This is a genomic window from Acinetobacter sp. NIPH 284 (assembly GCF_000369425.1).
GTDB lineage: Bacteria > Pseudomonadota > Gammaproteobacteria > Pseudomonadales > Moraxellaceae > Acinetobacter.
The window spans coordinates 1,512,668-1,628,010 of sequence record NZ_KB850011.1; the positions used below are offsets into that span (position 1 = coordinate 1,512,668).

The following is a 115,343-nucleotide window of genomic DNA, read 5'->3' on the forward strand; positions in this document are numbered from 1 at the left end:
AAATAGGAAATTGCAAAACCAATAATAAATCCACCAACAAAGTTGACGGTGACCGTTCCTAAAGGAATATTGGGGAAAATAGGATTCAGCTTTAAACCCAAAAACCAACGTAACCATGCACCTAATACCGAGCCAAGTGCGATTGAGAGTAAAGGATAGTACATGATTTACCCCATACACTGCGCTGGAGCTAAAATGATATTCAGCATGAGTTTATAGCTAATTTTCTGAAATTTTTTCATTTGCGAACTCCAAAATGGGAACAGAGCACGCACAAACCTACGCCCCCTGTTCAGGGTAACGTAGGCATCATTAGCCAAAACGGCGGTTTGTAATAGGAGGAATGCCATCTCCTTTGCTCTAAAATAACATAATTTTTAGACAACTCAACTGCTGTTTATAAACACAAAGTTATCCACAATTTATTGAGATTCTGGCAATACTTTTTCTCCCACCACATAAAAATCCAGTTTAGGAACCACAAAAGTAAAAGCTGCGGTATCATCATCTAAACCAAATTGTTGCAACAATTGAGGAGCCTGTAATTTATCAATCTCAGCAGCCTGAATTTGTTGAAATTGCACAGGCATGTTGATATCTCCTTGCGACATCCGAGTCGGTTGGTCAATCCATTCAGCCCACGCATGATCTTGATCCACCAAAAATTGAACGGTCTCCTCCCATGAGGAAAATAAGCTTTGCCAAGCCTCAGGTAAACGTTTTTGCATGGTGATGTGTATATCACTGCTAAAAGAATAATCTTCATCCATGCGAATACGAGTATGAATCGCGTTTCCATCTCGTTGATGCTGAAAATTTGGTGCATATTGCGCAGGCATCACATCACTGGCGAGGCGACCACCGATCACATACAAAGCTTGATCAATGATCACTTGTTCAAAGATTACGGTCTTGGGCTTTGATTCATTTAAATAAAAGCGCCAATTACTTTGCCGAAGTGAAGGCATTAACTGGCGTACTTTTCCAAGGAAATTAAAGCCAAAATGCTGGTGCTGATAAGTTAAAATAGTAAAGATGGTTTTGCCCTGCTTTTCCCATAAAATAACAGGATCTGGATAACGCTGGCGAACTTGCTCAACATCCACCAACCAAGACAAATAAACCACATTGCTCACCTGACTTTGTAAACGCATAAAAGGAAGTATGCGCATTACCATACGACGGAGTTGCAAGACAAAACGACAATTTAATATCGGTGCGAAAAATCGCAATGTAGACCAGGGTGAGGACCACCTTAAACGGTGTCTATTCATTATTATTCAAAAGATTGATGCTCGCTTTGAGCATAAACTACCAAGATTACAACATCCAGTTCAAATACGATACTGTATTTAAATGTTATGATGTGGGCATTACTTCACCAAATATGGAATTTTGAAATGGCTCAAAGCTTATTGGCACAACTTAAAGATGGTTCAGCAAAGTTTGCAGACGTATTGGCATTTATTGAAGCGCGTTATCAACATACGCCAACAGCCTTTCAAAATGGCGCACAATCAAATGCTGAAACCGAAAACCAAGGCAGCGCAAAAGTACTCAGCTTTGCGCAAATCGAAGGCTTAAATCAAGCGGAGACGCTCAGTTTATTTGCGGAACATTATGCATCTGTATTGGCGACACCTGAAGCAACAGATCATCAAAATATCCGTCAGTTTATGCAAAATGGCTGGGATGGCGTGAAGTTTGAAGGTAAAGCACTGACTGCAAAATAAGATAAAGGAGGTACTTAACCTCCTTTTTTATCATCATTTTCTATTGTAATGTTGGGTCTAACCAGTTTAGATAAATTTGTTGTTAAACTATAAAAATCGCCACCCATTTTCCCAACACTATCGAGTTGCTGCTGATCAATCATCTGCCCATCCCACAACCGATCATCGACATAAATCGATTTGACATCCAGCAATACGACTGTACCTCCAGATGCTAAGCTACTGAGTTGAATCACCTCTCTTAATTGGCATTCGTAACGCACTGGTGCATATTTTACTGCCAAGGCTGCGACTGCATGGCTCGGTTCAGACTCAATCTCAGCAAAATCAAACTCACTTTGCTCTGGGGGCAATAAAGCACAAGATAAATTCATCTGTTCAAGTAGTTGTGAATTTACAATATGAATCGCACATTGTTGCGTCTCGATTAAATTCCTCAAAGTATCTTTATCTTGCCCATCTCTTGGATTGACTTGTGAATACCAAAGGATGGGAGGATTACAACTCGCAACGTTAAAGAATGAATAAGGGGCTATATTAGCCACGCCACCAGCAGAAATTGTACTGATCCATGCGATGGGTCTAGGCGTAATTCCCCCAACCAACAAACGATAGATCTGATTGGCATCTAACTCGGAGGTTTCAAAAATCATGATGGTTGCACTACCTACTTATGGGCGTTCGGTATATTGTGGTAAATCATCTGTAATGCAGTCCCATTCTGCTTTTGACGCCGCGAAAATATGCATGCTTGGTTTTTGCTGTAAAGGTGTATCCAATGTACCAATTCTTAAACGATACAATTCTGGCTGCATATCACGTGAGCTAATGAGTGGTGAACCACATTCGCCACAAAACCAGCGATAAACACCTGCAACAGCAAATTTTTTAACGAGGTGCTCACCTTGTATAATTTTAAAATCTCTACTACTAATCGGTGCGTTGGTGGCATAAGCCGTCCCGTTAGCTTTACGGCAACGCTGACAATGGCATTGGACGATCTCACCAATTTCACCCTGAATTTCGTAGCGGATGCCCTGACATAAACAACTCCCTTGATATACTGGCGATTGTTCAGACATATCATCATACATCCTATATTTATTGACTACTCAAAACTAACACTATTCACATATCAAACAAAGTACAAAACAGCGTATTTATCTGCTTAAAAAATGTTGTACGCCTTGCCCTGCTGCTCGCCCTGTGGCAAAACAAGCCGTCAGCAAATATCCACCTGTTGGTGCATCCCAGTCCAGCATTTCGCCACAGCAAAACACATAAGGATTAGATTTCAATTGCAATTGTGGAGATAAAATATCTTGCTTGACCCCGCCCGCACAGCTAATCGCTTCTTCGATTGGACGGAAGCCATCTAAAGAAATACTGAGATGCTTGATCTGCTGCACCATTTGCTTGGCATCTGACCATAAGCTTTTATCAACGATTTCCCGAAGCAGATTAATTTTGACCTGATCCAAGCCTGCTTTACGCCAAAGATTGGTAAGAGACTGCTTCTTACTGCCTTGTAATTTATTTTCTAATTGTTCAATACTGAGATCTGGAAGTAAGTCTAGGTGAAGTTTTAGGTTTTTCTTTTGGCTCAGCTGTGTTCTTAAATCACGTCCCAATTTATAAATCACACCACTTTCAAAACCATAGTGCGTAATGATGATATCACCATGTGTCTTTCGCTCAGTTGTAACCCACGCATCAACTCGTTTGAGTGGCTGACCGAAACAATCTTGCATAAACGGCGACCATTGTTTCAGCACCCCAGCATTGCTAGCCTGAAATGGTTCAATTTCATCGGTGGAAAGCCATTGCTGCCACGCCCCATCACTGCCTAATTGTGACCATGACACTGCTCCGCAGGCCAAAATAATCGCATCATAAGTTGCACTAAATTGCTGAGTCTGATTCTCTATCTTGAGTTGATTGTTGGATAAATCCACACAACGATGACGATAATGGAATTTTACGCCTTTCTGAATCAATCGCTTTAACCAAGCACGAAGTAGCGGTGCTGCTTTCATTTCTACTGGAAACACACGCCCTGAACTGCCGATATAGGAATCAATCCCAAGACCTTGCATCCAATTTTGAATCCACTGAGCATCCCATTGTTTCACCCAAGGGCTCAACCAATCGGTACGATCATAGCGTTGGATAAATACGTCTACAGGCTCAGCATGTGAGATATTTAAACCTGTTTTGCCCGCCATTAAAAACTTGCGCGCTGCAGAAGGTTTTTGTTCAAACACATCAATTTGATAGTTGTATTGACTCAACACTTCAGCAGCCATCAAGCCCGCTGGACCTGCACCAATAATCGCAATGCGTTTAGACATCAAGGTTCTCTTGAATATTCTGCCCTTGCAATGGTGCAAAATCATCAAAACGGGTTGTATAGCCTTCTGGTTTTCGAATGATCAATTGTTGGCACAATTCACCACGTTCTAAGTACTTAATTTCAAAATGAGTACGTGCAGAATCTACTGCAATTTTCTGCTTTTCATATGGCAGTTTCCATAGCTCAATCAACTGCTGTTCAGCTTCATCAATATATTCAGGAATATTGCTTGCGAGCGTAATCGAGCCATTGGGCTGAAGACGAGAAAGTAAGAACTCAAAGAATGGCATATTCAGCCAACGTTGTGCAGGATTATGCGGCTCTGGATTTGGATAGAGAATAAAAAATTGTTCGACCTGTGCAGGATATAGGGCATGCACAATCCAAGGTAAAGCATCGGCATGAATCGGATTGAGATATTCACGCGGTTCTAGTTGATGCTGTTTTTGCATAGCCAGAAATTTTTCTTTGGTTCGTTCAATCGCATACAACGTGGTGTGTGGATTTTGCCCCGTAAACAACAAGGCATGTTTGCCTTTTCCAGCACCAATTTCGACACAAATCGATGTACTAGGAATGGCAATAAAATCACGAGGGGCTTGCATACGTTGTGCTTGAAATTGACGAATCGACATAATCTCATCAAACTATCTAGAAATCGGCATAAGTCTAACAACTCACTTTACTTTTGCCTAATCTATTTGTTTTATGTTTTAGGAATTTTCTATGCCACGTACATTTCCCTGCCCTCGTTGTGGTGAAGCCAGCACTTGGGAAGGTAATGAATTTCGTCCGTTTTGCTCAGAGCGTTGCAAACTAATCGATCTTGGGGCTTGGGCGAGCGATGAATACAAATTACCTACTCAAGATGCCCCTCAATCAGGCTTGCAACGCCAAGAAGATGATTACGAGGACTAACCTGCTTTACTTGCCACAAAAGGATTAAATTGCTTTTCATAGCCGATGGTACTCATCGGTCCATGACCTGAGATAAACTGAGTTTCATCAGGCAAGCTAAAGCATTCACGCTGGATGGAATCCAGCAATTGCTGGTGATTTCCTTTAGGAAAATCAGTACGCCCAATCGAACCTTTGAACAATACATCACCAGTCCATAGCAAACCATGTTTGGCATTATAGAACATCACATGACCAGGCGTATGACCAGGCGCAAAACGGACTTCAAATTCATCCTCACCCAGTTTCAACGTTTCGCCCCCCTCTAACCACTGATCAACTTTGACAGGTTGTGGGATCGGGAAACCATAGCGTGCTGAGACTTCTTGGATCATATCAAGCCAAAACTGATCTTCTTTATGCGGCCCAATCACTGGAATATTCCATATCTCAGCAAGTTCACCCACCGCACCTGCATGATCAAGATGCCCATGCGTTAACCAAAGTGCTTTAACATTTAAACCGAGTGCTTCTACTTGTTGTTTGAGTACAGCAGCATCACCACCTGCGTCAATCAAAACAGCCTCTTTACTTTCACTATCCCAAAGAATAGAACAATTTTGGGCAAATGCAGTAACGGGTACAATTTTGACTTGCAGCATAAAAACCTCTGGCGAAATAAAACGTCAATTTAACGATGGGCTAAGGTATGAGTAAGGGCATCAAGATTAGCCTGAACTAGACTTGCAAGCAAATCAATATGCGCTTGATCGCTGTTCAAAGCAGGAATATAAGCATATTCCCCACCACCCGCATGTTGAAACAGTTCTTTATTCTGGATGGCCAACTCTTCCAATGTTTCTAAACAATCCGCCGAAAATGCAGGACTCAATACTTGCACTGATTTAACTTTTTGCTCCCCCCATTGCTGTAAAATCACATCCGTATATGGCTTAACCCATTCCTGCTTACCAAAGCGAGATTGGAAACTAATAGCCCATTCATGCTCATTTAGGTGCAATGCTTCAGCGACGAGTTTCGCTGTCATACGACAACGATCAGCATAAGGATCACCTTTATCCGCATACGGCTGCGGGATACCATGAAAAGACATCAATAATTTTTCAGGTTTACCATATTGGGCTTGATAAGCGACAACACTATCCGCCAATGCCTGAATAAACATGGGATGTTGATAATAATCTTTGATTAACGTCAGACCGGGTAAATGGCGTTGTTTAGGAATCCATTTTGCAAAAGCATCATAAAGGGGTGCTGTTGATGTTGCGGAATACTGAGGGAATAAAGGTAAAAGGATAACGTGCTCTTGTGGATTTTTTTCAAGCTGCTCAAAAACACCATATATGCTGGGTTGCCCATAGGTCATAGCAGGAACAACCGTCAAATCAAAAGGCTGATTTTCCGATTGTAAGCGTTGCTTCACCAATTCAGTTTGCTCAAGCACAATTTCTCGCATTGGTGAATCTTTTGACCATACAGAAGCATAAGCTTCAGCCACTCTTTTAGGACGGAATGTCAATACAAATAAATGTAAAATAATCCACCAAATCGGTTTCGGGATTTCAATGACACGTGTATCGGATAAAAATTGTTTTAAAAATCGACGTACTGCTGGCACAGTGGCTTCATCTGGCGTACCTAAATTTGCTAAAACCACAGTCACTTTTGGTTTTGGTGTAGCTGACATAGATCGCTTCCGCTATAGCTGAATTTCTTCAATTACTTTAGCAGTTTTATGATTATTTTTTAAATTGAATTAATGCATGGTCTTAAATTGAAAAACCCGATTACTATCCAAAATGTTACTTTCTAATAACTTCTGCCCTTTTGAGGTCAATTGCCATAACATCCGTTGGCGATCATCACGGCCAGTTGGCATAATCCATTCATTTTGACGCATTTGTGTTTTAATTTCATGGAGTGCACGAATATTGATTTGCGCGCGAGAAACAGCATGCGCGCGTGGCATTTCCTTGCGCGCATCATCCAGACCCGTTTCATTTAGATATTCATTCATGCGCTTGGAAAAATATTCTTCAGGTGTTGGAATCACAAATGATGAACCAAGCACATTCAGTAATTGTGCCCATGTCATTTTACGGAATGGTTTAACTTCTTTGAAATTACCATCTTGATAAGCATGCATACGATATTCAAATGAATAAATCTCATGCATTGATACCTTTGGAACAGTTGCAATCGGATCGACTTCTCGACTTCCAACTTCAGTTTCAAGTTGTTTTACTTTTGCACGCAAACTGTCAATTTCATCTTGTAAAACTTGCGTATTTTGCGGACGCACCCAACCGACCACAGGATAACGCTCTAACATTTGTGGCATATTCGAACGTACCGCAAGTTCTAAATCACGCAAAGTCCGATAAGTAAAAACTTGATCAACTTCATGTTGAAGCTGTTTTCTAAACTCTTTGAATTTTTCTCTCAATTCTAATTTATGATCGTGTAATACAGCATCACGTGATTCAGGATCTTCATGCATGAATACAATCACAGGTTTCTGCTTCGTCATGGCGTAAATATATTCCAGATGCATGTAACCAACACCTGAAACGGATTGTTCGCCATACTGGCTACCTAATAAGATTACGACGTAATCACAGTCATCTATTTGACGACGAGCAATAGAGGTACTTAATGGTGTGCGGTGTTCTAAGCCCCACGAAAAGAAACCCATCCCAACCAAAGTTTGAGTCAAGACTGCTCGCTCTGGTTGCATTTCATTGCCAGACGTAGAAATAAACACTTGATAACGGGTATCTTGCATAGGCTAAGCCTCAATTCACTGATCAATAATTTTAAGCTATTTTGCTTAAATTTTATTAATAGATAACCTAGATCAAACCACAAATATGATTAGATTTTAAGCACTTAAGCAGTACTTTCATCCAAATTGCGAATCGTCCATGTTATTTGTTCTGGTACTAGATGTTTGAGCACTAATGATAACTCAATCGCATTATTACCACTGACATAACATTCAATACGTGTAATATTATGACTTATTTTGTCACATAATAACCTATTTTTTATTAAAATATATGCTGTTTGTCGTGCAACCGCTTGCCCAGAGTCAATTAACTTTAACTTTTCACCAAAAACCTGACGAATCGCATCTTTTAGGAAGGGATAATGGGTACAACCTAACACTAAAAAGTCCGCACCTTGAGCAACAACAGGCTGTAAAATTTCTTGCAATACATTCAAACAACCTTGACTCATTTGCTGACCTGACTCCACAAAAGGTACCAGTTTTAAACTGGTTACAGCGAGAACTTTCACCCCAGCAGGTTCAGCAAATTTGAGCATGACATCTTTAATCAATTGACCACGAAAAGTTGCTGGTGTTGCTAACACTGTTACAACTTTAGATTGGGTTTGGATCACAGCAGGCTTCAACGCAGGAACTAAACCTACGATTGGAAAACGCTCACCATAATAATCTCGCAAATAATCCAAACTAAAAGCTGAAGCAGTGTTACAAGCGACAACTGCAATTTTGCAACCTTGTCGATACAACCACTCAATTGCTTGAGCAGTAAGCTTGCGAATCTCTTGATCTGAACGCGCACCATAGGGAACATGCGCTGTATCTGCATAATAAAGAATGCGTTCATTCGGTAAATGTTGTGCAATTTCTTGTGCAATCGATAATCCACCAATACCCGAATCAAAAACCCCAATTGGCGCATCAGCAGATGCGTGTGGCATAGGATCCAATAAGAGAGGCATAGGTTGAACAACTGTCATACACACGTGAGCAATAATTTATCTAATCTTTTAAGCTTAAACCTCAGGTGCTCAAATGCAAGACCAAATCACCACTTTTTAACGTTAAAACAGCCTCACCTTGAGCATTTTCAGACAAAGAACCATAGTTCACGAGATGATAAAAACTTTGTCTCTGGATTAAAGCATTGATACCAAAACGTATATGTACATATGGGCGTAATTCACCTGCATATTCACGCATAAAAATAGGATGTGTTTCATCCACAATCACGACGTCCTGATTGGTTGTAGAGACTTGCAAATAAGATTTTCCATCGATTTCAATTTGATCCACATGATTGATTAATAAAGGCTCATCTTCTACCTCAATTTCAATCTGCTCTACAGGTGTTTTAAGATAAAATTTACCCTCTTCTTTCCAAAGTACTTTAGTAAACAAATCCAATAGCGCCTGCCGCTTGATCAATTGACCTTCGTGCCACCATTCACCATTGGCTTTTACTTTCAAATCCATTTTGCCACAATGTTTTGGATGCCATTGGTCTAAAGGTGGAATTGACCTTTTGTGACTTTGCTGTACATCTTTTAAGTATTGTGAAATGTTCATTAAGTTTTTATCATCAGAAAACATGATTTTTCCCTGATTTTCTAAAGGGTTTTGTGAAGAATCATTTTCATTTATCATAGTTTATGCCTTGCTGACGAGAAAATATGACCGCTCAGCCAATTGGCGAGCCCAAGGTTTAAAACTATACTATCCCAAATGTTTGCAAGCACAATAGTAGCATTTGTGTTTGGTAATTCAGAACACTCATGGCAGCACCGAATCGCAATATTACGGTTGCCACCCTTAAAAATATGAGGAGTCCTACATGGAACACATCGAACGTGAAGCGATGGAGTTTGACGTAGTGATCGTAGGCGCAGGGCCTGCGGGTTTATCTGCTGCGATTAAAATTCGTCAATTAGCGATTGAAAACAACCTACCTGATCTTTCAGTGTGTGTTGTTGAAAAAGGCTCTGAAGTAGGTGCGCATATCCTTTCTGGTGCTGTACTTGAACCACGTGCCATGAATGAATTGTTCCCGAACTGGAAAGAAGAAGGTGCGCCACTCAATGTACCTGTAACGGGCGACGAAACCTATTTCTTATTGTCTGATACCAAAGCACAAAAAATGCCGTATTGGATGGTACCAAAATCAATGCACAACGAAGGAAACTATGTTATTTCCCTCGGTAATGTTGTGCGTTGGTTAGGTCAAAAAGCTGAAGAGCTTGAAGTTTCTATTTTCCCTGGTTTTGCTGCCTCTGAAGTGCTTTACCATGAAGATGGTACTGTGAAAGGGATTCAAACAGGTGATATGGGGATTGGCAAAAATGGTGAGCCAACACATAACTTCACGCCTGGTTATGAACTCCATGCAAAATATACGCTATTTGCTGAAGGTTGCCGTGGTCACCTCGGTAAGCGCCTAATTGCAAAATATAATCTTGATAAAGATGCTGATCCGCAACATTACGGTATTGGTATTAAAGAACTTTGGGAAATTGACCCAGCTAAGCATAAGCCTGGTCTAGTGATGCATGGTGCAGGTTGGCCATTATCTGAAACAGGTTCTGCGGGTGGTTGGTGGCTATACCACGCTGAGAACAACCAAGTAACTTTGGGTATGATTGTGGATTTATCTTATGAAAATCCAAATATGTATCCATTTATGGAAATGCAACGTTGGAAAACTCACCCAACCATTAAGCAATTCCTTGAAGGTGGTAAACGCATTTCTTACGGCGCACGTGCAGTTGTAAAAGGTGGCTTTAACTCTTTACCTAAACTGACTTTCCCAGGCGGTTGCTTGATCGGTGATGATGCTGGTTTCTTGAACTTTTCAAAAATCAAAGGCTCTCACACTGCAATGAAGTCAGGTATGTTGTGTGGCGAGGCTGTGTTTGAAGCAATCGCAGCGGGCGTCGCAAAAGGTGGTGATCTTGCAATTGCTCGCGTTCTTGAAGGCGACGATCATTTTGCTAAAGAGTTAACGACTTATACAGATAAGTATAATAACTCTTGGTTAAAAGAAGAGTTATATCAAGCACGTAACTTTGGTCCAGCGATGCACAAGTTTGGTACTTGGATTGGTGGCGCATTTAACTTTATTGATCAAAACATCCTTAAAGTGCCATTTACCTTACATGACTTAAAACAAGACTTTGCTGCACTTAAAACTGTAGATGCATCGACGTTCAAACCAAACTATCCAAAACCAGATGGTAAGTTGACCTTTGACCGTTTATCTTCAGTATTCGTATCAAATACAGTGCATGAAGAGAACCAACCTGCTCACTTAAAGCTAACTGATCCATCAATTCCAGTGAATGTAAACCTACCGAAATGGGATGAGCCTGCTCAACGCTACTGCCCTGCTGGTGTTTATGAAATCATGGAAAATGATGATGGTTCTAAGCGCTTCCAGATTAACGCAGCAAACTGTGTACACTGTAAGACTTGTGACATTAAAGACCCTTCACAAAACATTACTTGGGTAACCCCTGAGGGTGGTGGTGGTCCTAATTACCCTAACATGTAATTAGTATCCAAACATGTCATCTATTACATAACTATTACTCAAAGCCCTGATTGAAAGATTGGGGCTTTGTTACTTTTGACATGCAAGCTAAAATCAATTCAATTTTTTCTTTTTATCGATATAAAGGAAAGGTTTTTAAGTAACTCAAACATCAGAATATTCAATGGCATGAAATTACAGCTATTGCCAAGTTTGAACATTTGCTTAAAAATAGCTTGATCAAGGAAGCATAACAAATTAAGGAATCGCCCTGTCGCAAAAGATCGGGGCCTATTCATAGTATGGCTATATATTAGCCAATAAAAATTCATAAGCAGGACTGTCTATTTTCCAAAAGTCACCAAACTCTCTCCAGTAGACAAATGACTGATCTTTGCCGCCTACCGTGATATATCCCTCATTAAATCCAGCAGGTCGAGGATGACGTTTTTTCTTGAGTTCTCGGGCAACCAGTGGAAAAGCCGTTTTTGCTTCAGAAAATGCAGCTTTAGCCCTATCCATATCTTGCTGCATTAATGCAAACAAGACTTTTCCATATAAAAATTCAGGGCTATGGTCTTCTGGATACTTGGTGTCCAACCATTGCAATTTTAATTTATTCCCTGTTTCAAGAAAGCGTTTTAATAACAGATAGCGTGCTCCCTGATGATCATTTGGGGATATCTTGACTAATCTTGTAAAAATCTGCTCTGCCTCAACAGCCATCGGTGTATCAGCCATATGCAAGGCTAAATTAAAGCAAGCCCTTAAAAATGGACGGTTCTCAATAAAGCCCCATTCCAATAAATCTTTATCCCAGTTAAATGTAGTGGGAAATGCTGCCAGTCCAATACGATGAGCCTCACGCAAAGCGAGATAAGATTCCATTTTTCGACCAGAATATTCATAAACCAACCCAAGATGAACCCAAGCATCAATATGTTGGGGATACTCAGAAAGTAGCTTGGTTAGCGTCAGCTCTGATGCAAGTAAACTGCCTTGAGACAAGTACTCCAATGCTTCATCAAATTGCTGCTCTATATCCTCATCAATCAAAGTTTCAAAAACCCACATGTGTTTTTCAAACTGTTTTAATTTCACTGAGCCATTTCCTCAAATTTAATTCAATATCCAGACTACCCTTTCTGTACCAAGTAGCGATATTCAGTGTGACTGTTTTCATCGAGACTTTCTTCTTTTAATAATAGTTCATGCCCTAAATGCATACAGAATTTGGGAATATCCCAGGATGTAGAAGGATCAGTAGCAAACACCTCGACGATATCACCCGACTTTGCCTTGCGGATAGCCTGATGCAGCATCATCACAGGCTCAGGACAACGTAAACCTCTGGTATTCAGTTGAACAGTGGGAAGTTGAGGTTGTTCGGACATCATCATACTCATATATTTTAATATTCACATTTTAACATAAAGTAAGTCGATAAAAATTATCAACAGCTTTTTGAAAAACTGTACATTTTTCGCATCGTTTTATTGATGCATATCCGCTTTTTCTTCGGTATGATGAAAAACATCTAATTGATATAGAGAGTCTTTAGGAAAGATCATGGTCGAGGAATCCAGTCCGTCGTGGGGTATGCGTGGCTTAAGAAAATGGTTAGGTACTGCACCTGAAACCCGCGATGAATTACTCAGGTTAGTTCAAGACTCACGTCGTTTTTTAGAACCAGATACTGTTGCTATGCTTGAGGGTGTGCTCGATCTACCAGCAACAAAAATTCGGGAAGTCATGACGCCACGTACAGCAATTATCAGCTTACAGGAAGATGACCAGTTACTTGATATTCTGCATGTGCTGATTGATTCAGCGCATTCACGCTTCCCTGTGTTTTCAGCAGATCAAAGTGACAATGTAGTGGGTATCCTTTTGGCCAAAGACCTATTGCCTTTCTTAACTGAGCGCAATGTCAAAGTCGATATTCGCGCTCTGATGCGCCAACCTTTGTTTGTACCTGAAAGTGCACGTTCAGACCAAGTGTTACGTATGCTTAAAAACACCCAAACACATATTGCGATTGTCATCGATGAATATGGTTCAACTTCTGGCCTAGTCACCCTTGAAGACATTCTCGAAGAGATCGTCGGTGAAATTGAAGACGAACACGATATTGCCGATGAAGAAGCACTATATATCGTACCTGACAATGATCCCACTACGGCCAATACATGGATTGTGCAGGCACTTACACCAATTGAACATTTCAACACTATTTTAGATGCTGATTTTTCTGATGATGAAGTTGAAACTATGGGCGGTTTGCTGCTGCAAGAGATTGGTTTAGTGAGCGATTTACAAGGTCAAACCATTGAGCTTGGAGATTGGCAATTTACCATTATTGAAGCAGATGCACGCACTATTCATCTGATTCGAGCTGTACGTCAATGAGAGCCTATTTTGAAAAGCTGTTAAAAACTTCTCAACCGCAAAAACAGTTACCCTTTATTTTCCCTCTTTTGATTGCACTCATTTCAGGTGCAATCTTTAGTTTAGCTTTAGCACCTTATTATTTTTGGTGGCTGGCGATTCTATCACCAGCTATATTATATGCTGTATTACGTCAGCGTAACCCACGCCAAGCTTTTGCGCTAGGTTGGGCCTATGGTTTTGGTTTATGGTTTGTCGGCGCGTTCTGGCTCTTCACCTCCATTCATACCTATGGCGATACCAATGCCTTTTTAAGCATCCTGATGATTGTCTTTATGGCAGCAGCCATGGGTTTATTTACAGCTTTTCAAACATGGCTGTACCGTCGCTTTTTCCCAGAAACACCACTCACCTTTGCACCACTCTGGGTGCTATTTGAGTGGGCAAAAACTTGGGTATTCACAGGTTTTCCGTGGTTGTTTGCTGGATATGCATTTACTGAACGGCTACTGGATGGCTATGCGCCTTTATTTGGCATTTATGCAGTTTCATTTGTGGTCATTGTGTTGGCATGTGCTTTGGTCGAAATTTTAAATCGTCGTTGGTTCTGGGCTATTCCTTCTGCACTACTGATAGCGGGTGCATGGGGTGCTGGATTCATCCAGTTTGTTCAGCCAAAAGCTGCCAAGCCACTGAGTGTGTCTCTGATTCAGGGCAATATTCCTCAAGACCTGAAATGGCTGACTGAGTATCAAATTAAAACCTTAGAAATTTATGCCACTTTAACCCGTGCGGAATGGGGTCGTGATCTTATCGTTTGGCCTGAATCATCAATTCCCTTATTTCAAACGGATATTCCAGACTTTTTAAAAGCAATGGATATTCAAGCAAAAAAAGCAGATAGCGCTTGGGTGACTGGCATCCCTTACTGGGATCTGCCAAAGTCTCAACAAGTGGGTGAACCCTTATATTACAATAGTATTATGGCTTCAGGCAGTGACTCGCATGGCTTGTATAAAAAACAACGTCTTGTTCCATTTGGCGAATATATTCCTCTTTCAGGAATGCTGAAATGGGTTTTACCTGCGATGCAAAATGATATCAGTATGAGTGGTTTTTCACGTGGAGAACCCAACCAAGAGCCCCTAACCATCAAAGGACATGCGCTTGCTGCTGCCATTTGTTATGAAGTCGCCTACCCGAACCTCACTCGCCGCAATGCATCCAATAGCGACTTTTTAATTACTGTTTCAAATGATGCCTGGTTTACAGGAACGGCTGGACCTTGGCAACATCTACAAATGGTGCAAATGCGCGCCAAAGAAAATGGTCGCTGGTTTATTCGTGCCACCAATACAGGCGTGACTGCGTTTATTGACCACAATGGCCATATCCTGAAACAAGCACCTCTGGATGAAGAGTTCGTATTACGTGGTGATTTACCTGCAATGCAAGGGCAAACGTTATATAATCGTTTGAGTGATTATCCAATCTTGATTTTCTCACTATTATTGTTAGTGATGGGATGGATTTATCGCCCACGTAAAGTTGATGTTTCCTTTAAGTCACGGCGGTAAGATGAAAAGAGCGTTTGAATCAACGCTCTTTTTTTATAACGGGATTGATCTTTGAGTTACAAGGCCAATGGCAATTGCACGGATAAATATGCAACCAGACTCGATAAAAACAACATCGGAATATAACGGTAAGCCTTAAACAACAATTGCTCATATCTGGAAATCATCTCCTGATTATCCCATACGGTTGTTTTTAAGGCACTTAGAAAACACAGTACAAACCATGCACTCAACATGCTTAATGCAAAAAAACCAATCATGATCTGGCTGCTACCTTCTGTAGCATGCCATAAACTTAAAGCCCCTTCTGTAATCGGCAATAACATTAAAATCAGTAAGACAGATTTAAGCATTGCCCAATGAAACTGATTCAGTTCATCCAACATAAAAAATGCTTTCATTTGCTCACTCCATGCCTGATTTAAATGGTCTGAATTTATTATGCAAAGCTTTGATTTAAAGGAAAAGTCTATTTACCTACATAATTCATTGTTTCTTGTAACCATTAAGCATGGGAATAATTCTTATTATAAATCTCACATAGTTAATATTTTATTTTTACATATTTTTCAAAAACTTAGGAAAAAATTATTAATCAATAAACATTATCACTTCACTCTTGATTTATTTAATCAAAAAAATGAAGTGATATTTTATTCAAGCATTATGGCTGATAATAAATATCGGCATCATTACCCTCGCCGCCTTCTTTACCATCCGCACCAAACGAATATAAATCAAACGCGCGACCTTCACGGCCAGGAATCACATATTGAACATCATTTTCCCAACTGTCTTTTGGATAACCACCTTTAACATAACCACCTGGCAACCAGTTTTTAGCGGCCGCAGGTTTGTTGACCAAAGCATCTAAACCACCATCTTGCATCGATGGATAACGACCATTATCGAGCTTATATTGATCCAAAGCACCTGCAACACCTTTTAAGGTAATATTGGTGGTATCTACTTTGGCTTTTTCACCACGTCCCATCACATTAGGTACAATCAGCGCAGCCAATACACCTAAAATTACAATCACCACCATCACTTCGATCAGGGTGAATCCTGAGGAAGGATTAAGTCGAGCAACGCTCGACCCTGCCACAAGGCGAGAAGCTGTGCTTCGAGTGGCAGAATTAAGATTATGCTTAGAATGCTGTTCACTCACTGAATTATTCATTTTCATCTCAAACATCAAATTTCCTAGATCATATTATTCATATTAATAATTGGCAACATCACCGCAATCACAATTACCAATACGATACCTGCCATAAACACCAGCATCAACGGTTCCAGCAATGCCAGCAAGGTGGAGATAAAGGTGGTGACTTCCCGATCCTGCATCGTGGATGCACGGTCCAACATGCGATCCAGTTCACCTGACGCTTCACCACTTCGAATCATTTGTACCATCATGGGTGGGAAATAACCGCAACGCTCCAATTGTGTTGCCAAATTACCACCTTCTGTTACACGTTCCATCGCCACTTCAATCGCATCACGAATCACCCAGTTATTGCTCACTTCCGCGCCAATGCGTAACGCTTCAACCAAAGGTACACCTGAACGGGTCAAAATCGACAGCGTACTGGCAAAACGTGCTGCATTGATACCACGCGAGAGTTTACCAAACAGAGGCAACTTGAGTGTTAAACGGTCAAAGGCATAATGCCCTGCGGTGGTTCTTAGAAACCGTGTAAACAGAATGATTGCAATCACAGCAAGGATCAGCATTGCAATCCATGTATGGCGAATAAAGGTACTGGCTTTCATCAGCACAACCGTAATCCACGGCAAGGCTTCCTTACTTTGCTCAAAAGTCTTGACGATTTCAGGCACGACATAGGTCATTAGACCCATGACAATTCCGAAAGACATCAACATCAGTACAATCGGATAAATCATCGCGCCCTGAATTTTCTTTTGCATGGCAAAGCGGTTTTCAGTGTAGTCTGAAAGCTGGTCCAAAATCAGGTCCAGATGCCCCGAACGCTCACCTGCCGCAACTGTGGCAATATAGAGCTCAGGAAAACGACCTGCTTGTTGCATACTTTGTGCTAATGAATGACCTTCCAGCACTTTGGAACGCACAGCGATCAACAGGTTTTGCACATGGGCCTTTTCGCTTTGCTTACTGACCGCACGCAAGGCTTCTTCCAGCGGAATACCTGCTGCAACCAGCACTGAAAGCTGACGGGTCATCAACGCCAGATCATAGGCGCTAAAGCTTTTTTTAAACCATGAGCGTTGTTGCTGTTTGTCTTTTTGCTCAACGGCATCGACCGCAATGGGTGTCCATGCTTTATCGCGTAACTGTTGACGAATTTGGCGTGCAGAATCCCCTTCCAGCACACCTTTATGTTGCTTTCCAGAGGCATCAAGCGCAGTAAATTGATAAGCAGGCATGGTTCTGTTCTAATTGTCCCAAAATAGTTGTTGTTACAGTTGCATCCGTGTTTGAAATGAAACCTAAGAGTTTCACAAGAAATTCATCGACATAACACTTCGCACTTTAGCATAATTCCATGACATGCAGTCATGCCATTTTACCCATGAATGAAGCCTATATGCCTACCGAAAATTCTAACGCGATTCTGTACCGTATTCGAGTTGCAATACCCGTTTATGTATATGACACGTTTGACTATACGGTCAGCGCTGAACAATACGCACAAGCTCAAATCGGTGCACGTGTCGCGATTTCTTTTGGACGGCAAAATCTCGTGGGAATCATTACGGAGAAAGTTGATCCAAACGAAGCATTTACAGGGCAATTTAAACTTAAACCCATCACAGAATTACTCGATCAGGAATCGATTTTAGACCAACAAGTTTTAACTTTGTTGACATGGTCAGCCCAATATTACCAATTCCCGATTGGTGAAGTGATGCAAAGTGCCCTACCTACTTTATTAAGACAAGGTCGCGCCTTAGACATTCTGTTTCATTTATGGAAAATCATCCCATACGATGACCCGAATGCCTTATTAAAACGCTCTCAAAAACAGTATGATGCCTATCAGGTTTTGAAGCTTCATCCACATGGTTCTACGGAGAATGTGCTCAATCTCAGTGGTGTAGAAACCTCAACTTTAAAGGCATTAGAAAAAAAGGGCTTAGTTGAATGCTGCCTAGAACCGCATGATTTCACCCCTACACCTGTGCAATTGGCTCAAGTGCCTTTAACACCGAACGAAGATCAAAAGAAAGCCATTCAACAGATCCTCAAAGCACAACATCACTATCAGGCATTTTTACTCGATGGTTTGACTGGCAGTGGCAAAACTGAAGTTTATTTGCAAGTTATGTATGAGGTGTTAAAACAAGGCAAACAAGTATTGGTACTAGTGCCTGAAATTGGTCTAACCCCGCAAACGATCGCTCGTTTTAAGTCACGCTTTCACTGTGATGTGGCTTTACTGCACTCAGGCTTAAATGACTCAAAACGTTTACAGGCATGGCAACATGCACAAACGGGCAAAGCTTCCATTATTATTGGCACACGTTCAGCAATCTATACCCCACTGCCGCATTTGGGCTTAATCATTCTAGATGAGGAACATGATCTTTCCTTTAAGCAGCAAGAAGGTTTTCGTTATCATACCCGTGATGTGGCGTTGTATCGTGGCCATTTGCAAAACTGCCCTGTCATTCTCGGTTCAGCCACCCCAAGTATTGACAGTTATCACTTGGTGGAATCGGGCAAGTTACATTTGCTTGAGTTGAATCAGCGTGCGGGCATCGCTGTACTGCCGAAAATGTATGTGGTGGATTTAAAAGTCGCAAAAAAGAAGTATGGTCTCAGCCAAACCTTGATCGAACAGATTAAGCATACTTTAGAGCGTAAAGAGCAGGTGCTGATCTTTTTAAATCGACGTGGTTATGCGCCGATCCTGATGTGTGAAAGCTGTGGTTGGCAAGCCAACTGTCCACATTGTGATGCGCATTTTACTTTGCATTCACAGCCCTACCATTATTTGCATTGTCATCATTGCGGCACCATCAATCGTCTGCCTGATCATTGTCCTGCATGTCAGAAACAAAGCTTAAAAACGATTGGGACAGGAACAGCAAAACTTGAAGAACATGTACAGGAGCTTTTTCCACATCATGAAGTGATTCGGGTCGATCGTGACAGCACCAGTCGAGTCGGTAGCTGGCAAAAAATCTATGATCGCATTCAGCAAAATAAACCGAGCATTTTGTTGGGCACTCAAATGCTGGCCAAAGGCCATCATTTTCCGCATGTTACCCTTGTTGCGATTTTAGATATTGATGCAGGACTGCTCAGTGTTGACCCACGTGCACCTGAACGAACTGCACAGCTGATTGTGCAAGTCGCTGGCCGTGCTGGTCGTGGTGAGCATAAAGGCAGTGTTTATTTGCAAAGTTTGCGTCCAGATCATCCGATGCTGACCACATTAATTGAACATGATTATCGTACTGTCGCCAAACAAATGCTGGCTGATCGCAAAATTGCCCTGCTACCACCTTATCGTTATGCAGTATTGGTTCGTGTTGAATCTAAAGACAGAGATTATAGCCAACAATTCTTGGCAGATATTGCACAACAATTACGGACAATGGCTGGAGATTTAGTTGATATTTGGGGGCCCATTCCCGCACCAATGGAACGTAAAGCTGGTCGTTATCGCGCGCATATGGTGATTTTATCCACTGATCGCGCCAAACTGCACTTTTATTTACGTCAATGGTGGCAACAAGTGGTACATTTACCACGTCAGCATTTGCTCAGACTCTCGATCGATGTTGATCCACAAGAGTTTAGTTAAATCAGTGGTTTATTAAATTTTGTGATATTAAAAATCATTTCCAAAAAATAAAGAAATCAAACTATTCGTAATAAACATTAACTTTGCAAATGAAAATAATTATAATTAGCATTATCTTTGTAAAGTTATCCTTTCACCATGCGATTCCGTACCTCCTCCCTCGCTTTTTCTATACTTGCTGTCATGGCAAGTCATACTTTTGCTCAATCTGAACAACAGGAAGATACAGCATCTTCTACCTCAACACAGGTCTTGCCGAAGATTAAAGTTCAGGCAGAAAAACAAGAAAAAAATAGCTATGCAGCAAAGACTGCCACAGCTGTGCTCAGATCAAATGCCCCTTTATTTGAAACAGCCCAATCAATTAGTGTGGTAACCAATCAGCAAATCGAGCAGAAACAAGCAAAAACCGTTTCCGAAGCTTTAGAAGGCGTGGCTGGTGTGAGTTCTGGACAATATGGTCGTCGTGGTTGGGATGACTTTATTATTCGTGGACAAATTTCAAGCTCACAAACCTATATTGATGGTTTACGAGTACAGACATCAGACAATGTACTAAGAGCAGAAGATATTTCAGGCTTAGAATCGATCGAGGTCGTCAAAGGTCCTACTTCTGTTGGCTTCGGTTTTGCTTTACCTGGTGGTTTAGTCAACCTAACCACAAAGCGCCCACAGGCAGAAACCGCTTATCGGGGAACTTTAAGCTATGGTAGCTACAATCTCAGAGAAGGCACTTTTGATATTAACTATGCACCGAATAACACAGAGAAAGGTGCTTTCCGTCTCGTTGGTCGAGTCTCTGATCAAGATGATCCAACCGATTATGTGTATTTCAAAAACTATTACATTGCGCCGTCTTATAACTTTGATTTAGGTGAAAAGGACGATTTATCTGTTATTGCCAGTTATCAGCACCGTGAATATGTTCGCCAACAGGGCATTCCACATGGCAATAGTTCAACCTATAAGAGTTATTCACACAATCTTTTCTTTGGTGAGCCAGATCACGGCTATAACGTTGATGTCTATCGTGCTGGAGCAAACTATGCACATTATTTTGATAATGGTTGGACCTATAAACAAAACTTTGCTGTCACCAAAACAGATACTCAAGGTGATGCCGTTTTAGCTACGAGCAATACCACATTGCCAACCATTAAACGTGCAGTTAACAATCAAGATAAGCAAGATATCAACTATGCGTTGGATAGTAATTTACAGCGCAACTTTAATTTTGGACGAGTCAATTATGATGTCATGGTTGGCTTGGATATGATGAAAGAGCGTAGTGATTATTACCGCCGAACAGATACTATTAATTCATTCAATGCGGATAATCCAAGTTATGGTATTACCAGCGTAAAACTGGGTACACCAACTCAAGAGCTGACTTATAGTCAATATGCAGGTTTATATCTTCGCAATACGGTTAAGATTGATGACAACTGGATTATTGGCTTATCTGGACGCCATGACTGGACTCAAGTTGAAATTGACAACATCTTAAAAAACACCACGACACAGAACTCTGATCAAGCCTTTACAGGTAGCGCCTCTGTCATGTATCGCATCAATGATATGTTTGCGCCTTATATCAGCTATGCGACTTCATTTATGCCAGTGACAGATACAGGTGCAAATGGCGAATTACTCGATCCTGAAGAAGGTAAACAAGCAGAAATCGGTATTAAACTTCAAGCCTTAAATCAACGCTTGCAAGGTTATGTTGCTTATTATGACCTCACACGTAAAAATGTAACTGAATCAGATGCCAGTGGTGCTTATTCCATCCAAACAGGTGAACAAAAAACCAAAGGCTTTGAAGCTGAAATGGCAGCATCTTTGACGGATCAATGGAATGCATCTGCCACTTATAGTTACATCCCAACTGCGAAAGTGATGCAAAGTGTAACGGAAAGTGAAATTGGGAAAAGAGCCAACCATGTACCTAAAAATGCGGGAACATTATCGACTCAATATTATTTTAGTCCTGACAAACTAGGCTGGAATATCGGTGCAGGCATTCGCTATCAAGGTTTACGTACCGCACAACGTGGAACAGCCTATATTGAGTTACCAGGCTATACAGTGTTTGATGTTAATGCAGGTTATGAGGCAAAACATTGGGGAGCTGGCTTAACGATTAAAAACTTCTTTGACCGAGAATACCTAGCAGGTACGACACCAAATGCGCAATTAGTGAATTGGGGTGATCCTCGTATGATTCGTTTGAATGTGAAATTTAAATACTAAGCCACTGCCTCACATTTATTGTTCTGAGAATAATAAATGCCTATTTTCATATGAATGAGCCATGCATTTTCTTAGTGGCTCATTCAATTGATGCTTCTGTGAAATGGTTATTGCGCCCAACAACATCATCTACTTTATAAATACTGCACCTCCATGAAACTCACGTGATATCGTTTGACACGGAGGCGTACATCTCAAGAGCGTTTAAAAATAAAAATCCAAAAGAAAAATTCATATTTCCCTTACAAACTCACCCAATTTTTAAGTTAATGTAACAGCTGAAAGAAATCAGCAGATCAAGGCAGAACATGTCATTCCTACCACAAGCTATTGTTTTACTGGCGGCAGCTTTAATTTTTGCTCCATTAGCGAAGCGTTACACAGGCACGAGTGTCTTGGGTTATCTGATTGCAGGACTTTTACTTGGTTCCAGTGTTTCTGGTTTGATTGAAGATCCTAAACTGATTAATCAACTGCTGCATTTCGGTATGATTGCCGTGATGTTCTTTATTGGCTTTGCTTTTCGCCCGCTAAAACTGTGGGGAGAACGCAAAGACATCCTAAAAAATAGTGGCCTACAATACTTCATTATCACGATCCTTCTAGTTGGAGCATGTTTCTTACTGCTTGATCAAGTGTGGCACAGTCTGATTCTCGGATGTGCTTTAGCGCTCTCCGCGTTGATTCTTCCACAACAACTACTCCAACAAAAACAACAAAGCAACCATAAATTAGAACAAGCTACTTTAGCTACCTTACAATTGCAGGCTTTTATTACCGTCATTCTGATTGCACTCTTTCCTTTCCTAGAAGACACAGCCTCTACTCGACACGGAATCGCCTATTTTGCAGCGCTCATCGCTACGATTTCAGGTCTATTTTTAGCCAATCGTTATTTAGTTCATCCTATATTTCGTTTCTTAGTACATAAAAAAAGCCTCCATCTTATTGCTGTGCTCAGTTTATTCATCCTGCTTTCAGTCATCCTAATTATGGATATTTTAAATCTTCACATTTTGATCGCTGCATTTTTAGCTGGACTTTTACTTGCTGAGACTGAATTTAAAGTTGAAGTTGAGCGTATTCTAGAACCCTTGAAAGATACGGCGACAGGCTTGTTTTTTATGGCGATTGGCTTGGGGCTTTCATTGACACCTTTAAGCCAATCTCCACTCTTGATTCTAGGTTCAATCTTTGCATTGGTCTTAATCAAAGCAGTTGTGATCGGTGCGATCAGCTATTCTCAACAACGCAATGCCAAATTTAGTACCTTATTTGCCGTAAGCTTGGCACAAAGTGGTGAACTCAGTTTAATTCTACTCAAGCTAGCTGAAAGCGAAAATTTAGTTAGCACAGAATTATTAGCACCGACATTTCTCATTATCTTGGGTTCGATGCTATTCACACCTTTACTTTACGCACTGTTTAATCGGAAAATTTTACCGATGCTGCAAAAAAATAAAGCCGCTGTGGCTGATGCTGATATCCCCCAACATCCAATTCTCATTATTGGATTTGGCCGTTTTGGGCAAGTCATTGCACGTGCTTTACATGCGCAAGGCAAACACTTTAACGTGATTGATAGCAACCAACCTGATGCTGACTTTATTGAACAATATGGACATCATTTTATTGATGCCGATGTTACACAAATCGAAAACCTACGTGCTACAGGTATTGAATACTGTAAGTTACTGATTATTGTGATTGATGATGTCGAGGACAGCATGAATCTAGCACGACATCTGCGTTTAAATTATCCAGATTTAACCATTTTGGTTCGTGCTCGAGATCGTCATCATGCACGATTACTTCATGATTTAGGTATCTCACAGATTTGGCGTGAAACCTACGCATCTGCTTTAAGTATGGCGCAGCAAACCTTGGTTGAAACAGGCCTTCCCGAAGATGAAGCACAAAATATGATGATGCATTTTAAACAAGAAGATGAACGGCTTATGCAGCAACATTGGAATTCTAATCAACAAGAGATCATTAAAAACCATCCAAGTGCTATTGCCGAGCTTGAGTATTTATTTGCAAATACAAAAACTTTGATTTTAGATCGTGCGAGCAATGATCAAAACACACAATGTGATGCAAAATCACTCAATGAAACATCTTGAGTTTTGGCAAACTGACACCATTATTGACTGCATAACCATGCACCTCTTTATAAATTCTGAAGTGCGTTACAAAGCAAAGCGTTGCTTTGCGCTCCCTCGAAGGAGCACTGGAGAAAAATATGTCTGATTTACGCCAACGCTTTTTTATCGAAGACTGCCCTGTTCGTGGTGAAGTGGTTCATTTGGAAGAAGCACTACAAACCATTTTGGCGCAACGTGAATATATGCCTGCGGTACAAAGTCTCTTGGGTGAAATGCTGAGTGCAACCGCCTTACTTGCAAGTACACTCAAGATTCGTGGTCGTATTAGCTTACAAATTCAAGCAAGCGGAACATTTAAATGGGCTATGGCCGAATGCAATCACTTAGGTGAAGTTCGTGCGCTCGCAGATTACGAAGAAGATCCGCGCTTCGCAGAAGGTAAAGATAGTCGTACGGTGCTTGCTGCCCTGAGCAACCCTGTGCTGTTCATCAATATCGAACCTGAACACGGCGAACGCTACCAAGGTATCGTACCATTTGATCAACCGACATTAGCAGGTTGTTTAAAGCAGTATTACGATTTGTCTGCACAGATACCAACACATATCGTACTGGCAACTAATGGTCAACGTTCAGGTGGTTTATTAATCCAACTACTCCCTCGTAATAATGAAGAAGAACAACAGTTGGTTGATGAGGACCTGTGGCCCCGTTTGACCATGTTGACTGAAACCCTTAAACCCGAGGAATTGACGGATCTTTCAGCCAATGAAATTCTCTATCGTTTGTATAACGAAGAAGAGGTTCGTTTACCCGAAGTTGAGCAGTTAAAGTTCGGTTGTACCTGTTCAAAGGAACGCTGCGCCCACGCTTTGATTCAAATTGGTGTGGATGCAGTTCATGAAACACTAGAAGCACAAAATCCAATCCAGATGGATTGCCAATTCTGTAATGCACGTTATGAGTTTAGTGCAGAAGAAGCTTTAGGCTTATTTGGTGAACATTTAAGTTAATTGAAAAGTAAAATAAAAAAGACGGGCTTCCGTCTTTTTTTATTTGATATGAATGTCTACTGGATAACACATTTACCCAAAACTCTATTTCACTTAAAGTGATAGTTCAATGGACATCATGATCGGTGTCAGCCAAGCCAGAGGGCTGGCATTTTTTCCAAAACAACAAAACAACAAAACAACTCTTATACAATCGAATCTATTGAAATCTCTTGGATTCGTTTCATAATAAAAGAAACATCTCATTATTATATTTAAGATCATGGCAAAAAATTATTATGAAGAGCTAGGTGTTTCAAGAGATGCCGCAGCAGATGAAATAAAAAAAGCTTATCGAAAACTGGCACGTAAATATCATCCTGATGTGAGTAAAGAAACCGATGCGGAAGCTAAAATGCAGGCGATTAATGTCGCCTATGACACCTTGAGTGACGCCACGAAAAAAGCTGAATATGACCAGATGCTGGATCATCCACAAGGTTTCTCTAATTTTGGACAAGGCAATTCAAATGGGTTTGGCGGCTCACAGTTCTATCGCCAAAGCTCAGGTGAAGGCGCTGACTTTAGTGGCTTTGAGGATTTATTTGGTCGATTTGGCTCAGGTTTTGGTGGTGGACAGCAGCGTTCGCAACGCCAGCAACGTAGTTACAAGGGTGAAGATCAGCATGCCAGTATTCAAGTCGATTTAGATATTGCCTATCACGGCTCAACCCAACAGATTACCTTACAAATTCCAACTTATAACGTCTATGGTGAACCTGAAGTCCAGCGAAAAACCTTACAGGTTAAGATTCCAAAAGGAATGAAAGAAGGCCAGCAAATTCGCTTAAATGGTCAAGGACAAAGTGGTATCAATGGCGGTGAAAATGGTGATCTTTATATTGAAATCCAATATAAAGATACCGACCGCATTCGTATTGAAGGGGCTGATGTCTATCAAAATATTGATGTAACTCCGTGGGAAGCAGCTCTAGGACAAAGCATTGAAGTTTATACTCCCGCAGGTCAACTCAAAGTCAATTTACCTAAAAATGCCAAAAATGGACAACAATTACGTCTCAAAGATAAAGGGATACCAAATAAAACTGCAGGGCATTTATATCTAATTATTAATATTGTTTTACCACCAGCACACAGCGAACAAGAGCAACAAGCTTATCAACAGTTTGCGGATGCTTTTGGTTCATTCAGACCTCGTGCATCATAAGGAGTAAGATCATGACAACTATTCAATACAAAGAAATTCAATATGACGGTCACTGCCAAGTTGAAATTATTGATGAACAATTGGCACTTGATCTTGAGCACTTTGCCGAAGCCTGTGGTCAAAGCACCGACTGGGTACTCAAGCTGATCGACTACGATATTTTGCAGATTCAGGTTGATCCACAAAGCCACCAGTTCATTGGTGAAGATGTTGCTCGCGCCCGTCGTGCCTACCGTTTACAGCGTGACTTTGATGCCAGTCTATCTGCAGTTGCGGTGATGCTGGACCTGATTGATGAAGTGCAGCAACTGCGCAGGCAGTTAAAACATTTTCACTAAGGCAACATCTTTATATATGACTAAACACTTTATTTAAGTTTAGTCATTTTCTCTACCTCTTTGAGTGTTTGCTTAATTGGTTCATAGTCTAAGAACCAAAGTAAATTTACATTCCGTTGTTTATGCTGTTGTGCCAATAGGTCAATCACACTACGCTCACCACGCCCTACCAGATGTTGCTGATAAAAATAGTACAGCAGTACCACCGTGCTCATTAACATGACTGCAAGCATAATCCAAAAACCAACAGGTGACTTTAACCCTGGGATAAATTCAAAATTCATCCCATAAATCCCTGTTAATAAGGTCAAAGGGGCAAATATTGCCGTAATAATTGCCAAAATACGCATATTTTCATTGGTTTGATTCGCAATAGCTGAAAAATGTAAATCAATCGCCGATTGAATCGCATTTCTTAAACGCAAGGTATGTTTTTGAACACGTTCCACATGGCTCATTAAATCATCAAGGCGAACTAAGAGAATATCTTGATTCTTATGCTTAAGTTCTCCCATCACATGATGATAATTATCCACCAGTTCATCTCGGAACTCCTGCAAGGTCTCTATTTGTTCCTCACATAAATTTTCAATTTGCTGGAAAGCCATATCTTCATGGAACAATTGATGCCACTGTTTAAAACGGCGGTTGCCCTGCAAAAGTTGCTGTTGCCAATGTTCAACACGACGTGTCAGCGGTGTACGCAAATTCAAATAGCCATCAATCATGCTGTTCAATAAGCGTAAGCATAAATCGGCAGGTGTGCTGGCTAACTTTCTCGGTTTATTTTGTTCAGCAATCGGACGACCCATAATGACTTGAATACGTTGAATATAGCTTTCGATTGCTTTATTCCCCTGCTCCCTCACACTCACCAAAATATTCGGCGTTAGGATAAAACTCATCGGTGTAGTCGCTAGGCCAAAAATACTTTCATGAGATTCTAAAGCATTGTCACTTTCATAAATTTGATCGTCTGGACTGATCAATTTCCGAAATACTAATAGGTCATATTCTTCAACTGTATCAAAGGCACAAGGATGTTCAATATTGAGCAAATCGCGCATATGAAATTCGTTAAGCACCACACCTGTATGCTCATAAATATTTTTTTGCCAAGAATCGGTATGATTAACCAAATCCTGTCTCAAACTATCAACCCATAAAAACTCAAGCGTATGTTCTGTTTGTTGTTCCACGCTAATAAAAATCGTATTTTCACTGTTATGACGATAAAAATAATAAAGCTGCATAGAGTCGAGATAAGTTTGAAAATCCATAGAAATGCTGCCATGAAGCACAACAAAAAGCTATGTTTATTCTATTATCAAAATCAAATGACATGAAAAAGCCTCGTATACGAGGCATCGAGGCTTTTTCAAATTAGGCGGTATTAAACTTCTTTGTTTACTACCACGCCATGTTTTAAGGCTTGGTCGAGTTGCTCTTTATCTAATGCCTTATCCCATTTTGCAACAACAATTGTTGCGCAAGCATTACCAACTAAATTGGTTAGAGCACGGCATTCAGACATAAAACGGTCAATACCAAGGATCAACGCCATCCCCGCAACTGGAATCGCAGGAACAACCGAAAGCGTTGCAGCCAAAGTAATAAAGCCTGCGCCCGTGATCCCGGCAGCACCTTTAGAACTGAGCATAGCCACCAATAAAATTGTCACTTGTTGAGTAAGTGTCAATTCAATATTACATGCTTGTGCAATAAATAATGCCGCCAATGTCATGTAAATGTTGGTGCCATCTAAGTTGAATGAATACCCAGTCGGAATTACTAAACCCACAACCGATTTTTCACAGCCTGCTTTTTCCATTTTCGCCATCAAAGATGGGAGTGCTGCTTCTGATGAACTTGTACCCAGAACCAACCAGAGTTCATCTTTGATATAACGGATCAGGTCGATAATCGAAAAACCATTATAACGAGCGACTGCACCCAAGATAACAATAACGAAAAGTAATGCGGTGATGTAGAAGGTTGCGATTAATAACATCAAGTTCCCAATTGAACTAATTCCATAAGCGCCAATGGTAAATGCCATCGCACCAAATGCACCAATAGGTGCAAACTTCATTAACATACTCACCAAAGTAAATACGGGATTGGTCAGCTGTTGAAGAAAATCAGTAATTGGACGACCTAAATCACCTGATTTAGCCAATGCCAAACCAAATAATACTGCGACAAACAAAACTTGAAGAATTTGACCTGATACAAATGGACTCACCAATGTATCTGGAATGATATTCATCAAGAAACCTGTAATAGTTGATTCATGTGCTTTAGCTGCATATTCATCAACTTTAGTGCTGTGTAATGTACTTGGATCGATATTTAACCCATGACCTGGTTGAATCACATTCCCAACAATTAACCCGACGACTAACGCCAATGTTGAAAAGGTTAGAAAATAAATCATTGCTTTACCCGTGACTCGTCCAACGCTGCCGAGATTTTTCATCCCAGCAATTCCTGTCACAACGGTCAAGAAAATTACGGGTGCAATAATCATTTTCACCATTTTAATGAAGGCTTCACCAAGTGGTTTTAAACTTTCACCAAATTCAGGAAAAAAATGACCTAACAATATCCCTGCAACAATTGCAAAGATGACCTGTACGTAAAGAATTTGATAAAACTTTGGTTTCTTTGGTGGTTGGTCATCTTGACGTGTGGCGGCATGATCGATATGCATGTGTAATATTCCTTCATATTGGGATAACAAATAGACTTCCGACTATCTATCTAAAACCTTATAAACACAGGCAGGAGCGGAAATTTGGGGAATTCTACGTTAATTGTAATCCTTACAATTTAAGCATTCGACTAATGTCTAATATAAGATAATTTTATGTTTATTGTTTCGCCAATTTATATTTATAGTTTTCATTTAATTAATAAAAAAGCGCATTATAATAACAATGCGCTTTTTTTAAGCAAAAGTATTGCTATTATTGAGCTTGCTCAATATCTTTCATTGTCAACTTAATACGACCACGGTTATCCACATCGGCCACCTGAACCTTAACGTCCTGACCTTCTTTTAACACGTCGGTCACATTCGCAATACGCTCATTTGAGATTTGTGAAATGTGAAGTAAACCATCCGTACCAGGCATGATATTTACGAACGCACCAAATTCAACGATACGAATCACTTTACCGTCGTAGATTTTGCCTGGCTCAACTTCAGCAGTCAGTGCTTGGATTTTTGCAATCGCAGCGCGAGCAGCAGCTTTAGTTTCACCAAATACACGAACTGTACCATTGTCTTCGATATCAATCGCAGCTTTAGTCTCTTCTGTAATGGCACGAATGGTAGCACCACCTTTACCAATCACATCACGAATCTTATCTGGATTGATGTTAATCACTTCGAAAGTCGGCGCATTAGCACTAATTTCTGCACGAGCACGTGAAATGACTTTATTCATTTCATTCAGGATATGCATACGACCAGCAAAAGCTTGGTTTAATGCAACTTCCATGATCTCTTCAGTAATACCTTCGATCTTGATGTCCATTTGAAGCGCAGTAATACCGTTTGCAGAACCTGCTACTTTAAAGTCCATATCACCAAGGTGGTCTTCGTCACCTAAGATGTCTGAAAGTACTGCAAAACGCTCACCTTCTTTCACTAAGCCCATTGCGATACCTGCAACTGGTGCTTTAAGCGGAACACCTGCATCCATCAGTGCAAGAGATGCTCCACAAACAGACGCCATAGAAGATGAACCGTTTGATTCAGTAATATCAGATACAATACGAAGTACGTAAGGGAAACGATCAACAGGTGGAAGAACCGCTTGTACACCACGGCGTGCTAAACGACCGTGACCGATTTCACGACGCTTAGGACCTGATTCACGACCCGTTTCACCTACTGAGTAAGCAGGAAAGTTATAGTGCAACATGAAGTTGTCAGTTTTTGTACCCGCCAAGGTATCAACCATCAATGCATCACGTGTGTTACCTAAAGTTGCAGTTACAAGTGCTTGTGTTTCGCCACGTGTAAATAATGCAGAACCGTGTGCACGATCTAATACGCCAACTTGAACGTCGATAGCACGAACAGTTTTTGTATCACGACCATCAATACGTGGCTTACCTGACAAGATGTTGTCACGTACTGTACGGTATTTAAGATCTTCGAATAATTCGTTTACTTCATCAGCAATACCAGTTTCGTCATTTTCTGGAACGAACTGAGCTACAGCTTCTGCATATAGTGCATCAAGTGCTGCATAGCGATCTTGTTTAACCGCAATAGTATATGCTTGAGAGATTTTCGCTTCGAAAGCTGCTTTTAATTGCTCAAGAAGTGCTTCATTTTTAGTTGGAGCAACCCACTCTGATTCTTTCGCACCAACAGCTGCAGCAAATTCTTTGATTGCTTGTACAGCAATTTGCATTTCGTCATGACCGAAAAGTACTGCGCCTAACATTTGGTCTTCTGAAAGTTCTTTCGCTTCAGATTCAACCATTAACACTGCTGACTCTGTACCTGCAACGACAAGATCAAGATCAGATTGTGCAAGTTGTTCTAACGTTGGGTTAAGAACATATTCACCATTGATCAAACCAACACGTGCGCCACCAATTGGACCACGGAAAGGTGTGCCTGCAATCGACAATGCAGCAGATGTACCTAACATTGCAGCAATGTCAGCATCCATGGTTTTGTCAGAAGACACAACTGTTGCTGTGACTTGGATTTCGTTGAAATAACCTTCTGGGAACAATGGACGAATTGGACGGTCAATCAAACGAGAAATTAAAGTCTCAGCTTCAGACGCACGACCTTCGCGCTTACCATAACCACCAGGGATACGACCCGCCGCATATTGTTTTTCTTGATAATTCACAGTTAACGGGAAAAAGTCTTGACCCGCTTTTGCTTTAGGCTGAGCCACAACCGCAACAAGCACAGTTACACCACCCATTGTGATTAAAACTGTATTTGCTTGACGTGCAACACGACCCGTTTCTAAAACAACTTGGTGTTGACCAAATTGGAATTCTTTACGAACGATATTAAACATTGACATGTATTATATTTTCCTGGTTTCTTTTAAAAAGTTATTCTAGTGAGACCCCTAAGGTTTGGCATTCAGACCACAACTCATGTGTAGATAAATGACAAAGCTTAGAAGCCATCGCACCAGATCAAAATTTTTAAATAAATTTAAACACAAAGAAGGAGCGAACATGCGCCCCTTCTAAAATCGCCTAACTTAAATCAGGCGAAACTTTGTTTTCAGCGTTAAAGCATTGCAACATGCGAAATACCGAAAATAAAGCCAAATCGAATTAACGACGTAAACCTAATGCGCCGATCAAAGCAACATAACGACCGTGATCTTTACCATTTAAATAGTCAAGTAATTTACGACGTTGGTTAACCATACGAATCAAACCACGACGGCTGTGGTGGTCATGTTTGTGTTCTTTAAAGTGACCTTGCAAATCATTGATTTGAGCAGTCAATAAAGCAACTTGTACTTCAGGTGAACCAGTGTCGTTTTCTGCACGAGCAAATTTAGCAATGATCTCTGCGCGATCTGCGTTAGTTAAAGCCATTCGATTTCTCCGAGATGCTTAAAAAATAAAATGATAATGATCAGTTGCAAGCAACTGACTGCCGTGCATCACTACAGCAAGTCACCTATTTTAAGTGATCTATCACCATATTGCAAAAATGTTTTAACTTTGCTGGCATTTCGGCAGCTGACAGCATTGAACAAAATAGGCACACTATCGGATATCTGTTTTCAATTTATGACAGAGACGAAAGAAAACGAAAATATTGCGAGGGAATCGTGAAAATTTTATCAACCAATACTTGTTATGTACCAAATGACTTAAATCAAGTGATTCGCTCAAAAGATGAAGTTGCGGCTGAATTGGGTGGAATGACTGAAAAGCAGATTCAAAAGATCTGGAATAGCGTTGAATGCCTGTATAAAACAGGAAACTATCCACTCGTTACATTATGTTTGCGACGTCAAGGACAAATTTTACTGAACCGCAGTATTGGTTATGCACAGGGTAACTCCCCAGATGGCTTAGCCGCGGATGCAAAAATTGGTACGCCTGATACGCCTGTATGTTTATTCTCTGCATCAAAAATGATTACAGCAATGCTGATCCATATGTTGGATGAGCGCGGTGATTTAAATCTGCTCGATCCGATTAGCTACTATATTCCTGAATATGGGGTCAATGGTAAACGTCGTGCGACTATTTTCCATTTGCTTTCTCACCGTGGCGGGATTCCACGTATTGATACAGAAGTCACACCAGAACTTTTATTTAACCAAGAAGAAATCTTAAAAGTACTTTGCGCAGCTAAACCTGTTTCGCCATCAGGGACACATCTTGCTTATCACGCTGTTACCGCGGGTTATATCCTAGGTGAAATCGTTCAGCGTGTAACTGGACAAAGCGTACGTGAGTTTTTAGCTGAAAATATTGAAAAACCAATGGGGATGGATTATTTCAACTATGGTTTGAAACCACAATATCGAGATAATGTTGCACTAAACTATGCCACAGGAATTCACCCAAGCTTAGGTACAGACCATTATCTTAATCATGTACTTGGTGGCGGTTTACAACTTGCAGTGGATGTAACCAACGATACTCGTTTCATGGATACCATTTGTCCTGCTGGGAACATTTATACCAGCGCTGAACAAATCGGTCGTTTTTTTGAAATGTTACTCAGCGGTGGTGAGTATCAGGGTAAAGAGATCATGAGCGCAAAAACTGTATTTCGCTCAACCCTACCAACATCAGGAACAAGCATAGACCGTACTCTACTCGCCCCAATGCGTTATGCGTTAGGTCCAATGCTTGGTAGTAATCCAGTCGGTTTATTTGGTCCAATGACTGGCCAGGCTTTTGGGCACATTGGTTTTTCTAATATTTTATGTTGGGCAGATCCAGAGCGTGATATTAGTGTATCGTTGCTTACCACAGGAAAATCTGTCGTTGGGACACACCTCCCTGCTCTTGCCAAAACATTATATCAAATCTCAACAAACTGCTCGAAGATTCCAAAGAATCAACGTCGTTCATTATTCGCAACAGATCGACACGAGGCAGACATCGTCTAATTCAATTTGATCGCAGCAAAAAAAGAGCCCAAGTCAGACTTGGGCTTTTGCGCGTTATTCAAGGTTCTTTTCATTTTTCTATTATTATTCTTTATGTTTCTTATTAAGCTACTTTCAGCCCCTCTGAACGTATTTTACACATCACTTCTTATGTTTTGCTTTCAGTGCGTATCTTCTTTATACCGATTATTCTGTCAGAACCAATTGTGGAGAAAAATAGTATTTTTCTTATCTCTATGTAAGCAAAAACGTACGGGGCTGTATAACATTTAACTTAATAATACATAAAAATTGTCAAACAATCATGTTATTAATTTAAACTTTTGGTTAAAAATTTTTATAGAAAAATTAATGTTTGCTTCACACAGTTAGAGGTAGAGATTCTTCATTAAAATCATTTTGATTAAAATAAATACAATAACTATCATGACATTAGTAAGATTAAAAATAAAAAAGCCTTGTAGTCTCTCCCAAAACTACAAGGCTTAGCGGCTGTAAGTTTCCTCTTTTATCACTTACCTCACTGTAAGTTCGCTGTCTCATTGACTTAATTATTATATTTTTGCGATTTACCTAGCTTTCCGTGCTAGGCTCTTTGTGTGTACATGATCTCAAAAACATTTATTTCACTCTAGCGACAATATCTCGAATCTTTGTAAGCTTTTACTTACAGAACAGTGAATTTTAAAGAATAATTTCACAATCCCTCTAAATTGATCTTTTGCACTAAACCACTTCGACGAATGGTTCTAATCATCAATGACTGTTGTAATGCCTTCGGATCAGCCAGAATACTCACTACTTTTTTAGCGCGAGTGACTGCGGTATAGATCAATTCCTGACTCAATAGTTTCTCGGCATGTGCATCCAAAACAATCGCGGTATGGGTAAATTCCGAACCTTGTGATTTATGAATGGTTAAAGCAAAAGCGGTTTGCATACTGCGTGGCAGTCGGTGCGCTGCAATCCATTTATTTAAGCTCGGGAAAAATACTTCAAATTGCTGCGCTTGAGTGCGATGTTTAAAACAAATGCCAATATCACCATTAGAAATCCCAAGCTGATAGTCATTATAGGTCATCATTACAGGACGTCCGATATACCAGTCTCCAACAGCGATTTGTTTCAATTGCTGATTGAGCCAATGCCCCGCATAACGATTCAGTTGCTCGATTCCCAACGGGCCATGTCGAACTGCCGTTAAGATTCGATAATCATCAAAGGCTTGAATCACGCTCTGAATCTGTTCGACAGGTTCATCTGCCTGTATATAATGTTTTAAAGCTTCAATATAAGCTTGAAATCCAGCCATTAGCTTCTGTTGATAAGGTTCAATCTCCACATCCTGCTGCTCGGGTAGATATTCCAACTGGATCAGGTCAGGCATATCTTTATTTAAAGAAATCGTTTGCAAAGGTGCAGCCTGAACAATTTCCGTCTCTAGTTTTGATAAAACTAAATCAGGGCTGCTGAGACCTTGCTGGGCCTGAATAAATCGTGCGAATTGACCAATCTTGGCTTCACCAGAGAAACGACGGCTAGTCTGTAGCTGGACTCGATTTTCAGTTAATGCCTGTACTTGCTGTAAATCAGCCAAAACCGAGCCGACCTCAACCGAAGCCAACTGATTAGCATCACCCAGCAAAATAAGTCGACATTGTTCTGGGACTGCCTCGAATAACAGGGTTGCCAAATTCAAATCCAGCATGGAGGCTTCATCCACCACAATCACATCATAGGGCAGAGGCTGTTTGGGATGAAAGCGTGGTATTTGTCGATTGCCCATACCCAGTAAACGGTGCAAGGTTTGCGTGGTTTGATTACGCAACTCATCGGTGATGAGTCCTGATTCCAATAATTTTGGATCATTCAATGAGTTCTGTAATGCTTCCTGCATACGTTGTGCAGCCTTGCCTGTAGGCGCTGCCATAGCAATACGAATATCGGGAATGGTCTGGTTGAGGGCTGCAATAATACGCGCCAAAGTATAGGTTTTCCCTGTCCCTGGCCCGCCTGTAATAATGCTCAGACCTTGTTGCAAAACCATTTTCAGTGCAGCCTGCTGATGTTCATCACTGAGTAAGTCTTGATACTGTTCGGCATCAACAGCCTGAATCGTTTGTCGCTTTAATCGACAAATCTGCTGTGCGAGGCGTTGCTCTAGGTGCCAATATCGGTATAATGCCAAGCCCTGCTGATCATAGACACAAGGGGCAGCCTGCGTGGTTGCGATTTCGCTGGAAACAGCCAAATCCGCCAATGCCGCAATCTGGCTTGGCTCAACCTCAATACAACTGTCACCTTGTAAGCTGGCTTCAACCAGTTGTTGTAGTACCTGTGCAGCGTTAACGGTTTGAGTAGATTGAGAAAATGGTGCTTGTGAGAGGTAGTTACTCCACATATTTAACCATGTCATTTGTGCTGACTGATCATCAACTTGTTTGTCCACAGAGTTATCCTCAAACTTACCCACACGCTTGTCCACAAGGTTATAAACAGAGTTATTCACAAGCTAAGATTTTGTTTAATTTAAAATCACGCACTTTATCTACACCATTTTCTCAGCTTTATCCTCAGCGAAATATCCAAGAATCGCATCTAAGCGTAAAATAAACTCATCCTCAGGTTTCCAATAGTAACAGCCTTGCTGCGCCTGCCCATTCATGCCGCGCAAATACAGATAAGATGCGCCGCCTAAATGCTGCTGTATATCATAATCCTGCAATTTCACCGACAGATAACGATGTAGTGCCACAAGATATAACGCTGCTTGTAACCAATAACTCGACAACGACATACTTTCTGCAATCTGAGGCTGCTGATAATCCAGTTGCTCCGCTCCCAGATAATTACTCTTATAATCGGCAATATGGTAACGCTGACCATCGAAGTAAACCAAGTCAATAGAGCCATTTAAGTAACGGGCAGATTTAGCCTCAAGTAACTCTGGCATTTCGATGCCATATTCCTCAAACAGCTGCTGTACACGCTGCATCGCCAACACTCGATCTGATAAAGCCAGATAGAAAGGACATTCAGACAAGTATTGTCCTGCAGCTAATTGCTTTAACTGAAAACCCTGATTGAGTGGCGTGTGTAATACCTCACCAAGCCAATCAGCAATCCATTGATACAGTTGTTGCTCGCTATTTTCTTGTTCAGGGAAATGCTGTTGATATTGAAATAGTAGCTCTGACCATAAACTTTGATAGGTATTTTTAAAACGACGGCGAATTTCTTCTACCCACATGTGGGGTTGCTGAAAATTAATCTGTTCAAAAATCTCATGCAGGAAATTTCCAGCCAGCGTTCCTCTCGGAAAGTGTTGTTTAATCCAGGCAATCGGCTGAGCTGTGGCTGTGTTTTTCGATTCTGTAAGATTCAGCTCATCTTCTGCTTGCTCAAAATCAGTGTTTATATTGGCCAAGCGATCAGCCCGAGTCGCTTTGTGCTTTAAATGTTGTGCCAGATAACTAAAACTGGTTTTCCCACGCGAATAAAAACGTTGTGTCGGCAGTGTTTGGGCCAACAGTATGCGCTGTTGTTGAGTTTGTTGCATCTGTAAGGCTTGTGGTCGTACTAAGATCAGCTCAGCATCGGCACTATAGGAATGTTGAAAGTGATCGCCCTGATTCTTCCAGAATGCCAATCCTGACAGTTTGTTCTTATCACCCTTTTCAGGTTCAAACACCGCATAGACCCGATGGCTGGCACGGGTCAACGCCACATACCACAAACGGTTCTGCTCAGCCTGCGCCCGTTGCTGGTGCTGATCCAGCTCATTCTGTTGCAGAAAGTTTTTATCCGCAATCGCCACCACACGCTGTGTTCGTGTTTGTCCTGTTTCTGGCAGCTGGATTTCTGTCGTTGAGAAATTTAAAGCCTCTTTTTTTGAGTCTGGTGCTGCTTTATTTGCTCCAAGCAAAAAGACGATTTTAAATTCCAGACCCTTGGACTGGTGGATGGTCATCAACTGCACCCCAGCTTCACTGGAAAGCTTATGTTCCAGTTCCCATTCACGGTCACTTGGAGAATTGAGTTGCTTTAAATACCAGTGATAGAGGTTTTGCATCCCTTGTACATGTTCACTGTGTTGACTCAGAATATCAGTGAGATGGCGCAGATTCACCACGGCACGTTCATTGTCCTTGCTTTGCGTTGCAACCAGTTGCTGCCAGATACCAAACTGGTTCAGGCAGCGTTGCCATGCCACCAAAAACCCCTGATTCAGCCACATTTCACGGATGTCATCGAATTGCTGAATATAATGGCTCAAGCCCTCTGGACTTTGTTCTAAGGCCAACAGTCGAGCAAGATCAAAGCCAAATAAACGGCTAAGTAAAGCCCGTTTGAGTTTGGCTTCATCATAGGGATGCAGCAAGGCCGTGAGTAAAGCACCTATATCCTGTGCAATCTTTGAATCAAACACACTGCGCTTTGAGGGCCGATTGACACGGATTCCCAAGTGTTCCAGTGCATACTGCACCTCGTCCAGTTGTGGGTGGGTACGCGAAAGAATAGCAATATCATCTTCATCAATCGCAGTCGGAACATCACCCTCTAAATACAATTGTTTTAAATACGATTGATTAAGTAAGTGCTGAATCTGCCACGCCACCTGTGTGGCCTGCTCATTGCCTTCGTGTAGTTGTACCCAACGTAAAGGTTGCGGATTAAATTGTGCATTGTCAATCAGGGCAGGATGTGGACGCGAACCCGCTTGAATCGGGTCATAGATCACCTGCTCGCCAAAATCCATTTGCCGCTGAAACAGCACATCCACCACTTCCACCAGCTCTTTCACCGAACGGTGGTTATGCACCAACTTATACTCACGCCCCTGTTTGGCCATAATATCCTGATAGGCATTCAGGAAGGTCAGCATATCGCCGCCACGAAAGCCATAAATCGCCTGTTTACGGTCACCGACCATAATCATGCAGCTTTTTTGGTAACGTTGCGGATGACGCCAGATACTGGCCAACATATCATCTTGATCTTGGTTGGTATCCTGAAACTCATCCACCAGAATCAATGGATAGCGTGACTGTACAAATACCGCGAAAGATTGTCCTTGCTCGCCCTTTAAGGCATCTGACAAGGTTTTAATCTGCTGGGCAAAGGTGGTTTCACCTTTTTGCTGCAACACTTGAGGCAAACGCTTTTTGACTTGCTGACAAAGATGAAACTGTAAATAGGTATTGAATTGATCTAAATCATTTTGAATTTTAAGTTTCATCTCCCAAATATCTTTTAATAACTGAATCAAAGGATGCTGGTAAAAACAGTCCTGAATGCTTTGATCACATTTATTAAAAATACTACTTCGAGCTTGTCCTTTGGAATCTAAAAATAAAACATCGACGTCTTTGAACGCCTTTTGATCAAAATAAATATCTATACCCTGCTCTTGAATTTGCTGAGCCAGCCGAACTAAGCCTGTTTGAAAAATGAAATGAAAACGATCTTTTGCAAAAGCCTTTTTATTAATAAATTTATAATATGCACCATCGAGTAGATAATAATCCTGTAACTCTTGTAAATATTGTGATGAACTTGCTGCGAACTGATGCAAGCATGATTCAAACCCAACTGTGCTAAACACAGGCAAATCTACTTGTTTCAAATGTGCTGAACTAAAATTTAAACTTTCTTCAACCACTTTAATATACTGATCTACGCTCTTTAGTTGCTGACTCATATATAAAAAATCAATCACTTGCTGTGGTTGGGTCTGAATCCATTCCCGTAACACATCATGAATCAATTGACGGGTGTAGCTTTTGGCATCCTCAGTAATTTCTGCGCGTTCAATTTTGCCACTTTCAAAGGCAAACTCACGCAATAGCTTTTGGCTAAAACTGTCCAAGGTTCCAACAAATAATTCATCCAATTGATCGATGACCAATTTTAGCCGTTCACAGGCATAGGCAATTCGTGGCGCAAAGTTTTGTAAGACCTGTTGTTTTAAGGGATCAGACTCTTGTAATGCCTTGGCCTGAATATCTTGTTCCAATACATCACGAAAAGGCTCTAAAAATTCAAGGATTTCGACCAAACGTAGACGGATACGCGTTTTCAGTTCTGCTGCTGCAGCACGGGTAAAGGTGGTGGCAATCACCTGATTAGGCAGATATTTCTCTAAGAAAATCCGCACCATCAAACTGGATAGCGTATAGGTTTTCCCTGTTCCTGCAGAGGCTTCGATTAAATGCAGCCCTTCAAATTGAATATCTCCAATCGGCTGATAAGACACTGGATACTTTGAGTTCATGTCTTACTCCACCCGTAAAAATTCAAAAATCGGTTGATACAACGCATAGGAATAATGATCACAGGCATACTGTAATAAAGCGGTTGCATCTTGCTCTTGCAAAATGAACTGCCAATCGCGGTGCAATTTACAGGCTTCATTCTGAGTCATATCAAAACCCGAGAAATCCCCCGTATCATTCCAGTCCTTCAATACTTGCTTTTGACTCTCTTCAGTTAAAACCTGAGTTGAATCCAGCTCAATCCACTCATATTGCTTGCCTTTTTCCAAAGGCTTTAACGCTAAGGCAGCAGGCAAGACCACAGGCTGCTGCTGTGCATCGTGCCAAAGCTGTAACCACGCATTTAAATAATGCTGCGCCTGTTGTGAACTTAGGCCTTCACAAATCACCGTCTGATCACTAAACACCACAATTCGGCGCTTCTCTGTAGCAGCGTCACTCTTGATTAGCGCCAGCCAAAGCAGATATTCCAGCCAGACTTTGGCAAAGCGTTTGGCACGTGCACTGGAAGCATCCAAACTGACCCAATCTTGAGTCAGTTGTTTCGGGGTCACACAGGCGATTTGTAATTGTTTCGAGACCCGCCAAACCCGTTGCGTGGTTTCAGTCGGCGCTGGGGCATACTGCTGCAAGCGCTCCAACAAGCGTTGCTGCTCTAAGCGACTTTGCTGCCAAGCACTGTGCTGAACTTTGCCAACAGGCAACTGATCTTGCAACAGACTCGGAGAGAGCTGATCATCCTGCTGCTGTAAAAAATGCCGAATGGCATATTTACCGAGACCATCGAGTAATAACGGTTCAGCTTGATCGACCAATTCTTTTGCGGTTAAATTTTCCACACCTAAGGTCTTTAAGTACAGCCGCGCAGGGAAACTGATATCTTGAATCCATTGCTGACTCTCCAAAATGATCATTTCATTTTGTTCAACGGGATAGACGGTATTGACCCATGCTTGCCGCTCACCTTTCATCTGCTGAATCTGTGAAGCGACCTTAAACCATTGGTCTTGAAAGCGCACAGGACGATCCGAGACAAAGCCGAGTGGATCAAAAGGCTGTAACCGATGTAAATGATACAGCGGATAAAGCTGTGTGGGGACCTGCAAAGCATCCAATCCAGCCAAATCCACTTCGGATAAAGGAGAACCATCTTCGCTGCTCGTCGGTTTTACAATCAAAGCCAAATGATCACGGAAGCCCTGCAACACACTGGATGGCTCTCTGACTTCGCCATCATTGAGATCAAAGCCATTATAAAACAGCCAAACCTGCTCTTGTGCCAATAAGATGGCATCCAAAAATGCCCCCTGATCATCCTCCAAACGAGAACGATCACCCAATTGCTGACGCAGTGCATCCATCAAGTCAAACGGAATATGACTGTCCCGATTTGGAAATTTACCCGTATCCAAATTCAACAGTACAATCAGCCGATAAGGAATCGGGCGAATTTGTCCAATCTGACTAAAGGTAATTTGTCCTGTCGGTTCAACTTGCGCAGACTGGCTTTCTAAAGTGCGTTGAATTTCCTCAATAATATAAGGCAAAGGCAAGGAAATTTGACGTAACTGGGTTTCGGTATCTTCATAATAGCTGGCCAAAGTCAGCATACGTTCTTGCTTCTGAATAATTTCACGGATTGCTTTTAAAGCAACCACATCGGCTTGCTCAAACTCCTGTACATCCGCCTTGATTCGCTGTAGCCAAAACTCGACCGGCAAACGTTGGCCTTGTTCATGTGCCACCAACCAATCTCGACGCGCTGCTAAATCTTGATAGATCTGAATCAGAATACCAATCAGTTCAAAATCACTTGGCTGCACCAAGGCATAACTGAGCATATCCTGCACTATCACATGGGCAGGCACAGCAATTCCTAAAGCCAAACGGTCCAAAGCAAATTTAAAACTATAACGGTAGTCTTGATCTTCGTCACTCAGACTTTGCTTTAAGTGTTGTTCGTCTAAACCACGTTTAAAACCAGCATCATTGAGCAAGGCTAAAATGCGTTGCACCTGCGTATAGTCCAATCCATAACACTGCTGCGTCGCGTAAAGATTAAGCCAATCCGCAAAATCATCCTGCGTAAAACGACCCTGTGTCAGTTGCAAACGTCCAAGTACAGCACGCCATGCGTTTAAGGCATCTAACTGCGCCACCCCTGCAATTTTAACAGGTAAAAATATCTCATGTTCATTGGCAACCGCTGGAAAGACACTGCGAATTAAAGGCTCAAGCTCGGCTAGATTCGGGGTCAAAACCAGCACATCACTTGGGCGACGCGGTGTCGTATCTACTTGAGATAACCAATACAGCAACTGTTCTTTTAAGACTTCCAACTGTCGCACACTTGAGTGGCAAACATGAATCTGAATTGACTCGTCCTCAGGCGCAAGTTCATATTGCTGAGGCTGAGGTTCAGCTAAATAGAAAATATCAGACTGAATTTTACCCAGTAGCGTTTCAGGAAACTGCTCCACAAAAGCATCGACCCACTTACCTTCATCTCCAGTTGCCAGTTGTGACAACAGTGAAAAGTGGTCACGTGCCTGCTTGCCCAAACGTGTCAGTAAGGGATGTCGTGATTCACGATTTAAGGCATTAAACCCCAGACTAAAACTGTCGAAGAATACGGCAATGTCTGCATCACTGGCATGGGGATGTTTGGCGATATAGCGCTCTTTCACCCCCAAGTCATAACGCTTCTTCCAGAGTGGATCGACACTGTCAGCCCAATATTCTTGTGATGGGTTATAGTGCAAAATTACCACATCTAGATATTGCCCCAAACGACGTAAAAATTGCAGTTGGCTCGGTGGTAAATCTAAAATCGTAAATACAATCACCTGACTTGGCAGTTGTGCCAAAGCTCGGGGTCGTGTCTGCTGATCGTCTAGAAGTTGCCAAAAATCAGCATCAATGCTTTGTATTTCAACAAAATCATCATGAAAGTAGTTTTGCCACAACCAACGCTGCCAAGCTTCTAATTGTTCGGTTTGTTGTAGGCTAAAGGCTGAAGTTTGTTGATCTGTTTGAGCAATCAATTGTTCGATATCTAAGGCTTTATTCTGTCCCCAACTCGATAGCCAATTCCCCACACAGGTACAATTGCTTTGGCAGCCGCGTTGACAATGACCGCGATAAATCATGTAGTTACTAAACAGCTGCGAAACTTGCTCCGCCACCCAATACAGCATACTTTGTTTTTTTATTTGTTTTTCAGTGCCTTGTTGCAGTTGATCGGCGCTGTCGTAAATCCGTTGCACAATTGAATATAAAGGGTGCTCATTCACAACAGTATTCTGTTCGGGTTGAATAAAAGGCTGTAAAGCTTGATGAATACGCCACTTTAAAATCAAACGCGGAATATTGGCTTTACGCACTTGTTCTTTATTTTCTAATACTTGCTGGTATGCATACCACTGAAAACCACGAATGCGTTGATGAAATTGATAGTTGGCAGTCATGCCTTGTTGTTCGGCAATTTTCTGCGTCAACCATTGTTCTTGTGCAGGACTGGGAACAATAAAATGCTGAGTTTGAAATACCTGAAATGGAGAAGAACTCGATTGGGTGATTGATGCCATCACACCTTGTAATAACACTTCAAGGCTTTGACTTTGAATAACATGAATACCCATCTACAAATATGACCTCATCAGGAATGCTTATTGTATTGCACGAAAACATACATATTTATCACTATACAACTTCATGTAACTATGTCACGTTAAACATACAAGGAAATAAATAAATTGTTTTGAAATTCACCACTCAATCCGATTGAATGTACTATCGAGGGATAGACTTTAGGTATAACTTTATGAAAATTGAAAAAATTCCTGATTCGATTGATCCAAACTTAAACTTGGAGCAAATTCGCGAAGAGTGTTTGGCACTAACCAAAAATCGTGCATATTGGTCTGCAGGTGCAGCGATTGTACCCATCCCATTTTTTGATGTGGTCGTTGATTTGGGCATGCTCACTCAAATTATTCCTTATATTAATACGCGTTTTGGTTTAGCACCTGAACATATCAGTGTCTATGATCCTGAAACCAAAAAAGTACATTGGGATGAGCTACGTAAACGTGGTTTTGAATTTTCAGGTTTGGTGGTGGCGCGCACAGCCATGAAAAAGTCTTTTAATGGTTTTTTCACGAAAATTGCCACCAAGCAAGTGACCAAGTTTATTCCTTTAGGCGGACAATTGGTTGCTGCAAGCCTCGGTTATTTTATGATGCGTAAAATTACTGAAGCACATATTCAAGATTGCTATAACCTTGCTAAACGCATTCAACAAAAAAGTCGTAGTACCATTGTGGCTTAATCATAATATTTGATAACGACAAGGCGGTTTAATCCGCCTTGAGTTGTTTTAAAATCGCCTTTAAAACTTCGATCCGTGCTGTATTTTTATCATCCGTAGCGATTACATACCAAGGCGCATAATCTGTGTTGGTTCGTTCGAACATGTCTGCAGCGGCTTTTAAATAATCGTCCCATTTATCACGATTACGCCAATCTTCTTCAGTAATCTTGAAACGCTTATGTGGAGTTTGTTCACGATCTTTAAATCGAACTTCTTGTTCATCTTTACTGATTGCAAGCCAAATTTTTACAATCACGGTTTGACTATCAACCAAATTTTCCTCAAACCGATTAATTTCATTATAAGCACGTTGCCATTCAACGACTGAAGCAAAACCTTCGATCCGCTCAACCAAAACACGACCATACCATGTACGATCAAAGATGGTAATTTTCCCGCCATCATTCAGCTTATTCCAAAAACGCCACAAATAAGGACGGCGTAATTCATAACGTTCAGGTGCAGCAATACTATGAATTTCATATTCACGTGGATCTAATTTTTTAACAATTCTTTTTATTGCTCCCCCTTTACCTGCGGCATCCATACCTTCAAAAGCAACAATCACTTTTCGTTCGTCGTAACATAATGCATCAGCTACTTTTTTGGTTAATTTGTTCAATTCTTCTTTGTAGTCATCTTTATCTAGGCTTTGTTTTGAAGGTTCTAACAGTGCTGTGGGAATCTGTGCTTGTTGCCATTTTTCGGTGACTTTAGTTTGATGGTCAGGCAACTCTTGCAATGTTTGCAATATGTATTGAGCAAAACATTGATCACGTAGAGCTTCGTCTTCACCGTCAATCACAAACCAATCATCAGTAAATCTTTGGCTTAAACCTTGTAACGTATCGTATTGTTTTTTATTGCGCCAATCTAAACCATGTAATTTATGCCAATGTTGTTCAGAAGCATCAATTTGGTCTAAGCGTTTTTGTAAAGACTTCCACGATAAATCAAACCAAACTTTGACCACATGCACATTATTATGTTGTAAATCATGTTCAAAAGAACGCATCTGTTCGATATAAGCATCAAACAATGTTTCATCCAATGGTTTTGACACATGCATGGCGGTTGAAAGCAAGTCACTGTACCAATTCCCAAACATCACCACGATCTGACCTTCGGCAGGAATAAAACGCGTATAAGACTGCCAAAAAGTTTGATAGGTCGTTAATAACCGTGGTGCATCTGCTTTAACTCTTAAATAGCGTGGATCTAACCATTCACGTAATTGCTTAACCGCCTCACCTTTCCCTGCTAATTCAATCCCACTTACTAAAATCAGAACACTTTTTGCATTTTTTTTATCTTGGCTATCTTTTAAGGCATATTGCGCTTCAATCAAATCTAAAGACAACGCATCTTCATCACGTAATTCAAATTTGGGTTGTTGTATACTCATATTCGGCTCTAAATGGCTCATTATTAAGAATAAGTATAATGAAATCTATTTCACTGCATGCAAAACCCTTGTACAGTTTCTGTAGAACTCAATCCGTGTATCAACATAATGACCGATTGTTAGACATTTAGAGTTTATGCTGTCATGGTTCTTCGTTATGATGCAGCCTATGATTTTCTGGTTTTATTTTATTTGAGTTCGAATATGTCAAAACTCGCTGCATTTGATCATCTTTTATTACAATACCAAACTCTGAATTACCACCAAAATCCAGCACTTAAGCAACGTCTGCATGAAGTACAAGCGTGGATGAAAGCACGCATCGCAGAAACCCATAAAGAATTTTTTGCTCTGCCTGAAAATCAACTGATGGCACAGTATTTTCTTAATCGCTTGTATGGCGGTCCTGATTTTGAGGCAATTGCACAGCAAATCGAACGCCTGTTGAAATATGCACATAAAGCAGAAAGCTTACTCCCTGAAAATGCAATTAAAACAGGAACAAAATCGGTCAGTCTTGCTGTACTTGCCACTCAACTCGATGAACAAGTCGCAGAACAACTACTCAAAGATTATCCTTTGGAAACACCACTCACTGATGAAATCATGCGCCAGACCTTAGTCAAACTCGATCAAGGCGATGTACGTTATGAACAATTACAATTACTTGACGAGCTTGGTCTCACATTAGATAAGTATATGCGCTCTACGATGATGTATGCGGCTTTTAAAATGTGTAAAGGCATTGCAACCAAATATCAATTTGAACCTATGTACGATTTTATCCAAGAAGGTTTTGCTGCAATGAAACCGATGAAGTCTGCTGCAACGTTTATCAAAACATTTACGGCAAAAGAACGTGAAATCATCGAAAAAGTCCACGCTGGTCACCCAAACCCATTTCGTGACTAAATTGAATTGATAGCCATCCCTCTTCGTATTCGGAGGGATTATTGAATTCCAAAACAAAAATTAAAAATGCTTTTGAGCGTGTGACTTTCTGTATATTATTCATAACAATGATATGCTAAACCCTGTAAAAAAATACAAAATCTGTCATCATGCTTGCTGATTCGTGCCACTAGAGCGAAAGTTTAGGAGAAAACAATGTCTAACGAAAACCAACAGCCCACCCCAGAAGTTGAGCAAAACCCAAGTTCAGACAAAGTCAGTCCTTTTCTCAGTTCTCCACTTCCTCAAGGAGCGCCTCAAGGTCAACAGCAATCGTTACAACAAGGTTCAACATCAACACCGAATACATCAGTACCAAAATATAATTTGCCACGTGGTGCCAACACGGGAAATGTTGGAGCAACCACTCACTTTGGCTATCAAACTGTAAGCAGTGATGATAAGGCACAAAAAGTTGCTGAAGTTTTTCATTCAGTCGCAAGTAAATACGACATTATGAATGACCTGATGTCATTCGGTATCCATCGTATTTGGAAACGTTTTGCGATTAATATGTCAGGTGTTCGCCGTGGTCAACATGTACTGGATATTGCTGGTGGTACAGGTGACTTAGCAAAAGTATTTAGCCGTGAAGTCGGTCCACAAGGTCATGTCGTACTCTCAGACATCAATGAATCCATGCTAAATGTAGGTCGTGATCGTCTGATTGATGCAGGCTGTACTAACGTTGATTTCGTACTTGCCAATGCTGAAACTTTAGAACCCTTTGCCGATAATAGTTTTGATTTAGTGACTATCAGTTTTGGTTTACGTAACGTGACGGATAAAGATGCCGCACTACAAGCCATGTATCGCGTACTTAAACCAGGTGGTCGTTTATTGGTTCTCGAATTCTCTAAACCTGTGTTCGAACCATTCTCTAAGCTTTACGATCTTTATTCATTCACTGCATTACCAATCATGGGTAAACTCGTTGCCAATGACTCTGAAAGCTATAAATACCTTGCAGAATCTATTCGTATGCATCCAGACCAACGTACCCTCAAAGGCATGATGGAAAATGCAGGCTTCCAAAGCTGTGACTACCATAACCTCACTGGTGGTATTGTTGCAGTTCACCGCGGATTCAAACTTTAAGGCTTAAGATATGTGGTCGATTTTAGCACTGGGTGCAGTCGAACGTATCATTCATCAGGTGATTGATCTGGATGCGATTACCCGTATTCAGCTCAATCAGCTACAAGGTCAATTATTGCGGGTTGTGATCGATCATCCACAGCTCTCGGTTGATGTTTTTTTTGATGAAAATAAAGTTCGTCTGGAACCTACCGTGACTGGACACAGTCAAACCCCATCAATATTTGAACAGCGTCCCTACGATGTCCAAAATAAAATTACAGATGCCACAGCCACCCTGCATGTCGCCAATGTGGTCGAATTAGTCAAACTCCTGCTCAGTGATATGGACCAGATTGGCAATATTCCCCTACAAGGCGATTACCATTTATTACAAGATATTCAAAGAATTATACAGCAAGCAGAGCCTGATCTCGCTGCGCATTTATCGCCTTGGATTGGTCCACAACTGGCACATGAATTGGGTAAGATTCGACTTGCACCCAAACAACTCAAGCGTTCATTACAAAGCCATTTGTTCTTTATTGAAGATACTTTAAAAGAAGATAGTGGTTTATTTGCACCACGTTGGCAAATGGATGATCTTCATCGCGAGACACGTCAACTCAATCAAGAATTAGATCGTTTAGAAGCAAGGTTGCAACAGTTACACGCTTCATTTAATCCAGCAAAACATTTCTCACAAGACTAGGTAAGATTTTATATGATTCCGCATGTTACACGGTTACTCGAACTCTGGCGTATTGCAGCACATTATCGCCTTGACACCTTGTTCCCTGCGGAAGAATTACCAGTAAAAGCCCGTCATGCCCTAAACATTATCAAAACCCATCCTGCGGCATGGTCAAGTCGAGAGAAAAAAAATCCACTCAAGCTTAAAGAAGCTTTAGAGGATATGGGTCCGTTAGCCATTAAACTTGGACAATTGCTCTCTACTCGCCGTGATTTGATTCCACCAGAAGTATTATCACAATTGGTGTTGTTACAAGACCGTGTCAAACCATATGACACCCAATTGGCAAAACAACGCATCCAAGAATCGCTCAAGGCTGATGTATCCACACTATTCTCTCGCTTTGATGAGCAACCCCTCGCTGCCGCATCGATTGCACAAGTTCATACTGCGGCTCTACATGATGGTCGTGAAGTGGTGGTAAAAGTCACCCGTCCTGATATTCGCAACCAGATTCTTCAGGACTTTGAAATTTTGGCATGGCTGGGTGACTGGCTGGAAAACCGTCTGGAAGCTGCCCGTGCGCTGCACCTGTCCGAGATCATTCAGGACTACCGTCAGATTATCCTCAATGAGCTTGACCTGAGTCTGGAAGCGGACAACACTCGCCGTATGCACCACTACTTTACAGGCTCCAGCATGATGTATGTGCCTGAAGTCTATATGGATAGTAAAGACGTGATGGTGGCGGAACGCATCACGGGTGTGCCAATTTCTGATATTGCGACCTTTGATCGTTTGGGTATGGACCGTGCGGACTTGGCAGAAAAAGGTTTGACCATTTTCTTTACCCAAGTGTTCCGTGACAACTTTTTCCATGCCGACATGCACCCCGGCAATGTGTTTGTTGAAACCATTAACCCAAGTAATCCGCGTTTTATTGCTCTAGATTGCGCCATCATGGGTGAACTGTCCAAACATGACCAAATGACAGTTGCCCGTATGTTGCTTGCAGTAATGAATAGCAACTTTATGCAACTGATTCAGATCGTACATCAAGCAGGTTGGATTCCACCAGGCACAGATCAAGATGCCTTGTCACGTGAAATACGCCGCACTGTTGGTCCAATGGTATCAAAACCGATGGATCAATTGGATTTCGCAGGAATTTTGATTCAGGTGATGGATATTGCACGTCGTTTCCATTTGGAAATTCCGCCGCAATTGATGCTATTACTCAAAACATTGGTACACGTAGAAGGCTTAGGCACAGATCTTTACCCACAACTCGATATTTGGAAACTGGCAAAGCCGATTCTGACCGAATGGGTCAAAGCCAATATGAATCCTGTTAAAAATATCAAGGAAATTGGACAACAGATTCCAGATCTATTATTAGGCGCTCAAGATTTACCAACATTATTAATTGATAGTTTAAATGGTTTAAAAAATCAATCGGCTTGGCAAGATAAGCAACTCCGTGAAATTCAGCAAATGCGCTTACAAATGCAACAACAGCAACGCCGTAGTTGGATGTTTGGTAGCACTATGCTGATTATGCTCACCATTGCGATTATTAGTCCTTGGTTTGTCTCCATCATTTTAATCGTATTAAGTGCACTGATTGCAGTTTGGCGAATTATGAAATAAGTTCAAAAATCCCTTGCTCTGACAAGGGATTTTTTATAACGTAAATATTTCATTTTATGTTTGGTATCGACTGTAACCGTAAGGTTTCCCCAGAAAAAGGACAATGGTTTCAACTGCGTTTATTGCCAGATTTCCATCAGGGTCAAGTGGTCTGGCTCAAAGATTTTGGCTTTGTACAATTATTTAAGACTCAGTTAAAAGAACAGCAGAGGTTTTATATTGTGTATCAAGATGAAGATGATTTATTGTCCTTTGAGGGTTTTCATGAATTACATTCAAGTCATTGCAAAATAGAACAATATCACCGAGTGATTAAACAGGTTTGTCATATTGAAAAGTTTCAAGTAAGACGATCTAAACTGATTTTGAATCATATTTTTTCAGCCTTGATGGCCTACGTCGAGATACAAAAGAACCAGTTTGAGCGGATCTTTGAAAATGTATATCATTGGCAGAAGAAATTATTTAGACCAATCATCAAAGACTTCATTGATGACTTTATTGTCGATAAAAACCATCTGCTACCACAGAGAATCTATAAATGATAGTGCGTAAGTCCTATTAGATTAAATAAACAAGCTTTTTATTATGTCTTATATTGATACATTTTTACTTAAAAAATTTAAAAAAGTCATTATCACATCTATAAAACTTTGCTATAACTACGCAGGAATCAATTAAAATACCGATATTCGGGGAATAATATAATGTTTAAATCAAAAAAACTGTCATTGAGCTTGTTGACTTTATCCGTTTCTTCAGCCCTTTTACTTACAGCTTGTGGTGGAGGCAATGGGGGATCATCTGGAAGTAACCCTCCAGCGGCAGCAACACTGACAGGACGTGTGGTAGATGGTCCTATTGCCAATGCAACCGTTACATTTACTGATGAAGCAACTGCATGTAAGGATAAAACTGCGACTACAGATGCAAATGGGGTATTTACTTTCCCACAAGGATGTACTGCAAGCGCATTGAAAGTGACAGGTGGACAGGATACGACTACAGGTCTGCCATTTACAGCTACACTAGAAGCACCAAAAATTTCTTTGACAGATGCTCAAGGTATCGATGTTGTTGTTACTCCAATTACCACATTGATCTCAAAAGTGGGCGAAGCACAAGCACAAAAAATTGCGACTGCATTAGGCTTGGGTAATGTTGGTGATTTACTTAAAACCGATCCATTAACAAATAAAACCTTACTAACCAAGACAGTCGCGGCTCAGCAACTTATCGAACAAATAACTAAAGCTGTAACCCCTCTTGATTCCAGCCTTAGCTCAGAGCAAGTCAGCCAAGCGGTCATTATTGTGCTTGCAAACGAGTTAGCAAATACAACCGTTGCAACAAGCCTCAGTGATTCAACCCTAGTCAGCAAAATCGTTACCCAAACTGTCAATGCCGTTAAAGATCAACTGCCTGAAGGTGAACTAAAAAATCATATTAATGAAGCAGGTCAAAACCTTGCTGCTTTAACAGCAAATGTAATCGCAAAGAATGTTGAAAATACAGAAACTGCAATTAATGCTCTTACTGATGTAAGTACGACTCAAGCAATCAAAGTTGCGGGTAATGCGATTATAGAACAGAAAAGTGCAGTTACTACACAAAATCTGGTTCAAACATTAGCAGAAGTCCTTATACAGGATCCAACTAAGGTACAAGCCAAGTTAGCGATCATTTCAACTCAATTAGCTCAAGATAATACTGATACGACAGCGATTACAGATGCCATTACTGCTATTGAAACAGCCACAGGCGTGCAGATTGACAATGGAGCTGTAATCAGTGCCGATCAATTCAATCCAAACCATCTCAAACTAGAAGGTTTAAGTATCGGTGAGATAAATTTCACACTTAAGCAGCTAGATGATTCTTATGGTAATGCAATTAAAGTTCCGAGTTTAGATAATATTTTGGTTTCTTTAAATGGTGCAGGCACATATAAAGATGCAACGACGACTGTAGGTGCGGCTTTACAATTTGACTCGCTATCAAATAATAAATCTGTTTCTCTTTACGCAAGTGATCTTAAGCTAACTTATAGTAATGGGACTTTAACCAAAGCGGTATTACCACAAGGTTCTGTAATTTTCATTGGCTCAACCCAATCTAATATAAAGACTCAAATTGGTCTAGCTAATGAGATTAATGTATTATCAAATGGTAAAATTGCACTAAATAGTACAACATTGAAATCAATTTCACCTACTCTTGCAACACAGTTAGATAATTTTAATAAAGAGGCCAACTCTGCGCGCATTACTGCAATTATTATACCTGGTTCAAAACAAGCAATAGCTGTGACTAATACTCTAGGTAACTTAACCTTTGCTTATGAAAGTAGTGTTTGTAATTTTGAATTTAGCTGTATGTCAGGTAGCGGTGTATTAGCTAAAGTTGACATTCAAAAGTAACTATACCTTAAAAGAGCTACTATATAAGTAGCTCTTTTTTTATGTGTAATTTACAAGGAATTTATATGAAAAATTTAAAATTACTTCCGTTATCTACTCTTTTTCTCTATTCCTTCATCCATGCTGCACCCCATGATACTTTTTTACAAGCCAACTCACTTTCAGGAAAAACACAACCCTTGAATGTAGATGTTGCCATTGATGCCGTCAATAAAACCATTGACCTGTTCGATGTCCGTGCCAAAGAAGGTGCAACTTCAGAAAATGCAGGTGACTATTTAGGTGGACATATCGTTGGTAAATATCAACTTTATCCAAATCTTGAACTAGAAGCTGGTTTTTGGCAGCGTGAAATTGATTATTCAAAAGATACCAATAAATTACAAAGTTGGTTGGTTGCCACAACCTATACCCCAAATTTAAATCTACAGAAAAACGATTTTCTGGATTTACGTTTTAGCTTATGGGGCAACTACGCAGATCAGCTCAAGAAAACAACACCGACAACCATCAACAACAGAACCTTTAATGATGTTCGGGTCAATGATCCATCTGATATACAGCTACAGGTTGATGCAATTTTTTCAAGAAAACTGGATCCTATGAATCAACTCAATGCGTATGTCAGTACAGGCTATAGCAAAGTGAAAGTTGACAGTTTAAAGACCCAAGCCAAATATCAGGGTTGTTTAGTCAACTTGAATATTAATAAAAACAACCATTACACTGGTTCTCTAGCTGAACCGTGCCAGATTGACAATGCGATTATTAATGAACTCAATATTTCAGGTTCAGCATCCGATTTCAATCTGGATGTCGATAAAGATTTAAATTACGATGCTTATTACGCCGCTATTGGAGGTTCATGGAATTGGCGCTATCAACAATTTGAAAGTCAGCTTGCTTATCAATATCAGCGTTTATGGCGTAGTGACATTGATGATCGCGTCAATCATTTTGGCAATAGTGCATTGAAAGATAATCATACTTTTTCCGCACGTTTTAGTTACGACGTTACACCGAATATTACGCCTTTCGTTGAAGGTTATTTATTTAAACGCAATTTTGTAGGTAATATTCCCTTTCTTTATAACGGGGTGACTGCTTCACGTTTAGATCGTAAATATGGCTATGCCTCTTTGGGTGTGAATTTTCATTACTAATGAAAACACCTCATTTTGCCATTATTGGTGCAGGGACGGTTGGGCTCGCAACGGCGATTTTGTTGGCTCGGCAAAGTCATCAGGTGACACTGTTTGAATAGGTCGATGAACTTGCACCTGTTGGCGCTGGTTTATTGCTACAACCTTCGGTTTTAGCTGTTTTTGAACGTCTTGGCGTATTATATGAAGCCCTCAAACTGGGTGCAAAAGTGACAGGACTTGAAGGGTAACTCGCCAATAAATAACTTTTGGTCAATAGCCATTACCATCAGGCAGCCCCCAATCTGTATGGCTTGGGGATTCACCGCCCTACCCACAGCTTTTATTGGATGCAAAAAATCAACCGCAATGGTTATCTGCCCAATACCGTGATGTCGTGATGTCCCAGTTTGGAAAAGGGCGGATTGGGGTCATGGGTGATGCAGCACATGCCATGAGCCCACAACTCGGGCAAGGGGCAAATATGGCACTGTTAGATGCATGGGCCTTTTCACAGTCCTTGCAGCGTGCCAGGAAAAATCAACAGATTGACTGGGCAATGTTGTGGCAAAACTATCACCAACAGCGTCGTTCCTCGACCCAGTTTTATCAATTCCTCAGTCGTTTACTGACCCCACTCTATCAATCTGATCACTGGTTGGCAGGCGGTTTACGTGATCTTACTTTTCAGTGGATGTATCAAATCCCTTATTTTCGTAAAGAAATGGCAATCACCATTTCAGGTTTAAAAACAGGAATGTTGCAGCAACTAGATTATCAACAAATTGCCCACTATCAAAAGGATGATGATTCTTTGGTTTCCAGCAATGAATCCATTACTGATTATTAACCACATTTATTAAGACCTAAACTATTTATGAAAATTAGTCATTTAGATCATTTGGTACTGACAGTTGCTGATATTAAAACCACCTGTCAATTTTATCAGTCCGCATTGAATTTTGAGATCATCAGCTTTGGTAACAACCGAAAGGCACTGCAATTGGGTTCTCAAAAAATCAACCTGCATCAGGTTGGCAAAGAGTTTGAACCTAAAGCTTTTCACCCCACCGCTGGTTCAGCAGATTTATGCTTTATTGCAGAAACGCCATTAGAAGAGGTGATTAAACATCTACAACAGCTTAATATTAAGATTGTTGAAGGGCCAATACAGAGAACAGGTGCTGTAGGTAAAATTGTCTCAGTTTATCTTCGTGACCCTGATCAAAACCTGATTGAAATCTCAAACTATATCGATAGGTAAAAATAAAAAGCTCCATCAATAAGAATAAGGCTAAAACATGAAATATAGTTTTCTATGGGCACTCTATCGACAGGATAAAGGCAAGGCGATTCGAAAAGGATGCTGGTTTTTATTTCCAAGCTTTGCCAACCTGTTTTGTTTTCTAAATTTCCACTATCAACTCCTTGAATGGCAAGTAAATCCTAAATCGACGATAGGAAAATTGGTGATCAGCCCTCTATTTCCGTGGGTGATCTTATGGGACAGCTTGCCCTTTATATTTCTTCTGTTGATCCATCAAACATATTTGCCTCGAATTTTAAACATTTGGCTTTATATCACAGGTGCTTATTTTTTAGTTGATGCTTGGTTCTGGTCAAGCTATCCTTGGGGTATGCTGATCATTGTTGCTTCTGCATTACCCTTTCTCGAAATAGAAAATAAACAACTCATGGGTACTTATATCCAACCCAGCCCTTAAAGCATTTTTTACCCAACAAGCATAGCCAACCCTAGCCACAAACGCTAAACTAGCTGCTTTGCCCACAACGGATTTCACGCATGTCAAACTGGTTAGATGAAGTTAAATTTGATTCCAATGGTCTTGTTCCTGCCATTGCACAACATCATCAAACTGGTCGAGTGTTAATGGTTGCATGGATGAATCGTGAAGCATTACAACTGACGGCTGAAAAAAATCAAGCCGTGTATTACTCACGTTCACGTCAAAAATTGTGGCACAAAGGCGAAGAATCAGGGCACTTCCAAACCGTGCATGAAATTCGCTTAGATTGCGACGCCGATGTGATTATTCTGCAAATTGAGCAGCACGGCGGAATTGCTTGCCATACGGGTCGTGAGTCTTGTTTTTATCGTAAACTCACGCCAAAAGGTTGGGAAATTGTTGATGCTCAACTGAAAGATCCAACTGCAATTTACGGTGCATCTGCGAAAGTCGAAGCACACGATCATGGTCAGGCTGAACAAGTTGACGTACTCAGTCACTTAGGTCGTTTGATGCAAGAACGTAAAAAAGCTGAAGCAGATAGTTCTTATGTTGCCAGCCTATACAAAAAAGGCATCAATAAAATTTTAGAAAAAGTCGGTGAAGAAAGCGTCGAAAGCATTATTGCAGCCAAAGATTATGCAGCACATGCTTCTTTAGAAAATAAGCATGATCTGATTTATGAAGTTGCAGATTTATGGTTCCACAGTATTGTCATGCTCGGCTACTTCGACCTTGATCCACAAGAAGTCCTTGATGAACTTGCTCGTCGCCAAGGTCTATCTGGCTTGGTTGAAAAAGCCAATCGTAGTCAAGAAGCGTAAACCTCGCCTGTGTCGAATATCGAGAAACCCAAAGCTACCTATGAGCAAGCGATTGCAATAGATAACGCGCGTTTAGGTCAGTCCTTTAAAGTGATTGCCTATGCTGGCACAGGTAAAACCACGACTTTACAAATGATCAGTGACGCCATGCCCGAACGGCGTGGTATGTATTTGGCTTTTAACAAAGCGATTGCATCTGAAGCACAGAGTAAATTTCACGGCAATGTCAATTGTCGTACCTTTCACTCTCTTGCCTTTCGTAGCGTACCGCGTGGCGTGACTGATAAATTACGACTACCACGTTTAAGCCCAAGTTTTATCGCTAAAGAATATCGTTTAGAACCAATCACACTTCGTCGTCTCATGGGTGGACGTTATGAAAAATATGTACTGATGCCAAGCCGTCTTGCGAGTTTGGTTGCCAATGCTGTCAGCTATTTCTGTTCGACCAGCTCACAATATCCTGCCCCTCGCCATATTCAAGCGCCAAGCTGGTTGCATCAAGATGATATTGAATCGTTACAACAACACTTATATCCAGCCGTTGAACGCCGTTGGTTAGAGTCAATTGATCAAAACCATCAAGCAGGGATTGGTCACGATATTTACCTCAAACTTTGGGCATTATCAGAACCCAATATTCCAACAGATTATGTTCTGTTTGATGAAGCACAAGATGCTGACCCACTCATGTTGGGTATTTTATTACGTCAAAAAAGCACACAAGTGATTTATGTCGGTGATGCACATCAGCAAATCTATGCGTGGCGTGGTGCAGTCAATGCAATGCAACAGATGCCTTTACATGAAAGCCGTTTAACGACCTCTTTCCGTTTTGGTGATGCGATTGCTGATGTTGCCAATAGTCTGCTTGGTGCATTAAATGAAACTGTTCCACTATTGGGCAATCCAAATGTTAAATCGAGTGTGGTGAATAAACCCCATACCAAAATGCGCGATGCCATTTTATGTCGTACCAATGCACGTGCAATGGAACTCCTACTTTCTGGTTTAGTGCATGGCGACAAAGTCAGCTTACAAGCTGATCATCAGAAGCTCAGTCGTTTTGTGGATGCCGCTAGTTTACTCAAACAAGGCAAACGAATCACTGATGTGCCCGAACTGGCTTGGTTTAATTCATGGCATGATGTGCATGAATATTGCGAAACCAATGATGGTAGCGATATCAAACCTTTAGTGAAGCTGGTCGATGATCATGGTACTGAGCCACTCAAGAAAGCACTTGCCAAAATCACGCCGATTGAACAAGCAGATTATGTTATTTCAACTGCACACAAAGCCAAAGGCTTGGAATGGAATCGTGTGCATATTGAAGATGATTACCAATTTAAAATAAATGGCCTAGAACATAAAATTACAGATGAGGAATTAAGACTACTTTATGTTGCCTGTACTCGTGCTAAAGTAAGTTTAAATATTCATCATCTTTACGATTTAATACAACAATTAAAACGGGGCGCTCCCTCAAGTCTTCGCCAGTCCGTAGGTTAAAGCGCTTATGTTCAGGGAGAGCTTATGCAACTTGAATCAGTGCTATTTAAACATGTTGGCATGTTTCGCGACTTAACCATTGAATTTCAACCGACTCAACGTCCAATTACACTTATTTTAGGTGAGCAAGCTACAGGCAAAACTACAATTTTAAAAAATATCTATCAAGCCTTAACGTGGTTCTCCGCACGTTATAAAGATATTCGCACCGCAGGTGTCGTGATTGCTGATCAAGATATTTTGTTGACACGCTTACAAGCCAAAGTTCAAGTCCAAGTTAGAATGAGCAGTGAATTAACTCATCATCTACCAGAAAGTAGCTCTGCACAAACGACTGACACTCAGAACTGTAGTTGGAAGTTATTTAAAACATTTAACAGTCAGGGGGTTGGAATTAGCCAAGTTGAAACGCAGCAACTTGATCAAATGGTATCGCTATACCAAAAAACCAGTCTTCAAGATCCATTATTTGGATTACCGTTAATTGCGTATTATCCTGCCGAACGCTTTGTACAAGAGGTTAATTTACAAAACAAGAATGCACCAGGAACGCTACAAGATCTTGCTGCCTACGATTTAACAGCAATTCCATACACAACTTTTGCACGTTTCTTTGAGTGGCTACGGGAAATTAGTGATGTTGAAAATGCTCACTCTGCTCATATCGTCAGACGTCTTATTGGCAACGATTTCGGTCAGCAGAATCAATCAGAGGTTTTGCAGCAATTACAACAAGAACTGATGAATCATCCTAAACAACTTTCAGCACCTAATTTATATGCGCTGAAAAAAAGCTTACATACCATCTTTCCAGAATTGAATGATATCTATATTCAATATATTCCTAAACTTCAATTAATGGTGCGTTACAAAGATCAGACTATTCCCTTTCAGCAATTATCGGCCTCTCTTAAATCATGGATTGCATTGGTCGGTGACATTACACGTCGTTTATGCTTGCTTAATCCACATTGTTTCGACCCATGTTTAGAAGGTGAAGGCATATTATTAATTGATCAAATTGAGCATCAATTAGATCAAAATATGAGTGCTGAAATTTTAGAGCGTTTGCATCAAGCATTTCCAAGACTACAAATTATTGCTTCAGGCAATCGCGATGAATTATTAGAACATGCTTTAGAATATCAATGCTTCAGGTTAGGTGATAAAGAAATTTATGAGATTAATCTTGAGAAATCTCAACAACAACTTTCACAACTCTATAATGAGTTAAGTCAATCAGAAAGCATTCTCTTGCAGCAGAATCAACACTTATTAGAATCAGAAAATTTGGTCAGTAAAGTTGATGAACTCTTTCATCAAATCCAAGCGCTTGATGAACAAGAAAAGAGTCATTTGCTTCATCTACTTAAAATTGATGATACCCCTCAAGAGAGATCAATTTGATATTGGGCTTTAAGATTGATTGCATCATTAATCCTTATAAACTAGAGGTCAATTTTTTCTTTTAAATAGGTGTTCTGTACTGAAACACTAGATTGTAGGGATACGCATTTGATCCAAGACCAGATCTATATCCCTCTTCTGTATACAGATAATCGAATGGAAAATATTCAATTAAATAGCGAACAAAAAACGTTGATAGACAAGTTTTAGCGACAAAGATGTTGTTAGTTTCATGTAATAACATCAGATTTTTGTTGATTTTTTATAGTAAAATAAAATTCATTTTTTACTTTCAAGTTGTGCAATACAACTTGCTCTTTCCGTTAACTTGATTGGGTTTCGAGACTTGAAACTTTGGCTTTCTCTTTGAACGCCTTAAGTCTTGGAAGAAAATCCACCATTAGGTCTCTCTCGACCTAAATCATCGACATGGATACCAGTGTGCTACCGATTATTATTTTATTACCTCTCATACTTGGCACAACCCTTGTCTCACAATTGCAACGTATTTCACGGGGTATGACGGCAATTGGAGCAATTGGCATTAGCCTGAGTTGTTTTATTTTACTGCTTAGCCAAGCTGAAACGGTTTTACAGGGTAATGCCCTGCAACAGAGTTGGGAATGGCTTCCACAACTGGGCATCAATCTTAGTTTTCGCCTTGATGCATTAGGATTATTGTTCGGTTTACTCATTAGTGGGATCGGCACACTGATTTATATTTATGCCTATTATTATCTCAGCCCCAAAAACTCACTCAGTAAACTGTATCAGTTGCTCATGCTATTCATGGCAGCGATGCTTGGGATTTCACTTTCCAACAATTTGATTATCTTACTGGTATTTTGGGAACTGACCAGTATTTCTTCATTCTTGCTCGTGGGCTATTGGAGTCAATATGATGCCGCCCAACGTGGTGCGCGTATGGCACTCACGATCACAGGGATGGGCGGTTTGGCGATGCTAGGGGGCTTTGTCCTCTTAGGACAGATGACAGGTACTTACCAGATTGACCAATTGGTGTTAATCAAAGAGTCTATTCAACAGCATCAACTGTTTGTACCCACTCTACTGCTCATTTTACTAGGTGCATTTACCAAAAGTGCGCAATTCCCATTTCACTTTTGGTTGCCAAATGCAATGGCAGCACCTACGCCTGTTTCAGCCTATCTCCATTCAGCTACGATGGTGAAAGCAGGTATATTTTTATTAGCCCGCTTAGCGCCACTCTTTATTGGGGCAGCGTTGTACCACAATATCGTAACTTTCGTCGGTTTATTCACTTTATGTATGGCAGCGGGTTTCGCCATATTTAAAGAAGATCTCAAAGGGCTTTTAGCTTATTCAACCATCAGTCATTTAGGTTTGATTGTTTGTTTACTCGGCATCGGTTCACCACTCGCTGTTGCAGCAGCAATCTTTCATATCATTAATCATGCAACATTCAAAGCTGCTCTTTTCATGATTGCAGGCATTATTGATCATGAAACAGGAACACGTGATTTACGTAAGCTCAGTGGTATCTGGCAACTTCTTCCGTTCACAGGTACTTTAACCATGATCACCGCTGCTTCGATGGCTGGTGTACCGCTAACCAATGGCTTTATTTCCAAAGAGATGTTCTTTACGGAATTACTGGCAAACCTATCAGGTCCAGTAATGATAATTGCAGCGATCGTGGCAACTTTATCCGGTATTTTTGCTGTTACTTATTCTATTCGCTTGGTACATGGCGTGTTCTTTGATGGTGGGCTTGGTAAACACATTCCTAATAAAGATGCACACGAACCGCCTCTCGGAATGCGCTTACCTGCGATTATATTAGCGACATTATGTATTCTGGTCGGCATTCTGCCTGCACTATTGGCTGGAACAGTCGTGAATAGTGTAACGCGCGCAAGTTTGGCTCAACCTGAATTTGAGGGTGTTCATTTAGCGATTTGGCACGGTATTAATGCACCTTTAATCATGAGTCTAGTTGCATTAATGGGTGGTGGTTTATTTTACTTTAACCTCATTAAAAATCAGCATTTACGTAAAATTGACTTAGACCCTTATTTAGGTAAATTCCAAGGCAAACTTTTATTTGAATCATTCCTGAAGCATCTCTTACTTACTAGTCGAAAAATCAAACAAAAGACTGAAACAGGTTCTCTACAAAGTTATCTTCTTTGGATTGTTTTCTTTAGCATCATCATGGTGGGTTTACCCTTATTCAATCAGGGATTAACAACTGGCACACGTGAGCTTAGCCATGCTCCATGGATTGCTGTGGTCTTATGGCTCACATTATTCTCGGGCTGTTGGATGATGTTGTGGTTCCACCACGAACGGATTAAAGCTGTTTTAATTAGTGGTGCTGTTGGACTTGTCGTCACCATGGTGTTTGTCACCTTATCTGCACCAGATCTTGCACTCACTCAGATCACAGTTGACGTTGTTACGACTGTTTTATTGTTGATGAGCTTATCGCTATTACCGCAGTTGACCCCTTACGAATCGAGCCGTCCACGCCGTTGGCGAGATGCAAGCTTAGCAATCGCAGGTGGTATCGGTATTGGTTGGATTACATGGCTAATATTAACGCGAGAACATAATTCAATCTCATGGTTCTTCTTACAACAATCCCTCCCATTAGGCGGTGGTTCAAACGTTGTCAATGTTATCCTTGTTGATTTCCGTGGTTTTGATACCTTCGGTGAAATTACAGTATTGGGTATTGCAGCAATAGGAGCACTGTGTCTCATGGATGGTATGCGTGCACATGGCACCACCATGACACAAGGTTTATCTTATCGTTTTAACCCTTCACCATTGATGTTACGTATTTCAGCCTCATGGGTACTTCCCCTTGCCCTTGTCGTCAGTATCTACATTTTTATGCGTGGTCATAACTATCCGGGGGGTGGCTTCATTGCAGGTCTGATCACAGCAATGGCGCTGATTATTCAATATATTGTTTTAGGTCAGGATAGAACCGAACAACTGATCAAAGCAAAATCTGGTCGTTTATATGAAATTTGGATTGGCTCAGGTTTAGCAATTGCAGGTTTAACGGGTATTGCAGCTTGGTTTTGGACACGCCCATTCTTAACAACAGCACATATTTATATAGAACCACCATTATTTGGGAAAATGCATTTAGCTTCGGCTGTGTCATTTGATCTCGGGGTTTATATGACCGTTGTTGGCGCGACAATGCTGCTAATTTCAGTCTTAGGTGATTCGCGTCACTCAAGTATGTCTGGACCTGTTCCAAGTGGAGATAAATAAAAATGGTTAGTATTGAATTTTTGCTCGCTTCAGGAATTGGTCTGCTAACAGCAACAGGCATCTATTTAATTTTACGTGCCAGAACCTTTCCTGTCGTACTCGGTCTGGCCATGATCGGTTATGCCGTAAATTTATTTTTATTTGCAGTCGGTCGTATTCAAATTAATGCACCTGCAATCCTTACAGAAACAACTAAAGTAACAGATCCGTTACCGCAAGCATTGGTACTCACTGCGATTGTGATTGGTTTTGCAACAACCGCTTTTATTGTACAGCTTGCTTTACGCAGTCGTTATGAATCTGGAACAGATCATGTTGACTCCAAAGAAGAACCAACTGTGACTTATGACCCACGTGAGGATGAGCCATAATGTTTGATTTCAATAATTTTTGGCATGCTCATACCCCTATTTTAAGTATTTTAATTCCAGCATTTACGAGTTTTTTACTACTTTTATTAGGCAATCCTGGTTCTGGTTCTCTAAAACAGGATTGGCGCCAACCTTGGCGACGTGGCATTAGCTTAGGTTCTGCACTTCTAGGCTTAATCACAGCAATCAGTTATTTGATGATCGCCAATACAGGTCAAGTTACCGTCTATCAACTTGGTGAATGGTCTGCTCCTTTTGGAATTGTTTTAGTTCTCGATCGTCTCGCTGCGTTCATGTTGGTGCTGACTTATGCACTTGCAGTGCCTGTCATTTGGTATGCAAGTGATAACTGGGATACACGTGGGCGCTATTTCCACACCATGTTCCACTTTTTGTTAATGGGTATAACCGGTGCATTCCTGACAGGTGACTTATTTAACTTATTCGTGTTTTTTGAAATCCTGTTAATGGCATCTTATGTATTGCTATTACATGGTCAAGGGCGACCACGTTTCCAGCTAGGCATACATTACGTCACCATTAACTTACTCGCATCAGCGCTATTTTTGATTGGTTTAGGGATGATCTACGGCAGCGTTGGTAGTTTAAATATGGCTGATGTGAGTCGCCTTATGCCAACCTTAGACAGCGATCAACATAAACTTGCAATCGCGGGTGGCTTGTTACTGTTTGTTGTATTTGGGATCAAAGCAGCAATGCTTCCTGTCGGCTTTTGGCTACCAAAAACCTATGCTGTTGCAAGCACACCCGTTGCTGCAATTTTTACTATTATGACCAAAGTTGGTATTTATGCCATTCTACGTGTCAATGGTACTGTTTTTGATGATGCAATGGCACAGAGTATTTTCAAAAACTGCTTATTAATGATTGGTTTGATTACTTCACTCTATGGTGTAATCGGCGCAATTGCTGCTGAACGCTTACGCCGTTTTGTTGGCTTTATGGTGTTGTCATCGATTGGAACATTACTCATCGCTATTGCCATGTTGAATACCCAAGCATGGTCAGCAGCATTGTATTATTTAGTCCACAGCACCCTAATTGCGGCTGCATTCTATTTGTTTTGTGGTTGGATAACTGCGCAACGTGGTTCATTCAAAGATCATTTAAAAGTTGCACCGAAAATCAAACAGGAAAAAGCGGCTGCTTTTACTTATTTTACCATTGCACTCATGATGGCAGGTTTACCCCCTTTTAGTGGTTTCTTAGGTAAAGTTTTTATCTTACAGGCTACTGCTGAAACGCCTTATCAGGGTTGGATTATTGCTGTTATTCTGCTTGTTAGCTTACTTAGCATTATCGCATTCACACGTGTTGGTTTTATCCTTTTTTGGCGTGCTAGTCCACCCGAAGAAAATGCTAAAGAACCAGCATATACCGCTTATCAAGCACTACCTGATACAGCTCCTCATCGGAATGACAAAGCAATCTATGTATTACTGATTGCTTTGATGAGTTATGTTGTATTTGCAGCACCAATTCAGCGTTATACAACTTCAACTGCACAACAAATTCAAAATCATGCGCTTTATCAACAAGCGATTCTAAAACATGATAGTCAAGGTCGTGCCATTAGCGTGCAGCCATTTGATGCAGCATATTTGCCTGAAACTAAATATGGTGGCGAGGTTGAGGATCATAATGCGGTATTAATTCCAGATGTTCTCTCAAAACCGACGCTACAAGGCGAACATATTTCGGAATATAAACAACGTCAAATTGCTGAGCAAACTTTGTCAAATCCAACTATTCCAAATGCCACACAATTAAAACCGATGGAGGAACACTAATGCAAAAACGTGCTTTGCTTGATCGTTGGTTTCCCCACCCCTTTGTGTCATTTTTAATTTTTGTGACTTGGCTCATGCTGTCGCATAGTTTGGACATCACAGATATTTTTATTGCAATTCTATTAGGTATCTTTGTTTCACGTTTGGTAAGTCCTTTTATTGCACGTACACCCCATATTCATTGGTTACCTGCAATCAAACTTTTTTTTGTGGTGCTATGGGATATTGTGATTTCCAACTTTCGTGTAGCTAAAATGGTGCTTGGACCAATGGATGAGTTGCATCCAAAATGGTATCGCGTGCCATTAGAAACTGAACATGAGCAAGTAAATACGCTACTCGCAATGATCATTACAACGACGCCAGGTACGGTATCCGCAGGGATTGATCAAGAGCGAGGAGATATTTTAGTTCATGCACTCAGTACCGATAATGCTGAATTAGATATTCAAGACATCAAAAATCGTTATGAGCTACCTTTGCTCGAAATCTTTGATGTAAAGATTGCAGAAGGAGCAGCGAAATGACCATTTTACCTTATGCACTTGCAATTAGTTTAGTAGCGATCACTATTTCCATGTTTCTTTGTCTGACCCGCATGATCATTGGACCATCTGTTGTTGATCGCTTGTTAGCACTCGATACTCTTTTTCTTAATGCAACGTGCTTGATTGTGGTGTTAGGTATCTATTGGGCAAGTACCAATCTATTTGAAGGTGCTTTATTGGTGGCGATGCTCGGTTTCGTTTCAACTGTTGCACTAGCTCGCTATTTTACCACTGGACATGTGATTGATTAAGGAGAGTGCTTGTGCAAATAATTTTTGAGATTATCATTTCGTTCTTTTTGATCTTTGGTGCATTCTTTATGCTCGTAGGTTCAATCGGAATGATTCGCCTACCCGACTTATTTATGCGTCTGCATGCACCGACTAAATCAAGTACGCTAGGCTTAGGAAGCTTTTTAATTGCGGCTATGATATTTGGAGCAACTCAAGGTCGGTTTGGTTTTGCCGAATTGTTGATTACTTTATTTGCTTTTATTACTGCCCCAGTATCTGCCAATTTAATGGCACAAGCTGCAATTCATTTACGTTTGCGTTCAACCAGTGGTGATGTTCCAGAAGCTTTAAATCGTCCGCTACCGTGGCAACGTTATCGTCGTAATGCAGAAAAGAAAGATCAACTTTAAGTTGGTCTTTTTATTGAATTCAATGTCATTCTTTAAGTTTTAGAAACCCTAAGCTAGATAATTAGCTGAAAGATATGATGTCAGAAGAGCAAATCATATCGATCTAGACAATGATCTATAGCACAAAAGAAAGCCACCCGAGGGTGGCTTTCTTTTAAAACTTATTCTTTATCGTCTTGCCCTTGTTCAGGCAGATCCTTCACAGCTTCCGCGATCAGACCAAACATATAGTTACCATAGGCATTGGTTTTATCGTAATGGAAACGCAATCTTGGCGTAATACGTGTCTTGATACGACGGCTCAACTCATGACGCAAGAAACCAGAAGCTTTATTCAATACATCTAAAGTTTCTTTATTTGCGACTTCACTTTGCTCATCACCAAGTTCACGTCCCATCACAGTGACATAAACTTCAGCATAACCCATGTCTGCACTGACTTTTACCGCAGAGATGGTCACTAGACCACCTAAGCGAGGATCTTTAAGCTCTTGACGGATCAGCTCAGACAACTCACGTTGTACTGAATCCGCCATGCGCTTTAAGCGTTGGCTACCCGCCATTAAAGACTCCGTTTAATCAATTGAACATCATAGACTTCGATCTTGTCTTTAACTTTGATGTCTTTATAGCCTTTGACTGCAAGTCCACATTCCATACCAGCACGAACTTCTTCAACCACTTCTTTATAACGACGAAGAGATTCAAGTTCACCTTGGAATACAACCACGTCATCACGTAATACGCGAATCGGTTTATTACGATGCAATGTACCTTCAAGTACCATACAGCCAGCTGCTGCACCAAACTTACTTGAGTGGAAGACTTCACGTACTTCTGCAACACCCAAGATCGTTTCACGATGTTCAGGTGCAAGCTTACCGCTCATTGCAGCTTTTACATCATCAATTAAATGATAGATGACGCTGTAATAACGAATATCGATGCCATCTTGATCAGATTTTTGACGAGCAGTGTTATCCGCACGGACGTTAAAACCTAATAATACTGCTTCTGAAGATTCAGCTAAAGTCACATCTGACTCAGTGATTGCACCAACACCAGAACCAATGATGCGGACTTTCACTTCATCTGTAGAAAGCTCATCAAGCGCAACATGTAATGCTTCTAAAGTACCACGCACATCAGTTTTGAGTACGACATTCACATAAGGAATATCTTTTTTACCCATAGATGCCATGATGTTTTCAAGACGCATTGCGCTTGCACGCTCTAGACGTTTATGACGCTCACGATCAGAACGAGCATCAGCAACTTCACGTGCTTTCTTCTCATCATTGACGACAAGAACTTCGTCACCTGCCATTGGTGCATCAGGTAAACCTAAAATTTCAACTGGAATTGAAGGACCTGCTGAAGTGATACGTTGACCATTTTCATCAACCATCGCACGTACACGACCATAAGATGAACCCGCAAGAACCAAGTCACCAATGTTCAATGTACCATTTTGTACAAGAATTGACGTTACCGCACCACGACCTTTGTCAACACGTGCTTCAATGACTACACCTTGCGCCGCACCTTCTGCTGAAGCTTTAAGCTCCATCAGTTCAGCTTGGATCAAGATAAGATCAAGTAACTCATCAATACCCGCACCAGAATGCGCTGAAACTTTAGCGATAGGTGTATCACCACCCCATTCTTCAGGCACGATTTCTTCATGTGCTAATTCATTTAATACACGATCGACATCAGCAGATTCTTTATCCATCTTGTTGATGGCAACAATAATCGGTGTACCCGCAGCACGCGCATGATCAATTGCTTCAGCAGTTTGTGGCATTACACCATCATCAGCTGCAACGACAAGAACTACGATATCCGTTGCTTTTGCACCACGTGCACGCATTGATGTAAACGCAGCATGTCCAGGTGTATCTAAGAAAGTAATAATACCTTTCTCAGTTTCAACATGGTATGCACCGATATGCTGAGTAATACCACCCGCTTCGCCTGCTGCCACTTTAGAGCGACGAATGCGATCAAGTAACGATGTCTTACCATGGTCAACGTGACCCATGATTGTGACCACTGGAGGACGAGTCGTTTGTTCGCCACGTGCTTCTTCAGCTGCAACTAATAAGTTGTCTTCTGCTTGTGTATCAGAAACTAAAACTGGATTGTGGCCCAATTCCTCAACTACTAATACTGCTGTATCTTGATCAATCGCTTGGTTTTGAGTAACAAGTTCACCCATTTTCATAAGTGTTTTAATTACTTCACGAACCTTAACCGCCATTTTCTGTGCAAGATCAGCAACAATAATTTTTTCGCCGATCTCAACATCATAAATTTGCTTCTTCACAGGTTTTTCAAAACCATGTTTATTCGCTTGGCTGGTTTTTAAACCACGCTTATGATGGCTTTTGCTGAAGCTTTGCTCTGCCTGAGCATCACCACCACGACCGCCTTTTTTACCAGCGCGTGGGTTTGCTGTCGCACCACCGCGTTTAATTTCGCGGTCTTCCTTATTAAAGGAATCTTCATATGCTTGTCCAACAAGACCAGCAGCTAAAGGTGAATCATCGATTACACGAATCGTTGTCGTCGCATCATCACTCGAATATTTTGATGCCATTTTACGCATTTGCTCAAGCGTACGCTGTTGCGCTTCTTCCGCAGCTTTACGGCGTACAGCTTCTTCAGTCGCCTTTAACTTGGCTGCTTCTGCTTCACGGGCTTTTTTCTGTTCAGGTGTTTCTGTTGGCTTGACAACAGGTGCTTTAATTACCTTGTCGCTACCCCGTTTCTTCACCACAACTGCGGTTTTTGCAGGAGCTTGTGAAGCACTCTCAGAAGTATGTGCTGCACGCATTGCTTCTAACGTTGCATTGGCTTTTTGTTCAGCTACATCACGTGCATTTTGAACAGCTACATCACGTGCATTTTGCTCTGCGCGTACTTTAGCATCTGCTTCTGCACGTGCTTTCGCTTCTGCTGCAAGTAATTCTGGATTCGGTTTAGCAAAAACTTGTTTCTTGCGAACTTCAACATTAATGTTTTTTGCTTTACCCGAAGTACTTGTTACTTTAGCAGTACTGGTTGTTTTACGTTTCAACGCAATTTTTCCTGTGTTACCACTGTCCTGACCATGTACTTTTTTCAAGTGATTGATCAAAGTATCTTGCTGTTCAGCGGTAATAATGTCATCTGCTTTACGCTGTGGTAGACCTGCTTCGCGAACCTGCTCTAGGAGTTTCTCTACAGGACGTTCTACGCTGAGCGCTAACTCTTGAATCGACTTGTCCGTCATCTATTATCTCCTAGTTAAACCATGATTCACGTGCTTTCATGATCAATTGACCTGCTTTGTCATGACCTAAACCTTCGATATCTGAAATATCATCAGTCGCTTGATCAGCCAAATCATCAATCGTAACCACACCACGCGCCGCCAATGCATAAGCAATCTCAGTGGTCATACCATCCATACCGAGAAGTTCTGCGCTTGGCTCTTGAATATTTTCTTGCTGTTTCAGTGCATCAGTTAAAGCAGCTTCTTTAGCACGGCTTTGAAGCAATTCAACTAAATCTGTATCTAGTTCAATTTCATCAAATGTTTCGGCTGGAACATAAGCAATCTCTTCTAATGAAGTAAAGCCCATTTCCACCAATGCCATTGCTAAATCTTCTTCAATATCGAGACGTGTAACAAACATATCTAAATACTGTTGTGCTTCATTTTGCTGACGAGCACGATACTCTTCTTCTAACATCATGTCGAGTTTATAACCCGTCAATTCTGATGCTAAACGAACATTTTGCCCTTGCGAACCAATTGCACGTGCTAACTGATCATTGGTTGCGAAGATAATATCTGCACTACGTGCATCTTCATCTAGCACAATACCTGATACATCAGCTGGCTCTAATGCGCTTGCAATATATTGTGCTGGATCATCAGACCACACCACTACATCAATACGCTCACCGTTCAACTCTTGTTGTACTGCTTGAATACGCGTACCACGCATACCAATACATGCACCTACTGGGTCAATACGATGGTCATTGGTTTTCACTGCAATTTTAGCACGAACACCCGGTTGACGAGCAGCTGCTTTAATTTCGATGATTTCTTCAGAAATTTCTGGAATTTCTTTTTTCATCAATGCAATTAACATCTCAGGACGAGCACGAGATAATAATAATTGCGCGCCACGACCTTCGCGGTTTACGCTATATAAAATGGCATTGATACGTTGCTTAGGACGCAAAATTTCTTTATGAATGGTTTCTTCACGCGCCAAGTAAGCTTCAGCGTTATCACCTAGATCAATGATGAAACCATCTTTGGTTTGTTTTTTGACTTCGCCGTAAATCAACTCACCCACTTTAGATTCATAGGCATCGGCAACCAAAGCACGCTCAGCTTCACGAATCTTTTGTACAATGACTTGTTTCGCAATTTGAGCAGCAATACGACCAAACTCAATTGACTCAACTTCTAGCTCACGCACATCACCGATTGACCATTTTGATGGATCAACATCTGAGATTGCATCTTGGCAAGCTGGCATTTCATGGTCTTCATCCGCCACAACTGTCCACTGACGAAAAGTGCGATAATCACCTGTTTTACGATCAATCTCAATACGAAGCTGTGCTTCTTCTGAATGGGTTCCTTCGTAAAACTTTTTCTTCGTTGCTGCAACAAGTGCTTGCTCTAATGCTTGGAAGATCGCCTCACGACTAACACCTTTTTCATTACTAACCGTTTCTGCAACGGTAAGAATTTCGCGGCCCATAAGTCACCTACCGATTTCTTATAAAATTAAGTTAATATTAGTCTTGATAGATTAAATTTGCTTTATCAATATTATTACTATCAATTTCAAGCACATGCTTACCTTCCACTTCAACTTGAATGATTTCATTTTCTAAGTCTACAGAAAGTAATTTCGCTTGAAACTTACGACGATTTTCGACGGCAGCAATTAATCGTAAAGCCACTTGTTGCCCAACATAAGCAGGCAATTGATTGAGTTGGAAAAATGGACGATCCCAGCCTGGTGAAGAGACTTCTAAAGCATATTCACCTGAAATTGGATCATGAACATCAAGCATTGCACCCACTTGTTGTGTCACTAAAACACAATCTTGAACACCAATACCACGCCCTTGTTCAACTTCGCCATCTTCATTCAAGATAGGTTCAACATTCTCATCAACTGCTTTATCAATATAAATACGTAATAAAGAACGTTTACCTTGTGGTAGGAATTCAATCCCCCATAGATCTACACCACACGCAGCTACTGCTGGCGCGATTAGATCATATAATGCTTGAGATTTATTTGATAATTTCATTTACTCTCGTCGCTCTCATGCGAGCCAATCAATCTTAACCGTATAGTGAAGCACGACTATTTGACCAATTGATGTCGAACACTACACGATAGCTAAACAACCAATAAAAAAGGGCGTAAATCGCCCCTATGTTACACAGAAAACCGAAGTCCACTGTGCAAAAAGGCCCACCTTATTGTGAGCCTCTTTTAGAAACTTGGTAGCGGGAGCTGGATTTGAACCAACGACCTTCGGGTTATGAGCCCGACGAGCTACCAGACTGCTCCATCCCGCATCAACGTGCAAAATTATATACAAATATAAAAAAAAGTCAATTTAAGTTTTTTATATTTGCTTGATTAAGTTGCACCTTAATCAAATGGTAGCGGGAGCTGGATTTGAACCAACGACCTTCGGGTTATGAGCCCGACGAGCTACCAGACTGCTCCATCCCGCATCAACAACATCACTGCATACACCAAACTTACTGGTTATTAAGCTTGGTGCGGAAGGGGGGACTTGAACCCCCACGCCCGAAAGCACTACCACCTCAAGGTAGCGTGTCTACCAATTCCACCACCACCGCAGCTTTGTGGGACGCATTCTATTCCTTTAAATATAAAAAGGAAAGTGCTAATTCAACTTATTGAGTTGTTTTAGGTGCGTTTGATGAAGTTTCAGGCGATGTTACTGGTGCAGAGGTCGTGGTTTGAGCAGATTTTAAGCTATACGCATCAGCTGTTTGTTTTTTTGCAAAAACAGCCAAAGTTAAACTCGTAGCAAAAAACAAGGCTGTAAAAATTGCAGTTAAACGAGTTAAAAAGTTACCCGCTCCCGAGGCACCAAATACCGTAGCAGCACCACCGCCACCAAACGACGCTCCTGCCTCAGCACCCTTACCTTGTTGCACTAAAACCAATCCAATAATCATAATTGCTAAAATGATATGTACAACGAGTATAAAACTATACATTTCTACTTCCTATTATTTGCTTTGAGCAAATGCTTTTGCAATTTGATAAAAAGATTGTGCATTGAGTGATGCACCTCCAACTAAAGCGCCATTAATATCAGGACATGCGGCCAACTGAACAGCATTCTCGGCTTTGACACTACCGCCATACAATATAGCTATGTTTGTACCGAATGATGTAATTTGTTTTAAGCCTTCACGTATTTTTGCATGCATTGCTTGAGCATCCGCAGGTGAAGCTGTCTTCCCTGTCCCAATTGCCCAAATCGGCTCATACGCTATCACAATATTTTGCCATTGTTCAGCTTTAACGACGGATGCAATATCACAAATTTGTTGTAATACCACTTGCTCAGCAGCGCCTTGCTCACGCTGCTCTAAGCTTTCGCCAACGCAATAGATCACCGTCATACCTGCATTTAATGCATTTTGCAGTTTTGCTTTTAAAATATTGACGTTGTCACCAAATAACTCACGGCGCTCAGAATGCCCAATTAAAACAAATGCAATCCCACTGTCTTTTAACAGTTCAGCACTCACTTCACCTGTATATGCACCCGTTCCCGCTACACGCGATACATCCTGAGCCACCGTGTAAATTGTCCGAACCGCATCCTTGAGCTGTGCCTGAATACTTGTAAGCGCAATTGCAATCGGTGCCATACCAATATGGCATTGCTCAGGCAAAATATTGTCCTGTTGTAATAGCCGTTTAAATTCTTCTATTAATTGAAGAGCGTCAGCATGCATTGGATTCATTTTCCAATTGCCAACAACCCAAGGGGTAATGGTCGGAGTCGACATACTTTGGTCTACTGCTAATTTCTAAAAAATGCTGCATATTTTACACGGATTTTTATAAAATTCAGTTTTTTTATCTGGTTTAACCTGATAACCACTGTACAGTTGTTTGTAAAAATTAATGTTACAAGGGAATAGCATTCTATTTATTTGAAAGTAGGTCATTTCCTGACGGATTTTATTATTTTCATTTTTAGCTAATTGTCTTGGTTTTAGAAAATTAATTTGTAAAAAATTCGATCAGTTCAACGTTTTAGATACGAATCAAGTCAAAAACGACACTTTCTCCAGTAGTATTTTTACCCAACAAAAGTATAATTTTGTAAGATAGCTATTATAAACATTTATTGTCACAAGGCGGACAGATGTCAGGATTACATACGTCTCCAAAATTTTCAGGGTTCATTCGGCGTTTAGTCGAAGAGGGGCATTTGTCTGCATCAAACATGCAGAATGCCATTGATGCGGCAAAAAAGGCCCAACAGGATATTGTGGCTCACCTGATTGAGCATCAACGCCTCTCACCCCTCACAGTTGCAGAAAGTATTTCCCATGAATTCGATGAGCCTCTTTTTGACCTTGCTGTATATAATACAGCCTTATTACCCAAAGATTTAACAGACAACAAGCTGATACAGAAACATCGGGTCGTACCTTTGGTGCAACGCGGCCAAATCCTATATGTTGCCACCAGCAACCCGACCAATATTGATTCATTAGATGCCATTCGCTTTAACACCAAACTCAATATTGAACCGATTATTGTTGAACATAACAAGCTTGAGAAACTGATTGAACAACAGTTTGGTGATAGTGGTAGCTTTGATTTCGGTGATAGTGAAGACTTTGATTTAGATGGTATCGATACAGCCACTGATTCGGATAAAGAAGAAGACGATACTAATACTCAAAGTGATGAATCACCTATTGTAAAATATATTAACAAATTATTAATTGATGCAATTCGTATGGGGGCCTCTGACCTGCATTTTGAACCCTATGAAAAAACCTATCGGGTTCGCTATCGTGTAGATGGTGTATTACGCCAGATCGCCAACCCACCTTTGCAAATGGCAAACCGTCTTGCATCCCGTTTAAAAGTCATGTCACAGATGGATATTTCTGAAAAACGCATGCCTCAGGATGGTCGTATTAAACTTAAACTTTCCAAAACCAAAGCCATTGATTTCCGTGTCAACTCTTTACCCACGCTATTTGGGGAAAAATTAGTACTTCGTATTTTGGATCCATCAAGTGCTATGCTCGGCATTGAAGCATTAGGCTATGAAGATAACCAGAAAGCATTATTCATGGAAGCACTTGAAAAGCCTCAAGGAATGCTACTGATTACAGGTCCAACAGGTTCTGGTAAAACTGTATCGCTATATACTGGTCTAAATATTCTAAACACTGAAGATACCAATATTTCAACAGCAGAAGACCCTGTGGAAATTAACCTGGAAGGCATTAATCAGGTTAACGTGAATCCAAAGACAGGATTGACTTTCTCTGCTGCATTAAAGGCTTTCTTACGTCAAGACCCTGATGTAATTATGGTCGGTGAGATTCGTGATTTAGAAACAGCCGAAATCGCAATTAAAGCAGCGCAAACAGGTCATATGGTGATGTCAACACTGCATACCAACAGTGCGCCAGAAACTTTAACCCGTTTACGCAACATGGGTGTACCTTCGTTTAATATCGCAACATCAGTTAATCTTGTTATCGCGCAACGCTTGGCACGTCGCTTATGTGCTCAATGTAAGGAAGTTGTTGAAATTCCAAAACAGAGTCTGCTAGAACTCGGTTTTACTGAACAGGATCTCACGGACCCAGAATTTAAGATATTTCAACCTGTAGGCTGTAGTGAATGCAGGGAAGGCTACAAGGGCCGTGTCGGTATTTATGAAGTCATGAAAGTGACGCCAGAAATATCCAGAATTATTATGGAAGATGGTAATGCCCTGGAAATTGCAGCAGCCTCGGAAAAAGCGGGATTCAACAATTTACGACGTTCGGGTTTGAAAAAAGTGATACAGGGGATTACTTCCCTACAGGAAGTCAACCGAGTCACCAGTGAATAAAATCAATAAAAAGGATTACAATCATGGCAGCTAAAAAAGCGCAAATGATGCCTACTTTTGCTTATGAAGGGGTAGATCGAAAAGGCGCCAAAATTAAAGGGGAACTACCAGCACGCAATATGGCCTTAGCAAAGGTCACATTACGCAAACAAGGTGTCACCATTAAAACCATTCGAGAAAAACGTAAGAATATTCTTGAGGGTTTGATGAAGAAGAAAGTATCAACGCTAGATATTACGATTTTTACTCGTCAATTAGCAACAATGATGAAAGCAGGGGTACCACTGGTTCAGGGCTTTGAAATTGTTGCAGAGGGCTTGGAAAACCCTGCCATGCGCGAAGTGGTTTTAGGAATTAAGGGTGAAGTCGAAGGGGGGAATACTTTTGCTGGAGCCCTTAAGAAATATCCACAGTATTTTGACAACCTTTTTTGTTCTTTAGTGGAGTCAGGAGAGCAATCAGGTGCACTTGAAACCATGCTGGATCGAGTGGCGATCTATAAAGAAAAAAGTGAACTGCTTAAACAAAAAATTAAAAAAGCCATGAAATATCCAGCCACAGTCATTGTGGTTGCTGTCGTTGTCACGATTATTTTAATGGTAAAAGTTGTGCCTGTTTTCCAAGATCTGTTTAGTTCCTTTGGTGCAGACCTGCCCGCTTTTACTAAAATGGTGGTCAATATGTCTGAGTGGATGCAAAAATATTGGTTTATCCTTATCATCGTTATTGGTGCAATTATTACCGCTTTCCTTGAGGCAAAAAAACGTAGTAAAAAGTTCCGTGATCTTTTGGATAAAATGGCTCTCAAGGCGCCTATTTTTGGTGATTTGGTCTATAAGGCAATTATTGCCCGTTATAGCCGTACTCTGGCAACCACATTTGCAGCAGGTGTTCCATTAATTGATGCATTGGAATCAACTGCTGGTGCAACCAATAATGTGATCTACGAAGAAGCGGTGATGAAAATCCGTGAAGATGTCGCCACAGGCCAACAGTTGCAATTTGCGATGCGCGTTTCTAACCGTTTTCCATCCATGGCGATTCAAATGGTAGCGATTGGAGAAGAATCTGGTGCCCTAGACAGTATGCTCGATAAAGTCGCCACTCACTATGAAAATGAGGTAGACAATGCCGTTGATGGATTAACCTCGATGATGGAACCTCTGATCATGGCAATTTTAGGTGTCTTGGTGGGTGGTCTTGTCATTGCCATGTACCTACCGATTTTCCAAATGGGTTCTGTGGTCTAATGCAGCAATTACTTTTTTATTTCATCGAAAACTCGATTGCACTTTATGTTGCAGTCGGGATTTTGAGTCTCTGTATTGGTAGTTTTCTTAACGTAGTCATTTTTCGCACCCCAAAAATGATGGAGCAGGAATGGCATCAGGAATGCCAAATGCTGCTTCATCCAGAGCAGCCATTTATTGACTCAACCAAGCTCACACTCAGCCAGCCTGCTTCGACCTGTCCAAAGTGCCAATCCCCTATCCGTTGGTATCAAAATATACCGATCATCAGTTGGGTTCTACTTCGTGGCAAATGCGGTGCTTGCCAGAATCCAATTAGTATTCGCTATCCACTTATTGAACTCTTAACAATGATTTGCTCATTAATAGTAGTTGCTATATTTGGCGCGACCGTACAAATGTTATTTGGTTTAATACTCACTTGGGTCTTGATCACATTAACGTTTATTGATTTCGACACACAGCTATTACCCGATCGCTTTACCTTGCCACTTGCCGCACTAGGCTTAGGAATCAATAGTTTCACTGTTTATACTTCTGCAGGCTCAGCAATTTGGGGCTATTTGATTGGCTTTCTATGTTTGTGGATTGTTTACTATATCTTTAAACTCGTTACAGGCAAGGAAGGCATGGGCTATGGTGATTTCAAGCTCTTAGCCGCACTCGGGGCTTGGATGGGGCCAATGATGCTACCTCTAATTGTGCTACTCTCTTCAGTTGTTGGTGCAATTATTGGTATTATTTTGATAAAAATGCGTGGTGAAAACCAACCATTTGCATTTGGTCCTTATATTGCAATTGCTGGTTGGATTGCATTTTTATGGGGAAATCAAATTATGAAAATATATCTAGGTGGATAATATGCGTTTTATCTTGGGCATTACTGGTGGCATTGGTAGTGGCAAATCAGCAGCTACGCAATGGTTTGAATCCCAAGGAATTGTTGTAGTCGATGCAGATATTGTAGCTCGTGAAGTGGTTGAACTAGGCCAACCTGCTTTGAAAGAAATTCAACTTTCTTTTGGAGACTGGGTATTACTAGAAGATGGCAATCTGAATCGACGTGCACTTCGTGAACACATATTCCAGTTTCCAGAAGCGCGAGAAACACTCGAAAAGATCACTCACCCTGCTATACGCCAATCCATTATCCAGCAGTTACAACAGGCAGAAAGCCCTTATGTCATTTTAGTTTCACCTCTTCTCTTTGAAACTAATCAGCATGAACTTGTGCATCACACCTTACTCATCGATGCAAATGAACAAACACAACTACAACGTGCAAGTCAAAGAGATGGACAAAATGAAGAACAGATACGAAAGATTATTGCAGCTCAAATGCCCCGTACTCAAAAACAACAGCTCGCCAATGATATTGTGCTGAACGATGGCTTGCTCGCACATCTACACAAACAACTCCAACCATTACACCTGAATTATTTACAACGGGCTGAACAGAGCTATTAATCCTGTTTCTGCTGGGATAGCTGGGCGGTTAATGCATCTTTACGAAACCAGCGCCACGGTTGTAACGCACCAATCCCCATACCCACTAACCCACACATAATCGCTGGGCTTAAGGGTTCATTTAACAATGGCACAGCAATAACAGCAGCAATAAATGGCGCTAAGGTCACAATGCTTCCCGTTTTAAATGCACCCAAACGTTCAATGGCGGCCACATAGGTCAGGGTTGCAATAATCACCACCAACACCCCATGAAATACACCCTGTATCAGCAAATGGACAGGCTCTGCTTCCTGAAAATGTTTCGGAATAAACAGGATATAGATCGGCAAATAAATCAGTGCTGACCAAATGGCCACACTTGCCATTGAATGCCAGGCTGATAATTTCCATTGTTTTAGCAGTACGGTGAAGATGCCCCACCAAACTGCACTCAGGAAAAAGAGAATATCACCAATACCAAAGGCAGAAGCCTGCTCATGCAACATCAGATAGCTCATCAATGCCAGAGCACTCAACATAATGCTGAGACTGAGCCAGGTATGTTTATCAAAAGGTTGTCTAAACAATAAATAAGCGGCAACTGCCGTACATAGAGGAATACAGCCATTTAAGAAAATTGCAGCATGGGCTGCTGGTGCTTGCAAAAAAGCAGTATAAACCGTTAGACAGTAGGCCAGCCCACCTGTTAGCGCCAGAATAACTGGACGGGGATGCCACAAGAATGCCAAATCTTTTTTATACACCAGCACAGGCATGAGAATGATAAAAGCAATCGCAAAACGCATGGCCACCAAGTCCCAGGCACTGACATGCCAGTGCAGATTTAAACGGGAGAGAATGGTAAAACCACCCCAGATGCACATGGTGATACAGACAAACAGATAGCCTTGCGTGCGAGCAGTCATTTTTAATTACATTGACGATAATTGTGTGAATTATACAGCATTACGCTGACGGCATGCCTCATAAAGTGCCATGCCTGTTGCCACACTGACGTTTAAACTTTGTAAATCACCAGACATTGGAATATACACCGTATGATCACATTGAGACTGAGTAATCGGTCTTAAACCTGTGTCTTCCGCACCCATAACAATGACAACTGCACCCTTAAAGTCACATTGCTGAATTGGCAATGCTTTTTCATCAAGCATTGTGCCAATAACACGCATATGTGTGGTCTCTTTTAAATGAGCTAAGGTTCGAGCTAAGTTAGTCACTTGAATAAACTTAACTTTTTCCGCCCCACCTGCAGCAACCTTACGTGCTGTCGGGGTTAAGCTTGCTGAACGATCACGCGGCACAATCACCGCCTGAACACCCATCGCAGCTGCGGTACGAATACATGCACCGAGATTATGCGGATCCGTCACTTGATCCAATGCCAACAATAAAGCATCAGGTGACTGCTGCATCAATTCGTCTAAATCTTTTTCATTTAAGGTTGGATGTGGTCGAACTGCAGCCACTACACCTTGATGAAAAGGTAAGCCTGCAAGCTTTTCCAAACTATCCCGACTCGCCTTTTGGACGCTAATCCCAAAAGGTTCGGCAAGTTGCAAAATCTTTTGTAATCGCTGGTCATCACGACCTTTTAAGGTAAATAAAGTCAAAACGCGTTCAGGCTCTAACTCCAACAATGACTCAACCGAATGAACGCCATAATAATATTCAGGTTTTGCCATGAACGACCTCTTGCAGTATTCCCGATCTATAAAGGGAGATTTTGAAAAAATAAAAATCCTGCAAAGTAGCTTTACAGGTGAGGAGCGAATAGCTCCGCAAGGGAATTTAATAAAAAAATCCTGCAAAATGAATTTACAGGATTCTCTTTAGGTATAGTGTACCCGATTTAGGAAGCGATCAGTTAACCTTCTAAATGACATACATAATCAAGCACTTCATCAGTCTCGATGTGGAAAACACTATTTCCTGGGACATAAAAAGACTGACCTGCACGGAATAACTCACTTTCTGTACTGTCTGCAATTTTTACACGACATTCACCAGAAATGATTTCCATACGTTCTGGCACATGTGTTTCAAAAGTTAATGCCTGTTCAGTAGGTAAAATCACACCTAATGTCTTTTTAGTACCATCTTCAAATTGTACAGTATGGCTGATACATGCCCCACCAAAATATACATTTGACTTTTTAATGACCGTAACATGATCAAACTGCACTGAACTCATGCATACTCTCCAAATAATGCAGCATTTATATTAGGTTATGATGGACGTAGTTTAATTGTGCCTGCGTCACTAATCAATCCATTTTTATCATGCTTTAACAGCAATTTTTATGCCTTTCTACTAAAGTTATGTTCAACTCACAAGCACTTTTAGATCAAAGCATCCGATCTAAAATACAATAGAAAAAATCTTATAAATTGATAGACGAGCTTTACATCACTAAATTATTCAAAACAACTCCAGAAATAAAACATGATTTCATCAACACAACGCTGATCCTCTTGTTCGATTAGCAAAATTTCTCTATCTTTAAGCAAAAGATTGCGTGCACTGGATGCATATATGCTCACCCATTTAACTTTAATTAATTTTGCACTTGCAGACCATTTAGCTTTAGATATTGAACAAGGTTTCAATGTTTTGACTGGGGAAACTGGTGCAGGAAAATCATTATTGTTAGATGCACTGTCTGCGTGCTTGGGTGAACGTACCGATACCAACTATGTCCGTTATGGTGCAGATAAAGCAGATGTCACTGCTGTCTTTAGTTATCAAGCTGAAAGTGCGGAAGCAAAATGGCTTACAGAACATGAACTAGATGATGATTCTGGTGAAATTCATTTAAGACGTGTCATATTTGCGACAGGCCGAAGCAAAGCATGGATCAATGGACGCCCAAGTAGTTTGTCGGAGTTAAAAGAAATTGGACGCTTACTGGTACAACTTTATAGCCAGCATAGCCAACAGCAATTACTTGAGCCCCCTTATCCGAAGCACTGGTTAGATCGTTATCATAATTTTGCCGAACCAGCAAATGAAGTACGTGAAGCGTATAGCACATGGCAAAAAAACATTCGCCAGCATCAAGCCGCTTTAGATGCGCAAGCCACGCGTATTCAAAAAATACAAAATTTAGAATCCCAAATAGAAGAACTTGAAGAGATTGTCCAAACGGATTATCGAGAGATTGAACAAGAGTTTGATCGTCTCAGCCATCATGAACATATTATGCAAGACTGTAGTTACAGTCTAAATGTTTTGGATGAGGCTGAACAAAATATCACTCAAGAAGTTGCTTCAATCATTCGTCGTTTAGAGTCTCATGCAGGGCGCAGTGAACAGTTATCAAATATTTATAATTCGTTACTCAATGCGCAAAGTGAGATTGAAGATGCAACCGCGAGTTTACGTCAATTTATTGATCGCCAAAGTTTTGATCCTGAAAGAATGGAACAGCTCAATACAACCTTAGAAATTTTCCATCGTCTCGCACGCAAACACCGTACCCAGCCTGAATTACTCAAACAAGAATATGAAACTTGGCAACAGGAATTAGAGCAATTACATCTATTAGAAGATCCTGAAACCTTAGCTGAACAGGTAGAAATTTCTTATCACATTTTTATGCAAAAAGCTGAGCACCTAGATCAGATTCGTCGTACAGCCGCAGTTCCACTGGCGAAGCAATTGACTGAACAAGTGAAGCCGCTTGCTCTACCTGAAGCATATTTTGAATTTAAGTTCGAGCCAATGGAAGCAAATGCCGAAGGTCTCAGCTTTATTCAGCTTCTTTTCACTGCCAATAAAGGCATTCCACCACAACCGCTGGCTCGCGTTGCATCTGGCGGTGAACTCTCTCGTATTGCACTGGTCATGCAAGTGATGAATGCCGAAAAAACAGAATCTGAAGTTTTGGTCTTTGATGAAATTGATGTCGGAATTAGTGGTGGTACAGCCGAAGTGGTTGGTCGTTTACTCGCCGATCTAGCTCAGCATGTACAACTACTCTGTATCACTCACCAAGCTCAAGTTGCTGCACAGTCTGACCAACACCTATTGGTCAAAAAACAACAAACAGATCCAGCAAGCAGCACCATTATTGAGTTGAATGAGGAACAACGCATTCTAGAACTAGCACGTATGTCTGGCGGCGTCGAGATTAGCGAAACCACCTTGCAACATGCCAAACAACTGCGTCAACTAAAATTTCAATCCGCTTAATACGCATAACAAAATGTGAGAAAAAGATTGGCGAAATCCGATTAACTCTTGTATGTTGATAAGAAGAACCTATATAGATAGATCAGCATAATATTTTTGATGGAGAATCGCCTAGGTGACGAAACAATATCTAACTCACCGTTGTCTCATCGCTCCACCAGACATAACAGATGACTTCTTTGCCAATACTGTTATCTATGTGGCACGCCATGATGAAGATGGTGCACAAGGCATTATTATCAATCGCCCTTCTGAGTTACAGATCAAAGAATTATTGAACGATTTAGAGATTGATGCAGATAATGTACAACCTCATGCTGTGTTGCAAGGTGGACCATTACGCCCAGAAGCAGGTTTTGTCCTACACACAGGTCAACCTACTTGGCATTCATCAATCGCAGTAGGTGAAAATGTTTGCATTACCACCAGTAAAGATATTTTGGATGCAATTGCACATAACGAAGGTGTCGGTCGTTACCAAATTGCCCTAGGCTATGCCAGCTGGGGCAAAAATCAGCTTGAAGAAGAAATGGCACGTGGTGACTGGCTGATTTGTGACTCAGACATGGATTTAATCTTTAATCTACCTTATGGCGATCGTTGGGATGCGGCATACAAAAAAATTGGGGTAGACCGTACATGGTTTGCTTCAGAGATTGGTCATGCCTGATTTTAAAACTTCGCAATCCATTATGGCCTTTGATTTTGGCACCCAGAAAATGGGGATGGCAATTGGTCAATCCACTATTGAAAGTGCCACTCCCTTGCCATTATTTGCCATGAAAGATGGTATCCCTGACTGGAACCAACTATTAAAACTCGTCAAAGAATGGCAACCCAACCTGTTTCTGGTTGGCTTACCATTGAATATGGATGATAGTGAATCTGAACTCTCTGCTCGCGCACGAAAATTTGCACGACGTTTGCGTCATCAAACCAATATTGAAACGTGGATGGTGGATGAGCGTTTGACTACACGCGAAGCGAGAGAAGAACTTGAGTCTTATCAAAATAAAGGCCGAGCAAAACGCTTATCGGCTGATAGTTTCGCAGCCGCACTACTCATTCAAAGTTGGTATCGTGATCCTAATGGAATAACACCTTAATTATTTATATTTAAGCGCTTTATCACGGTATAGCACACTGATGTACCGTGATAAAATCAGATCCAGACCATGAAAATAACTGCTTTAGCACGTCTACAACCCAAACCATTTGCATAAAATTTAGAATGCAATTCTTAAAAAATAAATCAACTCAGACTACGCCTGATTATTTCTCAATAATTCTCACCGTTGCAGTTCGCCCTGAAACAAAAGCCAATGGATTCTGAGGCCGTTCATCTAAAATAATTTTTACAGGCACACGTTGCGCTAAACGTACCCAACTAAAAGTAGGGTTTACATTTGCCAATAGATTAGAACTACCAGAACGCTCACGATCTTCGATCCCTGTTGCAATACCTTGAACATGCCCACGAATGAATTGACGATCCCCCATCAACTGCACCGTCGCCGAATCACCGACATGAATACGATTCAATTTGGTTTCTTCAAAATAACCCACGACATAAAGCTGATCACGATCTAGCAGCGCAGCAACCGCTTGCCCAACCTTAACATAATTCCCAACACGTAAATCAAAGTTAGCTAAGGTTCCATCCGCAGGTGCAACGACTGCTGAACGACTCATATTAAGCTGAGCTAAATGTAAATTGCTGTTCGCTACTTCGATCAAAGCTTGCTGTTGTTGAATGGCGGCATTGGCCTGTTCGATACTCGCTGCTAGCTGCTCTTTTTCCGCAATCGCCTGATCGCGTGTAGCAAAAACCTGATCTTGCTCTTGCTTAGAGATCGCACCATCCATCAAACTCGCATAACGTGCTGCATTCTTCTCAGCCAATTTCATATTAGCTTCAGTCTTGACCAAATTTGCCTTTGAACCAACTAAGTTTGCATGCGCCTGAGCCAAACCAGCATTGGCTTTAGCTAAATCAGATTTAGCTTGTTCAACCTCAAGCGCTTGACGTTCTACATCAATCTTGAAAAGAACTTGTCCTTTCTTTACCGTCTGATTGTCCTGTACCAGCACCTCAGTTACTAATCCATTAACATCCGAAGCCACTTGAACCACATCACCACGCACACGACCATCACGTGTCCACGGTGCGGCATTGTAGTAATTCCATAAATGCACGACTGCATATATCGCAATCAAAACCGAAAGTACTAATACAATTGGACGTATGACTTTTCGTACATCAAATGCATTCATGTTCATCACCTTTACCACATATTTTTAAATCATTAAATTTCGGAGAGAGCTACTTAAAGGCTTGTACCTTGTAAATAAAGACATAACCAATGCATACACAGCAACAATCCCAAGTACAAACACAAGTTGAAAATATTCGGTAGTACAATCCAACCTCTCATAACTAAACGATCGATCAGTGGACTCATCAGCTTAAAGAGCACGTAGGCGATGATGGCTTGCACCAAAAGAATTGGAATATAGATTCCATAAACGTTAATCTCACCCATGCAATACACCTAAATCATATGTTTCTGAATCTATCTTTTGTGTTGAGACATGCCCGATGCTTTCACAAATATTATTCATAGAAATCAACATTCTTTGAGCGAGTTGCTCATCTTCGATTTGCAGTGCAATCCGCTCTAATAGATCAATCTGCTGTACAATTCGAATTGGAAAATGGTTCAGAGAAAGTTGTTTCTCTTGCATTTGAAAATATTCTGTCAGTTGCTGTTGCAGCACATTGACTTCATTTTTCAAACTGACCAATTGGGGGAGTTTTTGGCTAATTTCTTGCAATCGGACTAAGTCAATAATTGAACTACTTTCAATCAAAGCATTCTGAATCGAAATCTTAACTTCAGGATTTTGAACCATTTTGGTATTCAATACTCCAACTCGGTCCAACATACTGCGTAGATGAATTTTGAAATCACTACCATAAGATAGATTTAATGCCTGACGCATCGCCTGATAATGTAAAGTTAAAATTCGCGTTGCACTGGTATCAGGTGAAACAGCTCGAACTAAATCAATCACAATGAGTGAAACCAATACGCCCAGAACCATTGCAAATGAACTATCTAAGTAAGAAACAGCATCCATGCTGTATTTATTGTGCAGATTCAATCCCATCATGGTGTTAATCCCAAGCACCATGCCAACTGGCATCAGCATTTGATTGGCCATCATGCTCACAGCCACTAAAAACACAGGAAATAGCACCAAAGCCAATTGCCAAAAATGAGTCACATGCGGAAAAATACCAAATGCATATAAGAATACTAAGCCTGCGGATACAATACTGCCCCAAATGAAAATCCGTAGCACAGGTACTGGGTTATCCAATGCTGTTAAGATACACGCCGTGATAGCCCCCATTTGCGCCATCATAAAACCCGCCTTCCAACCTGACAGAATCCAAGCTGCAGTGACAATAAAAGTAATCAGTACGGCACTAATTCCACCTCGTATCGCAATACCATGATCACGATGTAAACTTGGATATTTCGTCGTAATGGCTGTAATTTCTATTGGGATTTCTTTATTACCTTGCTGAATCTGTTGCCAGAGTAGCTTTACTGCCAAGATATTGGCCATAAAATGACGAATGTCCATCTTTAATGCAGCCAATACCACTTTCTGTTCAGACGTTGCTTTAGAAATCAGCTCAGCGAAATCGTCTTCAAATCCAATCGGCAAAGTCTGCAAATCAGCAGGTACTAAACTTTTCTCTTGTTTTAAAAATGTCAAAGTATGCTGACGAAGCATATCCAAATGCGAAACAAGATTAACCAAGTGCAAATGTTCGAGCTGTTTTACACGTTGAGACAATGCAACCAAATTCGCAACCACCAATGACACTTGATGTAGCATTTCTTGTAAAGGCTTGGTCATGCCTTTCAACTCACCTTTCTCATAAGCCAAATGTACAGCTAAAGCATGAATATCAGAGGCATCACGAGTAATCACAGATAAAACTTGCGTGTAATTTTCAGGTGTTTCTTGAACTGCAATCAATTTTTCAAAAGTTGCTTCTAGATCGTTTAAGGTTTTATTGACACGTTGCTTGATCATTGCGCCAACATGAACTGGAAAAAAAGTTGCCGAAACAACGGCAGAAGAGACCACCCCAACTGAGATTTCAAGTACACGTGCAACAGCGATATCAAAAATATTGTAGGTATCGATATAGGTAATTGCATTGTAAACAATCATGGCAGTTGAATATCCTGCCAACATAAATACGTAGCTACGCGGCGTGCGGTCTAGTAATGACACATATAAAGCAAAGCCCACCCAGAGAGATAAAATAACCGTAAATAGCCACGGCGTATTAATAAAATGTGGGGTCAATAACAGTGCTATGACTGCCCCTGCAACAGTTCCAATCAAACGATACACACATTTCGAAGACACCATTCCTGAATAAGGATTGGCAATAATCATGACCGTTCCAATCGACCACATCGGATTAATCAAATCTAATTCAAAAGAAATAAACAGTGCCAGCATACCTGCTACAAAGGTTTTACAAGCAAAAATAAGATCAAGTCGGCTTGGTCTGAAAGCTAACAGCTGTTTAAGTAACATGAATATGTCTCAATTCTAAGTCAGCCTGATCTAATGACACATGACAATTTGGCACGAAGTTAGACCAATTTGGAGTATCAAATCAGTTGACAAGAAAAAGCTGATTATGGGGAGCAAGGCATAGTGTCGAGAGCAAATAGAAATAATTTAACGAATTTCATTATCCAATGAAGACACTACATCTATAATTTTTTCAAAACAAAGCAAATTAGTCAATATAAATTATCACTATTTGATAATTTTTCATTTTAATTTAAAATATTTTCAATAAAAGCCATATTTTTTCTCAATTCAAGGCTTAATTGGTCGAGGAAAAATATTCCGACCTAAAAGTCCATACACGATCTCAGGCTTTTCTGATATAAAGCAATAAAAGTTCGATTTTCACGTTATTTTTAAGGAGTAGACAACGCATCATGGCAATTTCGAGTTTTGGTAAAATTCTCACCGTGCTGGATTTATTTTCAGTTTCACGTCCGATTATCAATGTCGATATCATTTGTGATGAGCTTGCTCTCTCAAAACCCACCGCCTATCGTTATCTTAAAGAACTTGTTTCAACAGATATTTTAAAGCGCATTAGTGGTACATCAGGAGACTACACTTTAGGCTCTAAAATTGCCGTTCTTGATTATATTTCTCATAGTACCGATCCATTGGTTCAGATCAGTATTCCTTTTATGCGTGATATCGTAGATCGTACTGAACTCTGTTGTTTATTAACCTATTTAAACCATGATTATTGTATTGATCTACATCATGAAACCTTTAAAGAAGCAGAACTCATCTCATACGGCAGGGGCTGTCCGCGACCTGTATATGTGGGAGCCTCTCCAAAAATCGTGATTGCCCATTTAACCAAGCAACGGATTCAGGCCTACTATCAGCAGTTTACTCAGGAACTCTCTCAGGTTGGTTTTGCCCATAGCCTCGATGAATTTATGCAGCAAATGCGAACAATTAAAAAACAAGGCTTTTATTTATCACAGGGTGAGATTGATCCAATGGTATGTGGTCTTTCCGTGCCGATTCGCTTTTCTACTAAAGAAGCACCGATTGCACTCACGCTAATAGCATCAAAAAATCGTTTTGATTTCTTGAATATTCAAAAACTGATTGAGATCTTGCAAAATAATGCAGCGCAAATTGAACATAAATTTGCAACACTTTCCGAAAATCAGTCAAACTGAAGTGAGAATTTTAAAAAATATTTACATTTTTATCCGTTGTAAATAGCAATATATTCTCATATTATGATTATGTTCTTCAGCATACCCTCCTAAAAAGAGTATGACTTTCCTCAGAGAACCAAGCCCATCTTTGTTATGGGCTTTTTTCTTGACCAGTTTTTATCAAAAGGCATAAAAAAGCCTTTCAAAAGAAAGGCTTTCATTTATATGGCTATACAAAAAATCGTTAGGGCTGCTTCAGATAAGGCCATGCTGCTTTCATATAAATAAACATCGACCACAAGGTCAAAATCACTGCCGCATAAAGCAAAGCGTAGGCCCACATTTCCAGTGGTTTCCAGTTCAACAGGAACACACTAATCGCAATCATTTGAAATGCTGTTTTATACTTTCCTACTGTAGAAACTGCAACGCTCGTACGTGCACCTAATTCAGCCATCCATTCACGCAATGCCGAAACGGTAATTTCACGCGAAATAATCACGATTGCAGCAAAAGCCATTGATATCGTCGGTTGCCATTGCACCAATACAATCAATGCGGCTGCAACCATAAGCTTATCGGCGACTGGATCAAGAAAACGCCCGAAAGCAGAAGTCTGATTCAAAGTCCGAGCTAAATAACCATCGAACCAATCTGTCACTGCTGCAAGAACAAAGATTGCAGTCAATATCAGATGTCGCATCATTCCCCCATGATGCTCAGCAATCCCAATGGCAGGCGGCCAATAGGCAATTGCCAGAAACACGGGAATAAGGGCAATACGCGCCAAAGTTAAAATATTAGGAATGTTCAGGATTCGCCCTGTACTCATAAACACCGCCATGTTGTTCGCATCAAATATGCATGTCGCACAAAGGATGTGCCGAGATTGTATCCATGTGTAAGCAACTTTATACGAAATGCACGGCAGTGTCGACTAGGCAAAAACGGCAACTGTTTGTCGAAGTATCGCAATCAGTCGATTTTCATCATCCCAAAGATAGGCATACTCGGTTGAATAACCATGTTCAGCATATTCAGTCACTACTTTGTATTTGAACCAATCCTGTACTTGATGAGCAATCGGCTGCAAATAGGTAATCTGCCAAGTTAATGAGCTTGCAGGTGCAGGGGTTTTAAACATTGGTAACACACCCGGTGGCCACACATCCATCAATCCAAATAGATCGGCCAATTTCATTTCGCGATTTGGATGCAACTGAGGAATAAAACGACACCATCCGCCAAAGTCAGGTACTTTGCTACCAGCCATTGGATAATTACCTTCAGCCCAACATAGTTCAAACTGTTGCAAACATTGTGGCATTAAGCCTTCAATATAAGCCGTTTTTTCCAACTGCGCAGGCAATGGATAATCAGGAATTTGCGGTAGATTTTGCACATGAATCCGAGATTCACGCTGCGAACCAAAACTTGCTATTAAAATACTTTGTACAGTATCTGCTTGCCATAACCGCACTTCTAAGGTTGTAACCGATTTACCTTCTCGCAACACCTCCGCCGTGAGTTTAGCCTGCCCTTCTTGCACAGGACCAACAAAGGTGACATTACAACTCAATAACTGCTTTGTTGTATCATGAACCACGCTCTGCGCCTTTTGGATTAATAATCCTGCAACTAAACCGCCAAATACGGTGCGACCTTGTAACCATCCTGATGGAATATCAATCCACTCTTGATGTTCAACCTGTTGATACAGCGGAAGCAGTGACATTATCTTTCCTTAATCGTCAAACCATCTTATCTTCAAATGTTTTTATCTATTTGTGAATGATCATTGACGCATCAGTCATTGAGAGATTGAGCCAATCGGTCAAGTTATTCGTGCAAAATTTTATAAATCGTTCTCGCCATGACTTCACCCAAACCTGGTACAAGCATCAACTCTTTTTCTGACGCTTTTAAAACACCTTGTATACCACCAAAATGAGTGAGTAGATCACGACGGCGTTTTGGCCCTAGCCCAGGAATAGCCTCTAAAACTGAACTACTACGGCGTTTATCACGCTTAGCTCGATGTTTGGTAATGGCGAAACGATGCGCTTCATCTCGCACTTGTTGGATGAGGTGCAAAGCTTTATGGTCTTCGGGTAATTGAATCTTAGTGCCATCAGTAAAATGCAGCGTTTCTAATCCCGGTTTACGTCCCTCACCTTTAGAAACACCAATCATAAAAGCATCAAGCGCTAATTCTTGCATGACCTCCATCGCCATATGCAACTGCCCTTTACCACCATCAATCAAGAGTAGATCAGGTAACATATTTTTTTTATAACGGCGTATCAACGCTTGGCGCATCGCCGCATAATCATCACCGCCCGTAATATCCTGAATCGCAAACTGACGATAATCTCGCTTTCTTGCACCGCCCTGATCAAAGACTACACAAGAAGCAATCGGTGCTTCACCCATGGTATGACTGATATCAAAACATTCAATCCGATCAATCGGACGCCCAACCACTTGTTCAAGTTGATGAAAACGCTCGTTTAATTCCAAGTGATTACTCAGTTTGCCTTTAATCGCATGTTGCACATTCATTTGTGCCAGCTCTAGCCATTCAGCCCGAGTCTCTCGCACTTTATGCTTGATTTGAACTTTCTTATTGAAGCTTTGCTGTAATGCTTCTTCTAATTGTTTTTGATCGGGAATATCTACATTTACAATCAATTCTGATGGCACTTCATCCGCCACTTGGAAATAGAAATTCGCCATAAAATCATTCAGCATTTGCGCCAAATCATCTCCCAACATATCTGGAAAATAACTTTTTCCACCAAGCATACGTCCATTACGAACATGCATGATTTGTACACAAGTCACACCCGCTTGGTAAGCAATCGCCAAGATATCGGCTTCGCCTTTGATCTTAAATACTGCTTGTTGTGCTTGAACCTCGCGCAATAAAGCGAGGCGATCACGATAAAATACGGCTTTTTCAAACTCAAGAGCTTCGGCAGCCTGTTCCATTTTTCCAATCAGCTCTTGATTGAGTTCTTTGGTATCACCTTGTAAAAAACGAATTGAATTATCGACATCTTCCTTATAGTCCTGAGGGCTAATCAGACCGACACAAGGCGCTGTACAACGTTTAATCTGATACTGTAAACAAGGGCGTTTACGTTGTGAAAAATAACTGTTTTCACATTGGCGCACATTAAATAATTTTTGTAAAACCAGTAAGGTATCTCGTGCACTATAGGCACTGGGATAAGGCCCAAAAAACTTGCCGACCTGATGCTTGCCCTTGCCACGCCCACTGGCAATGCGGGGATAGGGCTTGTCTGCCGAGACAAAGATATACACATACGACTTATCATCGCGCAACATAATATTGTATGGCGGACGATGTAATTTAATCAGATTTTGTTCAAGTAATAATGCTTCTGTTTCAGAACGAACAACTAAACTTTCGATGTCATAAATTCGCGCAACTAAAGCCTGTGTCTTAGGATGGTCAATCGTTTTAACAAAATAGCTGGATACACGATTCTTTAAGTTTTTGGCTTTTCCGACATACAGTAACTCTCCATCTTTGCCGAGCATTTTATAAACACCAGGCAATTGAGTCATATGAGTCAGGATTTTTTCAATATGTTCACGCGCGTTTGGATTCACAGCAGACTTTCATCATCAGTAATGCTTTCGATGATGTAGTCTGCATAAATCAATTTCAAGTCAATTGAGCCAAAATGCATCAATTCAATAACTCAAATAACACCTATCATTTAAAAACTCGACTCAATACTTGATCAGCGCTCTTAAATGCAGACTCATGAAAGAAATCACAGGCTAGTTCATTTGTTGGAGCGATTGGATTAACTTCTCTAGCTGTATGCTAAAAACCCCAATATTCACGAGACTGATGGCGAATCCGAGTGTCTGCTAAATTAAACTCAGTATTAGGTATAAATGTAGTCCAAGCTGCATTTTGCCAAATATCTTTGCGGATAATATTACTTCCTACACTTACATGTGACAGATTTTGGGTTGGATAAGACTCAATATAATCTTGAGTACTCAACTGAACTTGTTTTTGCCAACATTCATAAACAAATAAATAACTAAATCATCGTTATAAAAAAACGCCCTTTCGGGCGTTGATCTCATTCAGACTTAAAATACATAAGGTCGAATAAAAATTAAGAAAAATAGCCCTAACATGATGAACCATTTCAAAAAATAATATAAACCACGATTGCTTGCTTTTAAGGCTTTGGCTTTTAAACGAAACTGATAAACATAACCAAAGACTTTATTTAAGCCACCTGTTTGATCGCCTGCCTCATTAGGTGAACTGGCTGCGGTCATGACACTTTTACCAAACCAATGATTAAACTTTTCCATAAAACGGGTTTTTAATGGGCGTTCTACATCAGCGAAAAAGATAATACGATTCTGGTTCGTCGTGTTTTCCGCATAATGGATATAGGTTTCATCAAACACCACACTTTCACCATCACGCCACGAATATCGCTGACCATCAACATCAATAAAACAGCGATCATCATTAGGTGTAATCAAACCTAAATGGTAACGCAATGAACCCGCATAAGGATCACGATGGCGAACTAAACGGCTATCTGGTGCCAACTCAGTAAACATCGCAGCTTTAATTGTTGGAAGCGTTTTTAATAATGCGGTTGTTTTTGGGCAAAGTTCAGCAGCAGATGGATGTGCCGAGTCGTACCATTTCAAATAGAAACGTTTCCAACCTGTTTTAAAGAAGGAGTTGAAACCGAGGTCATCATAACTACTTGAAGCTTTAATCCCACCTTTGTCATATAAAGCTTTGGCTTCGTCTCGAATCATTTCCCAATTTTCATCTAAAACTTTTAAATCTTTAAAATACTGCGTATCAATATAAGGTTGATTCGGTACTTTAGAAAACATGTACATTAAAAAGTTTATAGGTGCAAGAATCGTTGAATGATCGAAAAATTGACGATAAAACGAATGTTTTACTTTACCGCGTCGTTGAATATACAAAGCTGAAATGATAAAAATCGCTAAAATGATCCATTTAACCATTGAAAAAATCGACCAAAAAAATGAATCTCGGAATTTTATCATCGTCTTTTTTAATTTCTAGCCAATTTTGGTTCAACAATTTTTTCCACTTAATTCATTAAATAAAATAAACAATAAATATCATATATATATAAAAATAAATCTTCCAATAAAAATTGTTATTTTTTTATTTTTTGCTGTTTTTTGACCAAATACATTTTTGCATCAGCTTCATGAATCAAAGTAGATGCATCTAAGTAACCATCAACATGATCTGTTTGTTTTACACCGATACTCAAAGTAATACTCGGCTCAATATGATAAACATACTGTAGTAATCTTGGAACGAAACTTTCGAGTGCCTGTGCTTCAGTACAACGTGGAAACACAATACAAAACTCATCTCCACCACATCTAAAACAATGATCATCCAAACGTGCAACAAATCGAATCGCATCCGCTACAACTTTTAACATTTGATCACCTTTAGAATGCCCAAAATTATCATTAATGATTTTAAAATCATTGATGTCAATAAATACGACTGTAACGGGTTCTAAACTTCGTTCAGCCGCATAAATTGTCGAATTTAAAATACGATTTAAATGTCTCACATTTAATAGTCCTGTGAGCGGATCAGTTTGAGATAAAGCTTCCATTTGCTGAGCCCGATCTTCTAACACAGAAGCATATTGCTCAATTTTTTCTTTAGATGCCTTCAACTCACTGACCAAACTCCACACATAGGTTTCTACAACCAGCGAAATATCAAACATAAATAACTTTTCTAAAGTAGAACGTATTTGATGAAAATTCTCTGTATCGCCTAATTGTTGTTGAATCATTGATATCAGCATGATTTTGAGATGATAGACGGCGGATAAATATAATTTGGGTTCGACACCAATTCGTTTATGCACTAAACCGATTCTCAATCGATTATTGACATAATTGGCATCATAATTACCTGAAAAAAGTTCTACCAAGTATTGGCGTTGTGCATGTTGTAACCGAGATAAAGTGTCTATATCGCCAATCAGTGAAGCAATCTCCGAAATCGAGGTTTGCTGTTGATAAAAGGTAATCACAACTTGGTCAAGTAAATACTCAAGATCAATTTGTCCCCCTAAGTCAACCAACTGCTGTAATTCTTGATGACTTAAACTAAGCAAAGATCGTCGATATTCAATTTCTTCAATCGAAATATGCATTTGTTTCATCAATGTTTGGTCTGTTGGTTTCATCTGTTACCCAGCCTTCCCTAAACAGGTTTGTTTTTTATTCAGCTTCCCAACCACATCATCAACAAATAATTATTTTTCTATTCGTTTTCATATAAACCCTAAAAACAGTTATAACTAACATTTTTTGTCATAAAATCAAACTATGTCTCATTTTAAAAAAAAACAAAAAAATCTTTCAAAATACTTTTTATAACAAAGATTTAACAACAAAATATTGCTTTCGCTATATCTATAATAAAGCAATAAATAAGCCATAACTTTAGCAACCTAACTTAAAGCTTAAATATGCTAATAAAAAATATACGAATTTAAAAATGATTTATGGGTTGCTTAATACAATTTTTACGTTTAAAACCGATAATCACATGACTAAAATCAATAAAATTTTCACTGTTTTTAAAGGAAAAAATAGCTTTCTATTTTTATACAAGCCTTAGAAATAAATTCTTTAAAAGAATAGATGACCCTAGCGTCACGGCTTGATACAACTTGTTATGTCCTTTTTGGATATAGTTATCGTAAGATTAGCAAAGCATTTTGTGTGCGCTAACGCATACAGGCTTTATGACATCAACTCAGAATCCTCCACAACAAGGGAGATCAGGCATGATCCACGCTGGCAATGCCATTACCGTCCAAATGCTTGCGGACGGAATTGCAGAATTCCGCTTTGACTTACAAGGTGAGTCGGTTAATAAATTTAACCGTGCAACCATCGAAGACTTCCAAGCAGCAATTGCTGCGGTTAAAGCCAATAACGACATTAAAGGCTTAGTTGTTACCTCTGGTAAATCAACATTTATCGTTGGTGCAGATATTACTGAATTTGGCGACAACTTCGCTGCTGGTGAACAAGCAATTGTTGATTGGCTTATGCCTGTACATGACGTCTTCAATAGCTTTGAAGATTTAGACATCCCTAAAGTTGCTGCGATTAATGGTACAGCGCTTGGTGGTGGTTTTGAAATGTGCTTAGTGTGTGACTACCGTGTCATGTCTGAGCAAGCTCAAGTTGGCTTACCAGAAATCAAACTCGGTATCTATCCTGGTTTTGGTGGTAGCGTACGTTTAAGCCGTTTAATCGGTATCGACAATGCCGTTGAATGGATGGCAATGGCGAATCCTAAGAAGCCAGCTGCTGCACTGAAAGATGGTGCTGTAGATGCGGTTGTTGCTGCTGACAAACTTCAAGAAGCTGCTGTTGACTTAGTTAAACAAGCCATTGCTGGTCGTTTGAACTGGAAAGCAAAACGTCAAGAAAAATTAGACGCAATTAAATTGAATCCACTTGAACAAATGATGGCATTCAATACAGCAAAAGGTGCGGTACTTGCAAAAGCAAACCCTGCACAATACCCTGCGCCAAAATTGTTACTTGACTCATTACAAGCAGGTGCAAGCCTTACACGTAATGATGCATTAAAAGCAGAAGCTCAAGGTTTTGCTAAAGCAGCAATTACTCCACAAGCAGGTGCATTGATTGGTTTATTCATCAATGACCAAGTTGTGAAGAAAACTGCGAAGAAATATGAAAAAGGTGCTCACCCTGTAAACCAAGCAGCTGTATTAGGTGCTGGTATTATGGGTGGTGGTATTGCTTACCAAGCGGCAAGCAAAGGCACTCCAATCATCATGAAAGACATTGGTAACCCACAACTTGCATTGGGTATGAAAGAAGCGAACGGCTTGCTAACGAAGCAAGTTGAACGCAAGAAAATGAAACCTGCGCAAATGGGTGAAACCCTTGCTCGCATCCGTCCTACTTTAAGCTACGATGAGTTTAAAGAAGTGGATATCGTGATCGAAGCGGTCACAGAGAACCCTAAAGTAAAAGGTATCGTACTTGCAGAAACTGAGAAAAATGTTCGTGACAACACGATTATTGCCTCAAACACTTCAACGATTTCAATTACGCGTTTAGCAGAAAACTTACAACGTCCTGAAAACTTCGTTGGTATGCACTTCTTCAACCCAGTACACATGATGCCATTGGTTGAAGTGATTCGTGGTGAGAAAACCTCTGAAGAAGCGATTGCAACTACTGTTGTTCTTGCTCAGAAAATGGGTAAAACACCAATCGTTGTGAACGACTGCCCAGGTTTCTTAGTTAACCGTGTATTGTTCCCTTACTTTGGTGCATTCGACCTTCTTGTAAAAGATGGCGCGGATTTCCAACAAGTGGATAATGTCATGGCGAAATTCGGCTGGCCAATGGGTCCTGCATACTTGATCGACGTTGTTGGTATCGATACAGGTGTACATGGCGCTGAAGTGATGGCTGAAGGTTTCCCTGACCGTATGAAGCCAGATTACAAAGGTTCTATCCAAGCGATGTACGAAGCAAAACGTCTTGGTCAAAAGAACGATGTTGGTTTCTACAAATATGTGTTAGACAAGAAAGGTAAGAAAGCGAAAACTGTTGACCCAACAGCTTACGAAATCATTGCGCCTTTCGTGACTGGCGAAAAACGTGAATTTGATCCACAAGAAATCATTGACCGTATGATGCTTGCTTTCTGTAACGAAACAGTTCGTTGCTTAGAAGACAACATCGTTGCAACTGCTTCTGAAGCAGATATGGCGATGATCATGGGTGTAGGTTTCCCTCCATTCCGTGGTGGTCCATGCCGTTACATCGACCAAACAGGTGTTGCTGAATACGTTGCGCTTTGCGACAAATATGCACATTTAGGTAAAGCTTATGAAGCGCCACAAATGTTGCGTGACATGGCTGCTAACAACAAAAAATTCTACGGTTAAGGAGCGACGTGAATGGCTACTTTAAATCCACGTGACGTTGTGATTGTTGATGGCGTTCGTTCTGCCATGGGCAAATCACGTAACGGTATGTTCCGCAATGTTCGTGCCGACAGTTTATCTGCTGAATTAGTACGTGCACTTGTTGCTCGTAACCAGTTTGATACCAATGAAGTTGAAGACATCATTTGGGGCTGTGTAAACCAAACTTTAGAGCAAGGTATGAACATTGCTCGTAATATTGGTTTATTGGCTGACATTCCAAAAACTGCTGGCGGTCAAACAGTAAACCGTCTTTGTGGTTCTTCTATGCAAGCACTTCATACTGCTGCTGCACAGATTGCAACCAACCAAGGTGACATCTTCATCATCGGTGGTGTAGAGCATATGGGTCACGTAGGTATGATGCACGGCATCGACCTTAACCCTGAAGCATCTAAACACTATGCAAAAGCATCGAACATGATGGGCTTAACTGCTGAAATGTTAGGTCGTATGAACGGTATCTCTCGTGAAGAGCAAGATGCTTTCGGTGTTGAATCTCACCGCCGTGCTTGGGCTGCAACTCAAGAAGGTCGTTTCAAAAATGAAATCGTGGGTGTTGAAGGTCATGATGCTAATGGCTTCAAAACCCTTTGCGACATCGACGAAGTGATTCGTGCTGACGCAAACCTTGAAGCATTCAAAGCGCTGAAACCAGTTTTCGATCCTAAAGGTGGTTCAGTAACAGCAGCAACTTCTTCTGCTCTTTCTGACGGTGCTTCTGCAATGTTGTTGATGTCAGCTGAACGTGCTGCATCTTTAGGTTTAAAACCTCGTGCTGTGATTCGCTCTATGGCGATTGCAGGTTGTGATGCTGCGATCATGGGTTATGGTCCAGTTCCAGCAACTCAAAAAGCGCTTAAACGTGCTGGTTTAACGATGGCGGATATCCAAACGATCGAATTAAACGAAGCATTTGCTGCTCAAGGCTTATCAGTCATGAAAGGCTTAGGCATTTATGACAAACAAGACATCATCAACTTAAATGGTGGTGCGATTGCATTAGGTCACCCATTGGGCTGTTCTGGTGCGCGTATCACAACAACATTGTTGAACGTGATGGAACAACAAGATACTCAAATCGGTCTTGCGACCATGTGTATCGGTCTTGGTCAAGGTATCGCGACCATTATCGAACGTGTTTAATCGACACTGAGATAAAGAGAAAATCCCCGCTATATGCGGGGATTTTTATCTTAATCAATGATATAAGCTATGGTTGTCTAAAATCTTTTAAACCATTTTGAATTTGCTGCTGTAATAGCAAAATATCATTCAAATTGACTTTAATCGAACCATCACGAATGCCATCAATATTGTTTCGATTTATATTAAGTGGCTCTAATATTTTAAATACACCATTAGTTGGATCAGATGATTGAAAACCTGAGGCCACCGCTAGAATATACTCTTGTAACCCAGGTGAAACTTGAGATAAGCCTGACTGCACCTTTGGTTCAAATTCAACTGCACTAATATTCTCAGGAATTTCTGCATTCTGCATATCAGTATGAGTTTTATAAATACGATGCTGAAGTGCTTGACGTACTTTTTTATCTTCTTGAAATGGAGTAGGTCCTACAATTTCTTCACGTAATTCAGATTCAGCCATAATACGAATGGTTGGTAAAGTTTCAACCTCTTCGGCATGTACTGCTGAAAATCCAACCAAAGTAAATGCCATCATCAGCGTTGATCGTTTTAGAAAGTTCATCACTTGCTCCAAAAATCATTCACCATAAACATTGAATAAAAATAGCTATAAATTAAGCCTACAATAAAGTGATATTGAATTCTGTATCACTCTGATAAACGGTAAATAGGATTATTTTTTGAACGTAAGATAAAATGATCGAATCAAATAATATGTCTGATCTTTGTAAAATGAATAGATAAAAGAGGAAAAAATCTCGCATAAGCTCGTTTTTTTGATTACTGTGCTCGAGTGAATTTATAAATATTGATTATTTTATATACTTTAAAAAGCGATTAGGAGAAATGGATGATTTCAACTCTAATTAAAATGACTACAGCAATATCGATTACAGGATTATGTTTAGCAGGTTGTGCAACCAAAACCCTTATTACCAAAGACAGTAAAGCTTATATTCGCACAACCAAGGTTACTTTGGTTGAAGATAGTGTCATTGCATTTGGAAGACCTGCTCAACAATCTGCAAATTTACCTAAAGATAGTCTCGTAATCGCAGGGCAAAAGAATAGCTATATCCTCACCCAAGGTGGATCTCAATTTGTGAATTTAATCACAAAGCTCGACCCCAAAAATATTCAAATTACACGTGAGCTAAGCTTTTATTCTGAAAAAAATGATGGCAATTTTTCAGGTACACTACCCCTTTCATATATAAAACTAAAAGAAGACTTGAGCAAAAAAGATTTAGAGTTTTTCATTGAGAATGGTGCGAGAGAATGTTCTTCTTCAAGTGATGAACGTATGCAAGCTCAACGCTTCTGTTTCGATATCAAACTCGCTGGTGTTGTTTATCCTACTGCAAATAATCTAAGTTCACTCAAAGCATTAAGTAAGCCTTACCAAATCTCTATCTATACCAATAAAGAAGAAAGTTATAAATCAAAATCAGGTATGAATCCTTTGGAAAAACTGGTATTGCTCCCTTTTGCCGTGGCGATTGATGTGGTAAGTCTACCTTTCCAAGCAGCAGAAAAGATCTTTGATTAAGCTTAAACTCGAACTCAATCATGCAATGATGTATACAAGGCATCATTGCATCACGAAATTATAATTCTTCATCTAATACTGCAACATTGTTTTGCTTAATTTTATCCATCTTCTGATTTAATCTGAGCACATCTTGATAAAGCGCATTAAACTTTTTGACTTGTGCTGTTTCCTTAAAAAGAATCTTGTTATCTTCTCTTTGCCAAGGGTCAGTTTTTAACATATCAAACATCGCTTGTGCTTTCTCAATCACTTGTTGTTCAATCGGAAAAATGTCATGCGCCTTGTCTGTTTTCAGGTTATTTTGCAGTTTTTCTTGTAAAGATTTTCTCATTTCATGATGAATGGCGAGATTTTTTGCTTGTTCAAGTGAATCTGCCTGTATTTTCTGTCTCTTTATTCCATATTCAATCGAGATTTTTCGCACATCCTGAAGCATCTTTTCAGTCTCAAGATAACCTTTTTGACGGTCTCGATCTAAACGTTCGACATCTAAAAAAGTATCCCAATTTGCTGCTTTGAGTTGTCTTAAATAAGCGTTTCTTGCCTCAACATTTTGCATCCAATAACTAAGTAGAAACTCGGACATCAACTTATAATCACCAGATAAACGATCATCATGCACATTGAGTTGTATAGGCTTGCTCCAATCCTGCGCTTGATCATAGAGCCCACGCATTTTTTCAGCCATAACAATTTCAAACATTTGTTCGGTATTGGCTGCATTTTGCTTTAAGCGATATTGATAGAAAAAGAATGTACCCAAACAAATCACGACGACAGTTAAAAATAATAAAAAACGGCGCATACAGCCTCCAAGTATATTTATATTTCTTATGTTCTGAATTTAAGTTTAATCAACCAAACACAGACTGTTAATTGATTTTTATTTCATTTCTCGTAACGGAGCATTACATTTTCATCGCTTTAAATTTCGTACTTTCGCCCCTATTATCAAATCAACTGAAATTGTAGAGATATGCCATGCGCGTAGATATTTGGTCAGATGTCGTTTGCCCTTTTTGTTATATTGGGAAAAAGCGTCTTGAACATGTTGCTGAACAAGCAGGAATTGAGCTTGATATTCATTGGCATAGCTTTGAACTCGATCCAGATGCACCTGCCAAACATGAGACTTCGAATACGGAACGCTTAGCAAAGAAATATGGGCGTAGCTTTGCTGACATGGAAGAAATGGAACGTAATGTTGCGGCTATGGCAGCGACTGAAGGCATTGATTTTCAATGGCAAAAAGCCAATTCAGGCAACAGCTTTAATGCACATCGTATTATCCATTTGGCTCAAAGCAAAGGTTTGGGTAACGAAGCAAAAGAAGCTTTTTTTCATGCTTATATGACTGAAGGTCTTGCAATTGGTGAACGTGAAGTGGTTGAAGAAATCGCTTCACGGATTGGTTTGGATCATGCTGAAGTCGAGTATATATTGAATTCAGATGAACTGGCAGATTTTGTTCGCCATGATGAAAAAATTGCACATGAGCAATTAAATGTAACGGGTGTACCCTTTTTTGTTTTTAATCAAAAACTAGTACTTTCAGGCGCACAACCACGTGAGATTTTCTTACAAGCATTACAACAAGCTCAATCTGCTTCTACAGAAGAAATTCAGCAAACAGAGGCGGCTCAATGTAGCGATGATCAATGCGAAATTAAGCCCTAACAAGCTTGCTAAAATACAAGCTTCAGCAACTGTCTGAAGCTTGTGTGCAGCGAACTATTCAAACTAGATGTGATGGCTACGTCACCTATTATCTTAAAAAGCATACCGTTTATCTCTAGTGGTAAATTCTGTAACAAACTAAGTATTTTATTGATCAACTTTTAACTAAAAAAAATGTGATTAAAATCACACTAAAGTGATAGATTTATAGATATACTTCCCCAGTGCGATCTATTTATCCGATTTATTGTTTTAAAATGTTGATACTTTGAAAGCCAAAACATGATCAAAATCTCTATTTGGAATAACTAAATGAGATTTTTTACTAACTTGCAGTCTATAGATTTTGCATATTTTTCTTCTATAATCGTCATAAAGTGACATTCTTTTGTTATGAAAATTCAAGAGTTACAAGCCCTGATAAATGGTCAGATTCAACCCGAACAAATATGTATTGAGCAACTTGTAGCCTTGGCTAGACAGCATAATTTGACGAATACATCTGAATACAAACTGTTAGATGATGCTGTGAATATTGTACTTATTCATTATTTAAAACAGGCTCAAGCCTATCTCTAAGGAAACTATCAATGGACGTATTAGAGAAAGCATTATTGGTTGATGAGCTCAAACATCTGATTGTTGGGCTAAACAACGATAAAAACTCACTTTTTGAGATCGCAAAATCAAAGCGACGTATTAAGGATATTTGTGCTTCTTGTGACGATCCATTGTTTCAAGAACAACTCACCCCATTTAAAGAATTTATTCAACAAGAAGAATTTTCGGCTGAAGAATTAGAAAGCTTTGGGTATGCACTCACTTATCGCGGAACATTTAAATTTATGGGGCATGTTGAACATGCTTTATTTGCATCAGGCGACATGGGATGGGCAGCTTTACGTCAGTCACAGCATTGGCAAATTTGGGTTATTCGTCCTGCATTGTCTTTTATAAAGAGCCCTTGGTTTACATCTACTCGACAAGCACTTGAATGGATTCAAACGAGTACAAGTGATTATATAAAAACAGATGATGAACTCAAAAGTCTTATTCCTGTTTTAGAGCCAATTCATCAAACTTCAACAAATTTATCATTAGATTCAAATCAGACAATTCACAAGGACAGATTATCTGCTATGAGAGAAGAAACTGCGAATTTTGAAGCACAACTCGAAGCAATTATTCAGGAAAGAATTCAATCTGTACCCAATACTCCAACACCAAGTATACCAACGGTCGCAAAGCCTAAACCAAGTTTTAGACAAAATGTGCGTCCTGTTGCAAATCTAAATAAAGCGAAACCTGTTGCACTAAAAGATTTTAATTTAGATGGACTCGTATGTCGCTTAGAGCGTATCGATCCTAAAACATTTCCATCTTTATATCGTGTAGAGCTACACGATGAGATTAATCAAAATATTAAAATTGATTGGTTATATTTAAAAGCTGAGAATGACGTTCAACCTATTTGGGAAACAGCTCAAATCTTTGTTGCTGAACAGCTTTATGCTCAAGGACAGTTTTCACATTATGTCGTCCTTATTGGTACTCATAGTGTCGAATATGCTGCAACAATCTTACAAGCTTATACAGACAAACGTCATACTCAAACAAGCTCGATTCATCAAACAGACTGGGTTATTTTTAAACAACATTACCACCAACATGAAACACTATTTAATGAATGTATCATGAATGGTAATCAAGTTTGGCAGCGTAGTGAGCGATCTTACCCTTATATTCCTGCTGCCTTTATTAACACGCAAAAGTTTATTCCTTTTGAAGAAACAACAGCGACTTTTTTGACGCCAGTCATCCTACTCAAAGAGCGTCAAAAAATCAGAGTGCTACACGGCGCAGAACGCGTAAAATTATCGAGCGAAGATCAAGCTTATCCGTATCTATTGTTAGATCGTGCAGACGGCTATACATGGCAATTAATACGTCAAGTGATTAGCCGCCTACCTCAACCAATTTCAGTTCATGATCTCTATCAAGCACTCGAAAATGCGGATGTTTCAGCGACCTAAATATCCATTTTTAAGATACCTCTAATCCACCATCAAACTTGTGATTGCTTATTGCAAGTTTCATGGTGGATTTTCATAAATACTCATTAAAATTTTCAAACGCATTGTTAAATTGCTGTTTTTTGTGTCTTTAGCTTGATTTTATTGCTTGAATAATCAAAAGTTAAATGAAGAACAATATATAAGTTTTAACTATGACGACTTTAAATCAAACAGTACCATCATATATTTTATATACGCTCATTGCACTTCCATTCGGTTTATCAACAACTGTCAATGCTGCAACTAAATCGGTTGAACAAACTGAGAATAATATTCCCAAAGCGGAAATATCAAATCAAGAAAATTTCTTAGACTATATTCCTAAATGGGTAGATGCGAGCCCCGCCGTTCTTCCTGAACAATCTGATCAATCTATTGTTCCTCCAACCGCTGAAACTGAGAATAAAACTTGGGTTGATCGTAAACAGCGTGATATTCGCAACTGGGCTGATCGAACCTCGGTTAAGATTGATGACTGGTTTGGTGATGTCGACCCTGAAAAACCAGCTTCAGCAACGATTCGTTTTATGTTGGACAATTATTGGAATGAATATGATAACTATGAAGTTAAACCTCGTATTCGAGGAAAAATCAGACTTCCAACTTTAGAAAAAAAACTTAGCTTAGTTTTTGGTGATGATTCTCTAGATGACGAATTTAAAAACAATATTGCCAATACCAATACACAACCAAATCAAGATCCAAATAAAAAACTTGATTCTAAACAAACACGTGACAGCAATGGTTCTCTTGGATTACGTTGGTCTAATTTTTCCAAAAAGCTACCATTTGATACAGATGCAGATATTGGTATTCGTTCTGGTGAAGATGTCTACTTACGTCTAAGAGCTGAGAAGCATTGGGATTTGCACAATGATTTCCACTTTAATGCTGAACAAATCTATCGATATGGTAGTCAAAGTGAGAACTATTTACGTACAAATTTAGAATTGATACATGCTCGCCCTAACCAACCTTTTCTTTCAAATCAATTCAGTTTAACTTACGCTGACAAGCAAGATGATGATTTGTTATGGGACAATCGCGTTTTCCGCCAACACCAATTCTTTGCGCATAACAATTTTAATTACGGCCTCTATACGGGTGGCTATTACAACAATAATGACTTACGTCTAAACAGTTGGGGCCCATTTGTCTCATGGCGGCAACCTCTGTGGCGTGAATGGTTTTATGTGCAGGGCGATCTGAACTATTTCAATGACCACCGCGAGGATCGAAATCATTATGTGAGTACTTTCGTTCGTCTTGAAACGTTGTTCTGATAAAAATATCAACACAACTGTGGATAACTTAAATGTTATCCATAGATATACAAAACCTCTGCCGAAGCAGAGGTTTTTAGGTCAAATCACTTATTGTAATAACAAGCTGTTGATACGTTTGACATAAGCCGCAGGATCTTCTGGTAAGCCACCTTCAGCAATTACCGCCTGATCGAAGATCACATTCGCGAGATCATCAAACTGTGCTGAGTTTTCTAGTTTTCTTACCAATGGATGTTCAGGGTTAATTTCCAGCGTTGGCTTGCTTTCAGGAACAGCCTGACCTGCCTGTTTCAACATGCGAATCAATTGCGGAGAAAGCTCACCTTCGCTAGTCACTAAACATGCTGGTGAATCCACCAAACGTGTCGTTACTCGCACTTCTTTGGTTTTGTCTTTCAATGAGCTGCTTAAACGCTCCACCACAGGTTTAAATTGTTCAGCCGCTTGCACAAGCGCCTTTTTCTCATCCGCATCCTGTAGATCACCTAAATCCACGGCACCTTTAGACACGTTCTGTAATGGCGTACCATCAAATTCAAAGACAAAATTCATTGCCCACTCATCGACACGGTCTGCCATGAGTAACACTTCGATGCCTTTCTTCTTGAACACTTCAAGCTGTGGTGAGTTTTTCGCGGCGGTTAAGTTATCCGCTGTTACATAATAAATGGCTTTCTGCCCCTCTTTCATGCGGGCTTTATAGTCAGCCAAAGAGGTTGAGATTTCATCATTGGTCGATGTCGCATAACGTAACAGCTTTAAGATACGCTCACGGTTACCAGTATCTTCACCCAAACCTTCTTTTAACACTGAACCAAATTCAGTGTAGAACGTCTTGAATTTTTCCTGATCTTTCTCATCTTCCGATTTTGCCAGGCCATCCAATAAAGTCAAGACACGACGCGCATTGCCTTCACGAATGGTTTTTACATCACGGCTTTCTTGAAGTAATTCACGGCTGACATTTAATGGTAAATCCGCACTGTCCACCACGCCTTGAACAAAACGTAAATAGTTTGGAATGAGGTTGTCTGCTTCATCCAAAATGAATACACGCTTCACATACAATTTGATGCCCGCTTTTGCTTCACGTGTAAACAGATCTTGTTTAGCCTGACTTGGAATATACAATAATTGCGTATATTCAGTGCTACCTTCCACGCGGTTATGCGCCCATGCTAGAGGTTCTGCAAAGTCATGGCTGAGATTTTTATAAAAGTCGATGTATTGCTCATCAGTGATTTCACTCTTATTACGTGTCCATAACGCACTCGCTGAGTTAATCGCTTCCCATTCATCCGTCTTCACCATCTGACCGCCTTTAGGCTCTTCACCTTCAGCGACTTCCTCTTCTTGCCAGATTTCTTTTTGCATTTCGATTGGCAAGCTGATGTGATCTGAATACTTATTGATGATTTGTTTAACTTTCCACGACTCAAGATATTCCAGCGCATCATCACGTAAATGCAGAATGATGTCTGTACCACGGCTCGCCTTATCAATTTGTTGAACTTCGAACTCACCTGTACCGCCACTGATCCAGCGCACACCTTCGGCAGCATCCAGACCTGCACGGCGCGACTCCACCGTGATTTTATCGGCAACAATAAAGCCAGAATAAAAACCAACACCAAATTGACCAATTAACTGTGCATCTGCTTTCTGATCACCACTTAACTTTGACATAAAATCTTTAGTGCCCGATTTTGCAATCGTACCAAGATTCTCTATCGCCTCTTGTTGGCTCAAACCAATACCATTATCGGAAATAGTTAAAGTTTTATTCTCTTTATTCAAGCTCACACGAACATGTAAGTTTGCATCATTTTCATAATATTCAGGGTGATTAATTCCTTCAAAACGTAACTTATCGCAAGCATCCGAGGCATTTGAAATTAGTTCACGTAAGAAAATTTCTGGGTTGGAATACAGCGAATGTGTTACCAAATGTAATAACTGAGCAACTTCAGCTTGGAAACTATAATTTTGTGCGACTTGTTCACTCATAAATCACTCCTTATCTTGAGGCTTATATATTTGGAATGATTTATGAATGGTGCATATCTTGAATATTTCAATCCTTGTGTTTTATTTTTTCAGTTAAAAAATGCACAAAAGAACAATTAGAATGGTCCTTGACTCAATATACGTGTTTGTAGAAGTTGATCCAATTGCTGTTGTCTTTGTGCATATGCACGACGAAGACAAGAGGTATTTGCTGCACATGAATTACGCTGTTTCAACCATTGGCATTGCTTATCTTTTTCTGCATCACGTCCTCCCATAGGTAGTGCGTGCAAAATAATCTGGTAAGTTGTTGCCAGTTTTACATCCGCATCATTTAAACCACGATCATTACAAATCTGTTGTTCCGATTTCAATTTTGCAGCTTTGCATGAGAAACTGGCGGCATGGGTTTGAGATAAAATGAGTAATGACATAAGAAATAATGCTGAGCTTAATAATTTTTTCATCACCGATCACAACTTATTAAAAACTAGTTCTTAGCTTACCGCACGCTCTTTTTAGGCTTGTATCTGTTTTATATTACGATTGTAAAATAAAAAACCTCACGATTTGTGAGGTTTCTTTAAATCTAAATCGTCTTAGAACTTATAGCTATAGCCCAAAGTATAGACCATTGGATTTAGGTCTAAATCAAACTTCGTACCATTAACCAACTTCACTTCAGGGCTAAGATCTGCATATCGAACATCCATATATACACCCCAGTTTTTAGCGTCAGCAGGTTGGAAATTAAAACCTAACTGACCAGCAAAACCATAAGTATTTTTCACGTCATCAACTAAGCCCTTTTCGTGCCATGCAATGAAGGCTGTACCACCAACACCAATATATGGAGTAAATCGAGTTGAATTCTTAAAGTTATATTTTGCTGTGATTGTCGGTGGTAATTGACGAACACTTGCAACTTTCTCACCATTTAATAGAACATCGTGATTAATTGGGTTAGCAAGCAAAACCTCAGCTGAAAAAGGCGTATCACCAAAGAAATATTCTACTGAAGGTGTAAATGCGAATTCATGATCACCTTTAACTACAACACCTGGAGCTAATGTTGTATCTGCAGTTGGCGCAATAACACTACCACCGACCTTAACCTGAAAACCACCTGCAAACGCAGTTGATGATAACCCCAATAATGTAATAACTAATAATTTTTTTAGCATTTAAAAAAACCTCTTTAATCAAAATTTCAACCTATATTTAATAATAATCATGTCTTTTTATTTTATGCAATACATATTAATTCCGACCAATTTAATTATTTTTACAAATATCTGATTAACAACAATATAAATTTGTAAAGATATGTAATTATTTATAAATCAAACTAATTTACTATGATTAACCAATTGAAAACCAAGTGTTTTTATCAGAATTAACCAGCTTAAATATATATTTAAAATAAATCTTTTAAAGTATAAACTAAATAAATTTAGTTTTATTACAAAATAGAATGAGAACTTAATATAATAAACAGGAATAAAAAGACAAAAAATTTCACTTTATTTCTTCTATGATAAATAAATAGAAACTATTCATATCAAGGTGGTTTAAAATAAATATAGTTATTATTTAATAAGCATAATTATTATATTTAATATAAATGATATTTTATTATTTCTTAATATAAAAAATGGTTCCTTATGGAACCATTCTCTATTCATTATAAAACCATTGCTGCGATCCAGCCAAAAATAAGTAGCGGGATATTAAAATGTATAAATGTTGGCACTACAGTATCCCAAATATGATCATGTTGACCATCTACACCTAGTCCTGCTGTAGGTCCTAATGTTGAATCTGAGGCAGGCGAACCTGCATCACCTAATGCAGCAGCAGTACCAATCAATGCAATTGTCGCCAAAGGTGAGAATCCAAATTGTACGCAGAGTGGCACATAAATCACCGCCAGCACAGGCACACTTGAGAAAGATGAACCAATACCGATCGTGACAAACAAGCCAATAAATAGCATCAAGAACGCAGCTAAAGCATGATTATCACCAATGATATGTACAACACCATTCACTAAATGAGTAATGTCGCCTGTATGCGTCATGACTGAAGCAAAACCTGCCGCAGAAATCATGATAAAACCAACTAAGGCCATCATCCGCATCCCTTGCACAAACACATCATCGGCTTCTTGCCATTTAAAGATGCCAGAAGCGGATAACACAGCAAAACCAACAAGGCCACCTAAAATCATCGAACCTGAATACAACTGTGCAACTAAGGTTAAACCGATTGCAAGTAACGCCATAAGCATGGTTTTTTTGGAAATATAAGGTACATTTTTAGCTTCATGCTTCAACTCTTCAGCATCCGCCTTGAGGTCATATTCAGCTTGTGTTGTTGCTCGTAGTGGTTTATCCAAATCAATGCTTGTAACGGGTGAAATTGATCGATCAACATATTCACGGGGCTTACGATAACTAATAAACACAGCGACTAAAGTACCTAAAACCATACCCAAAACAGGTATCGCCATGCCAATAGGCATCATGCTACGTTCTACATGCAAACCATATGCAGCCCCAATTTTATTGATATTTCCCATCAAAATTTGTTCAAGGAAAATGGCACCAAAGCCCACAGGTAAGAAGATATATGTTCCAACTAAACCCAACGTCAGTACACATGCTGCCGCACGTCGATCAAGCTTGAGGTGATTCATCACTTTTAACAATGGCGGAACCAATACAGGAATAAAAGCAATATGAACTGGGATTAGATTTTGAGAGAAAATTGCAGCGATGAGTAAAATCGTTAATAAAAGATATTTCACTTTTTTTTCTTGATTTTTACTGGCTTCCATTCCTAATAAACCAATCAGTTTATGTGCAAGTAAATCTGGTAAACCAGATTTAGATAATGCTAAGGCAAAAGCACCTAGAACAGCATAAGCCAAAGCGACTTCAGCACCATCTCCCAGTCCTGCATTAAAAGCTTCTACAGTTTGAGAAAGGCTCAGTCCAGCAACCAAACCACCAATAATGGCTGATATGACCAAAGTGAGAACAACAGAAACGCGTGCCAGTGACAAAATAAACATCACGGCAATCGCAATTACGACAGCATTCATGGACAAAATTTAGGAGCAAAAAGAAAGGCGACATTCTAGCAGATTCATTGTATAGAAGCTGAAAATGTCGCCAAATTGCAATCTGTTTTAAGTGATTTTTATTTTGATTAATCCGCTAAAGCCTTAAACAGTCTGGCGTTTTACAAAATGACGGATTAGTTCAGCAATTTTAGTTGGCTGACTTAGAACCGCCCAGTGATTGGCATCAAGTTCAACATATTCAAAGTTTTCAACCCATTTTGGCATTGATTCGGTAATATATTCAGGGCTAACAAATGCATCGCGTTTTAATACAATCGCCTGTACAGGACATTGAGCATAGCGTTGGCGTGGTTGAGTCAGTGAAGGAATAAAGTTAGCACGATACAGATTAATACCGTATTTACCATCTGACACAATATTTGCATTTAATGGCAAGTTTTGTTTTTTCTCTAGGCCACTTAAAATTTTGCCCCATTTTTCTGGACTAAAGAAAGTCCATACGGTTGGAGCAACCAATGGCAAATGGAAAGCACCAATGTACCAAGATTTAGTCAGCATTTTCAGTACATTACTTGGTGCAGATTTAAACTTTTCACGCAAATATAAAGAAGCATGATCCAAGCAAGGGCCTGAGATTGTTGTATAAGATAGTAAACGGCCTTTTAACTTAGGTTCAGTTGCTGACTCCCAAGACTGTAAAGAACCCCAGTCATGCGCTGCCATATGGAAATTGCGGTTGGGTAACACTTGATCAACCACTTCTTGTAAATCCAAAGATAAACGCGGTAATCGATAGTCTTTAATACGCTTTGGAATTGATGACAAACCTGCACCACGAACATCGTAAGTAACGACATAATAGTCATCAACCAATTGCTCGATAATTGGTTCCCATACTTCTTGATTATCGGGATAACCATGTACTAACACCAATGGTGTTTTCTTTTCATCACCCCATGTTTTGACACAGAGGCTTTGTTGGTCAGAAGTGGTTACTGTTTTTACTTGTTCTTGCATAATTCTTTCCCATTTTGTTTTCTATCGGCTTGGTTATAAAACAGCCATTGCCAGCGATGCACTAAAAATGATACTTATGGAGTATGAATAGCGTTGCAAGAAAAAAAATTGACCATGAAAGACTTTTTCAAAAAAATTCGAACCATTCCAGCGATTTCTAAATTTATGCTCAATCATTATTCCCCTTATCGTGGGGCAGGCATTGCAATCGAAACATTTGATCTTGATCGTTACTTCATTCGTGTCAAAATGCCGCTGACTAGAAAAAATCGTAATATCGTCGGAACACATTTTGGGGGCAGTTTATATTCGATGGTTGATCCCTTTTATATGCTGATTCTCATGCATCATTTAGGACATAAATATATTGTTTGGGACAAAAGTGCTTCTATTAATTTCCTGTCACCTGGTCGCAGCTCCGTCTATGCGGATATACAGCTCAGTGCCACTGAAATTGCGGAAATTAAGCAACTGGCTGAAAATCATGAACCTGTGTTTCGAAACTATACATTGAATATTGTGGATGATGCAGGAACGCGAATTGCAGAAGTTGAAAAGGTTCTGTATATCCGTCTGAAAAAGCCCAAAGTCAGTGCTTAATTTTACGCATATAAAAATGCCTGCAAGGTTTTGCAGGCATTTTTGAATCTGAGAAATTATCTTTTCTTCTCTTGGATTGCAGCACCTGCGCCACCACCGATTGCACCACCAATCGCTGCACCAGTATCACCACCAAAAATAGACTTACCAATCACAGAACCAATCCCTGCGCCAATTGCACTACTTGTGGTTGAATTACTACTACCACCCTTGGCATTTGCACCTACACCAGCACCTGCTGCTGCACCTACACCCGCTCCTAAGCCGCCACCTACATGATTACCAACACCACCACCAACTGCACCACCCAATGCTGCTGCACCAATACGCTGATCAGATGCGCTCATGTTTTGGCAACCTGTAAACATCAAAGTAGATAATACTAATGTTGAAATTAAACCCATTGTTTTTTTCATGTCCAAAACTCCTCAGCTTTATAGTCTAAGCATAATCTGATTTTTGTGAGAAAATAATCAGATTATGTAATTGCTCTAAGTGCATTCTTTTCTTTTTGTAATAAAATAAACTAAATGGAAGAATCTTTGATCAATACAGTACTACAACTACACTGTTGATTGAATTAGGTTATTAAACATGAAGTCAAAGTTCCAATCTAATCAGCATGAAAACAAAATGTGTGGCTCAATGTAAAAATATAATTTAACAGGGGCGAAAAAATGACAAGATTTATGCTATCCATGTTGATCTTGATGAGTTTGAATTCAGCAACTCAGGCAAATTTTTTCAAGTTCCAAACATTAGCAAAAGTAGAATCACATAAAAATATTGCTTATGGTCATGATTCCCAACAAATGATGGATATCTATTTCCCATCTAAACCACACACCGATAATAATCTAGCCCCAATCATCGTTATGGTACATGGTGGTGCTTGGAGTATAGGTGATAAAAATAATGCTGCAGTAGTAAAAAATAAAGTCGATTATTGGGGTAAACGTGGGTGGCTTTTGATCTCCGTTAATTACCGATTAATTCCAAATGCAACCGTACAGCAACAGACTCAAGATATATCAAATGCTTTAGTCTATATTCAAAAACATGCAAATGATTGGCATGCAAACTCAAAACGGCTTATTTTGGTAGGGCATTCTGCTGGTGCACATTTAGTCAGCTTAGTTACAGTACGGCCCTCGTGGTTAACTCCACAACCGCAACCTTGGCGAGCAACTATTGCCTTAGATAGTGCTGCTTACGATATCGAAAAAATAATGCAAAATCGGCACGCTCGATTTTATGATCGAGCCTTTGGCCAACAACCTGAAAACTGGAAAGCTCTATCTCCGATCTTACAACTACATCAAAGTTTACCTGCATTTCTCGCTGTTTGCTCAACCACTCGCCCTGATCAACCCTGTATACAGGCTCAACAATTTATTCAGCAAGCACAAAAACTTGGGACATCCGCACAATTATTATCACTCCCACTTTCACATCGTGAAATAAATAGATCTTTGGGAGAAGATAATGCATATACCCAACAAGTGAATCAATTTATACAATCACACTAATTTATATCTATGAAAACTTAGTTTAGTTGTAAGCCTCCAGTGAATCACCACTATTTTTAGTGGATCAATCCCCCGATAGTGTCCACTAACCAATAAGTGGACACCTATTTATGGATTTAAAGACAGTTATAGACAGTGCACCAACGCAAAAAAAGCCTCGCCGAACTTTCACAGCCGAATTCAAACATCAGCTTATTCAACAATGCCAGCAGCCAGACACATCAGTGGCTAACGTGGCAATGCAACATCAGATCAATGCTAATCTACTGCATAAATGGATTCGCCAGTCCGAATCAATGCCCCCTCCATTAAAAAACCTGCCTATCCCACAGACCGACTTTCTTCCTGTCATTGTTCACTCGATGCCAGTCAAACAAGAGACATCTCCATCACCTGTGCCTGAGAAGAAAGCTCCTGCTCATATCAGGATTCCACTGCATGAGGGACCAGGTTCCGAAAGAGATCAAATGATTGAAATCGAATGGCCTGTGGAATCAACAACTGAATTACTATTTCTGCTGCAAGGTTTGATCAAATGATCCGCATTGATGAAATCTGGCTCTCTACCCAACCCATGGATATGCGAGCAGGTACAGATACTGCACTTGCTCAAGTCCTGAAAGCCTTTGGTGGTGTTAAACCCCATTGCGCCTATCTGTTCTGTAATAAACGAGGCCATCGTATGAAAGTGTTGGTACATGATGGTCTAGGGATTTGGCTGTGTGCCCGACGATTGGAACAAGGGAAGTTCCACTGGGCGCAGGTTCATCAGGGTGAAACAATGAGTATCAATGCGGAACAATTACAGGCATTAATTCAAGGTTTAGCTTGGCAGAGAATTGGGCAACAGCACGTGGTCACAATGATCTAAACCAGATACCTTTATTTTACCATCCTCCAAACGACCTATTTCATCCCTAACCTGATCTCAGGCATACTGCGGTCATGAATATGCTGCCTCATTTAAGCCAACTGACCCATGAACAATTGCTGGAATTTACCCAGCAGTTGGCAATGCAGAATCAGCAACTTGTAGAAGATAAACAACAACTCGAACAATCCAATCAACACCTCGATGCCAAAGTTCAGCACCTATCTGTACTCACACAAAAATACGAGCATGAACTTGCGCTGTTTAAACGGCATAAATTTGCTCAGAAGAATGAACACCTCACTGCCAAACAAATCAGCTTGTTAGATGAAGCAGTTGAAGAAGATATCGCAGCCGTTGATTTAGAACTGGAACGACTGAATGCGGATCAACCCAAATCGGCTGAAACCAAAGCAATAAAACCGAAACGCCGACCGCTGCCAGATCATCTAGCCATCATTCGTATAGAGCATGAGCCTGCATCGACACAATGCAGTTGTGGCTGCACGCTTCGTCGTATTGGTGAAGACCTGAGCGAGAAACTCAATTTCAGACCAGCACAGTTCTACAAGGAACAGCATATCCGTGGCAAATGGGTCTGTGATCAGTGTGATACCTTGATTCAAGAACCGATGCCTGCTTATGTGATTGATAAAGGCATTGCTACACCTGAATTGCTCAGCCATGTGCTGGTTTCAAAATATGCGGATCATTTACCTTTATATCGTCAACGTCTGATCTATCAGCGTGTCGGGGTTGATCTTGCTTGCTCAACCTTATCGGAATGGGTTGGTCAATGTGGTGTACAGTTAGAACCACTAGCAGAAGCCTTAAAACAGATCATATTACAACAACAGGTGATTCATGCAGATGAAACACCAGTGACCGTGATGCAGATTGCCGAGAAGAAACCCAAGAAAGGTTATGTCTGGGCCTATGCCACCACACAGTACAACTCTATTCAGGCGGTGATCTATGACTTTCAACCGAGTCGATCAGGTCAACATGCCGAAGATTTCCTAAAAGGCTGGCAAGGTCAACTGATCTGTGATGATTATAGTGGTTATAAGGCACGTTTTGCCTCAGGTCAGATGATTGAAGTGGGTTGTATGGCCCATGCCCGTCGTAAATTCCATGAGCTGCATGTGACGGGTAAAAGTCTCATTGCCGAACAAGCTCTGCAATTGATTCAACAGCTTTACCAAATTGAGGCAGAATTACGAGAGATACCAGACTGTAGTGCCGAACAACGCCACCAGCGAAGGCAG

Annotated in this window: 99 protein-coding genes, 3 tRNA genes, 3 pseudogenes and 1 riboswitch (2 of these 106 running past the window's edge); of the genes and pseudogenes, 52 read left to right on the top strand and 53 right to left on the bottom strand. The window is 40.3% G+C overall.

Features of this window, described 5'->3' with window-relative positions; all coding sequences use genetic code 11:
• Together crcB and F908_RS13090 are read right to left on the bottom strand one after the other, a co-directional pair.
• A protein-coding gene (gene crcB / locus F908_RS13080) for a fluoride efflux transporter CrcB (protein WP_005162748.1) crosses the window boundary here: on the bottom strand, positions 1–164 show its start. The gene continues 217 nt to the left of window position 1, outside the view; the window shows 164 of its 381 coding nt (coding positions 1–164); it begins with the start codon at positions 162–164; its stop codon lies off the left edge, out of view.
• Between the two features lie 132 nt (positions 165–296).
• Positions 297–363, bottom strand: a riboswitch (Fluoride riboswitch).
• A 59-nt stretch (positions 364–422) separates the two neighbouring features.
• Positions 423–1,274 carry a DUF2071 domain-containing protein gene (locus tag F908_RS13090; RefSeq protein WP_005162752.1) on the bottom strand — a complete coding sequence of 284 codons (852 nt, stop codon included), beginning with the start codon at positions 1,272–1,274 and terminating at the stop codon, positions 423–425.
• Between the two features lie 126 nt (positions 1,275–1,400).
• Here F908_RS13090 and F908_RS13095 point away from each other — a divergent pair, with 126 nt between their 5' ends.
• On the top strand, positions 1,401–1,733 hold the full coding sequence (locus F908_RS13095; RefSeq protein ID WP_005162753.1) for a HopJ type III effector protein: 333 nt from the start codon (positions 1,401–1,403) through the stop codon (positions 1,731–1,733).
• Positions 1,734–1,747: 14 nt separating this feature from the next.
• Here F908_RS13095 and F908_RS13100 read toward each other — a convergent pair whose 3' ends face one another.
• From F908_RS13100 to F908_RS13115, 4 genes are all read right to left on the bottom strand, one after another.
• Positions 1,748–2,386, bottom strand: a complete 639-nt coding sequence (locus F908_RS13100; protein WP_005162756.1) for a flavin reductase family protein — start codon at positions 2,384–2,386, stop codon at positions 1,748–1,750.
• 18 nt (positions 2,387–2,404) lie between these two features.
• Positions 2,405–2,815 carry a GFA family protein gene (locus tag F908_RS13105; RefSeq protein WP_005162759.1) on the bottom strand — a complete coding sequence of 137 codons (411 nt, stop codon included), beginning with the start codon at positions 2,813–2,815 and terminating at the stop codon, positions 2,405–2,407.
• Positions 2,816–2,893: 78 nt separating this feature from the next.
• A complete protein-coding gene (locus F908_RS13110) occupies positions 2,894–4,084 on the bottom strand; it encodes a TIGR03862 family flavoprotein (RefSeq protein ID WP_005162762.1) in 1,191 nt (396 codons plus the stop codon).
• Complete coding sequence (locus F908_RS13115) at positions 4,077–4,721, bottom strand: class I SAM-dependent methyltransferase (RefSeq protein ID WP_005162765.1); 645 nt, start codon at positions 4,719–4,721, stop codon at positions 4,077–4,079. Before F908_RS13115 ends, F908_RS13110 begins: the two co-directional genes overlap by 8 nt.
• A gap of 91 nt (positions 4,722–4,812) precedes the next feature.
• Here F908_RS13115 and F908_RS13120 point away from each other — a divergent pair, with 91 nt between their 5' ends.
• Positions 4,813–5,004 carry a DNA gyrase inhibitor YacG gene (locus tag F908_RS13120; protein ID WP_005162768.1) on the top strand — a complete coding sequence of 64 codons (192 nt, stop codon included), beginning with the start codon at positions 4,813–4,815 and terminating at the stop codon, positions 5,002–5,004.
• Here the strand turns inward: F908_RS13120 and F908_RS13125 are convergent.
• The 5 genes from F908_RS13125 to F908_RS13145 all read right to left on the bottom strand — a co-directional run bounded on the left by F908_RS13125 (position 5,001) and on the right by F908_RS13145 (position 9,439).
• A complete protein-coding gene (locus F908_RS13125; protein WP_005162775.1) occupies positions 5,001–5,645 on the bottom strand; it encodes an MBL fold metallo-hydrolase in 645 nt (214 codons plus the stop codon). The genes F908_RS13120 and F908_RS13125 overlap by 4 nt on opposite strands.
• Before the next feature lie 29 nt (positions 5,646–5,674).
• Entirely contained in the window at positions 5,675–6,691 is a 1,017-nt protein-coding gene (gene hemH / locus F908_RS13130) for a ferrochelatase (protein ID WP_005162777.1), read from the bottom strand.
• A gap of 69 nt (positions 6,692–6,760) precedes the next feature.
• A complete protein-coding gene (locus F908_RS13135; protein WP_005162780.1) occupies positions 6,761–7,789 on the bottom strand; it encodes a DUF4062 domain-containing protein in 1,029 nt (342 codons plus the stop codon).
• Positions 7,790–7,893: 104 nt separating this feature from the next.
• Positions 7,894–8,772, bottom strand: a complete 879-nt coding sequence (murI, locus tag F908_RS13140; protein ID WP_005162782.1) for a glutamate racemase — start codon at positions 8,770–8,772, stop codon at positions 7,894–7,896.
• Positions 8,773–8,815: 43 nt separating this feature from the next.
• Positions 8,816–9,439: a DUF1285 domain-containing protein gene (locus tag F908_RS13145; protein WP_005162784.1), complete on the bottom strand. Its 624-nt coding sequence runs from the start codon at positions 9,437–9,439 to the stop codon at positions 8,816–8,818.
• A gap of 187 nt (positions 9,440–9,626) precedes the next feature.
• Here F908_RS13145 and F908_RS13150 point away from each other — a divergent pair, with 187 nt between their 5' ends.
• The gene (locus F908_RS13150; RefSeq protein WP_005162789.1) at positions 9,627–11,339 is read left to right on the top strand and encodes an electron transfer flavoprotein-ubiquinone oxidoreductase; all 1,713 of its coding nucleotides are present in this window, start codon (positions 9,627–9,629) and stop codon (positions 11,337–11,339) included.
• Positions 11,340–11,624: 285 nt separating this feature from the next.
• Here the strand turns inward: F908_RS13150 and F908_RS13155 are convergent, their stop codons facing one another.
• Positions 11,625–12,419, bottom strand: a complete 795-nt coding sequence (locus tag F908_RS13155) for a tetratricopeptide repeat protein (RefSeq protein WP_005162796.1) — start codon at positions 12,417–12,419, stop codon at positions 11,625–11,627.
• Between the two features lie 35 nt (positions 12,420–12,454).
• Positions 12,455–12,712, bottom strand: coding sequence for a sulfurtransferase TusA (tusA, locus tag F908_RS13160; protein WP_005162798.1), 258 nt, complete (start codon positions 12,710–12,712; stop codon positions 12,455–12,457).
• 175 nt (positions 12,713–12,887) lie between these two features.
• Here tusA and F908_RS13165 point away from each other — a divergent pair, with 175 nt between their 5' ends.
• Both F908_RS13165 and lnt read left to right on the top strand, forming a co-directional pair.
• The gene (locus tag F908_RS13165; RefSeq protein WP_005162800.1) at positions 12,888–13,727 is read left to right on the top strand and encodes an HlyC/CorC family transporter; all 840 of its coding nucleotides are present in this window, start codon (positions 12,888–12,890) and stop codon (positions 13,725–13,727) included.
• The gene (gene lnt / locus F908_RS13170; protein WP_005162805.1) at positions 13,724–15,283 is read left to right on the top strand and encodes an apolipoprotein N-acyltransferase; all 1,560 of its coding nucleotides are present in this window, start codon (positions 13,724–13,726) and stop codon (positions 15,281–15,283) included. The genes F908_RS13165 and lnt overlap by 4 nt, the downstream gene beginning before the upstream one ends.
• Before the next feature lie 56 nt (positions 15,284–15,339).
• Here lnt and F908_RS13175 read toward each other — a convergent pair whose 3' ends face one another.
• The 3 genes from F908_RS13175 to gspF all read right to left on the bottom strand — a co-directional run bounded on the left by F908_RS13175 (position 15,340) and on the right by gspF (position 17,695).
• On the bottom strand, positions 15,340–15,684 hold the full coding sequence (locus F908_RS13175) for a hypothetical protein (RefSeq protein WP_005162813.1): 345 nt from the start codon (positions 15,682–15,684) through the stop codon (positions 15,340–15,342).
• 263 nt (positions 15,685–15,947) lie between these two features.
• A complete protein-coding gene (gspG, locus tag F908_RS13180; RefSeq protein WP_005162817.1) occupies positions 15,948–16,481 on the bottom strand; it encodes a type II secretion system major pseudopilin GspG in 534 nt (177 codons plus the stop codon).
• A gap of 8 nt (positions 16,482–16,489) precedes the next feature.
• Positions 16,490–17,695: a type II secretion system inner membrane protein GspF gene (gene gspF / locus F908_RS13185; RefSeq protein ID WP_005162820.1), complete on the bottom strand. Its 1,206-nt coding sequence runs from the start codon at positions 17,693–17,695 to the stop codon at positions 16,490–16,492.
• A 146-nt stretch (positions 17,696–17,841) separates the two neighbouring features.
• On the opposite strand from gspF, the gene F908_RS13190 reads away from it, so the two are divergent.
• The 6 genes from F908_RS13190 to F908_RS13215 all read left to right on the top strand — a co-directional run bounded on the left by F908_RS13190 (position 17,842) and on the right by F908_RS13215 (position 27,001).
• Positions 17,842–20,082, top strand: a complete 2,241-nt coding sequence (locus F908_RS13190; RefSeq protein WP_005162828.1) for a primosomal protein N' — start codon at positions 17,842–17,844, stop codon at positions 20,080–20,082.
• A 138-nt stretch (positions 20,083–20,220) separates the two neighbouring features.
• The gene (locus tag F908_RS13195; protein ID WP_005162830.1) at positions 20,221–22,335 is read left to right on the top strand and encodes a TonB-dependent siderophore receptor; all 2,115 of its coding nucleotides are present in this window, start codon (positions 20,221–20,223) and stop codon (positions 22,333–22,335) included.
• 308 nt (positions 22,336–22,643) lie between these two features.
• Positions 22,644–24,461 (top strand): cation:proton antiporter domain-containing protein, encoded by a 1,818-nt coding sequence (locus F908_RS13200; protein ID WP_005162832.1) that lies wholly within the window; start codon positions 22,644–22,646, stop codon positions 24,459–24,461.
• A 119-nt stretch (positions 24,462–24,580) separates the two neighbouring features.
• Positions 24,581–25,456 (top strand): Hsp33 family molecular chaperone HslO, encoded by an 876-nt coding sequence (locus F908_RS13205; protein WP_005162836.1) that lies wholly within the window; start codon positions 24,581–24,583, stop codon positions 25,454–25,456.
• A gap of 262 nt (positions 25,457–25,718) precedes the next feature.
• Complete coding sequence (locus F908_RS13210) at positions 25,719–26,663, top strand: DnaJ C-terminal domain-containing protein (protein WP_005162838.1); 945 nt, start codon at positions 25,719–25,721, stop codon at positions 26,661–26,663.
• 11 nt (positions 26,664–26,674) lie between these two features.
• Complete coding sequence (locus F908_RS13215) at positions 26,675–27,001, top strand: chaperone modulator CbpM (protein WP_004763725.1); 327 nt, start codon at positions 26,675–26,677, stop codon at positions 26,999–27,001.
• Positions 27,002–27,030: 29 nt separating this feature from the next.
• On the opposite strand, the gene F908_RS13220 is transcribed toward F908_RS13215, so the two are convergent.
• The 4 genes from F908_RS13220 to rpsO all read right to left on the bottom strand — a co-directional run bounded on the left by F908_RS13220 (position 27,031) and on the right by rpsO (position 32,599).
• The gene (locus F908_RS13220) at positions 27,031–28,254 is read right to left on the bottom strand and encodes a magnesium transporter CorA family protein (protein WP_034602874.1); all 1,224 of its coding nucleotides are present in this window, start codon (positions 28,252–28,254) and stop codon (positions 27,031–27,033) included.
• Between the two features lie 140 nt (positions 28,255–28,394).
• On the bottom strand, positions 28,395–29,714 hold the full coding sequence (locus tag F908_RS13225) for a dicarboxylate/amino acid:cation symporter (protein WP_005162842.1): 1,320 nt from the start codon (positions 29,712–29,714) through the stop codon (positions 28,395–28,397).
• Between the two features lie 256 nt (positions 29,715–29,970).
• On the bottom strand, positions 29,971–32,061 hold the full coding sequence (gene pnp, locus F908_RS13230; protein ID WP_171063595.1) for a polyribonucleotide nucleotidyltransferase: 2,091 nt from the start codon (positions 32,059–32,061) through the stop codon (positions 29,971–29,973).
• A 268-nt stretch (positions 32,062–32,329) separates the two neighbouring features.
• Positions 32,330–32,599 carry a 30S ribosomal protein S15 gene (rpsO, locus tag F908_RS13235; RefSeq protein ID WP_004637724.1) on the bottom strand — a complete coding sequence of 90 codons (270 nt, stop codon included), beginning with the start codon at positions 32,597–32,599 and terminating at the stop codon, positions 32,330–32,332.
• A gap of 239 nt (positions 32,600–32,838) precedes the next feature.
• Here rpsO and F908_RS13240 point away from each other — a divergent pair, with 239 nt between their 5' ends.
• Positions 32,839–34,137 (top strand): serine hydrolase domain-containing protein, encoded by a 1,299-nt coding sequence (locus F908_RS13240; RefSeq protein ID WP_005162848.1) that lies wholly within the window; start codon positions 32,839–32,841, stop codon positions 34,135–34,137.
• Between the two features lie 697 nt (positions 34,138–34,834).
• Here the strand turns inward: F908_RS13240 and recD are convergent.
• From recD to F908_RS13255, 3 genes are all read right to left on the bottom strand, one after another.
• Positions 34,835–36,586 (bottom strand): exodeoxyribonuclease V subunit alpha, encoded by a 1,752-nt coding sequence (gene recD / locus F908_RS13245; RefSeq protein WP_212749360.1) that lies wholly within the window; start codon positions 36,584–36,586, stop codon positions 34,835–34,837.
• 99 nt (positions 36,587–36,685) lie between these two features.
• Positions 36,686–40,411 (bottom strand): UvrD-helicase domain-containing protein, encoded by a 3,726-nt coding sequence (locus F908_RS13250; RefSeq protein WP_005162850.1) that lies wholly within the window; start codon positions 40,409–40,411, stop codon positions 36,686–36,688.
• Positions 40,412–40,414: 3 nt separating this feature from the next.
• A complete protein-coding gene (locus F908_RS13255) occupies positions 40,415–44,053 on the bottom strand; it encodes an exodeoxyribonuclease V subunit gamma (protein WP_005162851.1) in 3,639 nt (1,212 codons plus the stop codon).
• A 182-nt stretch (positions 44,054–44,235) separates the two neighbouring features.
• Between F908_RS13255 and F908_RS13260 the strand changes: the two genes are divergently transcribed.
• Positions 44,236–44,742 carry a hypothetical protein gene (locus F908_RS13260; protein ID WP_005162854.1) on the top strand — a complete coding sequence of 169 codons (507 nt, stop codon included), beginning with the start codon at positions 44,236–44,238 and terminating at the stop codon, positions 44,740–44,742.
• Positions 44,743–44,770: 28 nt separating this feature from the next.
• Here the strand turns inward: F908_RS13260 and F908_RS13265 are convergent, their stop codons facing one another.
• Positions 44,771–46,189 (bottom strand): polyphosphate:AMP phosphotransferase, encoded by a 1,419-nt coding sequence (locus F908_RS13265; protein WP_005162857.1) that lies wholly within the window; start codon positions 46,187–46,189, stop codon positions 44,771–44,773.
• Positions 46,190–46,393: 204 nt separating this feature from the next.
• Between F908_RS13265 and F908_RS13270 the strand changes: the two genes are divergently transcribed.
• From F908_RS13270 to F908_RS13360, 19 genes and pseudogenes are all read left to right on the top strand, one after another.
• A complete protein-coding gene (locus F908_RS13270) occupies positions 46,394–47,101 on the top strand; it encodes a DUF8198 family protein (protein ID WP_178882992.1) in 708 nt (235 codons plus the stop codon).
• Between the two features lie 195 nt (positions 47,102–47,296).
• Entirely contained in the window at positions 47,297–48,238 is a 942-nt protein-coding gene (gene ubiE / locus F908_RS13275; RefSeq protein ID WP_004659241.1) for a bifunctional demethylmenaquinone methyltransferase/2-methoxy-6-polyprenyl-1,4-benzoquinol methylase UbiE, read from the top strand.
• Positions 48,239–48,248: 10 nt separating this feature from the next.
• Entirely contained in the window at positions 48,249–48,929 is a 681-nt protein-coding gene (locus tag F908_RS13280) for a ubiquinone biosynthesis accessory factor UbiJ (RefSeq protein ID WP_005162862.1), read from the top strand.
• A 12-nt stretch (positions 48,930–48,941) separates the two neighbouring features.
• A complete protein-coding gene (locus F908_RS13285) occupies positions 48,942–50,561 on the top strand; it encodes an ABC1 kinase family protein (protein ID WP_005162869.1) in 1,620 nt (539 codons plus the stop codon).
• Between the two features lie 53 nt (positions 50,562–50,614).
• Positions 50,615–51,106 (top strand): annotated as a pseudogene (locus F908_RS13290) (transposase); the annotation flags it as partial.
• A 162-nt stretch (positions 51,107–51,268) separates the two neighbouring features.
• The gene (locus F908_RS13295; RefSeq protein ID WP_005162877.1) at positions 51,269–52,981 is read left to right on the top strand and encodes a carboxypeptidase-like regulatory domain-containing protein; all 1,713 of its coding nucleotides are present in this window, start codon (positions 51,269–51,271) and stop codon (positions 52,979–52,981) included.
• A 65-nt stretch (positions 52,982–53,046) separates the two neighbouring features.
• The gene (locus F908_RS13300; protein ID WP_005162882.1) at positions 53,047–54,144 is read left to right on the top strand and encodes a hypothetical protein; all 1,098 of its coding nucleotides are present in this window, start codon (positions 53,047–53,049) and stop codon (positions 54,142–54,144) included.
• Positions 54,144–54,973 (top strand): annotated as a pseudogene (locus tag F908_RS13305) (FAD-dependent oxidoreductase). Before F908_RS13300 ends, F908_RS13305 begins: the two are co-directional and overlap by 1 nt.
• Positions 54,974–55,000: 27 nt before the next feature.
• Positions 55,001–55,387, top strand: a complete 387-nt coding sequence (locus F908_RS13310) for a VOC family protein (protein ID WP_005162888.1) — start codon at positions 55,001–55,003, stop codon at positions 55,385–55,387.
• Between the two features lie 37 nt (positions 55,388–55,424).
• Complete coding sequence (locus F908_RS16145; RefSeq protein WP_005162889.1) at positions 55,425–55,847, top strand: hypothetical protein; 423 nt, start codon at positions 55,425–55,427, stop codon at positions 55,845–55,847.
• 80 nt (positions 55,848–55,927) lie between these two features.
• The gene (gene hisIE, locus F908_RS13320) at positions 55,928–56,695 is read left to right on the top strand and encodes a bifunctional phosphoribosyl-AMP cyclohydrolase/phosphoribosyl-ATP diphosphatase HisIE (protein WP_005162890.1); all 768 of its coding nucleotides are present in this window, start codon (positions 55,928–55,930) and stop codon (positions 56,693–56,695) included.
• 9 nt (positions 56,696–56,704) lie between these two features.
• Positions 56,705–58,207: a UvrD-helicase domain-containing protein gene (locus tag F908_RS13325; protein ID WP_004659254.1), complete on the top strand. Its 1,503-nt coding sequence runs from the start codon at positions 56,705–56,707 to the stop codon at positions 58,205–58,207.
• 24 nt (positions 58,208–58,231) lie between these two features.
• Positions 58,232–59,614: an ATP-binding protein gene (locus tag F908_RS13330; protein ID WP_005162893.1), complete on the top strand. Its 1,383-nt coding sequence runs from the start codon at positions 58,232–58,234 to the stop codon at positions 59,612–59,614.
• Between the two features lie 429 nt (positions 59,615–60,043).
• Complete coding sequence (locus F908_RS13335; RefSeq protein WP_034602806.1) at positions 60,044–62,887, top strand: monovalent cation/H+ antiporter subunit A; 2,844 nt, start codon at positions 60,044–60,046, stop codon at positions 62,885–62,887.
• A 2-nt stretch (positions 62,888–62,889) separates the two neighbouring features.
• On the top strand, positions 62,890–63,258 hold the full coding sequence (locus F908_RS13340) for a Na+/H+ antiporter subunit C (protein ID WP_005162899.1): 369 nt from the start codon (positions 62,890–62,892) through the stop codon (positions 63,256–63,258).
• Positions 63,258–65,069, top strand: coding sequence for a monovalent cation/H+ antiporter subunit D (locus F908_RS13345; protein WP_005162904.1), 1,812 nt, complete (start codon positions 63,258–63,260; stop codon positions 65,067–65,069). Before F908_RS13340 ends, F908_RS13345 begins: the two co-directional genes overlap by 1 nt.
• Positions 65,069–65,596, top strand: a complete 528-nt coding sequence (locus tag F908_RS13350; RefSeq protein WP_005162910.1) for a Na+/H+ antiporter subunit E — start codon at positions 65,069–65,071, stop codon at positions 65,594–65,596. The genes F908_RS13345 and F908_RS13350 overlap by 1 nt, the downstream gene beginning before the upstream one ends.
• Positions 65,593–65,868 (top strand): monovalent cation/H+ antiporter subunit F, encoded by a 276-nt coding sequence (locus tag F908_RS13355; RefSeq protein WP_005162912.1) that lies wholly within the window; start codon positions 65,593–65,595, stop codon positions 65,866–65,868. The genes F908_RS13350 and F908_RS13355 overlap by 4 nt, the downstream gene beginning before the upstream one ends.
• Positions 65,869–65,879: 11 nt before the next feature.
• Positions 65,880–66,260: a Na+/H+ antiporter subunit G gene (locus F908_RS13360; protein WP_005162917.1), complete on the top strand. Its 381-nt coding sequence runs from the start codon at positions 65,880–65,882 to the stop codon at positions 66,258–66,260.
• Between the two features lie 161 nt (positions 66,261–66,421).
• Here the strand turns inward: F908_RS13360 and F908_RS13365 are convergent, their stop codons facing one another.
• From F908_RS13365 to tpiA, 9 genes are all read right to left on the bottom strand, one after another.
• Complete coding sequence (locus tag F908_RS13365; RefSeq protein ID WP_004659268.1) at positions 66,422–66,823, bottom strand: ribosome-binding factor A; 402 nt, start codon at positions 66,821–66,823, stop codon at positions 66,422–66,424.
• Positions 66,823–69,537: a translation initiation factor IF-2 gene (gene infB, locus F908_RS13370; RefSeq protein WP_005162930.1), complete on the bottom strand. Its 2,715-nt coding sequence runs from the start codon at positions 69,535–69,537 to the stop codon at positions 66,823–66,825. Before infB ends, F908_RS13365 begins: the two co-directional genes overlap by 1 nt.
• A gap of 10 nt (positions 69,538–69,547) precedes the next feature.
• Positions 69,548–71,032, bottom strand: coding sequence for a transcription termination factor NusA (gene nusA / locus F908_RS13375; protein WP_005162935.1), 1,485 nt, complete (start codon positions 71,030–71,032; stop codon positions 69,548–69,550).
• Positions 71,033–71,069: 37 nt separating this feature from the next.
• A complete protein-coding gene (gene rimP, locus F908_RS13380) occupies positions 71,070–71,594 on the bottom strand; it encodes a ribosome maturation factor RimP (RefSeq protein ID WP_005162936.1) in 525 nt (174 codons plus the stop codon).
• Between the two features lie 197 nt (positions 71,595–71,791).
• Positions 71,792–71,868 (bottom strand) — tRNA-Met (locus F908_RS13385).
• An 85-nt stretch (positions 71,869–71,953) separates the two neighbouring features.
• Positions 71,954–72,030: transfer RNA gene (locus F908_RS13390), tRNA-Met, on the bottom strand.
• Between the two features lie 44 nt (positions 72,031–72,074).
• Positions 72,075–72,159 (bottom strand) — tRNA-Leu (locus F908_RS13395).
• A gap of 57 nt (positions 72,160–72,216) precedes the next feature.
• On the bottom strand, positions 72,217–72,546 hold the full coding sequence (gene secG / locus F908_RS13400; protein WP_005162938.1) for a preprotein translocase subunit SecG: 330 nt from the start codon (positions 72,544–72,546) through the stop codon (positions 72,217–72,219).
• A 12-nt stretch (positions 72,547–72,558) separates the two neighbouring features.
• Positions 72,559–73,350 carry a triose-phosphate isomerase gene (gene tpiA, locus F908_RS13405; RefSeq protein ID WP_005162940.1) on the bottom strand — a complete coding sequence of 264 codons (792 nt, stop codon included), beginning with the start codon at positions 73,348–73,350 and terminating at the stop codon, positions 72,559–72,561.
• A gap of 362 nt (positions 73,351–73,712) precedes the next feature.
• Between tpiA and pilB the strand changes: the two genes are divergently transcribed.
• Genes pilB through coaE form a run of 4 tightly spaced genes read left to right on the top strand, consistent with a single transcriptional unit; the run spans position 73,713 to position 78,148 of the window.
• Complete coding sequence (pilB, locus tag F908_RS13410; protein ID WP_005162942.1) at positions 73,713–75,431, top strand: type IV-A pilus assembly ATPase PilB; 1,719 nt, start codon at positions 73,713–73,715, stop codon at positions 75,429–75,431.
• A gap of 23 nt (positions 75,432–75,454) precedes the next feature.
• A complete protein-coding gene (locus tag F908_RS13415) occupies positions 75,455–76,681 on the top strand; it encodes a type II secretion system F family protein (protein ID WP_005162944.1) in 1,227 nt (408 codons plus the stop codon).
• On the top strand, positions 76,681–77,541 hold the full coding sequence (locus tag F908_RS13420; RefSeq protein WP_005162946.1) for a prepilin peptidase: 861 nt from the start codon (positions 76,681–76,683) through the stop codon (positions 77,539–77,541). The genes F908_RS13415 and F908_RS13420 overlap by 1 nt, the downstream gene beginning before the upstream one ends.
• A 1-nt stretch (position 77,542) precedes the next feature.
• Positions 77,543–78,148: a dephospho-CoA kinase gene (coaE, locus tag F908_RS13425; protein ID WP_005162948.1), complete on the top strand. Its 606-nt coding sequence runs from the start codon at positions 77,543–77,545 to the stop codon at positions 78,146–78,148.
• On the opposite strand, the gene F908_RS13430 is transcribed toward coaE, so the two are convergent.
• The 3 genes from F908_RS13430 to F908_RS13440 form a co-directional block, all read right to left on the bottom strand.
• Entirely contained in the window at positions 78,145–79,056 is a 912-nt protein-coding gene (locus F908_RS13430) for a DMT family transporter (RefSeq protein WP_005162950.1), read from the bottom strand. The genes coaE and F908_RS13430 overlap by 4 nt on opposite strands.
• Before the next feature lie 30 nt (positions 79,057–79,086).
• Entirely contained in the window at positions 79,087–79,836 is a 750-nt protein-coding gene (gene rlmB / locus F908_RS13435; RefSeq protein WP_005162952.1) for a 23S rRNA (guanosine(2251)-2'-O)-methyltransferase RlmB, read from the bottom strand.
• 182 nt (positions 79,837–80,018) lie between these two features.
• Positions 80,019–80,345, bottom strand: a complete 327-nt coding sequence (locus F908_RS13440; RefSeq protein ID WP_004659291.1) for a pyrimidine/purine nucleoside phosphorylase — start codon at positions 80,343–80,345, stop codon at positions 80,019–80,021.
• A gap of 342 nt (positions 80,346–80,687) precedes the next feature.
• Here F908_RS13440 and recN point away from each other — a divergent pair, with 342 nt between their 5' ends.
• The 3 genes from recN to ruvX all read left to right on the top strand — a co-directional run bounded on the left by recN (position 80,688) and on the right by ruvX (position 83,452).
• Positions 80,688–82,346 (top strand): DNA repair protein RecN, encoded by a 1,659-nt coding sequence (recN, locus tag F908_RS13445; RefSeq protein WP_005162954.1) that lies wholly within the window; start codon positions 80,688–80,690, stop codon positions 82,344–82,346.
• A gap of 115 nt (positions 82,347–82,461) precedes the next feature.
• The gene (locus F908_RS13450; RefSeq protein ID WP_004659294.1) at positions 82,462–83,016 is read left to right on the top strand and encodes a YqgE/AlgH family protein; all 555 of its coding nucleotides are present in this window, start codon (positions 82,462–82,464) and stop codon (positions 83,014–83,016) included.
• Positions 83,009–83,452 carry a Holliday junction resolvase RuvX gene (gene ruvX, locus F908_RS13455; RefSeq protein WP_005162957.1) on the top strand — a complete coding sequence of 148 codons (444 nt, stop codon included), beginning with the start codon at positions 83,009–83,011 and terminating at the stop codon, positions 83,450–83,452. The genes F908_RS13450 and ruvX overlap by 8 nt, the downstream gene beginning before the upstream one ends.
• Positions 83,453–83,618: 166 nt before the next feature.
• Here the strand turns inward: ruvX and F908_RS13460 are convergent, their stop codons facing one another.
• From F908_RS13460 to F908_RS13470, 3 genes are read right to left on the bottom strand one after another with little or no spacing between them, the layout of a single operon-like run.
• Positions 83,619–84,620, bottom strand: a complete 1,002-nt coding sequence (locus F908_RS13460; protein WP_005162960.1) for an HlyD family secretion protein — start codon at positions 84,618–84,620, stop codon at positions 83,619–83,621.
• A 53-nt stretch (positions 84,621–84,673) separates the two neighbouring features.
• Positions 84,674–84,889: a DUF1656 domain-containing protein gene (locus F908_RS13465; protein WP_004659299.1), complete on the bottom strand. Its 216-nt coding sequence runs from the start codon at positions 84,887–84,889 to the stop codon at positions 84,674–84,676.
• Positions 84,882–86,975: an FUSC family protein gene (locus tag F908_RS13470; protein ID WP_005162972.1), complete on the bottom strand. Its 2,094-nt coding sequence runs from the start codon at positions 86,973–86,975 to the stop codon at positions 84,882–84,884. The genes F908_RS13465 and F908_RS13470 overlap by 8 nt, the downstream gene beginning before the upstream one ends.
• 416 nt (positions 86,976–87,391) lie before the next feature.
• Here F908_RS13470 and F908_RS13475 point away from each other — a divergent pair, with 416 nt between their 5' ends.
• Positions 87,392–88,165: an IclR family transcriptional regulator gene (locus F908_RS13475; RefSeq protein WP_005162974.1), complete on the top strand. Its 774-nt coding sequence runs from the start codon at positions 87,392–87,394 to the stop codon at positions 88,163–88,165.
• A 226-nt stretch (positions 88,166–88,391) separates the two neighbouring features.
• Here F908_RS13475 and pgsA read toward each other — a convergent pair whose 3' ends face one another.
• The 6 genes and pseudogenes from pgsA to F908_RS13500 all read right to left on the bottom strand — a co-directional run bounded on the left by pgsA (position 88,392) and on the right by F908_RS13500 (position 94,422).
• Positions 88,392–88,979 carry a CDP-diacylglycerol--glycerol-3-phosphate 3-phosphatidyltransferase gene (pgsA, locus tag F908_RS13480; RefSeq protein ID WP_004674390.1) on the bottom strand — a complete coding sequence of 196 codons (588 nt, stop codon included), beginning with the start codon at positions 88,977–88,979 and terminating at the stop codon, positions 88,392–88,394.
• A 105-nt stretch (positions 88,980–89,084) separates the two neighbouring features.
• The gene (locus tag F908_RS13485) at positions 89,085–89,882 is read right to left on the bottom strand and encodes a thioesterase family protein (protein ID WP_005162976.1); all 798 of its coding nucleotides are present in this window, start codon (positions 89,880–89,882) and stop codon (positions 89,085–89,087) included.
• Positions 89,883–89,986: 104 nt separating this feature from the next.
• The gene (gene uvrC, locus F908_RS13490) at positions 89,987–91,786 is read right to left on the bottom strand and encodes an excinuclease ABC subunit UvrC (RefSeq protein WP_005162980.1); all 1,800 of its coding nucleotides are present in this window, start codon (positions 91,784–91,786) and stop codon (positions 89,987–89,989) included.
• Positions 91,787–91,892: 106 nt separating this feature from the next.
• Positions 91,893–92,213: pseudogene (locus F908_RS15765) on the bottom strand (hypothetical protein); the annotation flags it as partial.
• A gap of 71 nt (positions 92,214–92,284) precedes the next feature.
• Positions 92,285–93,199, bottom strand: coding sequence for a lipid A hydroxylase LpxO (gene lpxO / locus F908_RS13495; RefSeq protein WP_005162989.1), 915 nt, complete (start codon positions 93,197–93,199; stop codon positions 92,285–92,287).
• Positions 93,200–93,357: 158 nt separating this feature from the next.
• Positions 93,358–94,422, bottom strand: a complete 1,065-nt coding sequence (locus tag F908_RS13500) for a GGDEF domain-containing protein (RefSeq protein WP_005162997.1) — start codon at positions 94,420–94,422, stop codon at positions 93,358–93,360.
• A gap of 606 nt (positions 94,423–95,028) precedes the next feature.
• Here F908_RS13500 and fadB point away from each other — a divergent pair.
• Entirely contained in the window at positions 95,029–97,182 is a 2,154-nt protein-coding gene (gene fadB, locus F908_RS13505) for a fatty acid oxidation complex subunit alpha FadB (protein ID WP_005162999.1), read from the top strand.
• A 12-nt stretch (positions 97,183–97,194) separates the two neighbouring features.
• On the top strand, positions 97,195–98,367 hold the full coding sequence (gene fadA, locus F908_RS13510) for an acetyl-CoA C-acyltransferase FadA (RefSeq protein ID WP_005163002.1): 1,173 nt from the start codon (positions 97,195–97,197) through the stop codon (positions 98,365–98,367).
• Between the two features lie 67 nt (positions 98,368–98,434).
• Here fadA and F908_RS13515 read toward each other — a convergent pair whose 3' ends face one another.
• Positions 98,435–98,935 (bottom strand): hypothetical protein, encoded by a 501-nt coding sequence (locus F908_RS13515; RefSeq protein WP_005163005.1) that lies wholly within the window; start codon positions 98,933–98,935, stop codon positions 98,435–98,437.
• 288 nt (positions 98,936–99,223) lie between these two features.
• Between F908_RS13515 and F908_RS13520 the strand changes: the two genes are divergently transcribed.
• Positions 99,224–99,922 (top strand): YidX family protein, encoded by a 699-nt coding sequence (locus F908_RS13520; RefSeq protein ID WP_005163008.1) that lies wholly within the window; start codon positions 99,224–99,226, stop codon positions 99,920–99,922.
• Between the two features lie 58 nt (positions 99,923–99,980).
• On the opposite strand, the gene F908_RS13525 is transcribed toward F908_RS13520, so the two are convergent.
• On the bottom strand, positions 99,981–100,730 hold the full coding sequence (locus tag F908_RS13525) for a hypothetical protein (protein WP_005163011.1): 750 nt from the start codon (positions 100,728–100,730) through the stop codon (positions 99,981–99,983).
• A 176-nt stretch (positions 100,731–100,906) separates the two neighbouring features.
• On the opposite strand from F908_RS13525, the gene F908_RS13530 reads away from it, so the two are divergent.
• The 4 genes from F908_RS13530 to F908_RS13545 all read left to right on the top strand — a co-directional run bounded on the left by F908_RS13530 (position 100,907) and on the right by F908_RS13545 (position 104,960).
• Positions 100,907–101,602, top strand: a complete 696-nt coding sequence (locus tag F908_RS13530; protein WP_005163014.1) for a DsbA family oxidoreductase — start codon at positions 100,907–100,909, stop codon at positions 101,600–101,602.
• Between the two features lie 393 nt (positions 101,603–101,995).
• The gene (locus F908_RS13535; protein WP_005163017.1) at positions 101,996–102,181 is read left to right on the top strand and encodes a hypothetical protein; all 186 of its coding nucleotides are present in this window, start codon (positions 101,996–101,998) and stop codon (positions 102,179–102,181) included.
• Positions 102,182–102,192: 11 nt separating this feature from the next.
• Positions 102,193–103,635, top strand: a complete 1,443-nt coding sequence (locus F908_RS13540; RefSeq protein ID WP_005163019.1) for a hypothetical protein — start codon at positions 102,193–102,195, stop codon at positions 103,633–103,635.
• Between the two features lie 194 nt (positions 103,636–103,829).
• A complete protein-coding gene (locus F908_RS13545; RefSeq protein WP_005163021.1) occupies positions 103,830–104,960 on the top strand; it encodes a hypothetical protein in 1,131 nt (376 codons plus the stop codon).
• A gap of 90 nt (positions 104,961–105,050) precedes the next feature.
• Here F908_RS13545 and htpG read toward each other — a convergent pair whose 3' ends face one another.
• The 5 genes from htpG to F908_RS13570 all read right to left on the bottom strand — a co-directional run bounded on the left by htpG (position 105,051) and on the right by F908_RS13570 (position 111,075).
• A complete protein-coding gene (htpG, locus tag F908_RS13550) occupies positions 105,051–106,970 on the bottom strand; it encodes a molecular chaperone HtpG (RefSeq protein ID WP_005163024.1) in 1,920 nt (639 codons plus the stop codon).
• 116 nt (positions 106,971–107,086) lie between these two features.
• Positions 107,087–107,437 carry a lysozyme inhibitor LprI family protein gene (locus F908_RS13555; protein WP_005163025.1) on the bottom strand — a complete coding sequence of 117 codons (351 nt, stop codon included), beginning with the start codon at positions 107,435–107,437 and terminating at the stop codon, positions 107,087–107,089.
• 132 nt (positions 107,438–107,569) lie between these two features.
• Positions 107,570–108,154, bottom strand: a complete 585-nt coding sequence (locus tag F908_RS13560) for an OmpW/AlkL family protein (RefSeq protein WP_005163031.1) — start codon at positions 108,152–108,154, stop codon at positions 107,570–107,572.
• 500 nt (positions 108,155–108,654) lie between these two features.
• Positions 108,655–110,076, bottom strand: a complete 1,422-nt coding sequence (locus tag F908_RS13565; RefSeq protein ID WP_005163033.1) for a Na+/H+ antiporter family protein — start codon at positions 110,074–110,076, stop codon at positions 108,655–108,657.
• A gap of 123 nt (positions 110,077–110,199) precedes the next feature.
• The gene (locus F908_RS13570; protein WP_005163036.1) at positions 110,200–111,075 is read right to left on the bottom strand and encodes an alpha/beta fold hydrolase; all 876 of its coding nucleotides are present in this window, start codon (positions 111,073–111,075) and stop codon (positions 110,200–110,202) included.
• Between the two features lie 93 nt (positions 111,076–111,168).
• Between F908_RS13570 and F908_RS13575 the strand changes: the two genes are divergently transcribed.
• Positions 111,169–111,675, top strand: coding sequence for a DUF4442 domain-containing protein (locus F908_RS13575; RefSeq protein WP_005163039.1), 507 nt, complete (start codon positions 111,169–111,171; stop codon positions 111,673–111,675).
• A 56-nt stretch (positions 111,676–111,731) separates the two neighbouring features.
• Here F908_RS13575 and F908_RS13580 read toward each other — a convergent pair whose 3' ends face one another.
• The gene (locus tag F908_RS13580; protein WP_005163042.1) at positions 111,732–112,091 is read right to left on the bottom strand and encodes a YMGG-like glycine zipper-containing protein; all 360 of its coding nucleotides are present in this window, start codon (positions 112,089–112,091) and stop codon (positions 111,732–111,734) included.
• Positions 112,092–112,352: 261 nt separating this feature from the next.
• Here F908_RS13580 and F908_RS13585 point away from each other — a divergent pair, with 261 nt between their 5' ends.
• From F908_RS13585 to tnpC, 4 genes are all read left to right on the top strand, one after another.
• Positions 112,353–113,204, top strand: coding sequence for an alpha/beta hydrolase (locus F908_RS13585; protein ID WP_005163044.1), 852 nt, complete (start codon positions 112,353–112,355; stop codon positions 113,202–113,204).
• A 110-nt stretch (positions 113,205–113,314) separates the two neighbouring features.
• Positions 113,315–113,743, top strand: a complete 429-nt coding sequence (tnpA, locus tag F908_RS13590; protein ID WP_005157149.1) for an IS66-like element accessory protein TnpA — start codon at positions 113,315–113,317, stop codon at positions 113,741–113,743.
• Positions 113,740–114,075, top strand: a complete 336-nt coding sequence (gene tnpB / locus F908_RS13595) for an IS66 family insertion sequence element accessory protein TnpB (protein ID WP_005157151.1) — start codon at positions 113,740–113,742, stop codon at positions 114,073–114,075. The genes tnpA and tnpB overlap by 4 nt, the downstream gene beginning before the upstream one ends.
• A gap of 74 nt (positions 114,076–114,149) precedes the next feature.
• Positions 114,150–115,343, top strand: the 5' portion of a protein-coding gene (tnpC, locus tag F908_RS13600) for an IS66 family transposase (RefSeq protein WP_005159552.1). 393 nt of this gene lie beyond the right edge of the window; 1,194 of the gene's 1,587 nt are visible here — the first part of the coding sequence; it begins with the start codon at positions 114,150–114,152; its stop codon lies off the right edge, out of view.

Coding starts and splice junctions, on each gene's coding strand:
- F908_RS13165 (WP_005162800.1), top strand. CDS start 12,888: ATGGTCGAGGAATCCAGTCCGTCGTGGGGTATGCGTGGCTTAAGAAAA.
- F908_RS13310 (WP_005162888.1), top strand. CDS start 55,001: ATGAAAATTAGTCATTTAGATCATTTGGTACTGACAGTTGCTGATATT.
- lnt (WP_005162805.1), top strand. CDS start 13,724: ATGAGAGCCTATTTTGAAAAGCTGTTAAAAACTTCTCAACCGCAAAAA.
- F908_RS13500 (WP_005162997.1), bottom strand. CDS start 94,422: ATGAAACCAACAGACCAAACATTGATGAAACAAATGCATATTTCGATT.
- F908_RS13135 (WP_005162780.1), bottom strand. CDS start 7,789: ATGCAAGATACCCGTTATCAAGTGTTTATTTCTACGTCTGGCAATGAA.
- F908_RS13570 (WP_005163036.1), bottom strand. CDS start 111,075: ATGCAAGAACAAGTAAAAACAGTAACCACTTCTGACCAACAAAGCCTC.
- murI (WP_005162782.1), bottom strand. CDS start 8,772: ATGACAGTTGTTCAACCTATGCCTCTCTTATTGGATCCTATGCCACAC.
- F908_RS13560 (WP_005163031.1), bottom strand. CDS start 108,154: ATGCTAAAAAAATTATTAGTTATTACATTATTGGGGTTATCATCAACT.
- F908_RS13270 (WP_178882992.1), top strand. CDS start 46,394: ATGTCAAAACTCGCTGCATTTGATCATCTTTTATTACAATACCAAACT.
- F908_RS13535 (WP_005163017.1), top strand. CDS start 101,996: ATGAAAATTCAAGAGTTACAAGCCCTGATAAATGGTCAGATTCAACCC.
- infB (WP_005162930.1), bottom strand. CDS start 69,537: ATGACGGACAAGTCGATTCAAGAGTTAGCGCTCAGCGTAGAACGTCCT.
- F908_RS13415 (WP_005162944.1), top strand. CDS start 75,455: ATGGCAGCTAAAAAAGCGCAAATGATGCCTACTTTTGCTTATGAAGGG.
- coaE (WP_005162948.1), top strand. CDS start 77,543: ATGCGTTTTATCTTGGGCATTACTGGTGGCATTGGTAGTGGCAAATCA.
- F908_RS13120 (WP_005162768.1), top strand. CDS start 4,813: ATGCCACGTACATTTCCCTGCCCTCGTTGTGGTGAAGCCAGCACTTGG.
- htpG (WP_005163024.1), bottom strand. CDS start 106,970: ATGAGTGAACAAGTCGCACAAAATTATAGTTTCCAAGCTGAAGTTGCT.
- nusA (WP_005162935.1), bottom strand. CDS start 71,032: ATGGGCCGCGAAATTCTTACCGTTGCAGAAACGGTTAGTAATGAAAAA.
- F908_RS13205 (WP_005162836.1), top strand. CDS start 24,581: ATGTCTGATTTACGCCAACGCTTTTTTATCGAAGACTGCCCTGTTCGT.
- F908_RS13265 (WP_005162857.1), bottom strand. CDS start 46,189: ATGAGTATACAACAACCCAAATTTGAATTACGTGATGAAGATGCGTTG.
- gspF (WP_005162820.1), bottom strand. CDS start 17,695: ATGCCTGCTTATCAATTTACTGCGCTTGATGCCTCTGGAAAGCAACAT.
- ubiE (WP_004659241.1), top strand. CDS start 47,297: ATGTCTAACGAAAACCAACAGCCCACCCCAGAAGTTGAGCAAAACCCA.
- tnpA (WP_005157149.1), top strand. CDS start 113,315: ATGGATTTAAAGACAGTTATAGACAGTGCACCAACGCAAAAAAAGCCT.
- F908_RS13090 (WP_005162752.1), bottom strand. CDS start 1,274: ATGAATAGACACCGTTTAAGGTGGTCCTCACCCTGGTCTACATTGCGA.
- pilB (WP_005162942.1), top strand. CDS start 73,713: ATGTCAGGATTACATACGTCTCCAAAATTTTCAGGGTTCATTCGGCGT.
- rpsO (WP_004637724.1), bottom strand. CDS start 32,599: ATGGCTTTAACTAACGCAGATCGCGCAGAGATCATTGCTAAATTTGCT.
- tusA (WP_005162798.1), bottom strand. CDS start 12,712: ATGTCCGAACAACCTCAACTTCCCACTGTTCAACTGAATACCAGAGGT.
- F908_RS13330 (WP_005162893.1), top strand. CDS start 58,232: ATGCAACTTGAATCAGTGCTATTTAAACATGTTGGCATGTTTCGCGAC.
- pgsA (WP_004674390.1), bottom strand. CDS start 88,979: ATGAGTACAGGGCGAATCCTGAACATTCCTAATATTTTAACTTTGGCG.
- F908_RS13190 (WP_005162828.1), top strand. CDS start 17,842: ATGAATGAAGCCTATATGCCTACCGAAAATTCTAACGCGATTCTGTAC.
- F908_RS13110 (WP_005162762.1), bottom strand. CDS start 4,084: ATGTCTAAACGCATTGCGATTATTGGTGCAGGTCCAGCGGGCTTGATG.
- F908_RS13545 (WP_005163021.1), top strand. CDS start 103,830: ATGACGACTTTAAATCAAACAGTACCATCATATATTTTATATACGCTC.
- F908_RS13585 (WP_005163044.1), top strand. CDS start 112,353: ATGACAAGATTTATGCTATCCATGTTGATCTTGATGAGTTTGAATTCA.
- F908_RS13215 (WP_004763725.1), top strand. CDS start 26,675: ATGACAACTATTCAATACAAAGAAATTCAATATGACGGTCACTGCCAA.
- hisIE (WP_005162890.1), top strand. CDS start 55,928: ATGTCAAACTGGTTAGATGAAGTTAAATTTGATTCCAATGGTCTTGTT.
- fadA (WP_005163002.1), top strand. CDS start 97,195: ATGGCTACTTTAAATCCACGTGACGTTGTGATTGTTGATGGCGTTCGT.
- F908_RS13540 (WP_005163019.1), top strand. CDS start 102,193: ATGGACGTATTAGAGAAAGCATTATTGGTTGATGAGCTCAAACATCTG.
- F908_RS13355 (WP_005162912.1), top strand. CDS start 65,593: ATGACCATTTTACCTTATGCACTTGCAATTAGTTTAGTAGCGATCACT.
- F908_RS13105 (WP_005162759.1), bottom strand. CDS start 2,815: ATGTCTGAACAATCGCCAGTATATCAAGGGAGTTGTTTATGTCAGGGC.
- hemH (WP_005162777.1), bottom strand. CDS start 6,691: ATGTCAGCTACACCAAAACCAAAAGTGACTGTGGTTTTAGCAAATTTA.
- F908_RS13100 (WP_005162756.1), bottom strand. CDS start 2,386: ATGATTTTTGAAACCTCCGAGTTAGATGCCAATCAGATCTATCGTTTG.
- F908_RS13210 (WP_005162838.1), top strand. CDS start 25,719: ATGGCAAAAAATTATTATGAAGAGCTAGGTGTTTCAAGAGATGCCGCA.
- rlmB (WP_005162952.1), bottom strand. CDS start 79,836: ATGGCAAAACCTGAATATTATTATGGCGTTCATTCGGTTGAGTCATTG.
- ruvX (WP_005162957.1), top strand. CDS start 83,009: ATGCCTGATTTTAAAACTTCGCAATCCATTATGGCCTTTGATTTTGGC.
- pnp (WP_171063595.1), bottom strand. CDS start 32,061: ATGTTTAATATCGTTCGTAAAGAATTCCAATTTGGTCAACACCAAGTT.
- F908_RS13345 (WP_005162904.1), top strand. CDS start 63,258: ATGTTTGATTTCAATAATTTTTGGCATGCTCATACCCCTATTTTAAGT.
- F908_RS13335 (WP_034602806.1), top strand. CDS start 60,044: ATGGATACCAGTGTGCTACCGATTATTATTTTATTACCTCTCATACTT.
- F908_RS13195 (WP_005162830.1), top strand. CDS start 20,221: ATGCGATTCCGTACCTCCTCCCTCGCTTTTTCTATACTTGCTGTCATG.
- F908_RS13295 (WP_005162877.1), top strand. CDS start 51,269: ATGTTTAAATCAAAAAAACTGTCATTGAGCTTGTTGACTTTATCCGTT.
- fadB (WP_005162999.1), top strand. CDS start 95,029: ATGATCCACGCTGGCAATGCCATTACCGTCCAAATGCTTGCGGACGGA.
- F908_RS13220 (WP_034602874.1), bottom strand. CDS start 28,254: ATGCAGCTTTATTATTTTTATCGTCATAACAGTGAAAATACGATTTTT.
- F908_RS13580 (WP_005163042.1), bottom strand. CDS start 112,091: ATGAAAAAAACAATGGGTTTAATTTCAACATTAGTATTATCTACTTTG.
- F908_RS13095 (WP_005162753.1), top strand. CDS start 1,401: ATGGCTCAAAGCTTATTGGCACAACTTAAAGATGGTTCAGCAAAGTTT.
- gspG (WP_005162817.1), bottom strand. CDS start 16,481: ATGTTTGAGATGAAAATGAATAATTCAGTGAGTGAACAGCATTCTAAG.
- F908_RS13485 (WP_005162976.1), bottom strand. CDS start 89,882: ATGTCACTGCTTCCGCTGTATCAACAGGTTGAACATCAAGAGTGGATT.
- F908_RS13250 (WP_005162850.1), bottom strand. CDS start 40,411: ATGAACTCAAAGTATCCAGTGTCTTATCAGCCGATTGGAGATATTCAA.
- F908_RS13175 (WP_005162813.1), bottom strand. CDS start 15,684: ATGAAAGCATTTTTTATGTTGGATGAACTGAATCAGTTTCATTGGGCA.
- F908_RS13420 (WP_005162946.1), top strand. CDS start 76,681: ATGCAGCAATTACTTTTTTATTTCATCGAAAACTCGATTGCACTTTAT.
- tnpB (WP_005157151.1), top strand. CDS start 113,740: ATGATCCGCATTGATGAAATCTGGCTCTCTACCCAACCCATGGATATG.
- F908_RS13565 (WP_005163033.1), bottom strand. CDS start 110,076: ATGAATGCTGTCGTAATTGCGATTGCCGTGATGTTTATTTTGTCACTG.
- F908_RS13285 (WP_005162869.1), top strand. CDS start 48,942: ATGATTCCGCATGTTACACGGTTACTCGAACTCTGGCGTATTGCAGCA.
- tpiA (WP_005162940.1), bottom strand. CDS start 73,350: ATGTCGACTCCGACCATTACCCCTTGGGTTGTTGGCAATTGGAAAATG.
- F908_RS13225 (WP_005162842.1), bottom strand. CDS start 29,714: ATGCATATCGATCATGCCGCCACACGTCAAGATGACCAACCACCAAAG.
- F908_RS13300 (WP_005162882.1), top strand. CDS start 53,047: ATGAAAAATTTAAAATTACTTCCGTTATCTACTCTTTTTCTCTATTCC.
- F908_RS13145 (WP_005162784.1), bottom strand. CDS start 9,439: ATGATAAATGAAAATGATTCTTCACAAAACCCTTTAGAAAATCAGGGA.
- F908_RS13340 (WP_005162899.1), top strand. CDS start 62,890: ATGGTTAGTATTGAATTTTTGCTCGCTTCAGGAATTGGTCTGCTAACA.
- F908_RS13440 (WP_004659291.1), bottom strand. CDS start 80,345: ATGAGTTCAGTGCAGTTTGATCATGTTACGGTCATTAAAAAGTCAAAT.
- F908_RS13350 (WP_005162910.1), top strand. CDS start 65,069: ATGCAAAAACGTGCTTTGCTTGATCGTTGGTTTCCCCACCCCTTTGTG.
- F908_RS13555 (WP_005163025.1), bottom strand. CDS start 107,437: ATGAAAAAATTATTAAGCTCAGCATTATTTCTTATGTCATTACTCATT.
- F908_RS13465 (WP_004659299.1), bottom strand. CDS start 84,889: ATGGGTGAGATTAACGTTTATGGAATCTATATTCCAATTCTTTTGGTG.
- F908_RS13460 (WP_005162960.1), bottom strand. CDS start 84,620: ATGAATGCATTTGATGTACGAAAAGTCATACGTCCAATTGTATTAGTA.
- F908_RS13530 (WP_005163014.1), top strand. CDS start 100,907: ATGCGCGTAGATATTTGGTCAGATGTCGTTTGCCCTTTTTGTTATATT.
- F908_RS13430 (WP_005162950.1), bottom strand. CDS start 79,056: ATGACTGCTCGCACGCAAGGCTATCTGTTTGTCTGTATCACCATGTGC.
- F908_RS13255 (WP_005162851.1), bottom strand. CDS start 44,053: ATGGGTATTCATGTTATTCAAAGTCAAAGCCTTGAAGTGTTATTACAA.
- F908_RS13260 (WP_005162854.1), top strand. CDS start 44,236: ATGAAAATTGAAAAAATTCCTGATTCGATTGATCCAAACTTAAACTTG.
- F908_RS13475 (WP_005162974.1), top strand. CDS start 87,392: ATGGCAATTTCGAGTTTTGGTAAAATTCTCACCGTGCTGGATTTATTT.
- recN (WP_005162954.1), top strand. CDS start 80,688: ATGCTCACCCATTTAACTTTAATTAATTTTGCACTTGCAGACCATTTA.
- F908_RS13525 (WP_005163011.1), bottom strand. CDS start 100,730: ATGCGCCGTTTTTTATTATTTTTAACTGTCGTCGTGATTTGTTTGGGT.
- F908_RS13150 (WP_005162789.1), top strand. CDS start 9,627: ATGGAACACATCGAACGTGAAGCGATGGAGTTTGACGTAGTGATCGTA.
- secG (WP_005162938.1), bottom strand. CDS start 72,546: ATGTATAGTTTTATACTCGTTGTACATATCATTTTAGCAATTATGATT.
- F908_RS13280 (WP_005162862.1), top strand. CDS start 48,249: ATGTGGTCGATTTTAGCACTGGGTGCAGTCGAACGTATCATTCATCAG.
- F908_RS13470 (WP_005162972.1), bottom strand. CDS start 86,975: ATGTTACTTAAACAGCTGTTAGCTTTCAGACCAAGCCGACTTGATCTT.
- F908_RS13365 (WP_004659268.1), bottom strand. CDS start 66,823: ATGGCGGGTAGCCAACGCTTAAAGCGCATGGCGGATTCAGTACAACGT.
- F908_RS13515 (WP_005163005.1), bottom strand. CDS start 98,935: ATGAACTTTCTAAAACGATCAACGCTGATGATGGCATTTACTTTGGTT.
- F908_RS13125 (WP_005162775.1), bottom strand. CDS start 5,645: ATGCTGCAAGTCAAAATTGTACCCGTTACTGCATTTGCCCAAAATTGT.
- rimP (WP_005162936.1), bottom strand. CDS start 71,594: ATGAAATTATCAAATAAATCTCAAGCATTATATGATCTAATCGCGCCA.
- lpxO (WP_005162989.1), bottom strand. CDS start 93,199: ATGGTTAAATGGATCATTTTAGCGATTTTTATCATTTCAGCTTTGTAT.
- F908_RS13200 (WP_005162832.1), top strand. CDS start 22,644: ATGTCATTCCTACCACAAGCTATTGTTTTACTGGCGGCAGCTTTAATT.
- F908_RS13520 (WP_005163008.1), top strand. CDS start 99,224: ATGATTTCAACTCTAATTAAAATGACTACAGCAATATCGATTACAGGA.
- F908_RS13115 (WP_005162765.1), bottom strand. CDS start 4,721: ATGTCGATTCGTCAATTTCAAGCACAACGTATGCAAGCCCCTCGTGAT.
- F908_RS16145 (WP_005162889.1), top strand. CDS start 55,425: ATGAAATATAGTTTTCTATGGGCACTCTATCGACAGGATAAAGGCAAG.